Source organism: Paraburkholderia sp. WS6, from assembly GCF_030464835.1.
GTDB classification, from domain to species: domain Bacteria; phylum Pseudomonadota; class Gammaproteobacteria; order Burkholderiales; family Burkholderiaceae; genus Paraburkholderia; species Paraburkholderia madseniana.
The window spans coordinates 1-115,343 of the sequence record NZ_JALQCK010000007.1 but is presented as its reverse complement, the minus strand read 5'-3'; the positions used below and the strand labels follow the sequence as shown (position 1 = coordinate 115,343).

The following is a 115,343-nucleotide window of genomic DNA, read 5'->3' as shown; positions in this document are numbered from 1 at the left end:
CCGTTGCGACCGGAGCCGCCTGGTCAAGCTTGAAATGCGCGCCTTTGGCGACCTCTTCAGGCACCGTTTCCGGTACGCGCTTGACGTCGACTTGCGCGCCTGCGCTGCGAGCGCCTTGTGCGACGGCCTCAGCCATCTGCTCGATATGTCCGTACGACGAATAGTAGAGAACAAGAACCTTAGCCATCGCAATCTCCTTAGGGTTATGAGCGGGCCGTCATGGCACCGCATGTGTGCTACAGGTGTTTTGGCTGGACGACACCGAGTCGTCCAGAGCGTCGTTATTGTGTGGCACCTACGACCGGCAACACGCGACGGTTGTCAAAGCTCAATGCGCCTGCGCCATAAGCCACAACCTGGATCAAACCGCCGGCCATCGCGACATTCTTGAGAAAGTGGAACATCTGGTTCTGGTCGCCTAGCGCGTGATGGAAGATCAACGCGGTAATGATTGAATACACTGCCAGCAGCGCGGCAACGAGTCGCGTGCGATAGCCGACGATCAGCAGAACGCTGCCAAGCAGCTCAAGCGCCATCGAGCCGAGATAGCCGATGAGCGGTGCCGGCAAACCGAGCGAGCCGATGTAGCCGATGGTCGCGCCAGGTGCTGTGAGTTTGCTAAAGCCGCTCACGAGAAAGATCGCGGCGATGAGAATGCGCCCAATTAGCGGCAGGGTCTGGTAAGAATTTGCAGAGTTTGAGTTCATGATGCGTTCCTTAAGTTCAAGAAAAAGAGGTAGAGACAAAGGGGACTGCTTGAGTGATTACCGGATACGGCCGCGAAAGCGAAGCTGCTCGCCAATTCGTGCGATCTGAGCTTCTCCCGCTTTCAGCGCGGCCTCTGAGGTGTGAACCGAGTAGTAGCCGAGCGCGAGGTCATGCGGGTGTTTTACTGCGGAAGCGAAGATGAATTCGGTGTCGGTGTCCGCGGCGAAGTCGAGCGCGTCTTCGGACTCGTTGAAGACCGCGAGTTCGCTGCGCAGACGTTCGCCTGCAACACGAAGCGCGCCCCGATGTACGTGGGTAAACGCAACGGTATGTCCTGCCGGCGGAACATAACGCCATTGCTCGCCTGCGTTGAGCCGTACATGCAGATAGTTGATCCCGTCAGGCGCCGCTACCGGACTATGTGCGTTGCTGTAGCTGCCGAGAATCACGCGCGCCGGACCCACATGCGGGATGGCCTGCGCGTGAAGATATTGGGTTTGCGGTTCCCCATTCTCGATTGCGCGCGGCAACGCCACCCACATCTGGTAGCCGTGAAAGCGCTTGTGGTCCGCGGGACTGGCGTCGTGCCAAATGCCGTTGCCCGCATTCATCCATTCGACGCTGCCGGCGGACAACACGCCCGATGCGCCCGTTGTGTCTTCGTAACGCAGGTTGCCCGAGAGCAGAACCGTGATCGTCGCGATGCCCGAATGCGGGTGCATTGGAAACAGTGCGTCGCTCGACGGTGTGAAATCGAAGTAGTCCAGGAACACGAAAGGCTTGATCAGCTCGCCCAGCTCGGCGGGGCTAACGATGCGCGTGACCGGCCCATGCCGGCGCCCTTGCGTACGCGCAACAATGACGCGTGAAAGATTGGCTGGCCGGCCTACGAGAGTGGCCGCTTCGAGTAGATCAGTGGCGGGTGCCATGGCAATTTCCTTGTGGAGATGACATGACCGAAGGTTAGAGCCTGGCCACCCCCAGCGGAAGCCAACATGTTTTAATGGAATCCATCGCCTTGACTTATAGGTCCCCTGCAACGAACCTCTCCGCGGAGCAGTTTGAAGATGCCCATTCGGTTCGCCGCTTACCCCGCCAACGACGACGCCTGATCCTTCAACCCACGGGCACGCTCATTCCACCATCGGCCATCACAACCGCACCGACGATGAAACTGGCTCGATCTGAAGCGAGGAACGCGACGATTTCCGCTATCTCATCCGCTTTCGCGGCCCGGCCGATCGGCGCGGCTTTTCCATGCTCTGCGAGAAACCCTGGGCCGTCTTCCATGAAGTGGTTCAGCAGATTGGTCACCACGTCGCCGACACCGATTGCGTTCACGCGGATACCGTGCTCGATAACCTCGAGCGCCTGAGTGCGCGTGAGCTGCGCCAAAGCGCCTTTCGATGCGGTATAAGCAGAAATTCCTGGAAACGCAAAGAAGGAAGCGTACGAGGCGATGTTGACTATCGCACCGCTCTTGCGCGGAATCATTACCTTCGCTGCCTCACGGGAATGCAGGAATGCGCCCGTCACGTTCGTATTCATCTGCCACTCCCAGTCTTCGCGTGTCATCTCGACGAGAGGTTTGTACAGGATGCGACCGGCGTTGTTCACCAGTACGTCTAACCTTCCGAACTTCTCTACGGCAAGCGCCACCGCCGTTTCTGCAGCGCCATCCTCCGTGACGTCGGCCCTCAGTGGAACCAGTCCATCGCGACTGAGCTTTTCAACGTCCGAGCTCAGATCTTCGGCGATGACCTTTGCACCTCTGGAATGAAGCAACAGGGCTATCGCACGACCGATTCCACTCGCTGCGCCGGTGACCAGCACGACCTTTCCTGCAACTTCATTGGGTGTTGGAATGACGTCGGGCATATGCTCTCTCCATAGTTGGCTGGACGACTTCCGTGCATCGACGTGATCGAAGAAGAAGTAGTAGTAACCATGGTAGAGCGCTCAACGCGGACGAATCGGCCATGCGCGCCAAAGGAATGGTTTTGTGTGCCACTCCCCCATCGCGGCTCTCGCCGCGATGGAAGATTAAAACGTGGCCGTGCCCCTGTCGCGGCGCAACGCGCCTGGAGTCTTGCCGTAACGGCTCTTACAAACCTTGATGAAATGGGTCGGATCAACGAATCCCGCTCGCCGCCCTATCTCCGAGGTCGTCACCTGATCGAACAGGCGCGATCGCAGCATGCGCTCGGCGGTTTGAATACGGGCGTCGATAAGCCGTCGGCCGAACGTATCGCCGTGTAACGCAAGGATGCGATGCAAGGTTCTCACGGATAGCCCAAGCGACGCGGCAACATCCGTGGCGGTCAACTGCAACTCGCTGCTGCGTTGTTTGATGCAATCGATAATGCGAACGTGCATGTCCCTGTGCGGAGCCTGCTCCTGACGCGAAGCCGTAATTTCACCCGTTGCCAGGGCTAGCAACGCACCGACGTGATCGGTCAGAATATCGCTGCTCAACGGCGCCGTCACCGCGCGCTCGGGCGTTAACTGTGAGAGGTACGCCGATAGGGCCGCGCCCCATCCGGAATCGCCATTGATCCTCCTTCCCACGACTGCCGCCGGATTCGGCAACCATGTCTCCACCCAGTCGATGGGCAACCCGAAACTCAACGCCAGCGCATCGTCCGGCCAATGAAAACACTGGGCGCGACGCGAGTCAGACAGCACGAGATCCCCGGCACGTAGCGAAACAACTGCCTGCTCGAAGCCGAAACGCCAGGCGCAACCGATACCCACCACCAGGTAGTACTCTTCTTTGTCTTCGCAACATATGTCATGGCGTGTGCGATACGCATCCTGCGTCGAACCACTGATCGAACTGACCCGCATGTTTCCTATTTGAGTCGAGGCGATCTCCGCAGAAAAGCCTGATCTTTTCGCGCTGTTGCCCGAGACATGGATTAATTGCCTACACAATATGTCCATGTACGCCTCAAACCGGCGTGCGGGCGAAAAGTCGCGCGTCGTCCAGCGAAAAATGCCGAGCGCTTCGTCATCCATTCTCACCTCCTGATCAACAGATCATCGGACAGTAAGACTTGCGTGCAAGGCAACCGCCAAACGGCGCATCGTTTCCGCCTATGCTGCCATGCAGCGACCTTGAATGGCGATGACGATCGCGCTTCCTGGCTAGCCATCCGTCAGGCCGCGAACGTCAGTCTTCGTTTGAGGTTTGCTTGAGTCGACCGAGGAACCAACGACCCGCGGGGCCTGGCGGTGTATCTCTGCGATAGATCGCATACATGGCGATCGGCGGCGTTTGAGGCTGGAAGTTTTCGATTCGCAGCGGTACCAGATCGCCCGAAATCAGATCGGCCTGCACCATCGCCGCCGGCATGTGGCCCCATCCGAGGCCGGCGAGCAAAAACGCATGCTTTGCGCCCAGATCCGATAATCGCCAGATCTGCGGAGAGAACACCCCGAACGACTTCCCATCGGTCAGCGGCGTGCGATCAGTCAATACAAGCTGCACATGTTCTTCTAACTCGCGCGATCGGATCACTCTTTTGAACGACGCCAGAGGATGCTTCGGAGCGGCAACGGTGATCATCGGCACATCGAGCAGCTTCTCGGCATCAATCGTCTCGGGCACGGCCGGCATGGAACCGCTAATGCCGAGCCTGCACGCGCGCTCCAGCACTCGCTGCACTACCGCACCCAAAGCTTCGACATATAAACGCAATGGCGTATGAGGAAACGCGTCACGGAATTCTCCGACCGCCACCGTGAGCGAGCTCATCGGATACATGACGTCCACCACGACGGAAAGCTCCGGCTCAAGTCCTTCTGCGATTGCTCGCGCCGTCGACTTGAAACCATCCATGTCGCCGACGACGAGCCGCGCCTTTGAAAGCAACGCAGCACCTTCCTCCGTCAAGCGCGGATAGCGGCCGCTCCGGTCGAACAATGACACATTGATCTGCGCTTCAAGATTGGCGAGCGTCTGGCTCACGACGGACTGTGTCCTGCGAAGCTTGCGTCCCGCTGCGGAGAAGCTTCCTTCGTCCGCGGCCGCAATGAAGGTACGCAACTGATCCATGGATACGCCGTCGAGCATATATCGATTTCCCGAATGGTATGGGTCGAGAAATATAGTCTTCCAGGCGTGGTGTCAAGTACTTAAGCCCGGACTCGCTTGCCTCCGTCCAGCCTGGATTTGCATAGGCGACTGGCAGGCTGACAGGCTGACAGGCAACCCGACGTAATGCATTGTGATCTGACTTCGCGATCACGACGTTAGTTTTCTTCGTTGGACGCAGATGTAGCGCGCAACCATACTTCGTAACACTTGACACGAGTGCAGCCACGCCAGCACTCAAAGAACTGCCGGCACGGGATCTTCGATCAGCGGCTATAGAACAAAGGAGTTGCCTTCATGCACATCGAGTTCACTTTACCCACGCCGGCCGTGCCAATCCAGGGCGGCGACTCTGTCTTTCCGGTTCGACGCATCTACTGCGTAGGCCGTAACTATGCCGCCCACGCTCGCGAAATGGGCTTCGACCCAAACCGTGAACCGCCGTTTTTCTTCTGCAAGCCGGCAGATGCCATCGTGAACGTCCCGCCTGGAACAACCGTCGAAGTTCCGTATCCGCCGAAGACCAGTGAGTACCACCATGAAATCGAACTGGTGGTGGCGATTGGCCGCGCGGGTAGTGACATCGCCGTAGAAGATGCGCTGGACCATGTCTTTGGATACGCGGTCGGTCTCGACATGACCCGGCGCGACCTGCAGTTGGCGCTGCGCGACAAGGGGCGGCCGTGGGAACTGGGCAAAGCATTTGATCAATCGGCGCCCATTGCGCCGCTCTACAGAGCCAGCGAAGTCGGCCACATCGATCACGGCGCGCTCTGGGTACAGGTCAATGGCGAGGATCGGCAACGCACAGACCTCAGCAAGCTCATCTGGTCCGTACCCGAAATCATCGCCAACCTGTCGACGTATTTCGAACTGCAGCCCGGCGATCTCATCTATACCGGTACGCCCGAAGGCGTAGGGCCCGTGCACCGCGGGGACATCATGACGGGGGGTATCACTGGTCTGGGTGAGTTGAGCGTGAAGGTGCGCTGACCATGTCCGCAGAGGCGCAACGTGACCTGCTTTCGCAAGCCGCCTGCCTGAAGCAGGAGCGCACACCTACACGTCATTTGAATTCCATTCGTACAACCAATAGGAGCGAGTCATGAAATACAAATACGCCACCCTGGCGGCGCCAGGCCGAGAAATGCCCACGACGGACGCGCTGACGTTGATGCATGTCCCCGAAAAGTTCGACGTGACCAAATGGCCCCGGGAAGTCGAAGCATTTCTCCACAAGACCACCAATCCGCATCACAAGGCCATGTTAAAGAACTACTTGCGCCATTTACTGCTGGAAGTGGCGGGATACTGGGATCAGATCATCGTCCCTGAATTGACTGTCGATGAGCCCATGTACCGGGTCGGCGACCGGCGCCAGATGCACGTTCTGACGGGCAAGGTCGCCGTCGAAGGCTTCTATCGCGAAGCCGCCGAAACACGCCAGAACGTGATGGGTGCACGAACCATGAACATGGGCGTCGACGACTACGGCGTCACCACAGAAGCCGTATGGACCCATGTCGTACCCGGAGTGTGCCTGAAGGATCACGGCATCGATGCCGACCCCGCGGCACACTACCTGATGACGCATCACCTCTTCCAGATCTTCACGTACACGAATGAGCCGAAGCCCAAGCTCATCGCGGAGCGTATCTACGACGACCCAGAGAGCTACACCTATGAAAAACTTGCACCCGCCGACGTCGTGACGCCGGAGATCGCGCGGGAACTCCTGGCCCCTTTTCTGGCTCGAGCGACGCTGGACTGATGCTGACACGCCACACAGATCGACGGGCACCGGGGGCGTAGCAAACGTCGATTCGATCATGCAACAGGTGGGCGCGATCGCGCCTCTACCACAGGCATTGTGGCCGGATGTAGCCTAAGCTCAGAAACAGTCTCAGAACTTTTCTTCGACTGAAACGACCATCTTGATCAAGCGGCGCGTGCTCCGCGCTGGGCGCTGCGATAGGGTCTTCTTTGAATCTACGGTTTCCCTCGCGATCCGGATGGCTTTATCGAAGCTGCTATCCGTGGCGACGTGCCGGTTGTCAACGCTCACGAGCCAACGGTCACTGCTACAGCACCAGCGAATCCGTCGCTCTTCAAGCAGCAACGCGAACCACCGCCAAATGGAGGCATCTTCGGCATTAGCGGCTAAGGCCGCCGCCGCTCTGACATGCCTCATATCATTCAAATTGCTCACGTGTCACCTCATCCGACCTGGACTTTCCCTCGACGTACGGTTAAGACAGCATGGCCTCGAACTCCGGCACGACGGTGAACAGATCGCCCACCAGACCGTAATCGGCGACGCTGAAAATCGGCGCTTCCGGGTCCTTGTTGATCGCCACGATGACTTTCGAGTCTTTCATGCCGGCCAGATGCTGGATCGCGCCCGAGATGCCGACAGCGACGTACAGTTGCGGCGCGACGATCTTGCCCGTCTGGCCGACCTGATAGTCGTTCGGCACGAAGCCCGCGTCGACGGCTGCACGCGAGGCGCCCAGCGCTGCGTTCAGCTTGTCCGCCAGCGGCTCCAGAACCTTCGTGTAGTTCTCGCCGTTGCCCAGTCCGCGGCCACCCGAAACGATGATCTTCGCCGACGTCAGTTCCGGACGATCCAGCTTCGTCACCTCACGGCTCACGAACTGCGAGAGACCCGTGTCGGCTGCCGCTTCGATCTTCTCGACCGTTGCGCTGCCGCCTTCTGCTGCCACCGGATCGAAGCCGGTCGTGCGAACCGTGATGACCTTGATCGGGTCTTGAGATTGAACCGTGGCGATAGCGTTGCCTGCGTAGATCGGGCGCTCGAACGTGTCGGCGCTGTCCACTGCGGTAATGTCGCTGATCTGCGCGACGTCCAGCTTCGCGGCGATGCGCGGTGCGATGTTCTTGCCGTACGCGGTCGCCGGCGCGAGGATGTGCGTATAGTCCTTCGCAATGTTCATCACGGTTGCCTGGACGTTTTCCACCAGACCCGCTTCGAGTTGCGCGGCGTCGGCCAGCAGCACCTTCGAAACACCTGCAATCTTCGCTGCCGCATCCGCCGCAGCCTGTGCGTTGTGACCTGCCACCAGCACGTGAATATCGCCACCAATCTTCTGCGCGGCTGCAATCGTGTTCAGCGTCGCGGCCTTGATCGACGCGTTGTCGTGTTCAGCAATTACCAGACTCGTCATTTCGTCCGTCTCCTCACAGCACCTTGGCTTCGGTCTTCAGCTTCTCAACCAGCGTCTTCACATCCGGCACCTTCACACCGGCGGAGCGCTTCGGCGGCTCAACGACTTTCAGCGTCTTCAGGCGCGGCGTCACATCAACACCGAGGTCTTCCGGCTTGATGATTTCCAGCGGCTTCTTCTTCGCCTTCATGATGTTCGGCAATGTGACGTAGCGCGGCTCGTTCAGGCGCAGATCGGTCGTGATCACGGCCGGCAGGCTCAGCGACAGCGTTTCCGCGCCACCGTCGACTTCGCGCGACACCGTAGCCTTGCCGTCAGCGACGACAACCTTCGAGGCAAACGTGGCTTGCGGCAGATTAGCCAGCGCAGCCAGCATCTGGCCGGTCTGGTTCGAATCGTCGTCGATTGCCTGCTTGCCGAGAATAACCAGCCCAGGCTGTTCCTTGTCGACCAGCGCCTTGAGCAGCTTGGCGACCGCCAGCGGCTGCAGGTCTTCGCCCGACTCGATCAGGATCGCGCGGTCCGCGCCGATTGCCAGCGCCGTGCGCAGCGTTTCCTGCGCTTGCGTCACACCGGCCGACACGGCGATCACTTCGGTCGCCACGCCCGCTTCGCGCAGACGAACGGCCTCTTCAACCGCGATTTCGTCGAACGGATTCATCGACATCTTTACGTTCGTCAGGTCAACACCACTGCCGTCGGACTTCACACGGACCTTCACGTTGTAATCGACCACTCTCTTAACCGGCACAACAATCTTCATGACTCCCTCTCCAATCGGTTTGCACGCTAGTGTGCTTACTCAAACCAGGAGTTGGAATTCGGCATTCTGGAACGCTGCATTTCAGACGCTCGAATGCACACACAAGCCAGAAGGGAAAGGATCTGCGCGTGCATCCACACCGACAAATCCCGTTAACCCCAGCCTAATCGCGCCTTCCGCAATCAGTAATTGAGCGACGACTTTTGCTGATGCACGCTATCACTCATCAAAGCAAGGTAATCGATTCGCCCTGCTCAGCGCGACGGCTATCCGTTTTCATCAACCTACCAAAACTCGTCATCATGTCAGTCAACTGGCCGGAAACAATCTTCGAGCACTTCAAAGCCGCTGACGTGCGGCAAGTGGCATACGTGCCTGATGCGGGGCACAAACGTCTTATCGAACTCTGTGAAGCAGACGCCGAAATCCATGCGGTTTCGCTGACTACCGAAGAAGAAGGGGTCGCCATGATGGGCGGCGCATGGGTCGGTGGCCAGCGCGGCGTACTGTTGCTGCAGTCGAGCGGCGTGGGCAACTGCATCAACATGCTCTCGCTGCAACACGAATGCCGCATGCCCATCGTGATGCTGGTCACGATGCGCGGAGAGTGGGGAGAATTCAATCCCTGGCAAGTCGCCATGGGCAAATCCACCCAGGAAGCCCTCGAATCGGCCGGCGTCTATGTCTACCGCGCGGATGATCCCGCCGAGGTCCCCGAGACCGTGCGCGCGGCGCTGGATTTCGGCTACAACACCTCCCGGATGGTCGCCGTCCTGATCGGACAGCGCGTTATCGGCACCAAAAACTTCAATAAGTGAGCACGAACATGACTCAGCAGACGACGCCCCTGAACCGTCGACTGACCGTGAAGCGAATTCTCCGCGATCGGCAGCAGGACGTTCTGGCAGTGACGAGCCTTGGCAATCCGACCTTTGATGTGGCCGCCGCCGGCGACACGCCACAGAACTTCTACCTTTGGGGTGCGATGGGAGGCGCCGTCAGCTTCGGTCTTGGCATTGCGCTTGCACAACCTGAGAAGCGCGTGATCGTGTTCGTTGGCGACGGTGAAATGATGATGGGCCTCGGGTCACTCGCGACCGTGGGCGTTGATCGACCCGCCAATCTCTCGATCGTCGTTATCGACAACGAACACTACGCGGAAACGGGCATGCAGTTGGCCCACGCGGGGCGAGGTGTCGACATCACGGCAATCGCGCGCGCGGCCGGGTTCGAAAAAGCGACGACGATCTACGCCGAGGGCGAGCTCGAGGAGTACGTCGATGTCATTCTCAAGGCCAAGGGTCCTGTGCTCGCCACGGTAAAGGTCGGAACCGATCCCGAGCCCACCGCCCTTCCGCCCCGGGACGGTCCGTACCTGCGAAGCCGTTTCCGTGAAGCACTGCTTGGCGCCCGGGCCCACGCGAGTCAATAAGCGCCAAGGCACGGATTCCTGCAGGAAAGCGGTGGAGCGGCTAACTGCCGCCCCACCGCTTTCTTCGCTCCCGCCCCGGATAACACCCCCTGTACAATCAGGATCACTGTGACTTCGCGCTGATCCCCTTATGCCCGCCAAGGCCTATTCCGACATGTTGGTGGAGGTCTTTCGACAGTTGGACCGGCAGCCCGAGATGCTCGAGCGCGTCTTCGATTGCTTTCCGGACGTGCTGTACTACATCAAGGATGCCCAGGCGCGCTATCTTTCCGTCAATCAAACGCTCATCAACCGAAGTGGCATGGCGCGCGACGACGTGATTGGCCAGACGGCCGACCAGCTATTTCCCGTGACCGGTGCAAGCACCAACGCGCAAGATCTGAACGTTATCGAAACCCAGTCTCCGATTGTCGATCGCCTGCGCCTCTACTCGTCCGGATCGGGGCATCGATACTGGTGCCTGAGCTCCAAGTTCCCGGTACTGAACGAAGAGGGGCAAGCGATCGGACTGATCGGCATCTCGCGCGATCTGCCTCGCCCCGACGAACGGCACCACGGCTACCGCCGCTTACTGGAATATCTGAATTATCTGGAACAGAACCTCGGACAGAACATCCTGGTCACTGAAGCGGCGGAACGCGCCTCCATCTCAGTCGACACGTTGGAACGTCTGACCCGTGAAGTGTTTCATCTGACGCCAAAGCAATTGCTGATGAAATTGCGGATCGATCACGCGTGCAAGCTGCTCGAAACGACCGACAACAGCATTACGGATATCGCGACGGACTGCGGCTATGCGGACCACAGCGCTTTTGCGCGGCAATTCAAGTCCGCCACGCACCTCACGCCTCGACAGTATCGAAACGCGCGAGGGCGTGGCCTGCATCCACACTGATCATCCGCCTGCCAGGCAGTTAGTAAACACCCTCTTCGATCACAAGTTGGCCCGAAGTGAGCCGCGCCGGCGAGAGCGGCGAGAGGTCCAAAGTTCTGAACTCACCGAAGGCCAGCAGCTCAGCCATTGCACGACCGACACCGGGACTGTGCATTATGCCGTGGCCACTGAAACCGGCCGCCACGAACGAGTTCTCCGGCCCCGACTGACCGACGATGCCGTTCTGGTCGAGAATGTTGTATTCGTAATAGCCGGCCCATGCGTGTTCCACGCGTAGCGCCTCAAACGCAGGGATCCGCTCTGCCAGCGTCGGCCAGATGATCTCGTCAAACTCGGAAAACTGCACGTCGAGTGGCAGGTTATCCAGATCCATCTCCGCCGAAGGTGAGACGATGCACAGGAAATGGTTCTGCTCCCTGCGCAGGTACACGCCAGACGTATCGATCAGGATCGGCATATCCGGGATCGGCGTCGGGCATGACACGACGAAGGCGGAACGCCGTCTTGGTCGAACCGGCAGATCGACGTCAACGCTTTTTGCAAGAGACGCGCACCACGCGCCGCTTGCATTCACGAACGTGTCCCCAGAGATTTCCCGACCATCGGTCAGTTCGACGTGAGTAATCCGGTCTGCGCGTGTACGGTAGCCCGCCGCTTCGCCCGTGGTGAAATGAACGCCCGCCTCTCTCGCACGGTTTCTGAACCATTGCATCACGCTGTACCCATCGAACCAACCTTCGCCTGCAAGGCCTTCAACGGCATAAGTCAGATCGCTGACGTTCATCCACGGATAGCGCTGCTGCAACGCTTCAGCGGAATGCTCCCGCAGCTCGACGCCTAACGATCTGGCCAGTGCGCTCCGCCGACGTAGCACGCTCTCCTGGTGCGCATTACCCACGAATAGATAGCCGCAATCCACCAGATCGACACCGACACCGTACCGCGCCTTCTCCCGCTCGCAGGAAGAGAAGAAGTCGTAGCCGAACTGCGATAACTGAATGCAGATTGGCGTTGAAAACTGCTGCCGGATTGAACTGGCCGAGAGCGATGATGACGCGATCTGGTAGGTCGGATCTTTTTCGATCACCCAGATCTCACGTCCGGGCGTCTTCTGGAGGCTCAGGAAATACGCGATTGAACAACCCATTGCACCACCACCCGTGATGACAATCCTTTCGCTCATGATTTACCTTCGAAGGCTCGTTGGGCTCCCGAGAGCCGAGCAGTATATGGATAGTGGACGATCAGACCGTTACAGTTTCGAGGCTTTGACACGCGGCGCGAATCCGGCTCAGCGCTTCGTTCAGGTCGTCGAGCGATGCGGCGTAAGAGAGTCTGAAGTACGGTGAGAGCAGAAAACCGGAACCTGAAACCACCGCCACGTTCGCCTCTTCCAACAGGTACATGACGAAGTCCTGGTCACTCTCCAGAAGCCTGCCGCTCGGCGTACGGCTTCCAATGACGCCATGGCAGCCGACAAATGCATAGAAGGCGCCTTCGGGCTCGTTACTGTGGAGTCCCGGGATGTCGCTCAGCGTATTAACCACAAGCTTCCGGCGTTCGTCGAAAGCCGATCGTGATCGCTCTACGAATGACTGATCACCATTGAGTGCTTCGATCGCAGCGTATTGCGACACCGACGACGCACTGGTGACAATCTGGCCTTGCACGAGATTCATGGCGCGGATGAGCGCAGCCGGGCCGGCGGAATAGCCAATTCGCCAGCCTGTCATCGAGTACACCTTGGACACGCCGTTGATGATGAGCGTCCGCTCCTGTAACTCCGGTGCCACGTTCAGGATATTGCCGAACGGGCTTCCGGTATAGATGAGCTTTTCGTAGATGTCGTCCGACAGCACCCAGACATGGGGATGTCGACGCAGTACTTCCGCGATGGTACGGAGTTCCTCAACCGAGTAAACCGCTCCGGTCGGATTCGATGGCGAATTCAGCATCAGCCACTTGGTGCGCGGCGTGATCGACGCCTCCAGCTGCGCAGCCGTCAGTTTGAACCCTGCCGCTTCATCGCACGCCACGACGATGGGCGTGCCATTTGCCATTTTGACAATCTCCGGATAGGAGACCCAGCACGGTGCCGGCACGATCACTTCATCGCCCGGATTAAGGGTCGCAAAAAAGGCCGCGAAAATCGCCTGTTTCGCACCAACGGACACGCTGACGCCATCCACCGGGTAGTCGACACCGTTGTCGCGCTTCAGTTTCGCGACGATCGCCTCGCGCAATTCCCGAATACCCGCGGCCTCCGTGTAGCGCGTCTTACCTTCGCGCATCGCACGAATCGCCGCAGCCTGGATATTCTCAGGCGTGTGAAAGTCTGGTTCGCCCTGCGACAGGGAAATAACGTTCTTCCCGGCACGACGCAGTTCTGCCGCTTTTGCTGCCATTGCCATCGTCTGCGCAGGGGCGATCTGGCCAATGCGGTCTGCAATGAAGCCCATTGTGTTCATCCCGTTCGTTTCAAGAGCCTACCGTGTGAACCGGGGCTGCCTGTCGGTGGCGCCCCGGAACACGCACGCTTACAGACGTTCAGCCACTGCCTTCATTTGCAGGAACTGCAAAAGGTAGTCAGGACCGCCCGTCTTGGTATCGGTACCCGTGAGATTGAAGCCGCCGAACGGCTGAACACCGACCAGCGCGCCCGTACACTTGCGGTTGAAGTACAGATTGCCGACGTGGAAATCACGGCGTGCTCGTTCGATGCGACTGCGGTCGTTCGAGAAGAGCGCGCCGGTCAGCCCGTAGACCGTGTCGTTGACCACGGCCAGACCTTCGTCGAAATCCTTGACGCGGATCGCGGCGACGAACGGTCCGAACACTTCCTCTTGTGCGATGCGAGCGCGGGGCGACACGTCGCCGAAGATGGTCGGCTCGATCAGATAGCCCGCTGCATTTTCCACGGCCTTGCCACCCGTCAGAAGCTTGCCCTCGGTGTGACCGATGTCGATATACGACAGCACCTTCTTGTACTGCAGTTCATTGCACACCGGACCAAAACTCGGATTGTCCTTGGCTTCGCTGACAACGAGTTCCTTCGTCTTCGCAACGACCTTCTCGAGCAATGCGTCATAGACCGAATCCACCACGATCAGACGCGAGCAGGCCGAACACTTCTGGCCGGAATAGCCGAAGGCTGCCTGGATGACTGCAGTCGCAGCGTCATCGAGATTGGCCGTTTCATCGACCAGAATGGCGTCCTTGCCACCCAACTCGAGGAAAACCCGCTTGAACCATTTCTGGCCCTCGGCAAGCTTTGCAGCGGACTCGTTGATCTGGGCACCGGTTGCGAGCGAGCCCGTGAAGTTGATGAAGCGCGTCTTCGGATGGGCGACCAGATACGAACCGATCTCGCGTCCGGTACCCGGCAGATAATTCACCACGCCAGGCGGCAGACCTGCTTCGGCGAAGATGTCGAAGATCTTCGCCAGTGACACCACCGTATCTTCCGCGGGCTTGCAAACAACCGTATTACCCACCACGATCGCGCCGACCGTCATGCCGGTCATCAACGCCATCGGGAAATTCCACGGCGAAATCGTCACGCCCACACCCAGCGGGATGTAGAAGCTCTCGTTCTCCTCACCCGAATAATCAATCAGCGAACTGAGGCCGCCGACGTGCTTGATCGCCTGACGTGCGTAGTACTCGGTGAAGTCGATCATTTCCGCGACTTCGGCGCTCGCTTCGACATAGTTCTTGCCGATTTCATAGACCAGCCATGCCTCGAGTTCGCGCTTGCGCCGGCGCATGATTGCCGCGGCTTTCAACATGACGCGCGATCGATCTTCCTGGCTCCAACGCTTCCATGATTCGAAGGCCGTCCAGGCTGCTTCCAGCGCGGCGTCCGCGTGCTGCGTCGTCGCCTTGGCGGCAAAGCCCACGACCTCGTCCGGATTCGACGGATTCGTCGAGACGAGTGTCGCTTCGGTCTGCACGCGCTCGCCATCGATCACCAGCGGATAGGTCTTGCCAAACTCGGCACGCACCTCTTTCAGAGCCTGCTGCATGTCTGCTTTGGCACTTTCGGTGTCGAACAAATCGAACGGCTCGTTTTTGAACGGCGCAATCAACATCGCTTTCTCCAGATTGAATGGTTTGGGCTGCTTTGCCGCTCTGACTAACGCGGCACGCCACCTTGAACCGATTGTCCAGCGCGAAATTGTTCCGGTCTTGATCTAGTCACCTTTAATTTTGCGGAGTTTTGCACAATCATAGAAACATGGAGGACGCAAACACCCTCCAATAGCGCTCTGCTATAGAGACTCTTGAGAATCTGGTGGAAAACATCGTAAATACCGATTTGCGGCTTTCTGCTATTTGCTACACTGGATCAACGGGGCATCTCTTCATTCGGAGCACGTATCATGGCCATGCATTTCGATCTCGTTGATCTTCGTCTCATCACATGTATCGCAGAGACGGATAGCTTGACGCGTGGTGCCGAGCGATTTCATATGTCCGTACCCGCTGCAAGCACCCGGATCAAGAATCTGGAAGAAAGCATGGGGACCAAGCTGCTGTATCGGACCAGCCAGGGCGTTACGCTCACGCCGCCGGGCCAGGCCTTCCTTCACCACGCCCGGTTGGTCCTGTCGCAGCTCGAGCAGTTGCGCGGCGACATGCAGGAGTACGCGCGTGGCATCAAAGGTCATGTGCGAATCTTTGCGAACACGACTGCCACCACTGAATTTCTTCCTAACGACCTGCGTGACTTCCTCGCCGAGCACCCCGACGTGAACGTCGAGCTTCGCGAACGGTTGAGCCATGACGTGGTGCGCGCGGTCAGTGAAGGCACGGCGGACGTCGGGATAGTCGCCGGCAATGTCAGGCCCGAATCTCTCCAGGTCCTGCCGTACCGCTCGGACCGGCTCATATTGGCGGTCTCGCATTCGCACCCCCTCGCCGGGAAGACCTCCATTCCATTTGAAGAGGCAAGCGGGTTTGACTTCGTCGGAATGCCCGAAGCTAGCGCGATTCATACCTTTCTGAACCGCGTAGCAAGCGACATGCACAAGAAGCTTCAGGTGCGCATTGAAGTGGGTAACTTCGAAGCACTGTGCCGAATGATCGAGGCCAACGTCGGGATCGGCGTGTTGCCTTGCTCGTCAGCGGTACGCTACGTGAAAACCATGAACATCCAGCTCGTTGAAATCGAGGACGACTGGGCGACGCGCAATCTGCTGATCTGCGTGCGCAACCTTGACCTGTTGCCGTCTTTCGCGCGGGAACTGGTCGACCTCCTCACGCAGAAGTGCAAAAGCGAGCGCGAGTCCCAGCCGGCCTGAACGTCAGCAGTTAGTCTGCGTTTAAAGCCCTCTTCTCCAGACACAAATTGTAGTCAGCAGGCGGGTGCGTCAATCTAGCGTGAACGACGCTATCCGACGCCCCCATGACTGCTGAACTCAACTACCTGCGCACCTGGATCGGCCGTACACAGGTCGAGCGCGAATTCATCTCGCCACGTCTTGCGCAACAACTCGCTGCGACGCTGGACTATGAGGACGTCCCGCGTGCCGGTTCTCAGTTGCCTCCGCTGTGGCACTGGGCGTTTTTTCCTCACATCGTTTCGCAGTCGCAGGTCAGTGTGGACGGACATCCGACACGCGGTGGATTCCTGCCGCCAGTGCCACTGCCCAGACGCATGTGGGCGGGCAGCCGCGTCCGGTTCGAACGTCCGCTCGTGGTCGGCAGCGAAGTCACCAGGACGTCGCAGATTCTTGACGTCGCCGCCAAGGAAGGGCGTACCGGAAAGCTCGTTTTTGTACGTCTGCGTCACGAACTGGAAGACCTCGAAGGTCCACTGATTTCCGAAGAACAGGACGTTGTGTACCGCGAGTTCGCGACGACGGCGTACACCGCGGCAACCGGCCCGACCGCGCCGGCGGCTTTCACCTGGAAGCGAGAGATCGTGCCCGACCCGGTCCTGCTCTTTCGCTACTCCGCCGATACCTTTAACGGGCATCGCATTCACTATGACCGCAACTATGCCCAGGAACAGGAAGGCTATCCGGCGCTGGTCGTCCACGGGCCACTGACTGCGACGTTGCTGATCGATCTCGTCCGGCGCAGTGTTCCCGGTGAATCGATCGCTTCTTTCTCGTTCAAAGCGGTCAACCCGCTGTTTGACTGCGCCCCCTTTTTTATCTACGCGGCCCGTGCCCCCGGATCGACCGAAGTGAAGCTCTGGGCAGCCAATTCCAATGGCGTGTTGTGCGTCGATGCCGAGGCGACGCTAACGGCACCCGCGTATATTTTTCAGAAATGAACTCAGAGGAGTAGAGACAAGTGCTGGCTAACATTGACCCCTATCAGGACATTCGCGAAGCGGTTCGCGATCTGTGTTCCAACTTCCCCGCCGAGTATTTCCGCAAGATCGACGAGGAACGCGCCTACCCTGAAACCTTTGTACAAGCCCTAACCGACGCCGGTTGGCTCGCAGCCCTTATTCCACAGGAATTTGGCGGCTCAGGGCTCGGACTGACCGAAGCTTCGGTGATCATGGAAGAGATCAACCGCAGCGGCGGCAATTCCGGTGCGTGTCACGGGCAGATGTACAACATGGGGACACTGCTCAGGCACGGCTCGGCAGAGCAAAAGGCCAAATATCTTCCGGAAATCGCCAGCGGAAAGTTGCGGCTTCAGTCGATGGGCGTGACCGAGCCGACGACCGGCAGCGACACCACCAAGCTCAAGACAACCGCCGTGCGCAAAGGTGACCGATACGTCGTCAACGGTCAGAAGGTGTGGATCTCCCGGATCCAGCATTCCGATCTCATGATTCTGCTCGCGCGGACCACGCCGATCGATCAGGTCGCAAAGAAATCCGAGGGCATGTCGATATTTCTGGTCGACCTGCATCAGGCAGTCGGCAAGGGCATGACCGTGCGTCCCATTCCGAACATGGTGAATCACGAGACCAACGAGCTATTTTTCGACAACCTCGAGATTCCCGCCGAGAACCTGATCGGCGAAGAAGGCAAAGGCTTCAAATACATCCTCGATGGCCTGAATGCCGAGCGAACGCTGATCGCCGCTGAATGTATCGGCGATGGCTACTGGTTCCTCGACAAGGTCTGCAAGTACGTCAAGGAGCGCGTCGTCTTCGGCCGCCCGATCGGACAGAACCAGGGCGTGCAATTTCCGATCGCCCGTGCGCACGTCAACGTCGAAGCGGCGAGCTTGATGCGATATAAGGCCTGCGAGCTTTTCGACGCCAGGCAGCCCGCCGGCGCGCAAGCCAATATGGCCAAGCTGCTTGCGGCTGACGCCTCCTGGGAGGCGGCCAATGCATGCCTGCAGTTCCATGGCGGCTTCGGCTTTGCGAACGAATACGACGTCGAACGCAAATTCCGCGAGACACGGCTCTATCAGGTCGCGCCGATCTCGACCAATCTCATTCTTTCGTATGTAGCCGAGCATCTGCTCGGACTGCCGCGCTCTTTCTGAGGAGACGGACATGAAACCGCTGGACGGCGTGAAGGTCATCACCCTCGAACACGCGATTGCAGCACCGTTTTGCACCCGTCAACTTGCGGATCTTGGCGCACGCGTGATCAAGATCGAACGCCCAGGTGTCGGCGACTTCGCGCGTGCCTACGATGAGCGCGTGCACGGCATGGCCTCGCACTTTGTATGGTGCAACCGCTCGAAGGAGAGCCTCACGCTCGACGTCAAGGCCCCGCAGGCGCAGGGTATTTTCGAGCGCCTGCTTGAGGACACCGACGTGCTGGTGCAGAACCTGGCACCCGGCGCCGCAGCGCGATTGGGGCTGTCGTATGACGCGTTGCATGAGAAGTATCCCCGCCTGATTGTCTGCAACATCTCCGGTTACGGATCCGATGGTTCCTATCGGGACAAGAAGGCATACGACCTGATGATCCAGAGTGAGTCCGGGTTCCTGTCGATTACCGGCGATCCGGACTCACCGGCAAAAGCCGGCTGTTCCATTGCTGACATCGCTGCGGGGATGTACGCCTACACGAACATCCTCTCCGCGCTTCTGCAACGATCGAAGACCGGCTTGGGACGGGAAATCGACGTCTCGATGCTCGAGAGCATGGTGGAGTGGATGTCGTATCCCCTTTACTACGCGTTCGATGGCGCATCCCCGCCACCGCGTGCCGGCGCCGCTCACGCGACCATCTACCCCTACGGCCCCTTCCCCGCCGGCGATGCAAAGACAGTCATGCTGGGATTGCAGAACGAGCGTGAATGGGGTGTCTTCTGCTCACAGGTTTTGCTGGAACCCGAACTCGCCATCGATCCTCGTTTCAGTTCCAACTCGAAGCGGGTGGCAGCACGCGAGGAACTGCGCGAAATCATTGTCGCCGCGTTCAGCAAGCTGACTTCGGAAGAAGTCATCAGTCGGCTGGATACCGCGCAGATCGCCAACGCGAGAATGAATGATATGCCCGACGTGTGGTCGCATCCGCAGCTTAAGGAACGCAATCGCTGGGTGAACATCGACTCACCCGCCGGTCCCATTCCCGCCCTGCTGCCGCCAGGCATCAGTACAGCATCCGATGTTCGACTGGACGCCGTGCCCGCGTTAGGCCAACACACCGAAGCCCTTTTGAATGAACTGGGCTTTTCGATCCATGCCATCCGCGAGCTTCGTGAAGCGGCCGTGATCTAACTCCCCCAGTTAAGGTAGGCCTGTTATGAGCAATACCCAGATTCTTGCTTCGTTTGCGGCCAATCTCAAGTTTGAACAGGTCCCCAAAGACGTGGTGGCACGCACGGAAGACCTCTTCCTTGACTGGTTCGGCTCAGCACTGGCTGGCCGCGAGGCGCGTCCTGTCGAGACGATCCAGAAGTACGCATTCGAATTCGGGCCGCAGTCTGGTCTCTGCGAAGTACTGATCTCCCGCCGAACCACCAGCGCGCTCTTCGCGGCAATGATCAACGCCGCCGCATCGCACTTCGCTGAACAGGACGACCTTCACAACAGTTCGGTCCTGCATCCGGCAACCGTCGTTTTCCCCGCAGCGTGGGCCGCTGCGCAAGCGCTTGGCAGAAGTGGCAAAGAGTTCATCGCAGCGTCTGTCGCAGGCTATGAAGTGGGCATCCGTGTCGGTGAATTCCTCGGTCGGTCGCACTACAAGATTTTTCATACTACCGGCACGGTCGGGACGATCGCGGCCGCAGCAGCAGTCGGTAATCTTTTGCGATTGAGCGACGAGCAGATGGTGAATGCGTTTGGCTCCGCCGGCACCCAGGCAGCCGGACTCTGGGAATTTCTGAAAGACGCCGCGGACTCCAAGCAACTGCATACGGCCAAGGCCGCGGCGAACGGCCTTCTCGCTGCCTATCTGGCGGCCGACGGCTTCACCGGCGCAAAGGACATCTTCGAGGGCACGAAAGGCATGGGCGCCGGCATGTCCACGCAAACGCATCCGGACAAACTCGCCGAAGCGCTCGGCTCGCGATGGGCGCTGATCGAAACGTCTTTCAAGTATCACGCTTCGTGCCGGCACACTCATCCGGCGGCCGATGCTCTGCTGCAGGTTATTCAGCGCGAGAAGCTCGTGCCTGACGACATCGAGACGGTGGTGACTCATGTTCACCAGGCCGCGATTGATGTCCTTGGACCGGTAACCGACCCAAAGACTGTTCATCAGGCGAAGTTCTCCATGGGCACCGTGCTCGCTCTGGTGGCGCAATTCGGCCACGCGGGCGTACGTGAGTTCGACGGCCATTACAAGGAAAGCAGGATCGCGCACTTCTGCAAAAAGGTTTCGATGGTGCTCGACCCTGAAGTCGATACGGCCTATCCGTCACGCTGGATTGGAAAGGTCATCGTTCAGACGAAGGACGGCCGCACCTTCGAAGGCCGCGTGGATGATCCCAAGGGTGATCCGGGCAACACGCTCACGCGCGCAGAAGTCGAGCACAAAACGATCACGCTGGGTTTGTATGGCAATGCGGCCACCGAAGACGAACTCAAGCGCTCCATCGCATCGGTATGGGCGATTACTGACGCAACCGTCGTACCCAGACTGCTCCCTGAATCGAAACTGGAGGCTCAACATGGCTGACCTTGCACCCCGGTCTTATCTCTTCGTTCCCGGCAACCGGCCGGACAGGTTTGCCAAGGCGGCTGCATCGGGTGTCGATGTGGTCGTTATCGATCTGGAAGACGCAGTGCCTCCCACTGAGAAGAAGATCGCGCGGGCGGCACTCGCCGAGTGGCTGTCGACAAACAGTACGCCGGTGGCGGTCCGTGTGAATGATGTGAACAGCGAATGGTTTCGCGACGACATCGCCGTATGCCGTGCGCCATCCGTCGCCGCTGTCATGCTGCCCAAGACGGAACGCATCGACGATATCTTCCTGTGCGAGTTCGCCGGCAAGCCGACCGACATCCTGCCCATGATCGAGACGGCTCAAGGTTTTCGGAATGTCGTCGCTATCGCCCAGCACCGGCTGACCACACGACTCGTATTCGGCAATGTGGATTTCCAGCTCGACCTCGGCATTGACGGCGACGATGAGCAGCTTCTGTACTTCCGCTCACAGATCGTCTTCGCCTCTCGCATCGGCAACCTGCTGCCGCCGGTGGACGGGGTCAGCACCACGCTCGACGATCCCGAGCAGATCACGCGCGACACGATTCGTGCAAAGCGACTCGGCTTCGGCGCCAAGCTCTGTATTCATCCGAGGCAAGTCGCCGCGGTCAATGCTGCGTTCGTCCCCAGCGAGAAAGATGTCGAATGGGCGCACCGGGTTGTCGAAGGCGCAGCTGCATCCCACGGTGCGGCCGTGGCTGTCGACGGCCGCATGGTCGACCGGCCGGTCATTCTGAAGGCGCAGGAAATCCTGGCAGAGTCCCAGCGACGTCTGCCCGTTGGCGCCTGATTCAATATCAATTGGAGACGAGAGTCATGCAACGATTTGAGATGTACATCAATGGCGAATCTTGCCAGCCGACTTCGGGCGAATGGTTCGATACGGAAAATCCGTTCACGGGAGAAACCTGGGCGCAGATTGCAAAAGGCAACGGGACCGACGTCGATCGTGCTGTGCAAGCGGCGCATACCGCATTCAGTACAGGACCGTGGTCACAGATGTCTCCGAGCCAGCGAGGCCTGCTGCTTCATCGGGTCGGCGACCTGATCGCACGGGACGCCAGGCGGCTTGCCGAACTCGAAGTTCGGGACAACGGCAAGCTCATGGCGGAGATGCTCGGCCAGTGCCAGTATCTGCCCCAGTGGTATTACTATTTTGGCGGTCTGGCGGACAAGATTCAGGGCGCCGTCATTCCGCTCGACAAGAAGGGGTACTTCAACTTCACGCGCAATGAGCCGTTGGGCGTCGTCGCCGCGATCACGCCGTGGAATTCGCCCTTGCTACTGGCAACATGGAAGATTGCGCCCGCGTTGGCCGCAGGTTGCACGGTTGTGATCAAACCCTCCGAGTTCACTTCGGCGTCCACGATCGAGTTTGCGAAGCTCTTCACCGAAGCCGGTTTTCCGCCGGGCGTAGTGAACGTCGTGACCGGATTCGGTGCGGACGTCGGCTCGCCTTTAGTGGAACACCCCCTGGTCAAGAAGATCACGTTCACCGGCGCAGATTCCACAGGGCGCGCGATCAACGAGGCGGCAGCACGTCAATTCAAACACGTTAGTCTCGAACTCGGTGGCAAGTCACCCAACATCGTGTTCGAGGATGCCGATCTGGAAGACGCGGTGAATGGCGCGGTTTCCGGCATCTTCGCCGCGACCGGACAGACCTGTATTGCCGGTTCGCGGCTGTTGTTGCAAGAGAGCATCTACGACACGTTCGTCGACAAACTCCTGACGCTGGCACGCACCGCGAAAATGGGGGATCCGTCGAGTATGGATACCCAGGTCGGGCCGGTCACGACGCGCCCTCAATACCAGAAGGTTCTGTCGTACATTGAAACCGCCAAGCAGGAAGGGGCGACGCTGCTGCTCGGTGGAAAGCCTGGCAGTGCACCGGAATGCGGTAGTGGCTGGTTCGTCGAGCCGACCATCTTCGGCGACGTGAACAACAGGATGCGAATCGCGCAGGAGGAAGTCTTTGGTCCCATCCTGTCGATCATCAAGTTCAAGGACGAAGACGAGGCGGTTGCACTCGCCAATGACGTGCGCTTCGGTCTGGGCTCAGGTGTCTGGACGAAGGATATCGGCCGGTCCATTCGTGTCGCTGAAAAGCTGCAGGCCGGCATGGTCTGGGTGAATAGCTATCGCGCGGTCAGCTACATGTCGCCGTTCGGCGGCTACAAGGATTCCGGGCTTGGCCGCGAGAACGGTATAGACGCGATCCGCGAGTATCTGCAAACGAAGAGTGTCTGGATCAATACGGGGGTCAAGACTGCAAACCCGTTCGTCATGAGATAAAAATGACAAAGCCCCGCGGCGTACCGAGGGGCATTTCTGAGTTCGATTAAGGCAACGGGGATAACGAAAGAATCACACGGTGAACGTGTGTCAGGACTTGATCCCTTGAGCTGCTTTGGTACTGGGCGCCCGGACCTCTAACGTGACCCCTGCCCCTTCGTTGACCGTCTTGAAGTACGTGAAGCCGCTTCGATCATCGAGACGCCCGCGTGCCAGAACATCCAGTCCGGCGTTCGCAGCCTGTTCCTCTGCTTTATCGCAACTCTCAACAGAAAAGCCAAGATGAAAAACACCCTCGCCGCGCGACTCCAGGAAACGTCGTTGCGGCGTGCCTCCCTCTCCTGGCTGGCAAAGCTGCAGTTGGGCATTGTCGATGTTCGCGAACTTATAACGCATCTTCAGAAAGGCCGGACGATCGTAGCCGTCCAGTTCGTACGCATCCAGCGGCGGAAAATCTGTCCACGGACCGACTCCGATCGACTCGTAATACTCCACGGCCTTCTCAATGTCACGAACCACGATGCAGACGTGGTGCAGCTTCTGAAACATGGGTAGCTTTTCCATCGTGCGTTTCACTCCTGGTCAGTTTTGATGCTGGGCTACAGAAGCTTTCGACAGCAGTTGCGGCCCGACGTCGCAGCGGATCATCCCGCCTTCGCAATCTTCTTTGGCGTATAGGCTTCTGCCGCCTCGTCGTGCGACTGGCCCAATGCCGGGTTCCATTGGAAGCCGGAACGCGCCACGACACCTGGCTTCAGACGTTGGTCAGGACCAAAGTCCGCAAAGGGATGAAAGAACAAGGGCTCCGTGCTCTCGAGCGTGCGCAACCGCGCTGCGTAGGCGTCGAGGTACGCTTGCCGCTCCTCGGCGCTCACGCGGCCAGGCATCCACGACACATGCGGCGGCAGCACATCGAAGCCAAGGTAATTGAAAATCCCGTTGTGGATCGGCCAGAGAATGTGATTGATATCACCGTCGACACCGTCCGGCTCGTAGAGGCTCGCGGCCGTTCCCGTCGTGGTGGACACCATTGCCTTGCGGCCCTTGAACATACCGGTCTCGTATTTGCGCCCGGTCGCATAGGCGAATCCGCGGGTCATCACGCGATCCACCCAGCCCTTCAGAATCGCCGGCATCCCGAACCACCACATCGGATACTGGAAGATGATCAGATCGGACCAGAGCACCTTCTGTTGTTCGGCGTAGACATCAGGGGTCGGTTTCGTGGACGTCCCAAACATATGTTCCTGTTCCGCCGAAAGATCGAGGAAGTCAGGATTGAGACGCTCACCCACGAAGTCTTCGACGCCGAGATCGGGCCGCCACTTCAGTTGATACAGGTCGGTTACCTGAACCTCGTGCCCTTGCGCTTTCAGGGTCGAGACAGACGTATCTTTCAGCGCACCATTGAACGATTTGGGTTCGGGGTGAGCGAAAACGATAAGCACTTTCATGCGAAAACTCCACAAAAACCAGTTCATTGAGCGTGCGGGCCGGTGGCCTGCACTTGAATTCGTTCCGTCTATGCCGCCATCGCCCCGTGGAATCCCAGCAGGCAGGCTCAGGGATCGCACCCCATTCTGGAACGCAATCCCCTTGGCAGCGATCGGTTCGGTTTACAGCATTCTGGATCTTTGCGAAATTCCGGTCTTGAGGAGGCTCGGCTAATTTGCGCGGAATTCTGCACACTTCTTGGGAGTATGCGCCCCTACGCAGGCCGGAGAACCCTTTTCAGTAATGGCACTCAACTGCACCTACAGTGCACCATCACTCTGCGGAGAACTGCCGCAATTCGCCTGCCTCGAACCTCGAAAGGGGGCACAAGCACCCCGCGCCCTCCAGATCACCGCTCAGGCGGCATCCAGTTGAGCGGTGTCGCCCTCCAGATACGCCGCCCGCACAGCAGGATTGGCCAGCAACTCAGCGCCGCTCCCGTCGAGGGCGATCTGTCCGTGCTGGAGCACGTAGCCTCGATGCGCGACGCGCAAAGCGTGATGAGCGTTCTGTTCGACAAGCAGAATTGTCATCCCGAGTTGCTCGTTCAACTCCTTGATGACCGAAAAAATCTTCTTGATGAAGATCGGCGCGAGACCGAGTGACGGCTCATCGAGCAGGAGCAATCTCGGCCGCGACATCAATGCGCGTCCTATCGCGAGCATCTGTTGCTCTCCTCCCGACAGCGTGCCGGCACGTTGCGAAGCTCTGCTCCTCAGGATGGGGAACATCTCGTACATGCGCTCGAGATCATCCGCGGTCCGGCGATTGCCCGGCGTATCGCCCATCAGGAGATTCTCGAGTACAGTCATCCGCTGAAAAATACGGCGCCCTTCAGGCACAACCGCAATGTCGAGCTTGCCGATCGCATGCGATGGCAGTTTCGAAATATTCTGTCCGTCGAATTCGACCTTGCCGCCGCTGGCCCGTGGATAGCCGAAGATGGTATTCATCAGCGTCGACTTGCCCGCGCCGTTCGCGCCGATCAACGTGACGATCTCACCGGTCTTCACACTCAGACTGACTCCGCGTAGTGCCTGGACGCTGCCATAGTGGGCACTGAGTTCGGTAATCTTAAGCATGAGCTGATTTCTCCTGCGATGCTTCACCGAGTGACGGCGTCTCGTCGTCCTCGCCGAGGTATGCGCTGATCACATCAGGATTCACCTTGATGTCAGCAGGCAAGCCTTCTGCAATTTTCTTCCCGTGATTGAGCACGACAATATGGTCTGAAACCTTCATGACGACGCTCATATCGTGCTCAATTAACAATATGCCGATACCCTGCTCTCTCGCGAGCGAGGTCAACAACGCGGTGAGTTCTGCCGACTCGCGCGGATTGAGACCGGCAGCCGGCTCGTCCAGACACAGCAAAATGGGGTCCGCGCACATCGCGCGCGCGATCTCGACGCGACGCTGCACACCATATGGCATGTCGCCAGCAGGTTTGTTGGCTATATCCCGAACGCTCAAGCGCTCGAGCCATGTCAAAGCGTTGTCTATCGCCTTGTCGTTCGCACGTCGAAACGACCGCGCGTTGAGTGCGCCAGCAATCGAGAACCTGGACGCGTCCTGCAACACATTGTGCTGGGCGATCATCAGGTTTTCGAGCACGGTCATACGCGGGAATAGCCGTATGTTCTGGAACGTTCTGACGACCTGTCCAATCCGTGCGACATCGACATTCTTCATCGCATCCAGCCGGAGCCTCCCATGACGGGGATGCCCCAACGTGATGACGCCCTTGGTCGGCTTGTAGAAGCCAGTCAGGCAGTTAAAAAACGTCGTCTTTCCGGCTCCGTTCGGCCCGATCACCGACGTCACCTCTCCTGCGCGCGCCGTCATGGACAGGTCTTCGATCGCGCGAAGTCCGCCAAACTGCATCGTCAGATTCTCAACGCTGAGCAGTGAAGTGGAGGCGTTCATGGCTTTGCCTCCACGCCAGGCGCGCTGACAGTCGCACGGCGATGGCTGATCAGGCCGCCGGGCCGCACGACCATGATAAAGACCATTGCAACACCGAAAAGCAGCATTCTGTACTCGGAGAAATCACGCCCTAACTCGGGCAAAATCACCAGCAAGGCCGCCGCGAGGACGACGCCAAGCTGGCTTCCCATACCACCGAGCACCACGATCGCGAGAATCGTGGCGGACTCCGAAAAGGTAAAGCTCTCTGGCGAAATGAACCCCTGCCGTGCGGCGAAGAACACGCCGGCGAATCCGGCCAGCATTGCGCCGGTTGCAAAGGCGGATAGTTTCACATTCGTTACGTTGATCCCCATTGCTTTGCAGGCGATCTCGTCTTCGCGCACCGCTTCCCACGCGCGCCCAACGGGCAGCCGTCTGAGTCGCGAGACGAGAAGGTTCGTCAGCAGCGCAAGTGCGAGGATCAGGTAGTACAGAAAGACGACTCGCTGGCCAGGCGAGTAATCGAGGCCAAACACGGTCGCGAAGGTCGGACCGTCGCCAGATGCCTGCATGGGGAGACCAAAGAAGGTTGGCTTCGGAATGGACGAGACGCCGTTCGGTCCGCCTGTCACGTCGCCCCAATTCACGAGTATCAACCGTATGATTTCCCCGAATCCAAGCGTGACGATGGCCAGATAATCGCCTCTGAGCCTTAGAGTCGGGTAACCAAGCAACATGCCGAACGCCGCAGCGAGGCCGCCGGCAATCGGCAAGCACTGCCAGAAACCAAAGCCGAAATGCGTCGACAGCAGGCCGTATGTGTACGCGCCGACCGCATAGAACGCGACATAACCCAGGTCCAGCAGCCCCGCCAGACCAACAACGACATTCAGGCCCCAGCCAAGCATGACGTAGATCAGTACGGTCGTCGCTGTATCGACGACGTAGCGGTTTCCAGCGAACAACGCGGGCAACAACACGGCGAACGCCACGCATCCGGCGCCGGCCCAGACAAGCGAACCATTACCCGCGACTTGAGGAGCGGGTCTGGCGCGCGACCGACGCTTTGAAAAAAGACTGAAACGCTGCAGCAAAAGCTGCATGACGATGCGCCCGGCAAATGCGATCGCGATGAAAGCCGCCAGCAGCGCCCATCGCGTCTGAACCTCGAGACCATTGCTGCCATCTCGCGTCGTCAAACCCAGCATGGGCAAGCCGACGAGGCCCGCGACCAGCGCCGCGCCAAGTGCATCCTTAACGCGAAAATGTAGATTCGTTTCTTGCATGACTGTCGAACTCATCACACCTTCTCCACTTCGGGTCGGCCGAGAAGCCCGGATGGACGAAACATCAAGACCACAATCAGGATGACGAACGTGGCCACATCCTTGTATTCGGGCGAGAGGTAAGCAGCCCAGAATGCTTCGATCAAACCGATAATCACACCGCCCAGCATTGCTCCGGGAATCGAGCCAATTCCACCGAGCACGGCTGCGGTAAACGCCTTGATACCCGCCTCGAATCCGATCGAGAAATCGATCACACCGTAGTAGAGCGTCACCATGACACCTGCGACGGCCGCCAGTGCGGCGCCAATCATGAACGTCAGGGCGATGATCCGATCGACGTTGTAGCCGAGGAACTGCATCATCCGTTGATCCTGTTCGCAGGCTCGCTGCTGTCTACCGAAAGGGGTTTTATTGATGAATAGCGTGAAGGCACACATCAGCAGGATCGTCACAACGACGATGAGAATTTGCACGTACGAAACGTATGGCCCGTGAAATTGTTCACCGGAGAAAAGGTTCACGCCTCCCGTCACGAGCGGCTGGATAGACTTGACTCGTGCGCCTTGAGTAAGCTGAACCATGTTCTGCAGGAAGATGGAAATCCCGATTGACGAGATCAGCGGCGCGAGACGATTGGACCCGCGGAGCGGCCGATATCCGACACGTTCGACGGTCCAGCCGAATACGGATGTCAGTACGATCGACACGATCAGCGTAATTGCAATGCTCGCCACGACTGACGAGATTCCGCTACCAGCAAGCAGCGTGAAACAGGTCACGGCAATGAACGCGCTCACCATGTAAATATCGCCGTGAGCGAAGTTGATCATGCCGATAATGCCGTAGACCATCGTGTAGCCGATCGCGATCAGGCCGTACACGGCGCCCAAGGTCAGCCCATTAATTAGTTGTTGCAGTGCCTGGCTCATGTCCTCTCCGGTGAATCTGCTGCAGAGGCGGCGCAGTAGAGCGACGCACCGCCTCTTTCCTTGCTACAAAGACTGGACAGGACGCGTCACTTCACATAGTCGTAGTTGTTGCCGTTCCACCGGTAGACCACATAGCCGGGGCTCTTCAGATCGCCTTTCGCGTCGAAGTCCACCTGGCCGACTACCGTACTGAACGATGCGTTGTGAAGCTGCTTCACGATCGCCGCATAGTCTGTGGAGTTGGCTTTCTTGGCGGCCTCTGCGAAAACCTGCATGGCGGCGTACGAATACAGCATGTAGCCTTCCGGCTCGATCTTCTGCGCGCGGAAGGCCGCCACCACCTTTGCAGCTGCGGCACTCTTACGCGGGTCGGGCGGGAAGGTGAACAGGACCTTGTTGATTTCCGGCCCTGCGGCGGTCACCAGTTCATTGTTCGTCAGCGTGTCGCCGCCGAGGACCGTCAGGTTGAGCCCTGCCTGCGCCGCCTGGCGCAGAATCAGCGCGACTTCCTGGTAGTAGCCTCCGTAAACAAGAATCTGAATGCCGTTCGCCTTCAGTTTGCTGATCAGACCGGAGTAGTCCTTTTCACCGGCCGTGATCGACTGGCGCAGCGCCACGGGTGTCTGCTTCGCCGCCAGATCTTTTGCAATTTCGTCCGCCAGACCGCCGCCATATGCCGTCTTGTCATCAATAACGGCGATTTTCTTGCCCTTGAAGTTTGCAGCGATATAGTCCGCCGCGACCTGTCCCTGCTGGTCGTCCCTGCCCGTGATACGGAAAATCCCCTTGATACCGCGTTCCGTGATTTTGGGGTTGGTCGACACTGTGACCTGCGGAATCTGCGCGTCGTTGTAGACGTCGGATGCCGGCAACGTGGAACTGGAGCACCAGTGGCCATCGACGAACGCCACCTTCTTGTTGACGAAGCTGTTTGCAACAGAGACTGCCTGCTTGGGATCGCAAACGTCGTCACCGACGACCAGGTCGAGTTGCTGCCCAAGCAAACCTCCTGACGCGTTGATGTCCTTCACGGCCTGTTCTGCGCCCTTGCGAAACTGGTCTCCCCCCGACGCGTACTCCCCCGTCATCGGACCCGCCACGCCCACCACAACGCTTGCGTCCGCTGTGGCCGAGCAGGCCAGAGCCATTCCGCCCATGCTGAGTGCCGCACCTAATTTAACCAATCCTTTCCGGCCGTTCATAACCATCTCCAAGAGCAGGCTTCGATGCAGGAACGAACAGGTCTCGGCTATCGTTCCTGAGTGTCGCCTCGCATTCGTTCACGAGGTAGAACGCAGGTTGCCGACACCAAAAACAGCTTGGAATTTGATTGTTCGAAAGCGGGGATTAGGTGCAGCCTAATGATGCGGAATACCGCGTGGTGTACGCGGCAAAACGCACAATTCAGCAGTTCGACCAGAGACATGACCGAGTAAACGACTAGTCGGCAAACTACGCGTATTTATCGCCGACAGTGCTGCGGATAGGATAAGTGTCGTACACAATTATCATGCGCTCGACCAGCCCGTTGGCGTCGAACTCGAACACATCGACGCACTCGAAGCTCGCCACGGAACCGTCTTTCAGCACCCAATCGTAGATGAAGTAACCCGTAGCACGCCGAGCGCCCGTTGTGCTCACGCAGATGTCGATAGGCCTGATCGTGCTCTGGCCCGATGCTTCGCTGACTTTGGCAAAGAACGGTGCAGCTTGCATCCAACCGAGAAACGGCGAGAAAATCTGTGCGTCCGGTGCAAACAAGGCGCAGATCGCGGCGACGTCGCCGCGCTCCAACTCCTCGAGGTAGGTGCGAACCTGCTGCGTGTAGAGTAATTCGGGTGACGACACCACAGTAACCTCCGATAATTCGTTAACGATGCGGCCCGGTCAAACGAGCACGCCCCTGGTTGAAACACGATAGCGACGCGCCGATGACCGAACAATCGAAAAATCCGCAAGCCGGGTATGCAGCCGGAACATACCCGCTGGCGGATCTGACCCGCCCGCTGCCGTCGCTAGCCGGATTCCAGGCGTTCGTCGCCGCGGCGTCTCTCGGCAGCGTGAGTAAGGCCGCAGATCATCTGTGCCGCACGCAGGGCGCGGTCAGCCGGCAGATCCAGCAACTGGAAGCGCACTATCAATGTGCGCTGTTCGTGCGTCACGCGTCGGGGCTGGCATTGACGGCAGAGGGGGACACGCTGCTTACGGTGGCCGTCCACGTGCTGACGCAGCTCGTTCAGCATGCTGACATTCAGCATGGCGCGGCGTCGGTGATCACGCTGCGGTTACCGTCCACGTTTGCGATTCGCTGGTTGCTCCCGCGGCTGGCGGAAATCAACAATGCGCTGGGCGGTACTGAACTGCGCATCTCGACATCCGCTGACGACAAGCCGGATTTCACCGCGCCGGATGTCGACGCCATTGTCGTGCGTGGCGCCGGACAGTGGGTGGGCGTAGAAGCGATACCGCTGTTTGCCGAGACGCTCACGCCAATGTGCACACCCGCATTGGCTGCGTCTCTCAGATCCGTCGCTGATCTTGCTGACGCAACGTTGCTACATCCTGGACCTGGTTATGCGGAATGGCGTGGTTGGCTTGATGGTGTCGGGGCGACGTACATCAATGCTCGACAGGGACCTGTATTCGATACACTTGAATTGACGCTCACTGCCGCAGCAGAAGGTCATGGGGTTGCAATCGGCGATCCACGCATGGCGCAAGAAAAACTTAATGCGGGTTCCCTGATGATGCCGTTTCGCGAGGTAGTGCGAAACGGTGCGTCGTACTTTCTGGTATATCCATCTCAACGTGCGGCCCAGCCGAAGATTCGCGCCCTTGCCGACATCCTCGTGCGGCTGGCGCAAGAAGAGTGACTTACGCGAGTACGCCAAACAAAGAGCAATCGCCACATGCGTTCGCAGATCCGTCGCTCGCGTCATCGGCATTGGAGCCGGTCGCGTCGAGCGATGATATGGAATTTACCAATACAATCCCCTCTATGACACATGCACCCGACTCCCTCTTCGCCGAACGCATTCGCGCCAGCTTCATGCGCCAGAATGCGATGACATTGATCCAGGCGACTCTGCCCGTAATCGAACATGGCCACACCGAAATTCACCTACCCGTTTGGAGTGGTGTCGAGCAGCAGCACGGCTTCGTACATGGCGGCGTGGTGGGTATGATTGCTGACTCCGCAGGCGGCTACGCTGCGATGACCTTGGTGCCGGCCAGTGCTTCTGTATTGACTGTCGAATACAAGATGAATCTGGTCGCTCCGGCCGACGGTGAAATCCTGATCGCCCGTGGCCAGGTTGTCCGCCCCGGCCGTACGCTAATCGTCACTCAGGCAGAGGTATTCGCAGTCAAAGACGGCCATGAAACGCTTTGTGCACTGATGCAACAAACGATCATGGTGATGCACGACAAGGTGGAGAAGTAGGACCCGGTGGACCGGTGGGACAGCTTTTTTCCGTCGCCAACCACAAGACCTACAGATGCCTGCAGACCCTTGCAGAGTCTGGCTTTTTTGTCGAATTTTATATCGAGGAAATTTAACCCTCATTCCCACTCGATTATCAATCCGAGGCCGGAGGCTCGCTCATCGCCACAACCGAACGACTGATTGTGGCGATGACGCTACGATGTCACAGGCCGCCGCATCAATGCATATGCTGGCCGCCGTTGATAGCAATATTGGACCCGGTCACAAAACCTGCATCGTCCGAGCACAAATACCTGACAAGGGCCGCGACTTCATCGGGCTTGCCCAGACGACCGGCTGGAATCTGCGGCAGGATCTTTGTGTCCAGAATCTCCTGCGAAATCGCAGTGACCATCTTCGTGGCAAGATAGCCTGGCGAAACCGTGTTGACGGTTACGCCTTTGCGCGCGACCTCCAGCGCCAGTGATTTGGTGAAGCCGTGCATGCCAGCCTTCGCCGCGGCGTAATTGGTCTGGCCGACAGAGCCTTTCGAACCGTTGACGGACGAGATGTTGATGATTCGCCCCCAGCCGCGCGCGACCATGTCTTCGCACAACGGCTTGGTCATATTGAACACCGAATCCAGATTGGTGCGAATCACCGCGTCCCAGTTGACCTTGTCCATCTTCCTGAGTGTCATGTCCTGCGTGATTCCGGCATTGTTCACCAAAATGTCGACGGAACCGACTTCAGCCTGAATTCTTGCTACACAGCGCTGGCATGAGTCATAGTCGGCCACATCGACGGAATATGCGCGAAAATTGCGACCCTGAGATTCCGTGCCGGCCAGCCAGTCGGCTGAACCAGTATTGATCGTCGAGTGCGTTACTACGACGGCATAGCCGGCGTCATGCAGTTTCGTGCTGATCACTTCTCCAAGTCCGCCCATGCCACCCGTTACTACAGCGATTCGCTTCGTCATCCTTTCCACCCGTGATCGTAGTATCTGCGAGGATCAAGAATACCCAACGGCCGTCCCGCACAACCCGCCATTGGATTGCAACAATGCGTCGCCTCCTCCCAGATTGCAGAGAATGATGGCTCCGGCATTGATCGAACTGCGTGGCTTTTTTTGTAGGCTTCTGGTATTGCGCGAATGAAGTTTGATACACGGGCGCGCGACACTCACTGGCCGCGCGCCGCAACGGTCTCTCTCAGGTTCAGCATTTTATGGTCCGAAGAATCGATGCATGCCGGTCAAGCAAGCATGCGAAACGATTATTTCAGCGAAATCTGGCGATCACAAGTAGGCACCTGCCGGTTTCATACTTTCCCCATAGAAACTAATTGCTACGACCGGCCTTGCGCCGACGACAGTGCACAGAAACGAGCAGAAGACGTTGCGAATGAAGACGGCAGTTCGATACCGCAAGGTCGAAGCCTGACGCATGGATCATGTGTTCGGGGCAGTCTCCTATGACGATTGCCAGACGCCGTCGGAAGCGTGAATGCCATTTTCTAGTCCACCTGTTTTGCACACAACTGTTTTGCGAAAAAGTCACTTTTGCAACGCTCAATCGCCCGTTGTTGTCCGACTCGGCACACTAGTCCTCCTGAACAATTGGTAATAAAAAACGCTGACGATTTGACGTTCATCGAAAGTGACGCTCGTGCGCCTCTGTCCGGTTCTTGCCAGGCATCACTCTGTCCAGCAACGACAAGGTATTCCCGATATGTGCGGGCAAAGCGAAATGAGCTTACCCGGCATCCATACATGCCTGACGTTTCATTTGTCCTTCAGCAGAACTTCCGAGCTTTGTGTACATTCGCGCTTGGGTTGCGTTGCGGCGCATCGGCACCTGTCCCAAGGCAGAGCTCCTCGTTTCGCATACAGGCACACGGCTACGGGTCATCGCACGCCGCGCTAGCCTCCACCAAAGACTCTTACGTTTTACCCCAAGCTCTGGAATTCTCATGCTCGGCCTAGTCCGTATCGCCCTTCGGCGACCCTACACCTTCGTAGTCCTGGCGATCTTCATCCTCATCATCGGTCCTTTGTCCGCGATGAGAACGCCAACCGACATCTTTCCGGATATCAGGATTCCCGTGATCAGCGTCGTGTGGCAGTACACGGGTCTGCCGCCGGACCAGATGGTCGGCCGCATCACCTCGCCATTCGAACGCACGCTGACGACTACTGTGAACGACGTCGAGCATATCGAGGCGGAATCGGTCGCCGGCTTCGGGATCATCAAGATCTTCTTCCAGCCGGGGGTGAATATCAGCACGGCGAACGCGCAGGTAACTTCGGTCGCGCAAACTCAATTGCGGCAGTTGCCTGCCGGTACGACGCCTCCTCTGATCCTGAACTACAACGCGTCGACCGTACCGATCATCCAGTTGGCGCTGTCTGGCAAAGGACTCTCTGAACAGAAGCTCGGTGACCTGGGGCTGAATGCGGTGCGCCCGGTTCTCACAACGGTCGCAGGCGCAGCAATTCCCTACCCCTTCGGCGGCAAGACACGTCAGGTACAGATCGACGTCGATCCGGCGGCGCTCCAGGCGCGCGGCTTATCCGCGCAGGACGTCGCCAATGCGCTTGCCGGCCAGAACCTGATTACACCGGTCGGCACTGAAAAGATCGGTGACTACGAGTACACGCTGCAACTGAACAATGCGCCGTCGGAAATCAAAGCCTTGGGCGATCTGCCGGTCAAGGCAGCCAATGGCACCACCGTCTACATTCGTGACATTGCGAATGTGCGCGACGGCAGCCCGCCGCAGACCAATATCGTGCATGTCGACGGCCGGCGCTCGGTACTGATGTCCGTACTCAAGAACGGTTCAGTTTCGACGCTCGGCATCATCTCCGGCATCAAGCAGCGGCTTGCTGCAGGGAAAGCGTCGTGGCCCGATAACCTGCAGATCGAGCCCATCGGCGACCAGTCGCTGTTCGTACGGGCGGCCATCACCGGCGTGGCGCGCGAGGGTGTGATCGCGGCCGTGCTGACGAGCCTCATGATCCTGCTGTTCCTGGGTAGCTGGCGCTCGACGATCATCATCGCAACCTCAATCCCACTCGCCATCCTCGGCTCCATCGCGACGCTATCCGCGCTCGGCGAGACGTTGAACATCATGACGCTCGGCGGTCTTGCATTGGCGGTGGGGATTCTGGTCGACGATGCCACGGTGACGATCGAAAACATCAACTGGCACCTCGAGCACGGCAAGGAAGTGGAGACGGCCATTCTCGACGGCGCCGCGCAGATCGTCACGCCGGCATTCGTCTCGCTGCTGTGTATCTGCATCGTGTTCGTGCCGATGTTCTTCCTGAGCGGGGTTGCACGCTTCCTGTTCGTGCCGATGGCTGAAGCGGTGATCTTCGCGATGATCTCGTCGTTCATCCTGTCGCGAACCCTTGTGCCGACGATGGCGAAATACCTGCTGAAACAGCATGTAAAGGGCGAGCACGCCCAGGAAGCCAAAAACCCCGGTCCGCTTGGGCGTTTCCAGCGCGGCTTCGAAGCGCGCTTTGAAAAGGTGCGTAGCGCCTACCGTGGGTTGCTCGAACTCGCGCTGACCCACCGGCGTCCGTTCGTCAGTGGCTTCCTCGGCTTCGTCGCCCTCTCGTTCGCGCTGGTGCCGTTCCTCGGCCGCAACTTCTTCCCTTCGGTCGATTCCGGACAAATCCTGATGCATGTGCGCGCACCAGTCGGCGTTCGCGTTGAAAAGACCGCGCAGATTTTTGCGGATGTCGAAGGCGCGATCCGCCAGATCGTCCCGCCGGCGGATCTCGGCACCGTGGTCGACAACATGGGTCTGCCGGTCAGCGGCATCAATACCGCGTACAACAACACCGGTACGGTCGGCTCGCAGGACGGTGACATCCAGATCGCGCTGAACGATGGCCATCGTCCAACCGAAGAGTATGTTCGCCTGATGCGCGAGAGATTGCCGCGGGAATTCCCGGGCGTCACGTTTTCGTTCCCGCCGGCGGACATCATCAGTCAGATCCTGAACTTCGGCTCGCCGGCGCCGATCGACCTGCAGATTCGCGGCAATAATCTGAAAACCGACTACGCGTACGCGGACCGTCTGCTGCGCCAGGTTCGCGATGTTCCGGGCGTGGTCGACGCGCGGATTGCGCAGTCGCAAGGCAACCCGACGTTCAACGTCGATGTCGACCGCACACAAGCGCAATTGCTCGGCATCACCGAGCGCGACGTGACGAACAGCATGGTGGTGAACCTCGCGGGTTCCAGCCAGGTCGCGCCCACGTTCTGGCTGAACAACGCGAACGGCGTGTCTTATCCGATCGTGATGCAAACGCCGCAATACAGCCTCGATTCGCTCGCCGCACTGCAAAATCTTCCGATCACGGCCAGCGGCGGAAGCACCGCCCAGATCCTCGGCGGCCTGGCGACAGTCGAACGCACCAGCAGCAACGAGGTTGTCAGCCAGTACAACATCCAGCCCATGGTCGAGATCTTCGCGACCACCCAGGGCCGCGACCTCGGCGCGGTGGCATCCGATATCCAGCGCATCGTGCACGACAACGCCGGCACCTTGCCCAAGGGCTCGGCCGTCGCGCTGCTGGGTCAGGTGCAGACAATGAACAGCGCCTTTGCCGGTATGTTGTTCGGCCTGCTTGGTGCGGTGGTGCTGATCTATCTGCTGATCGTGATCAATTTCCAGTCGTGGGCCGACCCCTTCGTGATCGTAAGCGCGTTGCCTGCCGCGTTGGCAGGGATCGCCTGGATGCTGTTCGCGACCCACACGACGCTCTCTGTACCCGCATTGACCGGTGCGATCATGTGCATGGGGGTGGCGACGGCCAACTCGATTCTGGTCGTCAGTTTCTGCCGCGAACGTTTTGCCGTACACGGCGACCCGTTCAAGGCCGCCCTCGAAGCAGGCTTTACGCGTTTTCGCCCTGTGCTCATGACCGCGCTCTCCATGATCATCGGCATGGCGCCGATGGCGCTCGCCCTCGGCGAAGGCGGTGAGCAAAACGCGCCGCTTGGCCGCGCCGTGATCGGCGGTCTGCTGTTTGCCACCACCGCTTCGCTGTTCCTCGTCCCCGTCATTTTTTGTATCGTGCACGCGCGCCCCGGGCGCGCGGCTACCCCGGCATCCGTCTCGGGAGGTCCTGCTCATGTCGTCTGAATCTACTTTTCCCACTAATACACCGTCGCGCCGCCCGCTTCTGGTAGCAGGCGTGGTCGGCCTGCTGGTCGCCTTAGGCATCGTCGCTGCCGGGCTCACACTGCGAGCCGCCGATGCCCGCAAGCTGAAAACCTGGACCGACGCCCAGGCCGTGCCGACCGTCAACCTGATCCAGCCCTTGCGCGACGCCAACGGCCCCTCGCTGCAACTGCCCGGCCGTCTCGAAGCGTTTACGCGCGCGCCGATTTTCGCGCAGGTCAGCGGCTATCTGAAATCATGGAGTGTCGATATCGGTGCGCCGGTCAAAGCGGGCCAGGTACTCGCCGAAATCGAAACGCCCGAGCTTGACCAGCAGCTATTGCAAGCGCGCGCGGATCTCCAGAGTGCGCAGGCGAACGCTTTAGTTGCAGGTACCACGGCCAAGCGCTGGGAAGCACTAAGCGGCACGGATTCCGTCGCCCAGCAGGATGTCGACCAACGCACCGCCGACTACACCGCCAAGGAGGCGATCGTAGCGGCCGCGAAAGCCAACGTCGATCGCCTCGTGGCCACCAAGGCCTTCGCACGTATCGTCGCGCCATTCGACGGCGTGGTGACCGCCCGTGATACCGACGTCGGCGCGTTGGTCAACGCCGGCAGCGGCGGAGTAGGACAGGAGTTGTTCGCGGTCTCCGAGGTCAAGCAGTTACGCGTGTATGTCCAGGTGCCGCAGAATTACGCACCGGCGATACACGACGGCACGACCGCCATCCTGACCGTTCCCGAGTATCCCGACCAGCAGTTCACCGCGCGCGTGGTTGCAGCGGCAGACTCGGTCAATTCGAGTTCGGGAACGACGCTGGTTCAACTGCTGGTTGACAACGCTAACGGCAAGCTGCTGCCGGGTGGGTTCGCCAGCCTGAAATTCACGTTGCCCGCCTCCGCCGATTCACTCCGTGTACCGGCCAGCGCGCTCGTCTTCGATAGCCGCGGCGTCGTGGTCGCCACGCTTGGCGCGAACGGTCACGTGCTGTTCAAGCAGGTGAAGATCAACCGCGACCTGGGTGACTCAGTGGAGATCGGCTCAGGGCTCGCCGCAACCGATCGGGTGATCGATACACCGCCCGACGGACTCGCTGACGGCGACAACGTGCAAGTTGCGACGGCGACCGACAAGAAGGCAGCGGCACATGGTTAAGTATGGACTTCCGGCGCTTCTCGCGAGCGTCGTCGCGCTCTGCGCCTGCTCGCTCGCGCCGCAATATCAGGTCCCGCCGACGCCGATCGCTGCGCAATACAAGACGGTTGGCCCGTGGACCACGGCACAGCCCGCCGACCGGATAGACCGCAACGGCTGGTGGAAGATGTATGGCGACGCACAGCTCGACGATCTCGAAACGCGCCTGCTGGCAAGCAACACCGATTTGCGCGCGGCATACGCACACTATGCGCAAGCGCAGGCTTTCGTGGCGCAGGTCGAGTCGGGACTGTACCCGTCGATCAGTGCGAGCGCCGTGCCGCAGCGCGATCGCCAGTCCGACAGCCGGCCGTTGCGCGTGGGCGGCCCGAACGACTACAACTCCGTCACGCTTGGCGGCGAAATCAACTACGACCTCGACCTGTGGGGCCGAGTGCGCGACTCCGTGGTGGCCGGCAAGGACGAGGCGCAGGCGACCAAGGCCGATCTGGCCTCGGTCAGGCTGAGCCTGCAGGTCGAACTGGCGGACAGTTGCCTCCGCTTGCGCGGCCTCGACCAGCAAACCGAGCTGTTGAACGAGACTGTCGTGGCGTACGCGAAGGCCCTGCAACTCACGCAAACGTTGCATAACAGTGGGATCGTGTCTGGCCTCGACGTTTCCCGTGCGCAAACGCAACTTTCGTCGGCGAAGTCACAGCTATCGCAGAACCTGGCGCAACGGGCTCTGATTGAACACGCGATCGCGGTCCTGGTCGGCGCCTCTGCGTCCGAATTCAGCCTGCCGCCCCAGACCGCCGCCATCGCGTTGCCGGCGATTCCGACCGGCCTGCCCTCGACCCTGCTGCAGCGACGGCCCGATGTCGCTGCAGCAGAACGCCGGGTGGCCGAGGCCAACGCGAAAATTGGCGTCGCGCGGGCGGCTTACTTCCCGGACATCATGCTCAGCTTGCAGGGTGGTGTGCAAAGCGCAGCCTACGCCGGCCTGGTGAGCGCGCCCAATCTGTTCTGGGCGGTCGGCCCGCAACTGGTGCAGTACGTGTTCGACGGCGGCTACCGTCGTGCGCAACTCGATTCCGCCAAGGCCGCAACCGAAGAAGCGGGAGAACGTTACCGCGGCGTGGTGCTGTCTGCATTCCAGCAGGTTGAAGACAACCTTGCCCTGCTGTCGTATCTCGGCACTGCGCTTGGCGAGCAACGGGATGCAGCAAACGCCGCCCAGTACTCGGTCGACCTCGCGTTACGCCAATATCGCCAAGGCACAGTGGGCTACCTCGATGTCGTGCAGGCGCAGACCGTCGCACTCGAGGCGCAACGCAGCGTGCTCGATATCCAGACACGCCAGCTAAGCGCGAATGTGCAACTCCTGCATGCGCTCGGCGGCGGATGGTCGAGCGATGAACTCGCTCAAGCGGCTGCAGCGCCCGCACTCGTCGCGACAGCAATGGAGCGCCGCGCGAATTGAACGCCGCTGCACGGCACGGGAGAAGCGTGGGTTCTGGCGCAAATAACGAGTCGAGTCGGTAACCAGTCGCGCGCTGTTCGAAACGTCGAATGCCGCTCACCGCGAGCGGCATCGTCCCCATTGCGCTCAGCTGCCGTGAAGCGCCTTGCTCAAGCCGGCATCGGACAACGCGCAGAGCGCCACCGCCGACCAGTCATGCTCGGCGCCGAGCCCTTGCGAGCGCAACGTCAGGAACCGGTCGTGGACGAGACTTGCCAGCGGCAGCGGAACGCCAAGTGCCTCAGCGGCTGCCAGCATCAGGCGGTTGTCCTTCTGGCCAAGCGGCAACGAGAAGCCAGGCGGCTGGAATTGCTGCGATGCAATCAGCGAACCGTAGATCTTGTATGGCGGCGCATTGAAGTTTGCGCTCGTCAACAGCTCGACCAGACGCATCGGATCGATGCCGGCCTTGCCCGCTACGGCACAGGCTTCGCCCAGCGTTTCGATGATCACGGACAGCATGAAATTGCCGATCAGCTTCACCAGGTTGGCCTGCGAAGGATCTTCGCCGACAATGCCCACCGACTGCCCAAGCGTTTCGAGAAGCGGCACGGCAACCTTGAGGTGCTCGTCCGCGCCTGCCGCCATGATGAACAGCTTGCGCGCCGCCGCGGCATCGGGCCGGCCGAATACCGGTGCGGACACGAAGGCAAGACCCGCTTCACGGTACTTCGCTGCGTGGTCCTGCGCGGTGGCGACACTGATCGTGCTCATCGAGATGTGCAGCGCACCCGGCCTCAGCGTGGTGGCGATGCCCGCCTCGCCGAACGTGACCGCTGCGTGCGCGGCATCGTCGGCCACCATCGTGAACACCACGTCGGCCCCCTGCGCCGCCTGCGCGGGACTCGACGCGACGCTCGCCCCCGCTTCGCGCAATGGTTCGGCGCGGGCCGGACTACGGTTGAAAACCTGCACGTCGTGCCTGGCATCGATCAGGTTCTTCGCAATCGCGGCGCCCATCGAGCCAAGTCCTACAAATCCAATTTTCATAGTGACATTCCAAATGATCAGCCGCGCGGATGCGGGCCTGTTCAGACTGCAAATTGATAGACCTGACGGCTCACCTCGAGCGTCACGTCGCCGTGTTCGCCCAATGCCGTCATCCCGTGCTCTTCGAGCTTCGCGATCAGCGTGCCGATTGACCGGCCGCCAATCTGGTAATCGCGCAAGCGGGTTCCCACCGTCATGCGCTCGAAGAACACGCGGGTCGCCGTGATCGCCGCACTGATACGCTCGTCCTCGCTGCCCTCGGTGATGTTCCAGACGCGTTCGGCGTACTGGAGCAACTTCGCGCGCTTCGACTCGCGGCGCACGCTCAGCATGGCCGGCAGCACGATGGCGAGTGTCTGTGCGTGATCGAGTCCGTGCAGCGCCGTGATCTCGTGACCGAGCATGTGGGTCGCCCAGTCCTGCGGCACGCCGGCGCCGATCAGGCCGTTCAGCGCAAGCGTTGCCGTCCACATCAGGTTGGCTCGCACCGCATAGTTGTGCGGCTCGGCAAGCGCCTGCGGGCCGACTTCAGTCAGCGTGATCAGCAGGCCTTCGGCGAAGCGGTCCTGTACCCTGGCGTCCACCGGATAGGTCAGGTACTGCTCGACGATATGAACGAACGCGTCGACGACACCGTTGGCAATCTGCCGCGGCGGCAACGAGTAGGTCGTGGTCGGGTCTAGCACCGAGAAGACCGGATAGGTCGCCTCGCTACGGAACGGCAGCTTGTCGCCTTTCGCGCGGTGGCTGATAACGCCGCCGTTGTTCATCTCCGAACCGGTGGCGGGCAGCGTCAGCACGCTGCCGAAGGGCATCGCGTCGCGTATCTCGGCCTGCTTCGCCAGAATGTCCCACGGCTCGCCGTGGAACTTCACAGCGGCAGCAATGAACTTGGTGCCGTCGATCACCGAGCCGCCGCCCACCGCCAGAAGAAAATCGATGTTCTTCTCGCGGGCGAGCGCAACCGCTTCCATCAGCGTTTCGTAAGTGGGGTTCGGTTCGATCCCACCGAACACGTGCCACGCGCGGTCACCGAGCGCCGCCTGCACTTGCGCCAGTACACCGTTGCTCTTGATGCTGCCGCCGCCGCACGTAATCAGCACCCGCGCGTTAGCGGGGATCTGCGCATCGAGTGTGGCAATCTGGCCTTCGCCGAAAATGATTCGAGTGGGGTTGTGAAACGTAAAGTTCTGCATTGAATCTCTCTTCCTTACATTGAAATGACCGGTCGTCTCAAAACGGTATAAACGGCTGCCCGAATCGAAACCCGTCGCCGCTCAAGCCAGCTACGACCGTTACTGCGGGGATTTGAAAAACAGATCGAACATTGAATGCACGCAAGCCTTCAGCGGCTCGACCGAGTCATCCAGCTTCATGCGCAACAGGCTGCCTTCCCACGCGTTCCAGAAAAGGTCGGCCATTGCATCAGCCGAAAGATCGCGCCGCACGGAGCCGTATTCCTGGCCGTGCCGCAGATAATCGGCACAGCCGACACGCCATTCGTTGACCGTCCTGCGCGCAGCGACCCGGCACAGATCGCTCGACTGCGCGATCTCGCCCGCAAAGTTGCCGACCAGACAACCGTAGCGGTCGTCACAGTCTTCGTAGTCGCCAACGATGCGCGTGTAGATGCCGCGAAGCGCGAGCAGCGGATCAGGTGACGCCGCTTCGAGCGAATACTGCTTCCATTCAGCGGCCTGCTCCTGCGCGTAGTGGTGCAGGATCGCCGCACCGAATGCCTCTTTGCTCTCGAAGTAGTTGTAGAACGAGCCCTTCGGCACGCCGGCACGCTCGACGATGTCTTTTACGCCGGTGCCGTGATAACCCAATTCGGCGAACAGCGCGACACCCGCTTCGAGTAGTCTTTCGCGAAAGTCTTCAGTGCGTCGTGTGTACATAAGCATTACAACTTCAACCCTAACGGCACAATGCCGCTCCGCGCGAGCGGGCGCCATCGTGCGCATACATCGATTTCAAGCCGCGTCAGGCGCGGCGTGTCGCGAGTTCGGCGCCTTGACGCAGTGCTTCGAGCAGGCTGCGTTCGTCAGCGATGCCTTTGCCTGCAATATCGAACGCAGTGCCGTGATCGACCGAGGTACGGATCACATCGAGGCCGACCGTCACGTTGACGCCGGCTTCGAGGCCGAGCACCTTGACCGGACCGTGGCCCTGATCGTGGTACATCGCCACCACCAGATCGAAGTCGCCACGTCCCGCACGGAAGAACAGCGTGTCGGCAGGGAGCGGGCCCTCGATGTCCCAGCCGCGTTCACGCAAGACCTGCACGGCTGGAACGATCTTTTCCTCTTCCTCGCCATAACCGAACAGGCCGTTTTCGCCGGCATGCGGGTTGATGCCGCACACGGCGATGCGCGGATTGGCGATGCCCGCCTTCACCAGCGTCGCATGACCTCGCTCGATCGTGCGCTGCACGAGGCCCGGTTCGATCTTGCGGATCGCATCGATAATGCCGATGTGGGTCGTCACGTGAATCACGCGCAGTTTCGGTGCGACCAGCATCATCGACACTTCCTCGATGCCCGTGAGGTGCGCGAGCATTTCGGTGTGGCCGGGGTACTTGTGACCGCCAGCGTGCAACGCTTCCTTGTTCAGCGGCGCCGTGCAGATCGCATCGATCTCGTCGGCTTTCGCGAGTTCGACGGCGCGCGCGACGTACTGATACGCGGCGTCGCCTGCGAGCGCCGACAACGCGCCGAAAGGCAAGTCGGCGGGAATCAGCGCGAGGTCGATGCAGTCGATGGTGCCGCGTTCATATTGCGCATCCGCCGGCTTCGCGATGCGGCGCACTTTCGTGCTGCCGCCGACAATCCGGCTGGCCTGCTCAAGGCGCGCCGCATCGCCGATGACAAGCGGGCGGCACTGCCGGTAAACGGACTCGTGCGTCAAGCTCTTGACGACGATTTCCGGACCCACGCCCGTTGCGTCGCCCATCGTGATGCCGATGACTGGAAGATAGTTGCTCATGATGTTTTGCCTGAATGACGTTGGTTCGTTTCGCGAGCCGGTGAAGATGTCGTTGTGCCGCCCGGGTGCGCCGATCCGGACTCGCTATCGGCGAACTCCGGTGTGCCCCGCAGATGAAGGTAGGCGCCATACAGCGCGTGCTCGCTGCCAAAGGCGCCGGCTTTGGTGACGACGGTGAGGCGCGGGTTGCCGTGCGGGCGTCCCACCGCCACGCCCGGCTCGATTTCCGAAAGCAATTGCAGGCTGTCGATACCGGTTGTACCGAGCATCGCGCGCGCGGTTTCGCCGCCAGTCGCGATCAAGCCGCTCAGATGCGTGAAAAACGGTGCGACGAGCGAAGCGAGCGCTGCCGACAATTGGGCGCCCTCGGCGGGATCGAACAGATCGTCGCGACCAATTCGCACCAGCAAGTCGGTGTGCTCGCTCAGATGTGCGCCGACGCGCGCTTGCCAGGCCGCCCACTCCAGATGAAGCTCGCCCGCACGCAGCACGACCGGCGGCACGATCAGCTCGCCAACGCCCGCACGCTCGCGCAGCATCGCGCATTGCTGTTCCGAGACGGCCGACAGGCTGCCCACCAGAATCAGGATCGCGCCTCTCTGCTGCTCCGACTTCGGCGGCGCGTCTTGTGCTGCTTCCGTGGCAACATCGAACAGATCGCTCAGCGACGCCAGTTCGCGAGCCAAACCGCCTGAGCCCACCCAGAACAGAGCTTTGCCCATCGACGCCGTCGCCTGCGCGAGGGCCCTCAAATCCGCATCCGTTTCCGCATCGACGATGAGCGCCTGTGCACCGCTGCTCGCCACCACGGAAATGGCATCGCGCAACGCTGCGGGATCGCCACGCAGCGCGTCGACACCCAACGGTGCGGTGCGCAAGCCGACCGCCTCGACCATGGCGTTGAGGTCTGCGGAACGCGCGGCGTGTTCGAGCTTCCACGTTTCCGTGTTTTCGAGCGGCACGCCGCGCACGAATACGCGGCCCTCACGCACCGTGCGCCCGGTTGCAGGAAAGGCCGCGGCGACAATGGCAAGGCCCGCGAGCGGCTGCAACGCGGCCACTTCCGTGGCCCAGTTGCCGCGCAAGGTCGAATCGATTTTCTTGTACAGACGTCGCCCTGGCGCGCGCTGCACCAGCCACGCGGCGCGGGTGCAGTGAGCTGCTTCGGCCGGGGACATGCGGCGCGAGTCGGTGTCCACCGCGATCACCTCCGCCGCGCCCATCGCGCGCGACGCATTCAGCGTGACCGCCGTACTGCGCCCCGCGCCCGCAAACGCAATCGCGCAGTCGGCGGCCCCGGACAGGTCGTCGGCGATGATCAGAATGCTGGTGTTGCTCACCTGGTCGCCCCCAATGCAGCAGCGCGGCTGGCGTCGGCACGCTTGCCGGCCCGCTTTGCGACGGCCGCAGTGAGGATCGGCGACACGATCGCAGTCACGACGACGCATGAGGCGACCAGCAAGGTCGCGCTTTTCGCGGCCTCTGCATAGACCGGGTTGGCCGCCGCGATCAGCGCCGGCACAGCCGCTCCGTTGCCTGCCGTGTTGGCTGCCGCCACGCCTGCGACACCCGTGCCGCCGGTCAGGCGATCGGTCAGATAGAGGGGAATGCCCGTCACGATCACCACCGCGACGCCGAGGCCCATGCCGAGCAAGCCGGCCTGCCATACTTTGTGCAGGTCGAGGCTCGCGCCCAGCGCCAAGGCGAAAAACGGAATCATCACAGGCACAGCGCGGCCGAGAAAGCTGCGCATCTCACGGTCCAGATTGCCGAGCAGCATGCCGGCCGCGAGCGGCAGGATGCTGCCGACCAGCGTCTGCCACGGAAACGCCGACAGCCCGGCCACGCCGAGCGTGACCATCGTAAGGAACGGGCCGGATTCGAGCGACATGATCGTGTAAGCGCCGACGTCTTCAGACTTGCCATATTGACCCATCAACGCCATGTACAGGCCACCGTTCGTGTCGTTCATCGCGGCGACCACCGCCAGCGTCGACATTCCCGCGAACAGTCCGGACGAAACCGGCTGCTCGCCCAAAAAGTGGCCCAACACGACACCCACCAGAATCGCCGACCCAACCTTCGCCGCGAACAGCGCCCCGCCCTTTTTCAGCAGATAGGGCGTCGCCTTTACATCGATCGACGAGCCCATGCACACATAGAACACGGCGAGAATCGGCAACGCGCCGGTAAACAGCGCGTTCGTGAACGAGCCGAAGAACTTCGGCATGTCCGGCAAGAAGGTGGCGATCATTGCGCCGAACAGCAGCGGGACGATCATCATCCCGCCCGGAACGCGTTCGATCGCGCGCTTGATAGGAAGTTGGGCCATCATTGTCTCCTGTTTGAAAATGATCGATACAATCATATTAATTGACTGATTCGGTCATTCAGAGTGTACGTGACGAACCGACTGTGCGCAATCCGATCACCGGCAAGTCGTGGGGTTAATAAATTTGCGACAACGAACCGTTCCAGGCGGGACACGCGTCGAATTTGATCGAATCGATCAAAATAGGCTAAAACACTTGCATACCGTGACGACGCCGCGGTTGCAGCGCGCCCCGTCCGCGGCGTTGCCCCGGCAACTGGTTTGATTACACTTACGCCCGTTGACGCCTTTCCTTTCTATTGCGCGCACCATTCGGACGACCCCTTACCCTCTATCACCATGAAAGTTACAAACCGCCGCGAGGCGATGCTGAAGGCCGTCCTGTCCGGCATGAACGACGTAGGCGCCCTGTGCGAGCATTTCGGCATGTCCGAAGCAACCGTGCGTCGCGACCTGCGTGCGCTCGCCGACGAACGGCTCATCGTGCGCACGTACGGGGGCGCGGCCGCCTCGGTCGGGATTCACGAACCCGAGGAGTCGCTCGATCTGCGGCGCGAAAGCTTCCGCGAGCAAAAGGATGCGATCGCGCAGGCGGCGGTGAGCCACGTTCAGGACGGCGACACCATCTTTCTCGACGGCGGCACCACCACCGCCGCACTGGCCCGGCTGCTGGCCGGCCGCCGCGACATTCGCGTGGTCACCAACAACCTGCTGGCAATCGGCCTGCTTGCATCGAGTGACGTGCCGGTCACACTGATCGGCGGCGACCTACGGCCCTCGAGCATGAGCACACTCGGGCCGCTCGCGCAGATCGCCTTGAACCGCCTGTCCGTCGACAAAGCCTTTCTGGGCGCGGACGGCGTAGTCGCCGGCCGTGGGCTCTGTGAGGCGACCGCCGAGCAGGCCTATCTGAAGGAATGCATCATCAGGCAGGCGGCCAACATCTTCGTGCTGGTGACGTCGCACAAACTGGATCGCGCGAGCCAGCAGCACTGGACACCACTCGAGCGAGACTGGACCCTGGTGACCGATGCTCAACCGGGCGCGCCGGAATTGGCAACGTTCCTGCTGCACGGCGAAGTGACGATCGAGTCCGCGTCGCAGCAGGCGCGCCAGCCTCTGCCTCACGGGAAGTCATAGTGTTTTAAGGGGTCGGCGCCGCGAGGCCCTTACAGACCACGCAGTCGCACAGGACAGCCGTGAGGCTTCACACGCGCGCAACGCCAAACGCCCTCACGACGTTCACCCAATACGACGCACCGGTAGCCAATGCGTCGTCGTTGAAGTCGTAGTGCGGGTTGTGAAGCGGAGCGCCAGGCTCGGGCCCGTCGACGCCCATCCAGACATACGCACCTGGCCTCGCCTGCGCCATGAACGCGAAGTCTTCCGAGGCCATCGACGGCTTGCAGCCCAACGTCACCTTCGCCGCGCCGACCGTTGCGCGCGCCGCATCGAGCGCGACGTCGGCTTCAGCCGGCGCATTGATCGTTGCCGGATAGCCGTAGTGGTAAGACAGCGTCGCTTTCGCGCCATGCGCCTGCGCGGTCAGCGTGCCGATTTCATCCAGCAGGCTCCGTACGCGCTCCTGCACATTGGCATCGAAGCAGCGTACGGTGCCGCGAATCACAGCGCGATCGGGCAACACATTCCAGGCCTCGCCGCCATGGACCTGCGTGACGCTAACGACGCATGCTTCTTTCGGCGAGATGCGCCGGCTCACGATAGTCTGCAGCGCGATTACGACATGGCTCGCGCAAACCAGCGCATCGATCCCCTCTTCCGGCATTGCGGCGTGCGAGCCTTTGCCGTCCACCAGAATCTCGAAGGTATCGAACGAGGCCATCATCGCGCCGCGGTTGATCGCGAAATGGCCGAGCGGCAAGCCAGGCCAGTTGTGCAGACCGAATACCGCGTCACACGGGAAACGCTCGAAGAGTCCATCTTCGACCATGACGCGTCCGCCGCCCGCCACCTCTTCGGCGGGCTGGAAGATCAGGTGCACCGTACCGTGCCAACCGGTATCGCGGCTTAACGAAGCGGCGGCGCCCAGCAACATCGCGGTGTGGCCGTCGTGACCGCACGCGTGCATTTTCCCGCGCTGTTGCGAACGGTGCTCGAATTCGTTGTACTCCACCATCGGCAGCGCATCCATATCCGCACGCAATCCGAGCGCAGGACCGCTCCCCCTCCGCAGCGTGCCGACCACACCGGTTTTGCCGACGCCCTCGGTCACTTCAAAACCGTAGTCGCGCAGCGCCGATGCCACCAGCCGTGCCGTCGAGACTTCTTCGAACGCGGTCTCGGGATGCGCATGCAGTGCACGACGCCACGTCACCATCTTGTCGACCAAATCAGCTTCAATCATTGATTACCTCACAAACAGACCGCGGCGCAGCAAGTACCATCGCACGCCCGGTGATCAGAGAGCTTCACTACTTCCGCTGCTTCAGTCAGCCGGGCAAAACGGCACTGGCGCAAGGAACACCGATTCCTGATGCACCAGGTATGGCAGGATGCGAGGCGTGAAAGCTTGCCAACGCGGATCCGCTGCGAGCTTCGCGCGCTGCGCGGCGCGATGTGCGTAGTCGTCATAGCGCCAGCAGAACACGACCGAATTCAACGTGCCCGAGTCTTTAGTCCAGCAGCCCTTGAGTCGTGCGTACTGACTGATGATCTCGAGCCCCTCGCGCTCGTAGATTTGCAGAAACTCACCCACCTTTCCTGCCGTAATCTGGTACGTACGCATTTCCACCAACATGATTGCCTCCTGTTGCAATTCAAACGCTCACAAAACAACGACCACCGAGCACACTGTCACGCCGCCGGCAGACCTGCACTCCACTGCAAGTTAGAAGCTGTGTCGGATACCCACGCGCACCGCGACCTGATTCGGCGTCGACGAGGGTGACAGATAAGTCAGATCGGCTACCGCAGCGTGTCCCGTCGAATCGACGCCGCTGGCGCGTTGCCACGCAACGATCAGGTAAGTGAAAGTACGTTTGGAAAATGAATACTCGGAACCCGCCGCCACCTGGTTGTAGTGCGCATGCGGTGACGACGTGTAGTCGTAGGTCAGACCCGCCATGACAGCAGGTGTAAAGCTATGACTGACGAACGCTTCGTACGAGTCGAGTGTCGCGGAACCCTGGAACGAGGTACTGGTGGTCGCTACTGCGTTGCTGAAGCGCGTGTTGGTGTAAAGCGCGCCCAGCTTCGTGGCGCCGAACTGATAGTTGCCGCCTACTCCGAGCGTCTGCATGCTGTGCGCGGTCGCGTAGCCGCTATAAATCGGGTTCGTTACAGGATTCGTAAACGCCTGGCCGGCTGTCGCACCCGTGGTGCCGTCGAATCGCGTCACTGCCGGGTTGTTCACATAGAGATAGGCGGCCGCCAGCTTCAGCGGACCGTTCGCATAGCTCAGGCCGAAGCCGTACTGCCGCGAGTCGCCGACCGAACCCGCCACGCCACCAAAGCTATAGAGTGCGCCCGCCGTGATGCCGTGATACGTCGGGCTCACGTACTTCAGCGTGTTGCTGACGGGATACGTGCCCCAGATCCCGTCCACGTCGCCCGCATGCGACGACAGCGAGCCGCCGAACGCCAGCGAAGAAGTCAGCGGCTGCAGATTGGTCACCATGAAGTCATACTGCCGCCCAAGGCGCACGCTGCCGTAGTTGCCGGATAGGCCCACATATGACTGACGGCCGAACAGCCGGCCGTTATAGCCGAGCTTGCCGCTGTTTACGTCATAGCCGCTCTCGAGCTGGAAGATTGCGCTCGTGCCGCCGCCTAGATCCTCGCTGCCCAGCAGGCCGAACTTGCTTCCGCCCATACCACCGCTGAAGGTCTGGTAATTGGCATGTCCGCCCTGATTGTTGGTGTAGGTAATGCCATCGTCGGCGACGCCGTAGAGGGTCACGCTGCTTTGCGCCTGAGCTGCCTCCGCAAGGCAGGTCAATGCCAGTAGGACAACTATTTTTTTACTCACGAGAATTCCTGTCGAATGAAATATTGAATCTGGTCAAACGCTGAACTACAGAACGAACAAGGTTGCCATCGCAACGCGGACCGTCAGGCCGCGTGCCCAATCAAAAATCCCACCAACAAACCGAGCAGACCCGAACCTGCGCCGACCAGCCAGACCCGCAGACCCGTTGTCGGGTCGGGTTTGGGCGTGACGATGGACGGCTTCGTCTCGCCGTGCGGCTGACGTTGCACGCCTCCGGTCAGCGGCGCATCGTCCGGCTGTGCGTGCGGCGCGGGCTCGATGACTTGCATGGAGTCCGCGGGCGCCGCCTCCTTTTCGATGTGCGCCTTCAGCGCGCCGAAGAAGGCATCGAGATTCTTGCCCGCTGCGGACTGAATCAGGCGGGACCCCACGCTCATTAGCTTTCCACCGATTTCGACATCCGCGTCGTACATGAGCACGGTCGTCTCGGCCTCCAATTCGAGTTGCACGCGCGCGGTGACTTTCGCAAAACCAACTGCGCCCGCGTTGCCCGTGCCGACAATCGTGTAAGCCCTGGGCGGATCGAGATCCGACAGCTCCACATTGCTCTTGAAGGTCGCCGCCACCGGACCCACGCGAATCTGCACGGTCGATTCGAAATGCCGCTCGTCCAGCATGGCGAGCGATTTACACCCGGGTAGACACGCCTCGAGCACGGCAGGGTCGTTCAGCGCACGCCACACGGTCTCGGGTCGTGCGGGGAGAATGCATTGATCAGCTAGCTTCATCGCCGCTCCTCAGCGCTCGTAGAGTTTGAAAAGCGCCTGGGTACCGTTGCGCGTAAAACCTTGCTCGGCGAGCTTCTGATAAAGGCCGCGCACCAGATCCAGACCCGGCAATTCACGTCGCATGTGAGCGGCTTCCTCATGCGCAATCCGCATGTCCTTGATGAAATGCTCGATAAAGAAGCCGGGCGCGAAATCGCCCTTCGCGATGCGCGGCCCCATGTTATTCAACTGGAAGCCGCCAGCCGCGCCGCCGCCGATCGCGCTCAGTACGGTCTGCGCATCCAGTCCGGCGCTGTGCGCATAGGCCAGGCCTTCGCACACGCCTAGCATCGTCGATGCGATCACGATCTGGTTGCACAGCTTGGTGTGCTGACCCGCGCCCGGCCCGCCTTGCAGCACGATGTTGGTGCCGAGGCAACGCAGCATCGGCTCGACGCGCGCGAGCACGTCGGCCGCGCCGCCCACCATGATGGACAGCCGTCCCTCGCGCGCGCCGACATCGCCGCCTGAAACCGGTGCGTCCAGCGTGTGCACGCCGCTGGTTGCAGCGTGTGCGGCTAGCTCTTCGGCCAGTTGCGGGCTCGAGGTCGTCATGTCGATCAGCACGGCATCGCGCCGCGCGTTCATGATCAGACCGTCGTCGCCGAGGTACAGCGCGCGCACGTCGTCAGGCATGCCGACGATCGTGATGACCACGTCCGATGCTTCAGCGAGCGCCTTCGGGGTGGCGTGCCAGGATGCGCCTGCCTCGATGAGCGGCTCGGCCTTCGCACGCGTACGGTTATAGACGTGCAGCGGATAGCCGGCTGCGGCGAGTCGCGCCGCCATCGAGGCGCCCATGATGCCGAGGCCGATAAAGCCGACAGCGGGTTTGCTTGCAGATTGATTCATAATTGTTTGATCCGGTCAGAGTTTGTCGCGCAACAGGTCGCGCAACAGCATGGGAGTCAAAGGATGACGGTCGGCGACCACGCCGAATGGCGCTAGCGCGTCGTTCACGGCGTTGGTCAGGGCGCCGAGCGCGCCCATCACGCCGCCTTCGGCCATCCCTTTGATACCCGCCGCCGTCGCGCGGCTAGGCGTATGCAATGGGATGATTTCGAAATTGGGTAATTCGGTCGAAGTGGCGATCAGGTAGTCGGCAAGCGAACCCGTCACGTTCTGTCCCGTTTCGTCGTAGCGCGTATGCTCGAACAGCGCACCGGACAATCCCATCGCCACCGCGCCATGTTGCTGCCCTGTCACAACGATGGGATTGAGCAGCGTGCCGCAGTCTTCGGCGATCACGTAACGCGCAAAATGGATCGCACCGGTGGCCACGTCCAACTCGATCTCGCATCCGTGCGTCGAATTCGAGTAGGTCATCGGCGGCGGATCGTAGGTCAGGTGAAACTCGAGTCCAGGCGTGAGGCCCTGCGGCAGCGAAGTAGGATCCATATAGGCACTCCGCGCCACGTCGGCGAGCGTTAGACCCGCGTCGACCCACGTGTCGCCGCTACGGCGCTCGACGCGCGCATCGACAAGGCGCAGCGAGTCGCTATCGGCCAGGTCGAGACGGCCGGCGGCAATTGCGAGCACCTTGCGGCGTGCATCGAGCGCGCACAAATAAAGCGCGCCGCCGCCCGCCGTGCCGCTGCGGGCGCCGCGGCTGCCCATTCCGTATGGCGCAATATCGGTGTGGCCCAGATGAATACGCACGCTCGACGGATGCACACCCAGGCCTTCGGCCACCGCATTGGCCATCGCGCTTTCATAGCCCTGTCCGCTGGGGCCGAGACCCACCGACGCGTTCACGACACCACTCGGCTCGATACGGATCCAGCTTGCCTCGTGTCCCGAACCCGGAATGCCGGCCGATTTATAAAAGCGCGAACCGTACGTCGTCGGCTCGACCACATTGCACAGGCCAAGCCCAAGATAGCGGCCGGCCGCCCGCGCCGCCTGCTGGCGCGCGCGAAACGCGTCGTAGTCGAAGGCCGCCAGCACCGCCTCAAAGGTCTGCGACGGCGTGATGTCGGCCAGCAATTCGCCGGTGGCCGTGCGGTACGGCAGTTCTTCCGGCGTCAACAGATTGCGGCGGCGCACGTCGACCGGATCCAGCTTCAGTTCGCGCGCAATCGCTTCCATCGTGCCTTCCATGACCCAACTGGTGATGGACATCGGCGCGCGCATGGGTGCATTGCCGCATTTGTGACTCAGCACGACCTTCACGTCGAATGCGTAGTGCTGCAGCCGGTACGGTCCGCTCAACACCATCGCGACGACGCGCGCGAGATAGTTCGCCGGAAAGAAGCAATACGCGCCGAAGTCTTCGCGGATCTCCAGATCGAGCGCGAGCAGCGTACCGTGCTCATCCACCGCGGCGCGCGTGCGGCAGAAGTCTTCGCGCGAATTGGCCGCTGCGGTCAGATTCTCGAGACGGTCTTCACGCCAGCGCACCGGCCGCTTCAGATGACGCGCGAGTGCAGCGACGGTCAGCTCTTCACGGTACAAGGCGATTTTCTGACCGAACGAACCGCCGACGTCGGGCGAAATCACCGTCACCTGCGACTCGCTGAGTCTGAGCCGTTGCGCGAGCTGAGTGCGCAAAGGATGCGGCACCTGGGTTCCGATGTGGAACGTCAGGTGGTCGCGCCCGGCGTCCCAGACTGCTGCGCAACCGCGCGTTTCAATGGGCACATGGGTCTGCCGCTGCTGCTGAAAGGTCGCCTCGACCACGCGGTAAGCGTGCTTGCTCACGCTATGCGGGTCGCCGTTCGAGTACGTCTGGTGCGACACCAGGTTGCCGGGCACCCCGGGGTCGACTTGCGCAGCATCGGCTTCGAGCGCCTGCCACATATCGGTCACCACAGGCAACGGCTCGAACTCGACCATGACCTGCTCCGCCGCATCTTCCGCGAGGTACCGGTCGGTGGCGACCACGCAGGCCACAAGATCGCCCTGAAAGCGCACGATGTCGGTCGGCATCGTCGCGAACTCGACCGGCAACAAGCCTTCAACCGGCGCAGCGACACGCATCGGCGTGGTCCACTGCGCCAACTCCCGTCCGGTGACGACGGTCACGACACCAGGCATGCCGGCAGCCGCCTCGGTATCCACTGAAACGATCCGCGCATGCGCATGCGGCGAGCGCACGAAGCTCACATGCAGGGCGCCCGCGATTTCGATATCGTCGAGATAGCGGCCATAGCCCGTCAGCAAGCGATAATCTTCGGTGCGCGGCACAGCCTTGTTGAGGTAGCGAAACGTCTGCTCAGACATCGACGCTCTCCCCCCGCATCCGCGCGGCCGCGCGCAGGATCGCCCGCACGATGTTCTGGTACCCGGTGCAGCGGCAAAGGTTGCCGGAAAGCGCCTCGCGCACCTCGGCCTCGGATGGGCTTGGGTGCTCGCGCAGATAAGCCTCGAAGGTCATCACGATGCCGGGCGTGCAAAAACCGCACTGCAGGCCATGACATTCGTGCATCGCCTGCTGCAGCGGAGAGAGGCGGCCGTCCTGCGCGACAGCTTCGATCGTGGTGATCTGCACTTCGTCCATCTGAACAGCGTACGCGAGGCACGAGCGCGCCGGACGCCCGTCGATCAGCACCGTGCATGCGCCGCATACGCCGTGCTCGCAGCCGACGTGCGTGCCGGTCAGACGGCAGTCTTCACGAAGCGTATCGGAAAGGAGCTTGCGAGGCTCGCAATGCACTTCGTGACGGGTGCCGTTCACATTGAGATAAATCGTTTTCTTTTCCATGACTCACTTCGAGGTCGCGTTGGCCGACTGCGTCGCGCGTTGCAACGCGCGCGCCGTGAGCGCCTTGACGAGATCGCGCCGGTAAGCGGCGCTGATGTCCGGTTGATCGTACGGATCGATAGCGCCGGCCACCGCGTCGGCGATTGCAGCCAGCGTCGGTGCATCGACTGGTGCACCGACGAAGTCCGCAGCAAGTTCGTTCAGCACGAGCGGTGAATCCGCCACGCCGCCGAGTCCAATGCGCAGGCTGGAGAATCTGTTGCCGTCGAGCACGGCGGTGAGTGCGCAAGCCGCAATCGCGAAGTCGCCGTGCCGCCTGCTAAAGACTTCAAATGCGTGCCGCTCGCCCGCGCGTGCAACCGGGAAATGCACGGCTCGAATGATTTCTTCAGCGGCGAGATCGGTCGTCATCACCGCAATCAGGAACGCTGTGGCCGGCACCTCGCGGCTGCCGTCCGGTCCGGCAATCTCGATGCGCGCACCCAGCGTGCTCGCGATGAGCGGCATTTGCGCAGCAGGATCCGCATGCGCAAGGCTGCCCCCAAGCGTGCCGCGCTGGCGGATCGCGTAGTGCCCAATGGTCGCGGCCGCTTCCGCGAGCAGCGGGCAAGCGGCGCGCACCGTGCTGCTGGTGGCCACCTCGTGATGACGCGTCATCGCGCCAATGGATAGCGAATCACCCGTAAGCGTCACGCCGCTGAGTTGCGGCAACGCGTTGAGGTCGATCAGATGCGCCGGCTGCGCAAAGCGCATGTTCATCATCGGCGCGAGGCTTTGCCCTCCCGCGATGACTTTGGCGTCGAAGCCGTGCAGCGCGAGCAGCGACAGCGCATCTTTAAGCGTGTGAGGCCGGTGATACGAGAATACCGCGGGTTTCATGCGTTCTGCGCCTTCAGGTTCACGCCGCTCGCCTGATCGAAAAGGTGCAGACGGCGGCGGTTTATCGACAGGGACACGCGTTCGCCAACCTTGCAGGAACGCTCCTTGCCAACACGAAAAAACATCGACTGCCCCAGACATTGCAGGCCGATAAACTGATCGGAGCCAACCGGCAGCAACGAGGCGATGTCGCCTGTCAGCGAACAATCGGTCGAGTCGCCATGCTCGTCGATGTCCTCGGCACGAATGCCGGCCGACACTGCCCGGCCACTGCATCCTGCGAGCAGGCGTTGCGTCTCTTCATCGAGGGCGAGCGCAAGATCGCCGCTGCGAAAATGCAAACCGTGGTCGCCTTGCATCAGCACGCCGTCGATAAAGTTGATCGGCGGGCTGCCGAGGAAATTGGCGACGAATTTATTGGCTGGCCGTTCGTAGATGTCGTCGGGCGAGCCGATCTGTTGCACGATGCCCTGGCGCATCACGACGATGCGGTCGGCGAGCGTCAGCGCTTCGGCCTGATCGTGCGTCACGTACACGAAGGTCGTCTGCATCGACTGATGCAGTGCCTTGATGCTCGCGCGCATCGACACGCGCAGCGCCGCGTCGAGGTTCGACAACGGTTCGTCCATCAGAAAGACCGCGGGCTGGCGCACCATTGCGCGGCCGAGTGCGACCCGCTGGCGCTGCCCACCCGACAGTTGCCCGGGCCGCCGGTCCAGCAGATGCTCGATTTCAAGCGACTGCGCGGCCGCGCGCACTCGCGCATCGATCTCCTGTTGCGGATATTTGCGCATCCGCAGGCCGAATGCGATGTTGTCGTACACGTTCTTGTGCGGATACAGCGCGTAGCTTTGAAACACCATCGCCACATCGCGCCGGTGCGCCGGCAAGCCATTTACTTCGACGTCGTCGAACCGCAAGCTGCCCTCAGTGACCTCTTCCAGTCCGGCGATCATGTTGAGCGTCGTCGATTTGCCGCAGCCGGACGGTCCGAGCAGAACGAGAAACTCCTTGTCCTTGATCTGCAGATTCAGGTTGTCCAATGCGACATGCCCGTTTGCATACTTCTTTCCCACTTGCCGAAATTCGATTTGAGCCATGACCTTTCCCTTTATCCCTTTACCGCGCCGGCAGTCAGACCAGACACGATGTAACGCTCGAACACCACGGCGATGATCACTGGCGGCACAATCGCGACCACGCCGGCTGCGTTGATGAACGAAAAGCTCGTCGTGAAATCCGATGTGAACGACGCGACGATGATCGGGACGGTCTGCGACGCGGCGGTTTGCGTAAACATCAAAGCGAACAGGAACTCGTTCCAGCTAGTCAGGAACGTGAACATGATGACGGCGACGAGCGACGGCACCGCGAGCGGCAAAAACACCTTCAGCAAAGCCTGAATCCGCGAGCAGCCGTCGACCCGAGCCGCCTTGTCGAGCTCGTCCGGTAGCGATTCGAAATAGCTGAGCAACATGAAAACACTGAACGGCACCGTAATCGCGAGATAAGTGATGATCAGCGATCCGACGCTGTCGAGCAGGCCGAGCTTGCGCACGAACAGAAAGAACGGCACGACGAGTGCAATATCGGGAATCACGCGGGTAGCCAGCATGAAATACACCGACAGATCGCGGCCGATATAACGGATCTTCGCCATCGCATAAGCGGCGGGAACGCTGACGAGCAGGTTCAGCAACACCACCGCAGCGGCAACCACGAGGCTATTGCGCAGCGCCGGCAACAGGTACTGCGCGGTGGACGGAATGAACGCGGCGTTGCCGTCGTCCGACGCTGTGCCGGTGCTCGCCGCGACGATCGCCTTGAAGCTGGACAGCGTCGGCGGATGGGGAATCCAGTGTGGCGGAATGGACGTGATATCCGCTTCGCGCTGCAGAGAAGACGACAGCAGCCACGCAACCGGCGCCAGCACATACAGCAACATCACAATTGAACCGGCCAGCAGCGCCAGGCGTTTGACAAAGAGAGCAGATGACATCGCTTAGAGCCTCTTGCCGAGTAGGCGAATGATGGCGTACGACATCGCAAACGTGGCAAGCGCGAGCACATACGCGACCGCCGCACCGGTACCGAATGACAGGTTGCGGAACGTCTCGACGTAGATGTGCCAGGAGAGCACGTGAGACGCGTCGGCCGGACCGCCCTCGGTCAGAATGAAGAAGAGGTCGAAGTGGCGCACGGCCATCATCGCTTCGTAGATCATCACGAGCATGAAGCCGGGACGCATTGCCGGCAGCGTCACGTGCACGAACCGGCTCCACAGGTTGGCGCCGTCTACCCGCGCCGCCGCGTACAGGTCCGACGGAATAGACTTCATCGTCACCAGCAGCAGGATAGTCGCGAGCGGTACTTCCTTCCATACGAATGCGTTGCAGATCAGCGCCAGCGTCTTGTGCGTGTCACCCAGCCACACCATGTACTGGCCAATCACGCCAAGCTGCAACAGCAGTCCGTTGAGCGCGCCGTACCCTGAGTCGTAGATCCACTTCCACATCAGACCGTCGACCACATACGGAATAGCCCATGGAATCAGCAAGGCGGTCGACAGGATGCGCCGGCCGCGAAACTCCTGATTCAGCAATAGCGCCATCAGCGTCGCGATAACCATGATCGCGAGGACCGACACGACGGTGAACCACGCGGTACGCTCTACCGCAGCCCAGAACATCGGGTCCCGGAAGGTCTGGAAGTAGTTGCCCAGGCCGACGAACGACACGCTGTTCATACGCGTCAAATGAATGTCGAACAGGCTAGTCCAGAACGAGTAAAGCACCGGAAACACGGCGACTGCGAGCAGCACCAGCATCATCGGCGTCAGCAGCAGCATTGCGCTACGCTGATCGGAAGGCGCCACGGAATGTCTGGCAAGCCAGCGGCGGCCCAGGGCTTGAACGCTCATATCGACCTCAGGCTTTGCTCAACGCGGTCCACTTCTGCGCGGACTGTTTCAGTGCGTCGGCTACGCTCGATTGACCGAGGATCGCCGCTTGCCATGCCGAACCGTTGGTCTCGTCCCATTCCCCGAACCAGCGCGTGATCACATCCTTCTTGCGGGCCAGATCCTGCTGCTTCTGAAACATCGAGAAATCGCCGTACTTTTCATACGCGGTGCGGACTTCCGGGTCGTTAAAGAGCGGCTTCACGCCGAATGCCGTGCCGGTATCCAGGAACATCGCTTTCTGGAACGCATACTGGCCGTCGAATCGTCCGCCGAACGCTTCGATGAGGCGCGTCGCCTCGGCGGCCCGCGTCTTGTTGGCGCCGGCGGCAGCGCTCATCGCGTGCATGCGCATCCACGCAACCGTGGCGTGCGAACCATTCGGGCCGGCCGGCATCAGTGCCTGTTTGATATGGCCCGCGACACGCGACTGGCGCGGATCGTTGAGCGCCTGAACCCGGTAGCGAGGCAACAGCGCGAACGCGTGATTGCCCGACGCCACGGCCTTGAAGCCGTTCAATTCTCCCAGTTCGACGCAGGCGGGCGAAACGATGTGGTGCTTGTTGACCGCATCGGCGACCCATTGCAGCGAAGAGACCGCGCCGTGCTTCGGATCGTCCATCACTGCCTTGCCGCTGTCGTCGACAAAGCGGCCGCCGTTGGAAAACACCAGCGAAGACATGAACTCGATCAGCCAGCTTTCGCGTGCCATCGACAGCATCAGCGGGTATTGCGAGAGACCCGCATTCTTGATCTTCAGCGATTGCGCGACCAGTTCGTCCCACGTTGCAGGAGGCGCCGCGATGCCTGCCTTTGCGAGCTTGTCCGCGTCGTACAGAAACGCCATGTAGTCGGTGTAGTACGTAAGACCGTACTGACGACCCTTGTAGCGCATCGATTGGGTGCAGAAGTCCTGCACTTCGCCGTTGTACTTGAGCAGTTGCGGATAGCCGTCGAGCGGCGCAAGCCAGCCCGCGTCGGCCCACTCGGGCAGCCAGCCGTCGGACACCCACAGCACGTCGATCGGCGCCTGGCCGACGAACTTCGTCACCATCGCCTCGCGATACTGTGCGAATGGGAGGTTGTTGTAGTTGACGTTTAGTCCAGATTCCTTTTGAAACGGCACGAGCATGCGCTTCACCGTATCGACGCCCGCCGACCAGGTATGGAGATTCACGCTGTCGGCAGCGAAGGCCCGTGACATCCCGCCCATCAAACCGGAAGCAGCGAGCCCAGCGCCCGCCGACAACTGTAGAAATCGACGACGACCGTTCCCGAATCTATTGACCTTACTCATGGTTCGCTCCGACCGCCTGCGCGGCGCTGTTCTCACGTGGCGTAGCCGCTGGTTCGGCTACCTCTTGAGACGCGAAGATATCTTCGAGAAAATAAATCGTCAACTGACGACATACGTTTTCCGAAAATTTTTTTACCTGTCGATGGCGCAGACCTGCTGAGTACAGTCGGCCGTTTCGTCGTACCTTTCCAGCCATTTAATCAGATGAATTTCTCTACTCAATCGCGCGGGTTTGCGCGTTCAGCCCGTGCTCCGCGAAATATTCGGCAGCCTTGGCCAGCACGCGTGCCGGACACTCGACACGCGGCAAGCGCTGCGGCGCCTTTTCACCGGCCGCTTGACCGGGGCCCGAGTTTCCCCGGCCCCGCAACCGGATTCCGCAACATCCTTTGGCTCGGCCTTCGCGACTCTCCCGTGCCTATCATTTGACAAATACATCTTCACCTGACGACTTATTTTTTTGATAGAGTATATCGTCACGGCGTAAAAAGCAGCGCCGCCAGCCACCCGGCATAGCCAAGTCCGTCTCAGGCTGTCGCGAAGCGAGCCTCATCTTTGACTGCGGACGGCTGCATGCACGTCAACCAGCGCTCCGCTTCCGCAAAGGACAATTCGACTTTGTGGAACTGGGCTTCACGGAAAACCGTGGTGCCCGCCATTTGAGAGGCACTGCTTACAGCACGATGAAGTGACCTACCGACAGGCCGCTTCTCACATAGACCAGATATTTAAACCGGAACCCTCCATTCATGTACTTCCTCGCTGCCTTCATCTCCAAACTCGCCACCGGGCACGCCTTCACTCGTGCGGAGTCGAGCACCACCGCAACGCGCAGAAAGAAATCGCGCTTTCCCTGGCTTTAGTCGTCGATGGCGTTTCCGCCCGCGACGAGGTATGGCATTAGTTTGGGTAATATCACGCGTCAGACGAATGCCTGGCGCCCGCGCAACCAGCTCATCGGCGCCACGCGCCAGCTGGAAAATCGGCTTCATGGTCGTGTCGCTGCGATACACGATTTGCATTACTATTTAATTCGGCATTGCTGAAAGGGATAACTTCACTCGTAATCCGCGAGCCATCCTCGCAACGCCGCCCTCTCCTTACCTCCCCCCCACTCCACCGCACTGCACTGCATATTCACGGAGCATTCCGCACCGTCGCGGCGCATCGAATCCCACATCTGCACCAGCGCTTGGCATCGAATTCATGCTGCATCTTCGTGCCATTTTGTCCTCATTTTCCCTATCGGACAAAAACCGCCACATTTTCAGTTCATTCGGGACAAGCTGATTTCCGGCACAGACGGATGACGGCGACAGGCCTGGTACTCGCTCTATTGAGTCAGCCTCGATCAGCAACGGACTCTCTCATGAATCGCACACCCACACCGCGCAAGCTTCCCGTCACCATCATCTCCGGGTTTCTCGGCGCGGGTAAAACCACCCTCGTCAATCAGTTGCTGCAGCAACGCGCGCCGGGATCAATCGGCGTGGTCGTCAACGAATTCGGCGAAGTCGGCATCGACGGGCAACTAATCGTCGCCGAAGAACGGACGCTGGTCGAAATCAATAACGGCTGCGTGTGCTGCACGGTGCGCGCGGACCTCGTCGGCAGTGTGAAAGCGCTGCTGGCGCGCCCACAGACCGGCGCGGCACCCATGCAGCGCCTGATCGTCGAGACATCCGGACTGGCCGATCCGGCACCGGTCCTGCAAACGTTCCTCGCCGATCCCGACCTGCGCGAATCCGTGGATCTCGAATCGGTCGTCACTGTGGTCGACGCACTGCATCTGCGCCGACAACTCCAAGACGACATTGCGCGCGAGCAGGTTGCCTTCGCCGACGTCATTCTGATCAACAAGCTCGACCTGATCACGAAAGACGCGCTAACCGCTATCGAACAAACAATCCGTTCATTGAATCCAACCGCCGCCATCATCACGTCGACCCGTTCGCAAATCCGCGCGGACGCTCTGCTGGGTATGCGTCGCTTCTCGCTCCCCACGCTGCTCGCGATCGAGCCCGATCTGCTCGACGAGGGCGCTCACGACCACGAACACGACACGTCGATTCAATCGTGCGCGCTGGTCGAAAAGGGCGACCTCCATGCGACACGCTTTAACCGTTGGATCAATGAACTCGTGCAGCAGCAAGGCCAGCAACTGATGCGGATGAAAGGGGTCCTCAACTTCCACGCCGAAGCGCGGCAGTTCCATTTCCATAGCGTGCATATGTTGCTGGAAGCCGAACCCGGACGCGCATGGCTGAAGGACGAGCCGCGCGAGAACAAGCTCGTGTTCATCGGCCGCAATCTGGATTTTCCGCAACTACGCGAATCGTTTCTCAGCTGTATCCACTAGCCGCACTTACCTCAAGGAGTCTGCAATGAAGAAGACTGATGCGCTTACCGTCAGTATCGGCGTGCTCGCCGTCGTCGACACCTACATCACGGCAACGGTGTTTCCGGTCCCGGTGTGGGTCACGTTTATCGCGTGGGCGTCGTTCTTCGTGGTCGGCGGCGGCCCGCGCGGCTTCATGCAGAGCGTCGCATCGAACCTCGCCGGGCTGGCCATCGCGTCGCTCTCGCTGTTGGCGATCGCCAATACCGGCCCGGCGCCGCTCGCCGTAGCGATTTGCGTCGGTGTCGGGAGTGCGGCGATGGTACAGGTGTCGAAACTGAAGCTACTCAATGTGCTGCCCGCCGTCGTGTGGGGCTTCGCTTCGACAGTCGGCACCACGGTCGCCACCGGTAAGGCAATCACCACGGTCGGCATCCAGAACCCCGCGTTGGTGGCCGCCGCCGCACTCGTCACCGGCGCCGTCTTCGGCATCGTCTCCGAAGCGTTCGGCGAAGCACTGAGCCACAAGCCTCAGCCTCAACTCAACTGACCTCACACTTCAGGAACCGCACACCATGAAACTACAGCACAGCCTTGGCGGGCTCGAAAACCTCGGACCCGTCAATGTCGAGACACGGGTTTTCGTCGAACCATGGGAGAAGCGCATTTTCGGCATTCATACGGTGATGATGGCGGAAAGCACGCATCTGTCGGACGCGCGGCCAAAGTACCCGGTGGCGACGCTGCCTAGCACGTTCAGGAATACGTGGACCTGGGCGTCGCTGCGCACCGGCGCCGAAGGCATGCAGCCGTTCGAATACTTCAAATACCGGTACTACGAAAAGTGGCTGATGGGGATCACGCAATTCTTCGTCGATCAGGGTTATGTATCGGCCGACGAACTCGCGCAGAAGACCGCGCATTACCGCGCCCATCCAGATGCGCCGCTGCCTGCACAGCCGAATCCGGCAATTGCCTCGCAGATCAACGACTACCTCGCAAAAGGCGATTCGGGGCTGAACGCACTGAAGGAGACACCGCGTTTCGAACCCGGTGCCGGGGTATGCATTGCCGATCCGGCCGCCGTCGATCACACGCGTTTGCCGGGCTACCTGCGCAACAAGCGCGGTGTGATCGACCTCGTCTATCCAGGTGCCTACTCCTACTTCGTTTCAACCGGGCCCGACGGCATCGGCGAGCCAATGCCCGTCTATCGCGTTGCATTCGAGGCCGAGGACATCTGGGGCAAGGACAAGAGCGAGCCGAACACGACGATCTACGCCGATCTATACGAAGCGTATCTCGATGCATCGAACTGAATCTCTACACCCATCATCTGGTACGGAACTAACATGAGCGAACTTTTCAAATACGACGACGAGCGCGAGGCCGCCAGCGCGGCCAAGGTACGGGCGCTCGAAGCGCTTCTGATCGAGAAAGGCGTGCTGGGTAGCGACTCCGTCGATACCGTGCTCAGTCATTTCGAAACGATGGCTGGCCCGTTCAATGGCGCGAAAATTGTGGCGCGCGCGTGGATCGATCCGGCGTTCAGGGAACGCCTTGTCGAAGACACACCGAAGGCGATTGCGGAAATGGACTTCCCGGCCGGCATGGAAGGCGCGGAAGGCGAACACATGGCCGCCGTCGCCAACGGCGACGGCGTTCACAACCTCATCATCTGCACGCTCTGCTCCTGCTATCCCTGGCCGGTGCTCGGTCTGCCGCCCTACTGGTACAAGGACCCGGTGTTTCGCGCACGCGGCGTGCGCGAACCGCGCGCCGTGCTGAAGGAATTCGGCGTGCCAGTTTCGGACGATACGGAAGTCAAGGTATGGGACAGCAGCGCGCAAATCCGCTGGTTCGTCATCCCGGAGCGACCCGCCGGCACCGAAGGCATGAGCGAAGCAGAACTTGCCGCGCTCGTCACACCCGAAGCGATGATGGGTGTGGCGCTGGTGCCCTCGCCTTCTGCATCGCCGCGGCCGGCGGTCTGATCATGTTTACCCGGTTCGAGGAATATGCCGCCTCCAGCATGCTTGGACATCCGGACTCCCCACCGCGCATGCAAGGCAAACTGCTGTTCGACAAGCCATGGGAACGGCAGGTATTCGGGATCGCGCTTTCGCTGTCGAAGGCGGGGCACTTCGAGTGGGAAGACTTCCGTCAGAATCTCATCGAGTCGATCGCCGAATGGGAAGACGGATACTGCGCGGGGCAACCGCCGTGGGATTACTACGAGCGCTTTCTGCTCGCCCTCGAAAAGACCGTGGCGCAGGCTGGCGTGCTGTCGGCCACAGATATGGCGTCGCTGAATCTGCGCGCGTTGCGTCCGTCCAGCAACTGAGCCGCGCCCTTGCTTCCGGCGTTCAGATCAGAACGCCCGCGATATCGCATAACGAAGTTTCATCAGGATATCTACCATGCTCAAGCAACTGTCCAATGTACTCACCGGATCCGATCCGCAGGTCCAGCGCAAGCTCTTCGGCATCTACGGCCTGCTGTTGGCGACTAATGCCGCCGCGTGGATCTGGGCGTTCGCTTCGTTCTGGGGCCACCCGGTCCTGCTCGGCACCGCGTTCATCGCCTATGGACTGGGCTTGCGCCATGCGGTCGATGTCGATCACATTGCCGCGATCGACAACGTGACCCGTAAGCTCATGCAGGAAAAGAAACGCCCTGTCGCCGTGGGGTTATTTTTCTCGCTCGGCCACTCGACCATCATCGTCATCGCCTCGCTCGCGGTCGCAGCAGTCGCAAGCGTGCTGAACACGCGCTTTGCCCAATACAAGGAATTGGGCGGACTGATCAGCACGTCGGTATCGACCGTCTTCCTGTTCGTGATCGCGTTCCTGAACCTGCTGATTCTGAAATCGATCTTCCAGGCATGGCGCCACGTACGCGCAGGCGGCGCCTGCGTCGACGACGACTTCGACATGCTGCTGGCCGATCGCGGCTTCCTCGCGCGGATCTTTCGTCCGATGTTTCGGCTCGTCGCGCGCAGCTGGCACATGTTCCCGCTTGGCTTTCTGTTCGGACTGGGTTTCGATACCGCGACCGAGGTGAGCCTGCTCGGCATGTCCGCGTCGCAGGCTTCGCACGGCATTTCGCCATGGGCGGTAATGGTGTTCCCGGCGCTTTTCAGCGCAGGGATGTCGCTGGTCGATACGCTCGACGGTCACCTGATGCTCGGCGCCTACGGTTGGGCGTATCTTAAGCCGATTCGTAAGATCTACTACAACATGACGATCACGCTGGTGTCGGTCGCGGTCGCGCTGCTGGTCGGCACGATCGAGGCCTTGGGCCTGATTTCTGACCACTTGAAGCTCGAAGGCAAGCTGTGGGATGCTATCGGTACGTTGAACGACAACTTCGGCACGCTGGGCTACGTCATCATTGGTATCTTCGCCGCGAGCTGGCTCGTGTCGATGGTGCTTTACCGAACCCGGCGCTTCGACGAACTCGAAACGAGCCGCTAAGCGAGAGCATGCGGCATGCGTCGCGCCAGCCTCGGCTCCATTTTGACTGACACCTATGCGCAAGATCACCGTCGGAATGGTCCTGTTCCCCGGATTCCAGTTGCTCGATATCGCGGGCCCCAAAGACGCCTTTGCGGAGGTCCGCATCCTCAGTCAGGGGGCGTGCGAATACGAAATGCTGACGATCGGAACGACGCGAGGCAGCGTGCTGTCTTCCAGCGGGCTGACGGTCATGCCGGACCGGACCATCTTCGATCCGTGTCCGCATTTCGACACGGTGATCGTGCCCGGCGGCCTCGGCGTATTCGAAGTACTCGAAGACTCGACGCTCAGCGAATGGCTCGCGAAGCAGCACAAGAGTACCAGGCGGATCGCCGCTATCTGCAACGGCGTTTTTGCTTTCGGCGCCGCCGGCATGATCGATAACCGGACGGTCACGACACACTGGATGGACGCCACGCGTCTTTCGTCGATGTTTCCGAAGGCGAAGATCGAACCCGACCAGATCTATGTAAAAGACGACCGCCTCTACACGACCGCAGGCGTGACCGCTGGCATCGATCTCGCGCTGGTCATGATCGAAGAGGACTTCGGCAGGAAAATGGCGCTCGACGTCGCGAAGTATCTGATCGTGTACGTGCGCCGCGCAGGCGGCCAGTCGCAGTTCAGCCCGTTGCTGGAAACCCAGGCCGCCAGCGATTCCCAGATCCAGTCGATTCAGCAGTACCTGCTCGACAATCTTCATCTGAATCATACGACCACGTCGCTTGCGCGTCGGCTCAAAATGAGTCCGCGCAATCTGTCCCGTATCTTCACCAAGGAATGCGGCGTCAGTCTCATCGCATTCCTGAACGACGCGCGCATCGACGCCGCGCGCCGCTACCTCGAAAGCACCCGCCACCCGATCGGCGAAATCGCGAAGCGTTGCGGCTTTGAGAGCGCGGATACACTTCGGCGCACGTTTAGCCGCCGGCTTCAGATCAGTCCCGTCGAATACCGGCAGCGCTTTCGCTCCGGCAATCCGGTGAACGAAGCGGTCCGCGAATCCGGCCGATAACCGGGATTCTTTCAATTTCACACACAGTCGACTAGCGCAGTGGCTGGCCGGTCACTGCATCAAGAAACAACTTGGAGTTCTCAGCCGAGCCGAAGTCGAACATGTTATTGATTGTGCCGGCCATGACATCGAATGAACCTTGCCCAACGCGCGCGCCGTTCAGCCAGTTGTCTTCGATGAAGCGAAGAACAGAAGTTTGGTCGGTCAGCGTATGATCGACGTAGTTTGCCTTCGCGTACGGCGAGACCACAAGCAGCGGGAGACGGGGACCATACCCGCAGCGGCCCTGCACCGGTACACCTGTTAGCCCATCGAGCGGTGTGCCTCGGCCGCAAGTATTCGGACCGTTGAGCGCGTCCTGCGTGCTTGTCGATCCGTTGACGACGTGAGATACGTGGTCATACCAACCGTCCGAATCGTCGTAGGCGAGCACGACCGCCGTGCTCTTCCAGTCGTCCTGTTGCTGGAGAAAGTTGATTACCTTCGTCACGAACGCCTGCTCATCGAGGGGGTCCGAATTGCCCGCGTGCGCATCCTGGTACGCCGGCGCCTTAAGAAAATTGACGGCAGGAAAATTCCCCGCGCTCACCGCCGCGTAGAAGTCGTCGATGTCATATTGATGGTTTGCGCCACCGTCACTGCTGGTGCCGATTGCCGCAACGGACGCAGGACGCTCGTGGTTCGGATTAGCGGTGGACGCGTAATACTGGAACGGTTGATGATGCGGCACGTAGTCGACCTTATAGCCCTGCACCACCGACGAATATGAGCTGCGCGCGCAGCCTGTCGTTCCGTTCGCATTCCTCGCGCCGAGGTCGAAGCCACCCTCAAACCAGCCCCACGAGATATTCTTCGCGTTCAGCAGGTCGCCGACATTCTTCCCCTGCATACCGATTGTCGTGCCCTTGGAACAGACGTCGCCCGTCGGATCGAGGTCACCGACGACTGTCAGGCCGCCGGCGCCGTCGCTAACGATGTTCCGATTGGTCGTATTCGCGGGTGCCACCGTCGCCCCATTCGTCTGCCCGGAGATCAGGTTCAGCGCGCCAGGCGTGGATGGGCCAAACGTCGTGTCGAACGAGTTGTCGTTTAGCGCAAAGTGTTGCGCATAGTTCCACAGCGCGGTAACGGTGTTGCCGTCGTAATACCCCATCACGAGCCCCTTTGTGTACAAGGCACTCGAGCCGCCTGTTGCCGAGGTGCGGCCGGTGTATTTCGGAAACAGGTCCATCGCGCCATTATCGAATGCCAATTGCTCCGGCTTGTAGGCGTGATCTTGCGACGCCGTAAGCGCCTGCGAGCGATCGAGACGGAATGGATCTGCAGCGCCGGAGCCGTTGGCGGCGTTCGTCGAATTCGGATTGGACCTGAGTAGCCCGTCCAGTAGCCCGTTGATCCGTCGCGTATTGGGCAATGTGCTGAAGGTCGGCTCACCGGCCGGGTTCAGCGCATTCGGGTATGTTCCAAAGTAGTGATCGAACGAAACGTTCTCGCCAAATATCACGACAAGATGTTTGATCGGGGTAGCCGTCTGCACTCCATCCTGGGGCCGTGGTACCGAGGCAGTTGCGACGCTCGATGTGACGTCGGCTTCATCACCATACGCTCCGAGCGAGACAGACAGGCAAAGCGCTAGTGCAGTTGCCAAGGGAAATTGCCGACGAACCAACATCATGTCTATGTCTACCTATTGAAGTGTTTCCCAATGCATCGCTTTGCGAACGGAACACGCCCATTCTCGCCTGCACCGGTGTCGTGACTGTTAAGCGACGATTACGAGTTCGTCATCTTCCATCGGAGCCGTCATCTCCGCGTGACTGAGATGACATGTGACCCACACTACAAATGCATATCCGCACCCTCCTCTCGCAAGCATATGCGCGATGAGAACACGGTGGTGTCTAAGCTTTTGCCGCCTCCCCGGCTACCATCCGCCGGCTCAATCAATGATCGTCAAGTGAAGATATTTATCGTACATCATTACGCTCATATCATGTTGAAGCAACATCGACACGACACCGATTCGCCATTTTACAGGCCTATCATGCTCAAAAACAGAGCGTGCAGCGGCTAAAAATAGTGTCGTCACATGACGACTACACTTCCTACTTCATTACCAACGATGACACGCTAGCGTCACAGTAGTTCCGTAAAACGTCTCCCTCGGCGAAGGTGAGCGCGTCGGACATGCGATTCATGATGTCGATCCGATCAACGTCGATGAATACCTGCGCTAGTTAGGCGGCTTGAATCATTTTTAGTCATCCTATCTAGTTGTTTACACGGCGCAATTTTCGAGAAGGTGCCGAACTTTTCACAGTCCCGACACTACAGACGTGGGCAACCAGTCGGGATGTTTGCAACGATTGATGGAGAATCAACATGCCGCACAGGCATATGGCAGGGTTGTTGGTCGGATTGATGAGTAGCACAATTATGACCGTCGCACATGCAGCGGACATGGCGACTTTGCAGGGTCACGTGTTGACAAGCGCGAACAAGCGTCCGCTTGCCGGCGCTCGAGTTCAGATTCGCGAGACGGGGACAAGTACCACCACCTCGGCTGACGGCGCCTTTCGTTTCACCGGGCTTCCGGTGGGCAGATACACACTGGTCGTCACGCCCAGTCGTTCATCCGCGGTCGAACGGACTGTGATGGCGCGCGCGGACGACACCGCAAACGACGACGTTATCGTGGACGCACCCGTTGCCTCGCTCGACCACGTGACCGTCGCGTCGCAGCGCACCGCGAACGTCGTCGCACGTGCGACTCAGCAGAGCGCTCCGAACATGGTGACCATCCGGACCGCCGACGACATCCGCAAGGCCCCCGACGTGAGCGCCGCTGAAGCCGCTGCGCGTATTCCGGGCGTGTCGCTCGAGACGGACTCCGGCGAAGGTCGCTATGTCAATATCCGCGGCCTCGACACCAACCTGAACAGCACCACGTTCGGCGGCATCCACCTGCCGCCGACCAACCCGGCTTCGGCCCAGAACGGGGGGCGTGCTGTCGCGCTCGATACGATTCCGGCCGGCATGATCGGGCAGATCCTCGTGACCAACACCAACAAGCCCGAACAGGATGCCGATGCGCTCGGCGGCACGATCGACATTTCGCCTCGCACGTTGCCCCCTTCGGGCAAGCCGTTCCTGGATGCCAAGCTCGGTTCAGGTGTCGAAACGCTGCGCGGGAGCACAGTTTCGGATGTCGAGATGACAGCGGGTGCGCGCTTCGGCGCGCACGGTATTGCCGGTCTCGGTTCGGGCATCACGTCATATTCCGACGCGCCGTTCACCTTCATCGGTACCTTTGCCTACAACCAGGACCACCGCGGCGTCGACGACGAAGAAAACGCCTATGTCGATGCGCCCGGCGTACCGAACAAGGCCTACGCGCAAACCGACCCGCGTTACTACAACTATCATCGCAAGCGCCTTGGCTACGGCGGCGAACTGGACTTTCAGCCTAACGCCGACAACAAGTGGTATTTCCGCTATTACAACTTCGGCTATACGGAGAACGTGAACCGGCAAGATCTCCAGACCAACTTCACTGGCAATCCGGTCCAGAATGCGGACGGCACGCTCACGGATACGGCGACCTATGCGAAGGGGTTGCGCGACGAGAAGGAGACGCTGCGAACGCAACTTTTTGCGCTGGGCGGTGAAAACAGGATCGGGCCCGGCAAGATCGACTATCGCGCCGGCTTCACCAGTGGAACCTACGACAAACCGTACGACCTGAATTCGACGTTCAACAACGGCGCCCCGGCCACGGTGACGTATTACCCCGGCTCTGACTTCGCGACGCAATCGATCGTGTCAGGTCCGAACCCGGCTAATCCCGCCGGCTACACGCTGGGCCAGATCGTCAACTCGTCGCAGTACGTCAAGACCAATGAGTGGTCGGCCAACGTCAACTACACGCTGCCGACTCACTTCACGAGTGCCGATGACGAACAGTTCAAGTTCGGCGCTGGCCTGCGCCGAATGACCTTCGCCAGCGCGCAGAGCAACTACACGTACTCGCCGGCCGCGGGAATCCCGCTGTCGCAGGCGGTGTTCGGCGCGCCGAACGTTTTCTACAACGGCATGTACAACATTGGGCCGTCCATCAGCGATGGCGTCATGAGCGGCATTTATGGCGCCGCTGCGGCCAACGGCAACGTAACGGGTAACCCGTTGAAGGACGCCGCCGCGTTCTCGGCCATCAACGAGAACATCTATAGCATGTATGGCCAGTATCAGTTCGGCTGGGGCCGTCTGGGGGTGCTGGCGGGTCTGCGCGGCGAATGGACGCAGGATGCGTTCAGCGGCAATCTGATCAACGGCAGCTCCGTCACGCCAAACCAGACGTCGAACAACTACTTCAACCTGTTTCCGTCCCTGCAGTTGCGCTACGATTTCACGCCGACGCTGGTGGGTCGCGCGATCTATTCGAGCACGATCGCGCGTCCGGGCTTTGCCCAGAGCAGTGCGTCGGTCATGGCCGATCCGGGGACGGGAACTGTGACCACCGGCAACCCGAACCTGAAGCCGACCACTTCACAGAACTTCGATATTCAGTTCGAGAAGTATTTGCCGCATGGCGGAATCATTTCGCTGGGCGCGTTCGACAAGTCAATGTCCGACTACGTCGTGGGCGAGACATCCACCGTCTTCAGCTCGCCTTATCTCCAGGGGTATTCGGGCCCCATCAAGCTCGTAAGCTTTGCCAATGTCTCGTCGGCACGTGTACGAGGCATCACCGCCAACTATGAGCAGCACTTCACGCAGTTGCCGGGGTTCCTGAGCGGCCTGGGCGCGGACGCGAACTGGACATGGACCAATTCACACCTGGACATTCGCCCGGGTGAAGACCACACGCTGCCATCTGGTCCGCGCAATTCGTATAACGCCAGCGTGTTCTACGAGCGTGGTCCGTTGGACATGCGCCTGTCGGCCTCCTATGTGGGCAAGAGCCTGTGGGCAGTGGGCAGTTCTGCTGCAACCGACGTCTACACCGCATCGCGCTTCTCGCTCGACTTCGGCGGCAGCTACCAGATCAGAAAGGATGTGGGCATCTATCTCGACGTGCGCAACATCCTGAACACGCCGTTGAAGTTCTACGAGGGCTCGCCGGACCGTCCAATCCAGCGCGAGTTCTACGGCCCGACCGTGATGGTCGGCGTGACGATCAACGAATAACTTTCTTAACACGGTTGAAAATAATGAAACTCAAAACATTTGTGCAATCTGCAATGGCAGTCGGTCTTTCGTCGACGTTGTTGTGCGGCGCGCTGCAGGCAGCACCGGTCGCCGAGCACGCGCAGTTCGAAGTCGCGAAGCACTATACGCTGGGTGGCACAGACGGCTGGGACTACGTTGGGTATGACCCGGTTCGCCATCACCTGTTTATCAGCCGCGCCAGCCATGTCCAGGTCGTTGATACCGACACGGGCAGGCTGGTCGGCGAGATCGAAAACACCGATGGCGTGCATGGCTTCGCGTTTGTCCAGAACCAGAAGCTCGGCTTCATCACCAACGGCCGTGCCGACACCATTACGGTGGTCGATCTCGACACGTTGCGAACCGTCGACACGATCAAAGCGGGTGGCCCGGACCCTGACGGCATCATGTATGCGCTCAACCTGAAGCGCCTCTATGTCAGCAATGGCCACGACAACAGTGTCAGCGCCATCGACCCCGCCACTCGCAAGGTCGTCGCGACGATGCCTGTCGGCGGTAAGCCTGAATCGCTCGTGGCCGACAACGACGGTCGAATCTTCGTCAACGTCGAAGACAAGGGCGAGATCGTGGCAATGGACGGCAAAGCGAACAAGGTGCTCGCTCATTGGTCGATCGCGCCTTGCGAAGGGCCGTCCGGACTCGCAATCGATACGAAGGCCGAACGGCTATTCACCGTCTGCGCGAACAACCGGATGATGGTGATCGATGCTCGCTCGGGGCATCAGGTGGCCCAGTTGCCGATCGGCGGCCATCCAGATGCCGCCGCCTTCGACCCGGTGCTCAAAACCGCGTTCAGTTCGAACGGCGCGGATGGAACGCTGACCGTGGTGCATGAAGACGACGCGGATCACTACACCGTGCTGCAGAACGTGCCGACACAAGTGGGCGCGAAGTCGATGGCGCTCGACAACGACACTCACCGCGTATTCCTGGTGTCTTCGAAATTCGGTTCGCCCCCCGCTGCGACGGCCGACAATCCGCATCCGCATGCGAGCGTCGTAGCCGACACGTTCAACGTACTGGTCGCACAACGCAAGCCGCAGAGCGTCGGCAACTAACGTATAGCCACTGCCTCAACCGCGCCACCGGCGGCATCGCAACGGCGATACCGCCGGTAACGTCGGAAGGTGACACATTCAAGACACAACGTAGAGGGTAGCACCATGCTTCGCAGCATTATCGATTCATCGGCTCAGTCATTCGGCTTGTTGCCTTTGATGGCACTGATCTTTCTGGCCGCGCTCGCCATCATCATCGAACGGCTGATCTTCTTTAGCACCTCCGTGCGCAAAGGCAGCAGCCTGGAATACGACCTCAAGCAGGTCGGCCGGGCAAGGGCCGACGACGTCCAGAAACTGATTCACCATTACCAGGGATCGGTACAAAGCGAACTGATGAAGTCCGCAATCGAATTGCAGGGCCAACCGGCCGAACACTTCGAGCGCGAAGTCGAAGAAAGCATCATGTTCCAGATGAGAAAGCTCGACCGCAATCTGTGGGTGCTGGATACCGCTGTGACGCTTGGGCCGTTGCTGGGCCTGCTGGGCACCATCATCGGCATGATCGGTTCGTTCAACATTCTGGGCGCGTCGGGAACCAGCGACCCGATGGCTGTGTCCGGCGGCATTGCCCACGCACTGATCGCCACTGCCTGCGGCCTGACGATTGCTCTCGTGGGCGTCGTGGCGCTGAACTACCTGAACAAGCGGGTACGGATGGTTCTTCTGCAAATGGATCTCATCAAGTCCATGCTCGTCTCGCGGCTCGCCGCGTGAACCGCGACCACCCCACATACCGGAGAACACCGTGAGAAACCATCGGGCTCACTACTTTGGCAATGACGAAAAACCGCGGATCGAGATCATTCCGATGATCGACATCATGATGTTCCTGCTGGTCTTCTTCATGCTGGTCATGCTCAAGATGATCCAGGGCACTGGCCTCAAACTGGAATTGCCGCAATCGTCCACGGCAGCGCGGCTCGACACGGTCGCCGTGACCGTGGGCGTGGAAAAGGACGGTGAATTGCACCTCGACCGTAATGACATCTCTGCGCCGCAACTGACAGCACGCCTCAAGGACATGGAGGCCACGAAGCAGGTCAATGTCACGATCGCAGGCGACAAGGGGGTCGAATATGAAACGATCATCAAAACCATGGATCTGGTGCGCTCTGCGGGGATCAGTTCAGTCGCGCTCGCGACCGATGTGGACTAGCCTCCGGAGTCAATCAGAATGAACATGAGTATCCCCGGAAAACCCCGTGGCGCGCTGTGGCCGACCGAGACGTCACGGCCACGAGCCCGCAACGCAATGTCGATCGCGATTGTCGCTGCGCTTGCGATCGAAGGCGCGCTAGTAGCGGCCGTGATGTCGATGCGGGTGCCGACGCCTACGCCAGCACCCGCGACGCCCGTTATGCAAATGCGGTTCGTAAAAGCCGTTACACCGCCTCCGCCCCCCCCACCGCCGCCAGTCATCAAGAAGATCGTGAGGCAGCAATCGGAGGCGCCGGCGCCCAGACCCATTGCACGACCGGCCGCGCCAGCACAACAGCACGTTGCTTCGCCAACCGTCGCACCGGTCGCGGTCGCAACGCAGGACGCGCCCTCCAATACGCAGGCTGCGCCAAGCATGCCCGGCCCCACAGCCGCGGCGTCCGGCAACACGACGGCGGCTCCCGCGGAGCCGGCCGACATTGCAATCGTTTGCCCCGTAGAGGCCAAGCCGGAGATGCCGCCGCGGGCGCTCGCTGAGGGAATTGTCGGCGCAGTAACGGCGCGCGCCACGATCAAAGGCGGCAAGGTCGTCCGTGTCGACATCGTCAAGTCGACGCCCCCGGGGGTTTTTGATGCGTCGGTACGGCGCGCGATGACTCAGTACCAATGCAAGGTCGACGGCGACGATCAGGTTGTCGTCGAACAGTCCTTTGATTTCACCCAGACAGACTAGAAAATCGCGTCCTGCGCCTGGAACATGAACTTCGACGGCGACACTAACGTGGTCGAAGTCGCCCGTGTCAGCGGACGCTGAGCACCTGGAGTCCGGCCTCCGATGCCTGGGGGCCCTTCGTGTGGACGACGTACAACCTCTGTAGCGACGGAATATAGATCGAGGTCTTGCCACCGAGAGTGTCGATATGCTGCTCAATGGCGTAATGGTTCGAATCGACCTGTTTAACGACATCGAGGCCGCCGGCGCCAGTCACGTAGAGGCGATGATGGAGTGCGTCGAACGTCATGTCGTCCGAAATGTCTACGATATCGAGAGACTGTATGACCGAGCCGTTACGCGCGTCCATGACGAACAGCTTGCCGGGGTTACGTGACCCGATGAACAGCCGCCTCGTTTTCGGATCGAATGCCATGGCCGAATTGAGGCTTGGACCGGGAACATGCCAGATACTCGCCAACTTGCGGGTATTCAGATCGATAACGCCGATTTCGTTTTTCTCGCGCATGTTCACGAACAGGCGGTGGGTGGAACGGTCGATGACCATCGCCTTCAGTTGTCCCGCAGGAACATCGATTCTCCCGACGACGGAATCGTGGGCAAGCGAAATCAAGCTGATGTAGGCGTTGCCCTTATGCGATTGCACACCTCCGTTGCCGACGTAGAAAATGCCGCCCGGTCGATCCGCGATGCCGGAATCCGGCTGCGGCTCGAGCGGAACGACTTTCTTGACCTTGAAGGTTTTCGTGTCGACAACCTTGACGTTCGCATCGCCCGCATCCGCTATAAGCAGTTCCTTACCGTCGTTCGCCAATACTATCTTGTGCGGAGCCCTCGCGACCGTCTTTACACTTGCAAGGTGCTGGCCGTCCGGCAATCCGAAAACCTCGATGGACCCATACTTCTCGGCTGACACGTACAGACGGGAATGAGCCAGATCGACTGCAAAGTGGTCGAAGTCGCCGCCGGTGACGTCTGGCAGCGGCGTGGTCGAGAGAACCGCCAGGGGGCTGGCCGACGGTCTTGCTGCAAAGGATATCGACGCAAAGCTGAGGCATGCAAGGGCAAGTAGACGGGCGGTGATCGGCATCATTTTTGTCCGGTAGGCAGGGAGCGGAATTCAAAATGACACGCTACCGCATAGATCCCAACCACACGATAACGAATGGATTACCAACTTGAAATATTGGTCCGCCTTTTGTTCCTTAACTAAGTCTTAACCAGGAAAATGACAATCCTGTAATCTGCAGGACGGCTTTGGGTAACGAAGTGGCCGTTATGCTGAGAACTAACCTCCCGCGATTAGGCGCGCGCGTACCCACGCGATTCCAGCCTCGCGAGGAGTTCGACGTCTAGCAGATGGAGTGCCCACCCATGGTTTCTCGCCCACTCACACCGCCGTATTGCGTCCGAAGCTTGTCATCCGGCATGCGCCAGGGAACACGATGAACCAGTTGGCGTCGATACGCATCTTCGCCAAAGTCGCGGAGTACCTGAATTTCGCCGAAGCCGCCAAGCAATTGGGTATTTCCAATTCGGTTGTCACGCGCAGTGTCGCGACGCTCGAGGAACACTTAGGCGTTCGGCTAGTCAACCGGACTACGCGGCGCGTATCGTTGACGGTGACAGGCCAACTGTATTGGGAGCGCTGCATCGAGTTACTCAGGCAGCTCGATGACATGGACGAATGTATTGCCTCCGCAGTGGAACAGCCGACCGGTTCGCTGCGGATCGCGGCGTCGTCGCTGTACGCGACTACGGACCTACCGGACGTGCTTGCCGCTTACCGTGCCCAGGAACCCCGCATGAGTTTCGACCTGACAGTGTTCGACAATATGAGCGACGTCGCGGCCAGCGAGTTCGATGTCTGCTTCAGTGCGGAGCGTCACCTGCGTGATTCCTCGCTGGTGTGCCGACCGCTCGCGCAAACACGCGACGTGATTGTTGCAAGCCCAGACTATCTGGCGCGTCGCCCGGCGCCAAGTACGCCGGGTGAACTGGCCTCGCACGACGTGCTCGTCGCGTCGGATGCGCCGAGCCGCTACTGGGAGTTTCGCGACGCCCACGGCACACAACGCGTCGTCGTGCGGCCGATCCTGAACATACAAAGTCCTCAGGTCGTCAAGCGTGCGGTGCAGGCGGGACTCGGAATCGCGCGCTTATCACGTTCGTTCGTGCAGAACGAACTGGCCAACGGCAGCTTGCGTGCGTTGCTCGGCGACGTGACGCTATGCGGCGACGAACGCACTGTGTGGCTGCTGTATTTCGGGCAGCCGCACATGGCGGTTGCCTTGCGCAGTTTCGTCGATTTCGTCGTGGAGCGCTATCGTCTGAAACCGCTCGAAAGCAAGGCCCGAAGCGACGTACGCGTGGGCCCCGTACAACACCAATCGAGCAATACTGAATTGCTGTGGGGCGAGATTTTGTAGGTCCTAAAGTGCGAACACCTGACGTCGGCTGCACCTGGACGCCGCGCGAAAAGCGCGGGCGATGCACCGGCGCGGCGTTCTTACCCACAAGGATCCGCATTGATGAAAAAACTCCTGATTGCCGCGGTTGCCAATACCGCGCTCGGCTGTACGTTTGCCCCTATCAGCGCGATGGCGCAAAGCAGCGTGACGCTTTACGGTCTGATCGACGAGGGCCTGAATTACACCAACAATACCGGCGGCCATTCGAACATACAGATGGAAAGCGGTTTTGCGCAAGGCAGCCGCTGGGGCCTGAAGGGCTCGGAGGATCTGGGCGGTGGAAACAAGGCTATCTTCCAGTTGGAAAACGGATTCGACGTCAACTCAGGCAGGCTCGGGCAGGGAGGCCGGATGTTCGGGCGTCAGGCCTACGTCGGCCTGAGCTCGGCGCAATTCGGCACGCTGACGATGGGCCGGCAATATGACTCCGTCGTCGACTTCCTCGCGCCGCTCACGGCAAACGGCAACTGGGCGGGCTATCTGATGTCGCATCCGTACGATAACGACAACACCGACAACTCCTTCCGTTTGAACAACAGCGTGAAGTACACGAGCAATACGTACGGTGGCTTTACGTTCGGCGGTCTGTACGGCTTCAGCAACCAGGCAGGTGGCTTCGCGAACAATCGGTCTTACAGCCTCGGCGCGCAGTACGTGGGCAGCAATGTGACGGTGGCCGCGGCTTATATGCAGATCAACAATCCGGGCGGCACGACAGGCGGTTCGCTCGCAACCGACGACACCGACTTTTTTGCGGGCCGTCAACAAGTCTGGGGCGCGGGCATTAACTACACGATCGGACCGACGATGCTCGGCTTCGTGTATAGCCATACGAGCCTGAACGACGCGACCGGCTCGGTCTACGTCGGCAACTTCGCGAACACCGCAAGCAGCCTGAAATTCGACAACTTCGAACTCAACGCCAAGTATCAATTGACGAAGGCCGCGTATGTCGGCGCGATGTACAACTACACGATTGCCCATTTCAACAGCAATGCAGGCAATTCAAAGCCGAAATACCAGCAGTTCGGCTTGATGGCGGACTACAACCTGTCAGTGCGCACCGACGTCTATGTGCAGGGCTTGTACCAGCACGCATCGGGTGGCGGCACGGTGTCGGCCCCGTTGAATACCGCGTTTATAACGGGCGCGGATGCACCGTCGTCGAGCGCGAATCAGGTCCTCGCGCGCGTCGGTATCCGGCACGCGTTCTAAGCGCTTGCGCTTTGCGGTCATCGGGCAGTGTTTGCCCGATGGCCTTGCGCCACGCATTGCTTCGCGGGATCAGTTCGACGCCGATTCTGCTCTGCACGGCCGAAATGGGCCGCCTGATCGCTACCGCCGGTTCGGTCGCCATAAGATTGGCGCGACGCAAGTTCGACCAAGGTGAAAAGCGGGTCGATCGCCTACCTCCGCGTGATGTGCCCATCGCTTGGCGAGGCCGCCAGCGCGTCAGGCTCAGGAGCCAGCGCCGGAAGCAGCGCTGGCGCGCTCGTGAGGAAGGCGCGCACGTGCATCGCAATCACCGCGTCGCTGGGCGTGGTGTTGTCGTTCGAATAAATACGGCGGCGAATCGCAAGGTGGGATACCGCGCCGTGCAGCAACCAACCCACCTCGGTCAGATGAGCCGGATCGGCCGGTACGCCGCGTCCCAATTCGTGCGCCGTCTCAGTGACAATGATCTCAAGCGCATGCGTCACGACGGCATTCGTGTACGTCGGCGCCATTTGCAGATCTTCAAGCGAAGAGTAGAGGAACAGGCGAAGCCACTGCCGCGTCAGCAGGGTGTCATAGTACTCGCGATAAAAAGTATTGAGCCTGCTTTCAAGGGGCACACTGCGGTCTTTCAGTTGCACAAACCACATCGCCTTGAAGGTTCCCACAATTTCGCGCTTGTAAACTTCGTCGATCAACGCAGCCTTGCTAGGGAACAGGCTGTACAGCAAACGTTGCGACACCCCACAAGCCTCGGCAATCGCACGAGTTTGCGCGGTCAGGCCGTGCTCGGCGAAATATTCCGCGGCCTTCTCCAGCACGCGCGCCTGACGCTCGGCACGTGGCAGACGCTGCGGTGCTTTCTTCATCGGCCGCTTGATCGGCGCGCGACCCGCTACGGTCTTGCTGGCCGGCTCTGCAATATCCCTGGGTTTGGCCTTCATAACGCTCCTGTGTCCATCGTCTTTAAAAATAAGTCTTCACATGACGACTTATGGTTTGGTAGAGTATATCGTCCGGGTACGAGGAAGAGTCTCTTCAGGCATCCGGACCCAGCCATTCATTATCTCAGGCTACCGCGAAGCGAACCCCATTTTGATTGCCGCCGACTGCAAACGCCTCAATCTGAAGCGTTCGAGGGCCTGTCGCACAACCCGGATTCCGTGTTCCGCTCATGTCTTTGTCAAGCCGCCAGCCAGTCATCATCGCGCTGATCGTCGCCAGTGCCTATTTCATGGAGAATCTGGATGCGACGGTGATCGCAACCGCCCTGCCCCACATGGCGGCCACGTTCGGCGTCACGTCCGTGAGCCTGAGTATCGGCATGACTGCCTATCTGCTGGCGCTCGCGGTCTTCATTCCAATCAGCGGGTGGGTGGCAGACCGCTTTGGGCAACGGTCGGTTTTCGGTGGCGCGATCATCGTGTTCACCGGCGCCTCGATACTTTGCGGGCTGAGTAACGGCCTCGTCGAATTCACCCTTTCGCGGATCCTGCAGGGAATCGGCGGCGCGATGATGGTGCCGGTAGGCCGCCTCGCCGTGCTACGCAGCACCGAGAAGCGTCACCTGATGCGCTCGATCGCCTATATCACGTGGCCCGGCCTCGCCGCACCGGTGTTAGGTCCAGCCTTGGGCGGTTTTATCTCGACCTATTTCAACTGGCGCTGGATCTTCCTGCTAAACATACCGATCGGTTTGCTGGGTCTGATGCTCACCGCCCTATTCATTCCGAACTACCGCGAACCCACCCGCCGCCCCTTCGATGTGTCGGGGTTCGTGCTGAGCGGTATCGCGCTAACGTGCCTGATGTACGGCATGGTCCTGATCGGGCAACTGGATAGCGATTGGCGCATCACGACTGCCGCGCTGATCTGCGGCTTTGTCGCTGCAGTCCTGGCCATACGGCATTTCGGACGCGCCGAACATCCCCTGATCGATCTTTCGCCCTGGCGAATTCCGACGTTCCGCGTGACCCTCGACGCCGGTTCGTTATATGTCGTTTCGGTTAGCGTCTCACCCTTCCTGTTACCACTGCTGTTCCAGTTGGGCTTCGGGTTGAATGCATTCGCTGCGGGTTTGCTGGTGCTCGCGTACGCGGCCGGCAATCTGGGCATGAAGACCGTCACCACGCCAATCCTCAAACGCTTTGGCTTTCGCAAGGTAATGATCGTCAACGGGGTGCTTACCGCGGCCACAATCGCTTTGTGCGGCCTGCTCTCGCCGGAAACGCCGCGCGCGCTGATCATGCTGGTGCTGCTGGCCGGCGGCCTGTGCCGGTCGATGCAGTTCACAAGCATCAACACGCTCGCGTTTGCGGACGTCCCGCCGCCGCGAATGAGTTCAGCGAGCACATTCTTTAGCATGGTCCAGCAGATGACCATCGGTCTGGGCATCGCATTTGGTGCGATCGCGCTGCATGTTGCGGTCCTGGTTCATGGAAATCACGCACAGCTGTCACTGGCCGATTTCCGGATCGCCTTCCTGCTCGTGTCTGCGCTGGTGCTGTTCTCGGTCCTCTACTTTATCGGCATAGAACCGGATGCAGGCCGGGAGGTGAGTGGCCATACGCGGACCGCACCGCGATAGCGCGGAATTAAACCGGGTGAATCCGCATGTCCTGATGGGCATAACCGTGGAAGTTGAACAGAGAGATCGTCCGTGCAGGAAAAAAGCGTTACCCCGTCCGCCTCGGTTAGTGTTATGCCAGTAGCAGACGTAGCAGTCCCCCGTAGCGCCTCGCAACAGATGCTGATCCTCGTGGGCATTTGCATCGCCGTGCTCGTGCTGCCGCTGAATTTCGGCGGTGCGGCCGTGTCCGCGCCGGCCATCGGCACCGCCTTGGGAGGCAGCCCAGTGGCGATCAACTGGATTCTCAACGCCTTCATGCTGAGCTTCGGCAGCAGTCTAATGGCCTCGGGAGCGCTTGCCGATCTGTTCGGACGAAAGCGTGTATTCGCCATAGGCGTGGTGCTCTTCGCGTTGACATCACTTGGGATCGCCGCGGCGCCGACTCTGTTGTGGGTCGATTTTCAGCGCGCGCTACAGGGCATTGCCGCCGCGTTGGTCCTGGCCGGCGCGTCGGCAGCGCTCGCACAGGAGTTCGACGGACATGGGCGCGCCCGCGCGTTCAGCATGCTCGGCACCACCTTCGGCATCGGCTTGGCGCTTGGCCCACTACTCGCCGGGTTTCTCACGGAGACGTTCGGTTGGCGTTCGTTCTTCCTCGCGGATGCCGCAATCGGCTTGACCGGATTTGCACTCGGCGTTCCGAAGCTAAGAGAATCGTACGACCCCAATGCCACGGGTCTCGATTGGCCTGGCGCCGCCAGCTTCACCGCCGCGCTGACACTCTTCACATTCGGGCTGTTGCAAGGGCCGGAAAGCGGCTGGAGCAGCCCTCTTATCATTGGACTGTTCTCAGGCGCCGTGGCGATGTTCATCGCGTTCGTCTGGATCGAAAAGCGTGCTTCCCGGCCAATGCTCGACCTGTCGCTGTTTCGCTATCCACGCTTCGTAGGTGTGCAGGCGCTCCCGCTAGCGACGGCATTTTGTTACGTTACGCTGCTTCTAGTCTTGCCCACGCGATTTATCGGCATTGAAGGACATTCTGCGATCGACGCCGGCTTGATGATGCTTTCGCTATCGGCGCCGATGCTCTTTGTGCCTATCACGGCTGCATTTCTCACGCGATGGATGTCGGCCGGTGTCATTTCAGCGGCCGGCCTCGTCATAGCGGCGGTCGGTATGCTTTGGTTCGGTGGCATCGCGCCTGACGCGCCATCCGGTGCCCTGACGCTTCCGCTGTTCATCATCGGAGTCGGCGCCGGCCTGCCGTGGGGTCTGATGGATGGCTTGTCAGTCAGCGTCGTTCCAAAGGAACGCGCGGGCATGGCAACCGGCATCTTCAGCACGACGCGTGTCGCGGGAGAGGGCATGACGCTCGCAATCGCCGGTGCGATATTGGCGGTCCTCACACGTCTAAGGCTATCCGATGCACTCGCAGCGTTCCCGCCCGTTTCGCGCGATGCCGCCGCGCAAGCCGCCCAGCGCGTGGCAACCGGCGATCTGCCCCATGCCGTCGCTCTTCTGCCCGCGCTGGGGCAGCCCATTCTCGCGCAGGCATACGATGGCGCGTTCCGCATCCTGCTCCACATTCTCGTGGCAATCACACTGGCCTCCGCGCTCGTCGTGCTGGGATTTCTCGGCCGCACGCCAGCCACTGCCAGCCCGACCGATACCGGCCGCACGCTTTTGGGCGGCGAAGGGGCGGTTGACTGAGTACACGTCCGGAGCGAATGGGTGATCTGTCATGCGCCCGCCTCGATCTGTGACGTTTCCTCACAAAGTCAATATTTTTCGTGCATTGTCGTACCCTCGGTCAGGGCGCCTAATCATCCTCGATGAGCATTCCGTAACGCGTAAATCTGGAGGAAGCCATGGATCTCGGGCCGCGCACACCTGCGATTTCCGATCGGTTGATGAAACGGATCGCCTGGCGGCTCGCGCCGCTGATGATTGTGATGTACATCGCGAACCAGCTTGACCGCGCGAACATTGGCTATGCGGCGCTGACCATGAACGCCGAACTCCACATGACGACGGCGCAGTTCGGTTTCGCCGCAAGCCTGTTTTTTCTCGGCTATATTCTGTTCGAAGTGCCGAGCAATCTGTGCATGCATCGGTTTGGCGCACGGCTGTGGATGACGCGCATTCTGCTGAGTTGGGGTCTGCTCTCCTCGCTGACGAGCTTCGTCCCCGACTCCCGCTGGCTCTATATCGCCCGCTTCTTTCTTGGCGCGTTCGAAGCCGGGCTGTTTCCGGGCATGGTGTATTACCTCACGCTGTGGATGCCGGCGCGCAATCGCGTATGGATGATGTCTCTGTTCGTGACGGCAATCCCGCTGACCGGCGTGCTCGGGGCACCGGTGTCCACCTGGCTGATGACGCATGCGAACGTGTTCGGCATCACCGGCTGGCGCGCAATGATTCTGCTGGAGGGGATGCCTGCAATCGTCCTGGCCGGCATCGCCTATTTCTGGCTGACGGAAGACCCGTCCCGCTCCCGCTGGCTTTCCGCTGCGGAAAAGAGTGAAATCGCTGCGGCGCTGGCTGCCGAACGGGCCCAGGCGGCGGCCGCCACCTCGCCGTCCAGCACCTGGAAGGCGCTCGGAAATCCGAAAGTCTGGGCGCTCGGTGTCGTCTACTTCGGCACCAACGCCGGCATCATCGGCTTGCTCTATTTTCTGCCGCAAGTCATCAAAACGTTTGAAAGCACTTTTGGGGTGAAGTACAGCCTCATGGATATCGGGCTGATCACGGCGATTCCATTCGGCGTTGCCGTTGTCGCGACGCTGATCTGGGGCCGTGTGGTTAGCCGCCATCAAGTCGGTGCCCGGCATGTGGCAGGCCCCCTGCTGGTGTGCGCGGCTGCGCTCTCGGTGGCCCTGCTGCTGAAGTCTCCCTACCAGTCGATCATCGCCCTATCGATCGGCTCCGCGGCCTGCTTCTGCAGCATCACGACCTTCTGGCAGTTGCCTAGCCGCATCCTCACCGATCGCGCCGCAGCAGCCGGCATCGCGCTGATCACGAGCATCGGGGTATCGTCAGGATTCTTGCTGCCCTATTTTATCGGTTGGGTGAAGGATACGACCGGCACGTTTGTCCTCGCATTTGTCGGCATTGCCGCGACGATGGTGCTCGCCTCGATCACGGTCACGCTGCTCGAAACCCGCTGGCGAAAAATTGGCCAGCCACAGCTTGCCAGTGAATAAGCGTGGCCAGCGCCTCGCCGTGCCAAGGACTATTATCGATGAATCCATTGCCCATTTCTTTTCGCCAGCAAGGATTCTCGATGCGCCGCGGTGTCCCTAGTCTCAGTGCGCTGCAAGCTTTTGAAGCCGCCGCGCGACATGAAAGTTTTTCGAAAGCTGCGGTCGAGCTGTCGCAAACGCATGGTGCTGTCTGCAAAAAGGTCAACGAGCTCGAGGCTCATCTGGGCATCCCCCTGTTCGAGCGGGTACGCCAGCGCCTGGTATTGTCCGCGGCGGGCGCAGAGTACGCGCGGCGAATTCGCGTCCATCTCGACCAGATTCGCCGCGATACGCTCGAGCTGATGCGCCAGCAAAGCGAAGTGAAGATCCAGTTGGCCGTCGGCGTGACGTTCGCGTCTCAATGGCTGATTCCGCGTCTGCATGACTTCTACGAGCTCAACCCGGACCTGCAACTTCACATCATGGGACGCGACCAGCCGACGTTCTTCGACAATTCAAGCTTCGATGCCGCGATCTATTTCGGACAGAGCCTCTGGCCCGCGATGCCAGGACAGCCGCTCGTGAGCGACGACAGGATTCTGGCTGTCTGTGCGCCCGGGTTGATCGGCGGGCGCGAAAGCTTGAGTAGCGAAAGGATCGGCGCGCTGCCGTGGATTCACACACGCGATCTTCCGCGCGCGTGGCTTGCATGGTCCGAAAGCGCGTCCACGCAGGTCACCGAACATAGTGCGGCGAACCAGCACTACGACATGTTCATCATGGCAATCAACGCCGCGATTTCCGGACTGGGCGTGGCCTTGCTTCCGCGTATCCTGATTGAACGGGAGTTGCGCAGCGGTGCACTCGTCCAGGTGCATCGTCATTCGATCCCGAATCCGGAGACTGTCTACTACTCGTTTCCCGAGCAGAAACGTGACTGGGAGCCGCTTAAACGCTTCGATCAATGGCTATGCGCGGCCGTGCGCGACTATCGTGAAGGCTGCCAACGCGACCGCACGGCAGCCTTCGAAGCAACGCTTGCGCCAAACTGAGAACGTCCGAACGAGGACGTCCGTGTTCACGCGAGTTCGCGCAGATCAGGGCTGTCGCGCAGGAGTTGCTGGTAGAGCCCCTGGAAGTTGAGCCATGCGACGTAGTCGGACCCCAGTTGCGCGCGCGTTGCCCGCGCGTCCTCGTCCGATAACGGCTCAATGGGACCTGCCGCCTCGGCCAGCAACTGCACCTGGCAGCAACGCTCCATTGCGATGAAGCGGTACGCCGCGGCGTCGACCGATGAACCGACGGTCAGCAGGCCATGATTGAGCAGAACGGCGGCGCGCTTTGTGCCCATCGTCTCCGCGATTCGGCGCCCCTCTTCGGTGGCGAGTACGACTACGTCGCCGCGAAAAAGCACGTGATCGTCATAGAAGAGACAGGCTTCCTGATTGAGCGGAGCAAGGAGCCGTGCGCGCGCTGAAAATGCCCGGCCGGAAGGCGTATGTGTATGGGCTGCTGCAACGACATCGGGATTCGCGCCGTGGATACCGCAGTGAATCGCCGCAGCAGCGGCGTTGACGGGTCCGGTACCATGATAAACGTTGGCCTCCTCGTCGATGCAAACGAGATCGTCGGGATGGATTGACGAAAAATGCTGCGCGTACGGGTTGACCCAAAACCGGTCGTGAAACTCCGGGTCGCGGACCGTGATATGCCCGGCAATGCCTTCGGCCAGCCCGAATCGCGCAAAGATGCGAAATGCCGCTGCGAGTTTGAGCTTGCGATGTTGCCGTTCATCGTCGAAGCTGGCGAATACCGGCGGCTCCGGCAAGCGTCCGCCGATTGGTTTCGGAATCTGCAACTCGCGGACTTCCGCATGGCCCATGACATACTCCTTCGTGCTGGTCGGAGTCTTGATTTTCGTCTGCACAGAGGAGACAGTCCATCGACGATTTGTCACAAGATCGCTTCTTGCGCTCACAACGCGCGGCCTGGTAATTCGACCGTGGCATCCAGATATGCAAGGACGCGTCCGAAGCCGAAGCTTGAAACAGGCGTACGTAAAAATTCAATCGCAAGTGATTCGATAGTCATGCGATACTCGTTATTTGACAAACCGCACCCGCGTCGGATGCTGTCCGATTAACTGAGGCATGCTGATTAACCAGGCAGGCCAACGATCATGTCAGCCACATCAGGCAACCACATCAGGCAACCACAAAACACCTCGCGGCCCCATACTTTCCCCATGGAAACAAATTGCGACGATGCGCTTTGCGCCGACGACAACGCGCAAAAGAAAACCGATGATCTTGCGCGCGACATCATTGAGCAGATCGCCGATAAGTGGACGATCCTGGTGATCGATGCACTTGGGACTGACGGCGAGATGCGTTTTTCGCGCCTACGCGAACACATCGGTGGCGTCAGTCAGAAGATGCTCACGAAGACGTTGCGCCAACTTGAGCGCGACGGCCTGGTTTCACGCCACGTGCATCCGGTGATACCGCCGCGCGTCGACTATCGGCTGACACCGCTCGGAGTCAGCCTTCTGGACAAAATCTGCGGCATTTGGGATTGGGCCGAAAGTCACATGACCGAAATGGAAGCGGCGCGGTTGCAGTTCGATCGCGGAGAAAAGCTGGCCCCCACCTCGCGGTCACCCGACGGTGTGACGCTTTAGCCGGCAAGGTTGAAATCATGGCCGAGATCGCCGCGGCGTCGGAAGAGCAGAGCATCGGCATCGAACCGAACGACTGCAGCTTCGTGCGCAACATATGACAATAATGATTCAGGCGGTGCGCTTGCGTCGTGCCGGCGGGAGCGTCCATTCACCGCCCTCCTCAACGTGTTCCGTCAGCTTGTCGACGCAGTGAAAAAGCACTCGCTTTTCCTCCGCCGACAAAACGGACATGAGCTGCTCGTCGAAGATCTTGCCGATCCGATCGCACTTGCGGACGATTGTCTTGCCCTTCCTGGTCAAGTTCAGGTTGATGACACGTGCGTCCGCCGTGCCGGTAGAGCGCGTCAGCAAGCCGCGATTGGCTAGCGTGGTAACCAGCTTTGAAACCAGCGTCTTTTCAAGGTATGTCAGCTCGATCAGCGGACCGAGGGAGATACCCGGCTGCATATCGACGAAACGCAGCACGCGCAGGTCGCGCAGGGTGACATCGCATTCGGCTTCGTAGAGGCCAGACGCCACGCCCTTGGCCAACTCGCTTAGTACGTCGAGGCGGAAATTCAAATGCTCCAATCTTGGATACGGCGCCTTCGACATGTTGTTCTCCCATTCACGTACTCTGATTCAGTTGCACACTACAACATTTGAATTTTACGCGTTCCTTGCACGAAACATACCATCGTATGGTAACTCCCCGTACGTGCAGACAAGCCGGGCGATTGCCACACGGCACGAGCATGCCGCAATGCGCGCAACGGGGCAAGCGCGCACGATGACTGTGCAGCAAGCGGATCGATGCTGATTAGCCCCTCGCGCCTGCGTCAATCGCCTTGAGCACCAAACCGAAAAATTCGTCGGCATGCGCCGGGTTGAGCCAGCGCACCACCACCGCAAGTTCGCGTTCCGGTTCGATCCAGGTGAACGAACCGCCCGCACCGATTGCGAAATAGCTGGAGGCCGGTACGCTCGGAAAGACACTGCGCTCGTGGTTGAGCCAGACCAGGTAGCCATAGAACGGTGCGATCGCACACGGTGTCAGCATGCGCTCCAGCCACTCGCTGGAGACGATCCGCTCACCGTTGACGCTGCCCTGACCCAGGAACAATTGGGCCACCTTGATCTGGTCCTGGGCGCTGATCGACAGGCCGCCACCCCAATGCGTGCCGCCCGGAACCGACTGCACGCGCTGCCCGCCCACCTCCACCCAGGCATTGTCGTAACCGACCCATTGCCAGTTCCCGCTCGCGCCGAGTGGCCGCATGATCGCTTCGCGAAACACCTCTGGCAACGGGCGGCGGAACAGGTGCAGCAGCGCCAGCGAAAACTGGTTGATGCGCACGTCGTTGTATTCCCAGTAGGTGCCGGGAGCCCGTAACGGCCGTCGATCTCCCTTCTTGCCATCGGGCTCCTTGCCGAATTTCACGTATCGGTAGTGGTCGGCCTCGTCAGGTAAGCCGAAACACACGCCTTGCCATTCGCTCGTCTGCTGCAGCAGATGCGCCCAGGTCAAGCTCGCGTTGTGCTCGTCATCAAAGCCGATACCAGGCACGCGCACGTGCACCGGCTCATCGACATCGGGCATCAAGCCGCGATCGTGCGCAACACCGGCGAGCAGTGCGAGATAGGTCTTGGCGATGCTAAAGGTCAGGTCGGCACGATCAGGTTCGCCCCAAGAAGTGAGCGGCCGGCCGGCCCGCGTGATGACGCCGGACACGGGGCCACGCCCATGCACCGGTCCGAGCAGCCGGTTCCAGGGTGGTGGGTCGTCCGGATGTACGCCCCATACGCCATCGACCTCGCGGTCCCAAGGCGTTTCATGATCGATCGCGAATTGCACAGCATGCTGGAGATTGGCAGGTTGCATGAGGGTCCTTTACCGGGCGCAAAACAGCTTGACGAGGTTCACCCAATAACTCGCACCGATCGCAAGCGCGGCATCGTTGAAATCGTAGTGCGGATTGTGGAGCGGTGCTGCCGGCGTCGCCTCATCAACGCCCATCCAGATGTACGCGCCGGGCTTTGCGTGCAGCATGAACGCAAAATCTTCCGAGGCCATCGAAGGCACACAACCTCGCCGCACGCTGGAAGCGCCGACGGTCGCTTCGGCAGCCGCAGCTGCAAGATCGGCTTGAGCGGCAGTGTTGATGGTGGCCGGATACGCGTAGCGATAGTCAAGCGTCGCGTTTGCGGCCAGGGCGCGCGCAATACCCGTGGAGACTTCGCCGATCGACGAGCGGATTCGTTCCTGCACGTCGCTCGTAAAACAGCGCACAGTGCCGCGAATGACCGCACGGTCAGGTAGTACGTTCCACGCCTCGCCACCGTGAATTTGCGTGACGCTAACGACGCCTGACTCCTTCGGGGAAATTCGTCGGCTTATGATCGTCTGCAATGCGGTGACGATCTGGCTAGCGCACACCAGCACGTCGCTCCCCTCCTCCGGCATCGCTGCATGCGAACCCTTGCCGTCGACAACAATCTCGAACGTATCGAACGATGCCATCATCGGACCGTCGTTGATCGCAAAATGTCCGCGTGGGATGCCCGGCCAGTTGTGCAAACCAAACACGGCGTCGCACGCAAAGCGCTCGAAGAGTCCCTCTTCGACCATCATCCTGCCACCGCCCGCCGGACCTTCTTCTGCCGGCTGAAAAATCAGATGTACCGTGCCGCGCCAACCGGGGTCGCGGCTCAACGCGACAGCGGCGCCGAGCAGCATTGCAGTGTGGCCGTCATGACCACACGCATGCATCTTGCCTTCATGTTGCGACCGATGCGCGAAGCGATTGGCTTCAGCGATCGGCAGCGCGTCCATGTCGGCCCGTAAGCCGATGGCGGGCCCCGCGCTTCGGGTCATGGTGCCCACCACACCGGTTCGTCCGATGCCGCCATGTACCTCGAAGCCATACTGTCGCAATACGCCGGCGACGAGGTCTGCGGTTGCGACCTCCTCGAACGCAGTTTCCGGACAGGCGTGCAGTGCGTGCCGCCACTTCATCATCAGGTCGATCAGGTCGCTATCCATCGGAATTTAATCCCTTTCAGTGATAAATTGAGGAGACAAGAAAACAGAGAATCGACGAAGCGGTGCAGCATCCGCGCAGATTCGAGTGGGCGAGGTTCCTGGCAAGCTGGCCGTGGCCAATTGCATTACGAGCGCCTGGATGCGCGGGCAAACCACGCGCGGCGCATCGGCTTGAGTGCGGCGATCGCGAGCACAGCGGTACAACTATCCAACGCGATAGCCGTGCCGAACACCGCGTCCCAACCGCCCGTACGCTGGTGGAGTAGCGCGGCCACCGGTCCGCCCAGGATCGAACCGACACCTTGCGCATAAGACAGGCACGCGTAGTTGACGATCGCATGTTTGCTGCCAAAGGTGTCCGTGAGCGTCGAAGGGAAAAGCGAAAAAATCTCGCCCCAGCCGAGAAAGACGACGCCCGACAGCAGCACGAACAACAATGGGTCGTGCCGCAACGTGAGCCACAAGGTCATCGCTATCGCTTCCATTCCGAATGCGACCAGCATCGTGTGCTCGCGCCCGATCAGATCGGAGATCCATCCGAACATCGGCCGCGTCACGCCGTTCGCTATGCGATCAATGGTCAACGCAAGCGGCAACGCCGCGAGGCCGAACACGGTGACACCCGCCATGCCGAAATCTCGCGTGAAGACTGCCATTTGCGAAGTCACCATCAGGCCGGAGGTCGCCATCATCGACATCATCACAAACATCAGCCAGAACAACGGCGTGCGCAGCATGTTGCCGGGCCGCGTGTCGGGTACAACGGTGGCGGCTCTCTGCGGCCGCCAGTCCGCCATGTAGCCAGGCGGCGGCAGCCTCATGCCGAGCGCGGCAAGTATGCCGATCACGCCGAGGATCACACCATAGACGGCCAGCGTATGCTGATAGCCGTACCTGGCGATGCTATGGGTGATCGGAAACGTCGTGAGCATCGCGCCCATGCCGAAGCCCGCCATCACTACGCCTATCGCAAAACCGCGACGGTCTGGGAACCAGCGTGCCATCAGCCCGATCGTGCCGACCACGACAATACCTACGCCGATTCCCCCGAGAACGCCATAGCAGAGGTAAACGGACAGCAGAGATTCCGCGCGGCTCGTCAGTACCCAGCTGAGCCCCGTGATCGCGCCACCTGCGGCGAGCAACCAGCGCGGCCCAAAGCGCTCGATCAAATAGCCCTCGAGCGGCGACAGAAACGTCTGGCAGACAATGAGAATGGAGAAGGTGACCTGCAGACCCGGCAGCGACACGCCGAGCTGCGCTGTCAGCGGGTGCGTCAGCAAAGTCCAGATGTATTGGGGATTGGACGCGACCATCGCACATACGAGGCCGCACAATAATTGCCACCAGCGGCTGTGTAGTGAGAGTGCAAGCGGCGCGCGGGTGCGGGCGCCGAAATCCTGGGTGCTCATGCTTCAACTCCGTACGAATAAGTGACACGAAATGACCCAGGCCGCGCGCTGGCATGGAGGCTCGACACCACGCTCCTCGACAACGCGCTCAGTACATCGAAGGGTAAGGAAGAGAGACACGAGACGCAGCCGCGGCATGTCCAGCACGTTAGTCCTCAAGATGCCGGGTAATCGCAGCGGAAATAAATGCGGCATCGTCCAGATTGGCTGTCGGCAGCCCGGCGCGATGCCCCCATATCGACGAAATAGGAAGGAGCCTGGCGTTTCGCATTTGCTCGACCTCGAGACGGTTGTCTTCCACCTGGAAATACAGGTCGGTTTCGCTTGGCATGATCAACGCCTTCGCCGTAATCGCTTTCAGCGCCGCGTGAAAATCGCCGTTATATTTGGAATTGGCCGCGATGTTTGCGTGTTGCCATGTCCATAGTTGAGCCAACAGGTTGTTGCCGTCGCGCTTCAGGAAATTCTGTTCCCACGACATCACCAGATAATCCTCGAGCGAGGAAAAACCGGCCTGCCGCCACGCCTCGTTACGATAAAACGTCTGCGACATCGCCATGGCGGCGTAATTGCGGCCCATGGCCCGCAGACCGCGTTCGGGACGTTCGACGAACGTTCCGTTTTGAAAACCGGGATCCGTCGTCAGGGTCGCGCGCACGCCCTCGATGAATACCTGATTGTGCGGCGAGGTCTTTGCCGCGCCGCAGAGCACGACTAGCCGCCTGACCATCTGCGGATACATCGCTGCCCATTGATACGCCTGCAGCCCGCCCATCGACCACCCGCACGCCAGTTGCAAAACTTCGATGCCGAGTTCTTGCGTCAGGAGTTGGTGTTGAATCGCGACGTTATCGGCGATCGTAAGATTCGGCCAGCGGCTTCCGCTAAAGGGCTCAGTTGCGTTGCTGGGCGAGGACGACAGTCCATTGCCGAACAGATTCGGAATAACAACAAAGTACCTGTCGGTGTCCAGCGCCTTGCCCGGACCAACCATCCACTCGATGTCATAGTGGTGCGCGGAAAACGGCGTCATATACAGAATGACATTCGATTTTTCTGCGTTCAACTTTCCGTAGGTTTGATAGGCGAGCCTGGCATCTCTGAGCGTGATACTCGATTGCAACACCACGTTTCCAGCATTAAATACAAAATGGTCTTCCATGGGTAGGTATCCTTATTGAAGATAGTCGATGGCATGGGTGCCAGCGGCGCTGGCGCCCGTCATACTGCAGGCCGCACCACGCTTGCGTCCGCTTCGGCGGTCATCCCCGTCAACGGCGGGTCGGTGACGATAGACTTGAGCGCGGCGACCGGCTGCAACAGTTTCGTCAGATCGGGCCGCGGGCGCCGCAGCGCTTCATCGTGCCGCCAGGCCGTCTCGAATGCCTGGGCGATGTCGAGCAGGCGACGATCACCGCGAAACGGCCCGACCAGTTGCAGGCCGAACGGCATGCCGGCCTGGTCGAGGCCGCACGGCAGCGACAAAGCCGGATTGGTCGTCAGCGTGATCACATAGGTAAGCGCCAGCCAGCGGTAATAGTTCGCGAGCGGCCGCCCGTTGATCTCGGCCAGATAAGTTTGCGACCATGGAAAGGGCGAAATTGGCGAAGTTGGCGAGACGATCAGGTCGTAATCCTGGAACTTTCCCTGGAAACGGCGAAACAGGCGGGTCTGTTCGGCATGCGCCCAGACCACGTCGGCGAGGGACATTGATTGCCCCATTTCGTAGTTGCTTCGCGTGTTCGGCCCGAGCGAAGCGGGATCGCGCTGGTAGGCATCCTGAAAACCGGCGACGAAGTTCTGCGCGCGGATCACGTCGAAGCAGCGGTCGATTTCACCCACATCGATCTCGAGCGGCTCGCAGACCTTCACGTAGCGGGACAGCCCGGCAATCTTGGCACGGAAGGTCGAGCGCAGCGCTTCGTCGACCTCGCAGACGCCGAAGTCCTCCGTGTAGGCGACGCGCAGCGTGCAGAGGTCGACCCGTTCACGCTGTGCGAAGGCGGAAGGATCAGCATCCTCGCCCAACGGGTCGCTAGCGTCGAGACCGACACTCGCCGTCAGCAGCAGGCGTATGTCGGCGATATCGCGCCCCATCGGGCCAATCACCGAGATCGGCGTCCAGCCAAGCGGTTTGCTGTCGTTCGGCACCAGTCCAGGCGAAGGCCGGAAACCAACCACGCCGCACAGCGCCGCGGGGATGCGCAGCGAGCCGCCCATGTCGGAGCCGGTACAAAGCGGCAGCATATCGGTGGCGAGCGCGGCGGCCGAACCGCCCGAGGAACCGCCAGCGTTCATCATTGGATTGAAGGGATTGCCGGTCGCGCCCCACACGACATTACGTGTGTTGGCGCCCGCGCCCATTTCCGGCACATTGGTCTTCGCCGCGACGATCGCTCCCGCAGCGCGCAAGCGGGCCACCATCACGCTATCGCGCTGCGGCACGTTCGAGCGAAACAGCGGCGAGCCATAGGTGGTGAGTAGGCCGGCCGTCTCATCGAGATCTTTCACGCCAAGCGGCAGGCCATGCAGCAGGCCCAGTGGCTCACCGCGCAACACGGCCTCCTCCGCGCGCTTCGCCTCGGTGCGCGCACGCTCGAAGCAGGTCGCAGCGATCGCATTGACAGCGGGGTTCAGCGCTTCGATCCGCGCGATGCATGCCTCCAGCAATTCGACGGGCGACACCTGCCGGCTACCTATCAGGCGCCGCGCCGCGTCCGCGGAGAGCGAAACCAGAGAGTTGTCCATACTTGCCCTATTCCTTTACTCGTTGTCAAGCGGCGCCGAACGCGAAGCCACGCCCTGGCGCTGCCGCGAGCAAGGCCCGCGTATATTCGTGGCGCGGCGCAAGGAACACGTCCTGGATCGCCCCTTCCTCAACAATCTCGCCGCGCCGCATCACGATGACCCGATCGCAGATCTGGCTGGCCACCCGCAGATCGTGTGTAATGAACAGAATGCCGATCCGCAGACGCTGCTGAATGTCATCCAGTAGTTCGAGAATTTGCGCCTGCACCGAGACGTCGAGTGCGGAGACCGCCTCGTCGGCGATCAACACTTGTGGCTCGCATGCCAGCGCCCGCGCAATCGAGATGCGTTGCCGCTGGCCGCCGGAGAATTCGCTAGGGTAGCGATTCAGCGCATCGGGCCTGAGCCGTACCAGCGTCATCAGTTCTTCGGCACGTTGCCACGCCTGAGCGTACGGCACACCGAAATTCAACGGCCCTTCGACGATCGAGGCACCCACTGTCTGGCGCGGATCCAGCGACCGGTAAGGATCCTGGAACACAACCTGTACGCCGCGCCGGAACGGATATAGCGCGCGGCCGCGCGCTTTGGCCACCGATCGGCCGCCGGCGAAAATATCGCCGGCGCTCGGCTCGATCAGCCGCGCAATGCAGCGCGCGACAGTCGATTTTCCCGAACCGGACTCGCCCACGATACCGACCGTTTCGCCCGGATGCACCGTCAGCGAGACATCACGGGCCGCCCGCACCTCGCGCTTGCGGCTGGGCCAGGAACCCGTCACATACGTCTTCCCGATCCCACGCGCGTCTAGCAGCGGATAGGCTTTCTCCACCGGGGCGCGCGTACGCGGCACCAGCGTGGGGACGGCTGCCAGCAACATACGGGTATAGGGCTCGCGCGGTTGCTGCAACACCTGCAACCTGGCGCCCTGCTCGACCATGTCACCCAACCGCAACACAACGACACGGTCAGCAATTTCGGCGACGACGCCGAAATCGTGGGTGATGAACAGCACGGCGGTTCCGCTCTCAGTCTGCAATTCACGAATCAGCTTGAGAATCTCGGCCTGGGTCGTGACGTCGAGCGCGGTGGTGGGCTCGTCGCAGATCAGCAGCGACGGCTTCAGGATCAGCGCCATCGCAATCACGATGCGCTGGCGCTGTCCGCCCGACAACTGATGCGGGTAAGACGCGTAGATACGCTCCGGTTCCGGCAGCCTGACGTGGGCGAAGATCTCGAGAATGCGCCGGCGCCTCTCGCCGACGCCGGCACGGCTATGCTGTGCCAGCATCTCGTCGACCTGCGCGCCGCACGTCATGATCGGATTGAGGGCCGTCATCGGCTCCTGGAAAACCATCGCCATCTTTTCGCCGCGCAATTGGCGGATGCGGTCCGGGCTTGCTGTGAGCACGTCTTCGCCGAGCAGTTCGATGCTGCCGTCCACCGCCTTGAGCGCCGCCGGCAGCAAGCCCATCACGGCCTGCGCGATCACCGACTTGCCCGAGCCCGACTCGCCCAGCAGGCAGACAATCTCCCCCTGCCGCACGTCGAGCGAGACATGCCGGATTGCATGGGGCCGGTCGGCTCCGACCGGAAGGGAAATGGTCAGGTTATTCACGGCGAGGACGGTTGTGGCCGGCCCGGCGGCGGAGGGTGCTGCCGTTTTGAAGTCGAAGTCGCGCATCGCGTCAGCCCCCCCGTTTGTTGAATTTCGGATCGAGCGTGTCGCGCAATCCGTCGCCCATGATGTTGACGGCCAGCACCGTCAGCGCCAGGAAAACACCTGGGAACAACACGGTCTGAGGATATTGGTTGAACTGCATGCGGCCGTCGGCCATGACGTTGCCCCACGTCGGAATATCCGGTGGCAGGCCGACGCCGAGAAACGACAGGATCGCTTCCACCAGGATCGCCGACGCGCACACGTATGTTCCCTGCACGATCAGCGGCGCGATTGCATTCGGCAGAATATGACGCCACAGAATCTTGACGGTCGGCGTGGCCAACGAAATGGCGGCCTCGATGTAGGGTTCCTCGCGAATGCTCAGTACGATCGAGCGCACCAGCCGTGCGACGCGCGGAATTTCGGGAATCGTGATCGCGACGATCACCGTGACCAGCGTCGGCCGCCAGAGCGCCATCAGCGTAATCGCGAACAGGATGCTGGGAATCGCCATCAAGCTGTCCATGGCGCGCATGATGACGTCGTCGAGGCGGCGAAAATACCCCGCCGCCACGCCGACCAGTGCGCCGAAGGTGAGCGCCAGCAGTGCCACCGTGATGCCGACCGACAGGGACACGCGCGCACCATAGGCGACCCGGCTCCAGGTATCCCGGCCGAGACTGTCGGTGCCCATCGGGAAGAAGTGCTGGAACGTCGCGCCTGACAGATCACTGAATTCGGCTGTCGCGCCCGGTAAGAGGTTGGCGCTCGCGGGATCCATCGCGGTCGGGTCGATCGTGCCAAGCCACGGTGCGGCGACGGCTACGAAGACCAGAAGCGCCAGTGCGCCGCATCCCAGGCGCACCGACCAGTTCCGCAGCACGCGGCGCCACAGTGGTGTGCGCGAGCGTATAGCAGGCGCCACCTCCACGTTGGCAAGAATGGCGGCCGGTGCGGCAAGGGTCGTCGGATCGTGATCGTCGCTCATGTCCAATCGTCCTTTCACTCAATAGCGGATACGCGGGTCGAGCAGCAGATAGCTCATATCGACCAGCAGGTTGATAAGCACGTAAACAAAGGAAAAGAACAGCGTGATGCCCTGTACCAGCGGGAAGTCGCGCGCCAGTACCGCGTCGACCGTGAGTTGCCCAAGCCCGGGGATCGCGTAGACGGTTTCGGTGACCACCACGCCACCGATCAGCAAGCCGACGCCAATGCCGATTACCGTGACGATCGGTACCGCGGCATTGGCCAGCGCATGGCGAATCAGCACGCGTGCTTCGGAGATACCTTTGGCGCGGGCGGTGCGGATGTAGTCTTCAGTCAGCGCCTCCGCAACCGCAGCGCGCGTCACGCGGGCAATCAGCGCAAGGTAGACGATCGACAGCGTAATGGCGGGCAGGATCAGGTGCGTGAGCCACGGACCGATACCCGCGCTCAGTGGAGCGTACCCCTGCACCGGCAGCAGCTTCGCATGCAAGGCGACCGCCCATATGAGGATATAGCCGACCACGAACGACGGCACCGAGAATCCCATCACCGAAAGTCCCATCAGCATCCGGTCCAGCCAGCCTCCGTGCCGCGAAGCCGCGATCACGCCGAGCGGCACCGCGAGCAGGAGCGTCATCACCAGCGTCAGGGCGGACAACGACACGGTCGGTGCGATGCGTTGCGCAATCAACCGGGTAACCGGCTGCTTCATGTAGTACGAGTCGCCAAGGTTGCCCTGCAGCAATTGCCCGGTCCATTTGACGAACTGCACCGGCAGCGGCCGGTCGAGCCCGAGGCTCGCGTGGATCCGCGCGATGTCGGCACTAGTGCCGTTGTCACCAACAAGCGCCGCAGCCGGATCGCCCGGCGTCAGGCGCAGAATCATGAACACGATAAGGGCGACAATGACCAGCACTGGCGCCGTCGACAATACGCGCCGGAAAAGAAAGAAAGCCATGTCGATTACGCTCCAAAGCCGGTTTGCGGATAGACGGGCTCGCGTTGCCCTGCGAGACGGCGGCCGGCCGGCGAATAGCCAGCCGCCGACACGGGTTAGCTCTTGCGAATGTTCCAGAACACGTTGACCGGAGCTGGGACAACGCCGCTGACGACGCCCTTGCGGATCACCGAGTAGAAATCGAAGTCGCCCAAGGGCGCCAGGATGCCGCTCTGGTAGGTTTCCAGTTGGATCGCCGAGGCGATCTTCTTGCGCTGCACAGGATCGTTGTTGACGAGGTAATCGTTCTTGAGCTGCTCAATCTTGTTGTCAGTCGCCCAGCCGAACCAGCCCTTTTCGCCATTGCCCGTCAGCGGAGTGAAGAACAATGGATTCATCGTGTCCCCGGGCGCCCACCCGGTAATGAACAGGTTCCAGCCACCCTTGTCGGCCGGCGCCTTGCTGGTTCGGCGCGTCACGAGCGTAGACCAGTCCATGGCCTGCAGGTCGACATTGAAACCGGCCTGCTTCAACAGTTGCGCCATGACGGGTGGAAACTTGTTGAGCACTGCGTAATCAGACGGATACATCAATACCACCGGCTTGCCATCGTAGCCCGCTTCCTTCAGCAGATTGCGGGCCGCCGCGAACTGGGGCTTGCCGGTGAAATAGGCAGTCTCTGTCGACGCCAACGGCGAATCGCATGGGTAAATCGACGAACACGTCCGGTACAGATCCTTGTTCACCAGTTGGGCACGCATCAACGCTTCCTGGTTGATCGCCATAATTGCCGCCTGGGCAATCTTCGGGTTGTTGAACGGTGGCACGAGATGATTCAGGTGCAGGTCGAAGAGCCCGGCGGGAGTCGGCTTCACCAATTCCAGCTTGGGATTGCTCTTGAACGCGGCGTACTGCTCGGCGGGCATCCATTCGATCATGTCCACTTCACCGTTCGCAATCGCATTGGCCTGCGTCTGTGCGTCCTTGAGCACGATCCATTCGACCCGGTCGACATAAACATGCTTGCCGCCTGCGGTACCGGAAGCCGGTTCAGGCCGCGGCACATAGTTCGGGTTCTTGATGTACACAATTTTCGCACCCGGGCGATACTCGTCCTGTTTGAAGATGTAGGGGCCGGACCCGGTGTAGTCAGAGATCTGTTGGTCCGCCGGCGTATCGGCGACCCGCTTCGGCATGATGAATGCGGCGCTGCCCGACGGCTTGCCGAGCGCGTCGAGGACCATCGGAAAGGGTTGCCTGAAGGTCATGCGGAAGGACTTGGCATCGACCGCATCGAACGACTGCAGTGCCGCGAACATTCGCTCGCCGAACACGTCGCGCTTGCCCCAGCGCGTGATCGACGCGATAACGTCAGCTGAGGTGACCGGCTTGCCGTCGCTGAACGCGAGCCCCTTGCGCAGCGTGAACGTCCAGGTCTTGCCGTCCGGCGAGCTCGTATACGTGTCCACCATCTCCGGTTGCACCACGCCCTTGGCATCCACACCGAACAGCGTGTCGTAGATCATGTAGCCGTGGTCGCGCGTGATAAATGCAGTAGTCCAGATCGGATCGAGGATCTTCAGATCGGCTTGCGGCACGATTCGTAATACCTTGGATGCATCCTGCGCGCACACCATCGTCGCGGCGCTCGCAATCAGCGCCCCAGCCACGCATCGCGCAAACAATCGCTTCAACATGCTTCACCTCATAAGAAGAAATGACACAAAATGATTCCGGCGGCGCGCTTGCGTCGGATTAGCGACCCTGTCCGTTTAGGTACTCCAATCCCGGATATGGCGCCTGAGACAGGTTGATCTCCGATTCAACGTGCTACATTAATTGCAACTTGCAACAATTGAAATTTACGCATTTATAGGCACGAAGCATGCCACCATGCGGTAAATCCAGCACGTATCGGCAAGTGGGGCACTTGCCACACCGGCACGAGCACACGGCAATGCGCAGGACTTGTGCAAGCGAGCGCGAGGACGGTGCATCACGCAGTGCAAGATTGCTGTCGCACCGATTCCGGGCGCGACAGCGGCGCTCCTCGTCGGTGCCGAGTCTTTGCACGTTATTTGAGGTACGGCCTAAGCTGATACTTTCCACACACTCGAAAGGAACGCTTCGATGAACAATCCGAGCATCGTTGTCGGGGCATTAGGCGGCACGATATGCATGACCGCCGACAATGCCGACGCTGGCGCGTTGCCACGTCTTTCCGCTCAACAATTGGTGACTGCGGTCCCAGGTCTGGCTGATATCGCGCAGATTCACGCCGAGACGCTTTTGCAGTTACCCAGCCCTTCGCTGAACCTTGCGCATGTGCTGGACAGTCTGGTGTGGGCAGAGTGCATGGTGGCTGCCGGCGCCGCCGGGATCGTGCTGACCCAGGGGACCGACACGCTTGAGGAAACCGCCTTCCTGCTCGATCTTCTGTGGACACATCCGCAGCCGCTGGTGGTCACAGGCGCGATGCGCACGCCGCTGGCCGCGGGTGCGGATGGGCCCGCCAACATTCTTGCCGCGGTGGCCTGCGCAGCGTACGGCGCCAGTCGCGAGCGCGGTGTAGCCGTGGTGATGAACAACACGATCCATGAGGCGCGCTGGGTGCGCAAAGCGAACTCGATGTCCGTCGAGACCTTCGAGTCACCGGTCGTGGGGCCGGCAGGCATGGTGCTCGAGGGTATGCCCCAGTATTTCCGTCCACCGTCCAGGCGCTATTCGCAGCGGTTTGCAAAGCCCGACCTGTCGGTCCGAGTGGCACTCGTCGAAACATGTCTGGGCGAGACGGGTGAGATGCTCGATGCGGTCGCCCAGGCGGGATATCAAGGGATAGTGATCGCGGCCTACGGCGCAGGGCATGTTTCGGATGACGAAGCACAGCGCATCGAGGCGTTGGTGCCGCGACTGCCGATCGTCGTCTCCAGCCGCACGGGATCGGGATCGACGGCAGCGCGTACTTATGGCTTTTCTGGTTCCGAAATCGACCTGGCCCGCCGCGGTGCGCTGTTTTCCGGGTGGCTCGGGCCACGCAAGGCGCGCCTGCTTCTCTGGCTGCTGCTCGCCACGGGCGCGCCGCGCAACGCATGCGCCACCGCGTTCGAATTCTGGAAGCGCGTCGACGATACCGACTAGACGTTCTGATGTAACCGCGGTGGTACGGCGCCTCAATTCTGGAGGCGGCTCTCGCACCGATTCACAATCCCGAATTTCTTGCAATGGCCTTTCGCCGTCGACCGTCCGCGTTTCGCCCTGAGGCGGTGCGTCGCCGATCTAGTTGTGCCTGATGCACCTTCCTTGCGCGCATTTGCACACTTTCCGCACATGGCAGTGTGCTCACCTCCACTTGAAAATACCCACTTCGCACTTGTATATGGGGCTCTCGCACGATGGCACGCTTTGTGCGAATCGAATCAATATGGATATTTCAATTGTTGCGTTTTGCACCTATATTTCGCCGACAACCGACGAAAACAGCAATTAAGTGCTCCCCAGTCAGACACTTCACAACCGTCAACCAACCGTGTACCGACTCTGCGCGGAGCGGGCACGCAAGCGAAGCGCGAAGTGATTCAAGTTCAGCACGAGGATCAGCATGTCAGTACAACTAGCGTTGCGAAACATTCGAAAATCCTTTTCCGGCAAGCAGGGCTCGGTCGATGTGCTGGGTGGATTGTCGTTCGACATCAACGAACGGGATTTCGTCAGCATCATCGGCCCGTCGGGCTGCGGGAAGACGACCGTGTTCAACGTAATCGCCGGCCTCCTGGAACCCGACAGCGGCGAGATCGTCTATCGAGGGCAGGCGGTCACCGGCTTGCGCGGCAAAGTCGGCTACATGATGCAGCGTGACCTGCTGTTGCCGTGGCGCACCGTATTGCAGAACGTCCTGATCGGGCCCGAGTTGTCCCGCATGCCGGTTGCGCAAGCGCGCGAAATAGCGATGGAATACCTGAACACCTACGGCCTTGCGGGTTTCGAAAACGCCTATCCCCGCATGCTGTCCGGTGGCATGCGCCAGCGCGTCGCACTGATCCGCACCTTGATCAACGACCCCGACATCATCCTGCTCGATGAGCCGTTTTCAGCGCTCGACTATCAGACCCGGTTGTATCTGGAAGGCGTGCTGATGGAAGCGGTCGAGACGTTCCACAAAACGGTCGTACTGGTCACACACGACATCGACGAAGCAGTCGCGTTGTCCAAGCGTGTGGTGGTGCTAGGCGGCCGGCCTTCGCAAGTCAAAAAGGTCTATGACATCGAGATCGGCGCGCGCACGCCGATCGGTGCGCGCAGCGATCCGAACTTTTCCGGCTACTTTCACGCACTGTGCGCGGAACTCGATATCCAGACCGAGGTAAAGGCAGCATGAACCATTCCGCATCCATCAATAACGCGAAAGTCTCCGCAACACGCAGCCAGACGCGTTCAGGCCCCGTGCTGAATACCGGATGGGGGCGCACAGCCCTGCAGCTCGTCGCGGTGATTGCATTCTTTGCGATATGGGAAGGCGCTGCGCGGCTTGGCTGGGTATCGAACTTCCTGGTCGGCTCGCCGACAAAAATCTACGACGCCCTGGCTCGCTCCGCCGAATCAGGCGACCTTTTCGTCGATATCGGCTACACCATGTTCGAAGCCATGCTCGGCTTTCTGTTCGGCACGGCGGTCGGCTCGGTCTGCGGTCTCGCGCTGTGGTATTCGCCGTTCGTCGCGCGACTGATCGAGCCATTTATCGTCGCGATCAACAGCGTTCCGAAGATCGCTTTCGCCCCGATTGTGATTCTCTGGTTCGGCACCGGGCTCGTTTCGAAAGTCGCGCTGGCGATTTCGCTGACTGCGATCGTCGCGCTGATAGCCGCTTACGAGGCAGCGAAAGAGGCCGATCCTGATCTTCAGGCACTCCTCGTCACGCTTGGCGCGAACAAGAACGATGTGTTCCTGAAAGTCGTTATTCCGTTCACGCTGCCTTATGTGATCTCGACGTTCCGCATCAACATTGGCTTTGGTCTGGTGGGCGCAGTAGTGGGTGAATTCATTTCGTCAGAGAAAGGGCTTGGCCACATGATCTTTACCGCCTCAAGTCTTTACGACCTGAACACCGTGTGGGCCGGCCTCTTCGTGCTGATGGCGATCGGCTTCGTGTTGTATTTCCTGATCGACCTGGTCGAACGCAAGCTGCTGCCGTGGCGGCAGGTATCGAATGGACCGACGCTACGGGTTTGACGCCGTTGCCACTCGAGGTCGAATTGTTTGCTTTTCGCCCGTCAATCTAACCTTTCTCTGGACCTGAAGATGGCAATCATTGCAAAAAGAATGCTGGCTGCGCTGACAACAGCAGTCGCTGTTTCTGCCGTCAGCATCGCAACGCCCGCCTTGGCCGCCGACAAAAAAGCTGTTATTTCGCAGGCTTTTCAGTCGATGCTATATCTGCCGCTCTACGTCGCTATCGACGGCGGCTTCTTTACCAAGGAAGGGCTAGATGTGACAAAGCAGACCGCGGGCAGTCCGAGCGCGGCATTGTCGGCCGTGTTGTCGGGAAGTGCGGACTTCTCGCTGCATGGTCCCGAATGGACCGCGGTCGCCGCCGAAAAAGGCGCGGATGTCGATGTGATCGCCAACGTTGTGAACGGTGCGGCGGTGTGGATCGTCACCTCGCCGGACAGCAAATTCACCGGCATCAAGGACGTGAAGGGCCAGGCGGTCGTGTCGGGTCAGATGCCGACTACCAGCACGTCGCTGTTCTTCAAGTTACTAAAAGAGAACGGCATGTCGCCCGCCGACGTGAAACTAACCCAGGTACCGCTCGGCTCCGAGATCGGCCCACTGGTTGCAGGCCAGTCCAAGGTTGCGGTGATGTATGAACCCGGCCTTGATCAGGCCGTTGCCAGAGGCATGAAGGTAGTGCTCGGCTTTCCGAAGTTATATGGCGAATACGCATTCTCATCGATCTCGGCGAAAAGGAGCGTGGACCCCGATGTGGCGGCACGGTTCGTGAAAGGTATGGAACAGGCACTCGTCTTCATGCAGACCAATCCCATGGAAACCCTGTCGATCGCCCGCCGCGAGTTTCCAGGCCTTGATCCGGAGATCGTGAACGCTGCTGTAAAACGCATGCTGGACGAAGGCGTGTATCCCAGGAACGTCGACATCACCCCGAAGGCGCTGACGGTTGCAATGGATACGCAGATCTCACTCGGTAACTTGAAGCAGCAGCCGAATTACAGCACCTTCATCGTGCAGAACTACATTCATCAAGCACTAGCCGCGAAATGAGCCATTCTTCCCCCTCCCCCACCATCCGCGAAATCCGTGACGCGATTCGCTCGGGAACGCGCACCATCGATCAGACCGTGCAACAGGCATTTGATGCGGCGCAACGGCTGCAGCCTGAGTTGCAAGCTTTCATCCATCTGCCGGCGGCGCCGATAGTCAATCGCGCCGCTCCCCACGCGCCGCTCGCGGGCGTCCCTGTCGGCATAAAAGACCTGATCGATACGGCCGATATGCCCACCGCGTACGGATCGCCGGCCTACGAAGGGCGCAGGCCCGACAAGGACGCATGGGTGGTCGCCCGTTTGCGCGAAGCCGGTGCCACGGTACTCGGTAAAACGGTCACCACCGAGTTCGCCTGGCGTCAGCCTGGCGCTACGACCAACCCGTGGAATAGCGATCACACGCCTGGCGGCTCGTCGAGCGGCTCGGCTGCCGCCGTTGCGGCAGGCATCGTGCCGCTCGCGCTCGGCACACAGACGTTCGGATCCGTCATCCGTCCCGCCGCGTATTGCGGTGTGGTCGGGGTAAAGCCGAGTTACGGCACGATTGCGCGGACCGGCGTGTTGCCGTTGTCAGGGTCGCTCGATCACCTTGGCGTTTTCACCACCAATGTCGCTGATGCCGTTCATGCGCTATCGATTCTGGCGGGGAGCGATGCGGACGATCCACATGCCTCGCATAACAGTCGCAAGAGGAAAGACCCAGGCGATGCGGCAAAACGGCCACCACGCATCGGCGTGTTGCGCGAGCAGATCGGTGGACCGATCGACAAAGCGCAGCAACACGTGCTGAATCAACTCGCCATACGCTTACGGGCTGATGGCGCAGAAATCGTCGGCGCCGACTTGCCTGCCGAACTGCTCGACGCTGCACGGCATGCTTCGATCTTGGTCGCAGTTGAAGCGGCGCTGATACATGGCGAACTAGTAGACCGTTCGCCGGCTCTTGTCAGCGCACCGATCACGGCTCTGGTCGAGGAAGGCCGGGCTTTGCCCGCGACTGAATATGCGAAAGCGAAGGCCTTGCAGGTACAGATGGCGGTTCGCTTTGACCAGTGGTTCACCGAAGCAGCGGGACTGGACGCGCTGCTGGTAGCGCCCGCGTCGGGCGAGGCGCCCCGCGGGCTTGACTATACGGGCGATGCGGCGTTCTGCACGCCCTGGACCTTCCTCGGCGTGCCGGCGGTGACGTTACCGGTTGGCTTCGGTCCGGGGGGGCTGCCGCTTGGGGTGCAACTGGTCGGTGCGAGTCAGCACGATGCCGCGTTGCTGTCGCTTGCCGAGTGGGTGGAAGGGAGAACCGGCTGGAACATCGCAGTTGCTTCACGCTGATGCCGGCTTCGTTGTGTATAGGAAGTATCACGTGATCATGCGAACCCGTAGCGGCTGAGCGGGTAGCGAAGATCGATTGATTGTTTGAGGAAACATGTCAGCAGAATTTTTAAATCCTGTGCGGGGCATCCGCGGGATGGCGGTCACACCCCATGCACTGGCGTCGCAAAGCGCGCTCGCGATCCTGCGTGACGACGGCAATGCCGTCGAGGCGATGATTGCCGCCGCGGCGACCATCGCAGCGGTGTATCCGCATATGAACAGCATCGGCGGCGACGGCTTCTGGTTGATTTCGCGGCCGGGCGAAGAGCCCGTCGGCATCGAGGCATGTGGAGCGGCGGCATCGGCGGCGACGATCGACGCCTATCGCGCACGCGGCCTGCAATCGATCCCGTTTCGTGGACCGCTGGCAGCGAATACGGTGGCCGGCACCGTGTCCGGTTGGGCGTTGGCGCATCGTTGGTCCACTGACACCCTCGGTGGCAAGCTCCCGGTCGCGCGCCTGCTGGAAGATGCGATCGCCTACGCGGGAGGCGGTATTCCGGTCACGCGCAGCCAGTCCGAATGCGTCGCGCTCAAGCGGCACGAACTCGGATCGGTCGCGGGATTCGCCGAGACGTTTCTGACGGGCGACAACCCGCTGCGCGTGCCGGCTGTCGGCGAGCGTTTTGTGCAGCCACGCCTCGCCGCGACGCTCGAGCGTCTCGCCCATGCGGGTCTCGACGACTTCTACCGGGGCGATCTCGCACGGAGCATCGCGGCCGACCTGCGTGCCCTCGAAAGTCCATTGTCGCTCGCCGACCTCGAACAGCATCGCGCAAGGCTGCGCACGCCGCTGGCACTCACGCATTCGCTCGGCACGATCTACAACATGCCGCCGCCTACACAAGGGCTTGTCTCACTGCAGATTCTCGGTGTGCTCGACCGTGTCTTGCGCGACGATATGGATCCGCTCGGGCCCGAATACGTCCACGCATGCGTGGAGGCGACCAAGCTCGCGTTCGCCATACGCGACAAGCACATCACCGACCCGGATTACATGGACATCGATCCGCAGGCGCTGCTCGCGCCGCCGGTGCTCGACGCGATGGCCGAGCAGATTTCGATGTCGGCGGCGGCCCCGTGGGGCCGCGGTCTCGGACCGGCCGACACAGTATGGCTCGGCGTGATCGACGCCGATGGCGTGGCCGTCAGCTTCATCCAGAGCATTTATCACGAGTTCGGCAGCGGCCTCGTGCTTGCGGATTCGGGCATCAACTGGCAAAACCGCGGCTGTAGCTTCTCGCTCGATCCCTCTGCGCGCAATCCGCTTACGCCGGGGCGACGGCCGTTTCACACGCTGAACCCGGCACTCGCGCGTTTCGATGACGGACGCACGATGGTGTACGGAAACATGGGCGGCGACGGCCAGCCGCAATCGCAAAGCGCCGTGTTTTCGCGGATCGCGCACTTCGGCTGGAATCCGCAAGCCGCTATCGATGCGCCTCGCTGGCTGCTGGGCCGGACTTGGGGGCGATCCAATGAATCACTCAAGCTTGAAGCTCGGTTTCCCGCCGACACGTTCAATGCGCTGCGCCGTCTCGGCCATGACGTCGAGCAGATGCTGCCATACGACGAAGCAATGGGCCACGCCGGCGCAATCGTCCGGCACGGCAACGGATGTCTGGAGGCAGGCTATGACCCGCGCAGCGACGGGGCCGCGGCTGGCTGGTAGGCGCGCCGGCTAAACAGCGGGCGGCCGCGCTGCCCGCACCCTTTTGAATCGACCGCCCGCGAGCGTTCGCGCCGACGGCAAGGACGGCGCACGTCCTCCATCTGTTGATATTTCAATCCGAAACGGAGAAGCACTTTGAACACCCGCACGCAATCATTGAAAGGCGCCGCCTCGCCCGTCGCGCAAACAGCCGCGCATACCCGCTGGATCCAGCTCGGACTCGGCCTCATTTGCATGATGACGATTTCGAGTCCGCAATATGTATGGACTCTGATGACGAAGCCGCTCATGGCGAAGCTCGGCATCGCGCTGCCGGAACTGCAAGTGACCTTCTCACTGCTGGTGCTGCTGCAGGCATTTTTCTCACCGTTCCAGGGTGCGCTGATCGACCGTTTCGGGCCGCGCATGCTGATCTCGATCGGTACGTTGCTGGCAGGCGTGAGCTGGGTGTTAGCCTCGTATACGCACAGTGTGTCGATGCTGTACCTCACGTATGGCTGCATCGGCGGTCTCGGTACCGGCATCGTCTACGTCGGCGTGGTGGGATTCGTGGTTCGCTGGTTCCCCGATCGACGCGGCTTCGCCGCCGGCGTAGCGGCCGCGGGCTACGGCATGGGCGCCATTGTCACCACCTTTCCGATCTCTGCGTCGCTGGCAACGCACGGCGTCGAATCCACGCTGTGGCTGTATGGCGTCATTTTCGCCGTGGTTGGCCTGCTCGCCTCGCAAGGCCTGCGAGTGCCATCCGCGGCCGACAGTATCGGCTCGGCAGCAAACCGGACAGCGGTCGCGACGCGCGACTACCGTCCGTCCGAGATGCTCAGGACGCCGCTGTTCTGGCTGATGTTCGTGATGATGACGATGATGTCCACCTCGGGCCTCATGGTCACGTCGCAGATGGCAAGCTTCGCCGCTGACTTCGGCGTCAGCAAGGTACTGGTCTTCGGGCTCGCCGCGTTGCCGCTGGCACTGACGATCGACCGCTTCACGAACGGTCTGACCCGTCCGCTGTTCGGCTGGATATCGGATCGTCTGGGGCGCGAAAACACGATGTGTTTCGCGTTCGCGCTGGAAGGTGTGGCGATGGCGCTCTGGCTGCTGACGCGCGACAACGCGGTCCTCTTCGTGCTGCTGTCCGGCGTGGTGTTCTTCGGCTGGGGTGAAATTTTTTCGCTGTTCCCTTCCACCCTGACCGACACGTTCGGTACCCGCTATGCCACCGCGAACTATGGCTGGCTTTACATCTCGTTCGGGATTGGCTCGATCTTCGGCGGCCCGCTGGCCGCGCTGCTGCATCAGCACACCAGCAGCTGGGTACCGGTGTTCGGCTGCGCGATTGTGCTCGATCTGAGTACCGCCGTCCTTGCAATGTTCGTGTTGAAGCCGGTGCGCGCGCGTTTTGTCGGGGCTCGTAGATAGCGTATCTCTTCGCGCCGAATGACGGCCCTGCGCGGCACGGTCGGCACGCTCCGACCTGGCTCGTGGGCAGTCTCGGCGACGATCTCAAGTGCATGTGTAGCGATACCGTTCGCATAGGTCGGCGCCATCCTCAAGTCTTCACTCGAAGAGTATAAGAAGATCCGCAGCTACCGGCGCGTCGTAGTACTCGCAATAAACGTACTGAGCCTGCTTTCAATCGACTATCCGCGGTCTTTCAACTAAAAAAACCGTATTGCCGCTTGACCGCCGACAGAGCCCTCCCGTCCCGTCAAATCGCTTTTTGACATCGTTGGGTTTGACCTTCATGACTCTCCGTCCCTCAATAATTATCAGATAAGTCTTCACATGAAGACTTGTGATTTGATAGAGTATATCGTCCGTGGGCGCGAGCCGCTGACTCGCCCCAATCCGCTTTTCGAGACGTCCTGATCTTCATGGCCGCGTCACGCCGGATTTCTGGAATGGCCCGAGATCCACTCAAGTTACAGGAGCAAGTCTGACCGCGGACGACGCCCCTTCTACAAAACGGCATGTCACAACACCTGAAAACAGTACGACCGCTCGTTATTGCATCGGTCATGGCGTCAATGGCAATGGTCGCTATCGAAGCGACCATTGTGTCTACAGCGATGCCACAGATCGTGACTCAATTGGGCGGGCTGCATCTTTATAGCTGGGTCTTCTCCTCGTTTCTGCTCACGCAGACCGCGATGACGGTCGTATTCGGCAAGCTCGCTGACCTGTACGGTCGTAAGCCCACCATGCTCGTTGGCATCGCGATCTTTCTGGTGGGATCAGTGCTCGCGGGTTTTGCACGGTCCATGCCCGCAATGATCGCGTTTCGAATGATTCAAGGTGTCGGCGCTGGAGCGATCCAGCCTGTTGCGCTCACTATCGTGGGCGACCTGTATCCAGCACGCGAACGAGGGAAAATTCAGGGTTATCTCGCCAGTGTCTGGGCCATCGCTGCGGTCGTCGGACCGATGGCAGGTGGCATTCTCATTCGCGACCTTTCATGGGCCTGGATCTTCTGGATCAATATCCCAATTGGCCTCGCCTCCGCCGCCGGCTTCATCGTCTTTCTACATGAAGAGGAAAGGCGCGAACGCCCTTCGATCGATATCCTCGGTGCAACGCTCTTCGCTGCATGCATCGGCGCTCTCATGGTGGCGCTGACGAATGCCGGGACATTCGTCAGTACTTGGACCATCCTCGAGTTCGCTCTGTTCGTGATATGCGGCGCACTCTTCATTCTCCAGGAGCAACGGGCCGCCGACCCCATGATTTCGTTTTCCTTGTGGGGGCACCGGCCAATCGCGGCCTGCAATGCAGCTACTGTCCTTTCGGGAATGGCGCTAATGGGGCTGACCAGCTTCCTTCCCATGTATGTACAGGGCGTCTTGGGCAGGTCCCCGGTGGTGGCAGGCCTCGCGTTGACTATGATAATGGTCGGTTGGCCAACCGGCGCTACCATTGCAGCACGCTCCTTCCATCGGCTCGGACTGCGGCGCACCCTCATCGGCGGCAGCGTGTTCTTGCCGATTGGCGCCATGGTCTTCGCGGCCCTGACCCCACAGAGCACACCGCTGTTTGCAGGAATCGGCTCGTTGATTATGGGCTTTGGAATGGGAGTAGTTAGCGTGAGCTCACTTATTCTGATCCAGGAAATCGTCAAGCCGTCGGAACGCGGCAGCGCGACGGCGTCCAACCTCTTCTCCCGTAACCTCGGCAGCACGCTTGGCGCAGCCGTGTTTGGTGCGGTTCTGAATTATGGGCTTGCTCATTCGACCGGCACCGCAGCGGTTACCTCCGATCAGTTGCGACAGCTTCTTGGCTCGGTACCGGCCAACGCTATCGTCAACGCTGCGGTGAGACTTGCGCTCCACCAGTCCCTCCATCTCACGTTCTCTTCCATCCTGATGATATCGATCGGTGCGGTCGTCTCCCTGATGCTTGTACCCACCATCAATCTCGTGCGAAGGAGCGAACCCGCAACCAATTGATACGCAGGCCTGTTCCTCACCCAATCCCCTTTGACCCAGCGCATGATCGTCGTCTGTGCGAACAACAGACCGCTCCCGGCCATCATTTCGACGAGCTCTCGAACGCGGAACCTGTAACGCGCAATGCCACGTGAAAAAGAAACCTGCACGAGGCGTGCACCCGTGATCAGCGATTTCTATCGATTGCCCGGGCCACTTTCGATTATCTGCACTCGGAACCACGCACCTATACTCAATTTCAAGCAGCACGGAACGGGCGCCTGCGGCGTGGCAGATGACCGGTCCATACATCGCCGATGCGCAACGCGCCGGGCGTGTATCTGACATTCAAACAGCGAATCAGGAGAACAGGCATGAGCAGAGCACCTGCAGCGGTCGTGGCGTACGCCCAGCCGAAGACATCAGTTCGCTGGAAGATTTTTCTCATCATGTTGCTGCTGGTCACGGTCAACTACATCGATCGTGCATCCCTGTCCGTCGCAATGCCGATGATCGCAAGCGAGTTCACGCTTACGCCGGTCATGCAAGGCATCATTATGAGTTCGTTCTTCTGGTCGTACACGCTGATGCAGATTCCAGGCGGCATGGCGGTCGACCGCTTCAAGCCGCGCCTGGTCCTCGCGCTGTGCACTTTGCTCTGGGGTGCCTTCCAAGGCCTCGGTGCATTGACGACCAATGCGATGTCCTTGCTCGCTACGAGGCTCGGACTCGGTGTCGCAGAAGCGCCCGTGGCCTCAGCGGGAGGTGCGCTCAATGCAATGTGGCTCACGCAGCATGAGCGGGTCCGTGGCGCATCGCTGATGGATGGCGGCTCGCCGCTCGGCGCAGCGCTTGGATCGGTGCTGATCACCTGGCTGATCGTGGTCGCGCACTCATGGCGAACCGCATTCGCGATCGCCGGCGTCGGCACGATCCTGTGCGGCGTCGGCGCCTGGTACTACATCAAGAATCAACCGCACGAACATCCCGGCGTCAATGAAGCCGAAGCGGAACACATCGAGCAAGCACGGCGCAAGGAAGATGAAAAGGAAGCCAAGAACCTGTCAGGCAACTCGCTCGATTTCTTCAGGTATCGCTCAGTGTTGCTGATGTTCGTCGGCTTCATGTGTTGCACGACGCTTTACTACGGCCTGTTGACATGGATGCCCACCTATCTGCAGAAGGTGCAGGGCTTCAACATTCAGCAGATGGGCGGCGCCAGCTTCGTGATCTTCTTCTGCGGGTTTATCGGCGAACTCTGCGGTGCCTATGTTGCCGACAAGTGGCTCGCCAGCGGCGCCGCGCCGAACCGCGTCATGCGCACGATTTTCGGCATCGCCGGCGTGGTTGCCACGATTGCGGTGTTTTCGGTGGCACATGCGACAAGCCCCACGATGGTTGTGATCCTGCTGTCCATCACGCTCTTCTTTCTGCGGTGGGGCGGTCTGTACTGGTCGATCCCCGCGATGCTCGCCTCACGCAACAAGGTGGGCACGCTTGGCGGACTGCTTAACTTCGGCGGGAATATCGGCGGCATGGTGATCCCGATTGCGATCGGCGCAATCGTTCAATTCACCGGCTCCTATTTCCTCGCGCTGATGTGTTTCGCCGCAATGGGCGTCGGCCTGCTGCTCTGTTCGATCGGAATCGACTATGAAACGAAGATTCCGGTCTGAACGATCGTCGCGCCTCGCATGAACAACGTTGCTACTGAGATTGGATAATGGGAATAGCAAAAGTCGAAGACATCATTGGCCAAACCGTCCGGCGCGACATTGGCCGCATGAAGCGGTTCGTTGAAGGTCAGCTGGAAGCGGCCGCGCGTTCGATCATGAGCACGCCGAACGCCCACGTCGGTATCGTGACCGGTTTCTTCATACGCAATGCCGTCCCGCCCTCGCCGGAGACGGACGGACTGGGCGGCATGGCCCACCTGGCCGCCGCACTTTCGAACCTCGGCATACCGGTGACAGTGATCTCGGACGCGCCATGCTGCAAGGCTGTCTGGGCGGTCACCACGGAATTGCCGAAAGACGTGGCGTTCGAGATCACCTCGGTGAGCGCGGCATCGGTCAAGTCGCTGAGAGCCAGGCTAAGCGAGGCCGAACGTCCGATCACGCATATGGTCGCGATTGAGCGGGTGTCGCCCGCGAGCGACGGCAAGCCGCATCGCGAGTACGGCGCGGACATGTCCGACGATACCGCTCCGCTGCACCTTCTGTTCGAGGATCCCGAGTGGCCACGTCCGTGGGTCACGATCGGCATCGGCGACGGCGGCAATGAAATCGGCATGGGCGTGCTGCCCGAGGAAATCGTCCACGACGACATTCCCAATGGCCCGTTGATCAGCGCAGCCATTCCCGCGGACTATCTGATTGTTTCCAGCGTCTCGAACTGGGGCGGCTGGGGATTGGTATCCGCAATGGCGATGGTCGCGCCGCGAGAGGCAGCGGTGCGACTGCTCACCGACTTCACACCGGAGCGCGACCGGGCGTATCTCGCGGCGGCCGTCGACCTCGGGCAGGCGGTTGACGATAGCCGCGTCGACCGCCCCGCGACGCCGAAGATGAGCGTCGACCGGCTGTCGTGGGAACAGCATGCAGAAGTGCTCAGTCAGCTCAGGGCGCACGTCGACGGATACCTCGCAGTGCCGTCGCACGCGTGAGCGCGACGCCCTTTTTATTTCTTAACGTACCAACCATGTCCGACCTTTCGAGCACCACTCTCCAACGTGCGCCGTCGTGGGCAGCCAGCTTGCCAGATGAATTGCAGACACCGTGTTTCATCGTATCCGAGCGCGGCATCGTCGATAACCTGTATGCGACTGCCCGTGCGTGTGGAGGGGTTGAGCGGCTCATGCCGCATGTGAAGACGCATCGCGCCGGATGGGTCGTCAAGCGGTTGATTCGCGAAGGCGTAACTGCGTTCAAGGCCGCTACCGTGGCGGAAGTGGCGATGGTGCTCGAGGCCGGCGCGAAACACGTCGTCTGGGCGTATCCGACCGTGAACCGCGCTCATATCCGTACCTTGCTCGCGCTGGCGCACGCTCATCCGGACGCACGGGTCGACGCGCTCGTCGACTCGGCGGCTGGCGTAGCCGCGTGGCGTCTCGCGACGAACGGGGCGCCGTTGACCAATCTCGCCCTGCTCATCGATCTGGATGCCGGCATGGGCAGAACTGGCGCGCCGATAGCAGCGGCGACGCTGCAATTGGCCCGCGAACTGGCCACAATCGGCTGCTTTGGAGGATGGCATGTCTACGACGGCCACATCCATGATCTCGACAGTGCCGCACGCCGCACGCGGGTGGCCGCCATCGTGGAGAAAGTGGCGGCGCTGACGCGCGCAGCCGATGCAGACGGACTGTCGACGAAACTCATCGCCGGGGGCAGCTATACGTTCGATCTGTGGCCGCGCACGCTCGCCGACTTCGTATCCCCGGGCAGTTGGACCTATTCGAGCGCTCAACACGACCTGGAGTTGCCCGCGCTCGGCTGGACGCCAAGCGCATATGTACTGGCAACGGTGATTTCACGCAACAGCACAACCGCCACGCTCGATGCGGGCTCGAAGGCCATCTCGCCGGACAAGCCGCTGGCCGAGCGCTTTCGCTGGGACGGCAAGATCATCATGATGAGCGAAGAGCACGTTGTGGTCGAAGACACCGATCTGGCTGTCGGCGACCGGGTGATGCTGCTGCCGCGCCACGCTTGCACGACTGCCTATCTCTACCCTAGCGCGATGGTGCTTAACACCGAAGGGTCGTGGGAAGTGCGTGAGCAACTCGGGAGCCGTCGCTAGGCCGCGAGGCCCGCAGCGGGAGGCGTCGATTGAAGTGATACAACGCGATTTGCCGCGCACGTCATGCGGCAAGTCGGAAAAACGCCACATCAAGGCGATGGGAAAAACATGAACGACAGTGGCACGCGCCGCGCATTGCGTGGTGTCAATCCACCCGACCTCAAACCAGGCGGGCACTATTCTTCAGCGATGGTCGCGGGCGACTTCGTCTTCCTGTCTGGCCAGACGCCGCGCGACGCCGACCGGAAGGTGATCGGCGACTCGATCGAAGAGCAGACCCGTGCGACGCTCGCCAATGTCGAGCGGGTACTGGCCGCCGCCGGCGCCGGACTGGATGACGTCGTCAAGGTCACAGTCTATCTAACCGACTTAACGCTTTTTAGCCGCTTCAACGCACTCTATGCAAGCTGGTTTGCCCAGCACAAACCGGCGCGAACGACGGTGGAAGCCGGTCTGCAGGGTGTGCTCGTGGAGATCGACGTGGTTGCCTACATCGGCACGCGCTGAAGCTGGCGGCGCACCGTACGCACGCACGCTAGTACAACATCCCGCAAATAGGGTTAATAATTGTCGGGCTGCAAATAAGGCTG

The 115,343-nt window shown here is 60.5% G+C and carries 101 protein-coding genes (1 of these 101 running past the window's edge); 49 read left to right on the top strand and 52 right to left on the bottom strand.

Going from position 1 to position 115,343, the window contains the following annotated elements; genetic code table 11:
* The 6 genes from wrbA to M0D64_RS11030 form a co-directional block, all read right to left on the bottom strand.
* Positions 1–187: the start of an NAD(P)H:quinone oxidoreductase gene (gene wrbA, locus M0D64_RS11055; protein WP_266257700.1), read on the bottom strand. The gene continues 413 nt to the left of window position 1, outside the view; 187 of the gene's 600 nt are visible here — the first part of the coding sequence; it begins with the start codon at positions 185–187; the stop codon falls past the left edge of the window.
* Positions 188–281: 94 nt separating this feature from the next.
* Positions 282–707, bottom strand: coding sequence for a DoxX family protein (locus M0D64_RS11050; RefSeq protein ID WP_266257699.1), 426 nt, complete (start codon positions 705–707; stop codon positions 282–284).
* A 57-nt stretch (positions 708–764) separates the two neighbouring features.
* A complete protein-coding gene (locus M0D64_RS11045) occupies positions 765–1,637 on the bottom strand; it encodes a pirin family protein (RefSeq protein WP_266257698.1) in 873 nt (290 codons plus the stop codon).
* A 187-nt stretch (positions 1,638–1,824) separates the two neighbouring features.
* Positions 1,825–2,586 (bottom strand): SDR family NAD(P)-dependent oxidoreductase, encoded by a 762-nt coding sequence (locus M0D64_RS11040; RefSeq protein ID WP_266257697.1) that lies wholly within the window; start codon positions 2,584–2,586, stop codon positions 1,825–1,827.
* 165 nt (positions 2,587–2,751) lie between these two features.
* Positions 2,752–3,651 carry a helix-turn-helix domain-containing protein gene (locus M0D64_RS11035; protein ID WP_266257815.1) on the bottom strand — a complete coding sequence of 300 codons (900 nt, stop codon included), beginning with the start codon at positions 3,649–3,651 and terminating at the stop codon, positions 2,752–2,754.
* A gap of 229 nt (positions 3,652–3,880) precedes the next feature.
* On the bottom strand, positions 3,881–4,783 hold the full coding sequence (locus tag M0D64_RS11030; protein WP_266257696.1) for a LysR family transcriptional regulator: 903 nt from the start codon (positions 4,781–4,783) through the stop codon (positions 3,881–3,883).
* Between the two features lie 318 nt (positions 4,784–5,101).
* Between M0D64_RS11030 and M0D64_RS11025 the strand changes: the two genes are divergently transcribed.
* Positions 5,102–5,797: a fumarylacetoacetate hydrolase family protein gene (locus tag M0D64_RS11025; protein ID WP_266257695.1), complete on the top strand. Its 696-nt coding sequence runs from the start codon at positions 5,102–5,104 to the stop codon at positions 5,795–5,797.
* A gap of 112 nt (positions 5,798–5,909) precedes the next feature.
* Positions 5,910–6,575, top strand: a complete 666-nt coding sequence (locus M0D64_RS11020; RefSeq protein WP_266257694.1) for a hypothetical protein — start codon at positions 5,910–5,912, stop codon at positions 6,573–6,575.
* Positions 6,576–7,053: 478 nt separating this feature from the next.
* Here M0D64_RS11020 and M0D64_RS11015 read toward each other — a convergent pair whose 3' ends face one another.
* Positions 7,054–7,989, bottom strand: coding sequence for an electron transfer flavoprotein subunit alpha/FixB family protein (locus tag M0D64_RS11015; protein WP_266257692.1), 936 nt, complete (start codon positions 7,987–7,989; stop codon positions 7,054–7,056).
* 13 nt (positions 7,990–8,002) lie between these two features.
* Positions 8,003–8,752 carry an electron transfer flavoprotein subunit beta/FixA family protein gene (locus M0D64_RS11010; protein WP_266257690.1) on the bottom strand — a complete coding sequence of 250 codons (750 nt, stop codon included), beginning with the start codon at positions 8,750–8,752 and terminating at the stop codon, positions 8,003–8,005.
* A gap of 209 nt (positions 8,753–8,961) precedes the next feature.
* Between M0D64_RS11010 and M0D64_RS11005 the strand changes: the two genes are divergently transcribed.
* The 3 genes from M0D64_RS11005 (at position 8,962) to M0D64_RS10995 (ending at position 11,079) form a co-directional block, all read left to right on the top strand.
* On the top strand, positions 8,962–9,570 hold the full coding sequence (locus M0D64_RS11005) for a thiamine pyrophosphate-binding protein (RefSeq protein ID WP_308102133.1): 609 nt from the start codon (positions 8,962–8,964) through the stop codon (positions 9,568–9,570).
* A gap of 8 nt (positions 9,571–9,578) precedes the next feature.
* Positions 9,579–10,184, top strand: coding sequence for a thiamine pyrophosphate-dependent enzyme (locus M0D64_RS11000; RefSeq protein WP_266257688.1), 606 nt, complete (start codon positions 9,579–9,581; stop codon positions 10,182–10,184).
* Between the two features lie 130 nt (positions 10,185–10,314).
* Positions 10,315–11,079 (top strand): helix-turn-helix domain-containing protein, encoded by a 765-nt coding sequence (locus M0D64_RS10995; protein WP_266257687.1) that lies wholly within the window; start codon positions 10,315–10,317, stop codon positions 11,077–11,079.
* Between the two features lie 19 nt (positions 11,080–11,098).
* On the opposite strand, the gene M0D64_RS10990 is transcribed toward M0D64_RS10995, so the two are convergent.
* The 3 genes from M0D64_RS10990 to pruA form a co-directional block, all read right to left on the bottom strand.
* Positions 11,099–12,262, bottom strand: a complete 1,164-nt coding sequence (locus tag M0D64_RS10990; protein WP_266257686.1) for an FAD-binding oxidoreductase — start codon at positions 12,260–12,262, stop codon at positions 11,099–11,101.
* A 61-nt stretch (positions 12,263–12,323) separates the two neighbouring features.
* Positions 12,324–13,538: a pyridoxal phosphate-dependent aminotransferase gene (locus tag M0D64_RS10985; protein WP_266257813.1), complete on the bottom strand. Its 1,215-nt coding sequence runs from the start codon at positions 13,536–13,538 to the stop codon at positions 12,324–12,326.
* 78 nt (positions 13,539–13,616) lie between these two features.
* Positions 13,617–15,170: an L-glutamate gamma-semialdehyde dehydrogenase gene (gene pruA, locus M0D64_RS10980; RefSeq protein WP_266257685.1), complete on the bottom strand. Its 1,554-nt coding sequence runs from the start codon at positions 15,168–15,170 to the stop codon at positions 13,617–13,619.
* Positions 15,171–15,461: 291 nt separating this feature from the next.
* On the opposite strand from pruA, the gene M0D64_RS10975 reads away from it, so the two are divergent.
* From M0D64_RS10975 to M0D64_RS10945, 7 genes are all read left to right on the top strand, one after another.
* The gene (locus M0D64_RS10975; protein WP_266257684.1) at positions 15,462–16,382 is read left to right on the top strand and encodes a LysR substrate-binding domain-containing protein; all 921 of its coding nucleotides are present in this window, start codon (positions 15,462–15,464) and stop codon (positions 16,380–16,382) included.
* Between the two features lie 104 nt (positions 16,383–16,486).
* Entirely contained in the window at positions 16,487–17,362 is an 876-nt protein-coding gene (locus M0D64_RS10970) for a MaoC family dehydratase N-terminal domain-containing protein (protein WP_266257682.1), read from the top strand.
* A gap of 20 nt (positions 17,363–17,382) precedes the next feature.
* Positions 17,383–18,543: an acyl-CoA dehydrogenase family protein gene (locus M0D64_RS10965; RefSeq protein WP_168435631.1), complete on the top strand. Its 1,161-nt coding sequence runs from the start codon at positions 17,383–17,385 to the stop codon at positions 18,541–18,543.
* A 10-nt stretch (positions 18,544–18,553) separates the two neighbouring features.
* The gene (locus tag M0D64_RS10960; RefSeq protein WP_266257680.1) at positions 18,554–19,732 is read left to right on the top strand and encodes a CaiB/BaiF CoA-transferase family protein; all 1,179 of its coding nucleotides are present in this window, start codon (positions 18,554–18,556) and stop codon (positions 19,730–19,732) included.
* 25 nt (positions 19,733–19,757) lie between these two features.
* Positions 19,758–21,134 (top strand): MmgE/PrpD family protein, encoded by a 1,377-nt coding sequence (locus tag M0D64_RS10955; RefSeq protein WP_266257678.1) that lies wholly within the window; start codon positions 19,758–19,760, stop codon positions 21,132–21,134.
* On the top strand, positions 21,127–21,954 hold the full coding sequence (locus tag M0D64_RS10950; RefSeq protein WP_266257677.1) for a CoA ester lyase: 828 nt from the start codon (positions 21,127–21,129) through the stop codon (positions 21,952–21,954). Before M0D64_RS10955 ends, M0D64_RS10950 begins: the two co-directional genes overlap by 8 nt.
* 26 nt (positions 21,955–21,980) lie before the next feature.
* Positions 21,981–23,459, top strand: coding sequence for an aldehyde dehydrogenase (locus tag M0D64_RS10945; protein WP_266257675.1), 1,479 nt, complete (start codon positions 21,981–21,983; stop codon positions 23,457–23,459).
* A gap of 90 nt (positions 23,460–23,549) precedes the next feature.
* Here M0D64_RS10945 and M0D64_RS10940 read toward each other — a convergent pair whose 3' ends face one another.
* The 8 genes from M0D64_RS10940 to M0D64_RS10905 all read right to left on the bottom strand — a co-directional run bounded on the left by M0D64_RS10940 (position 23,550) and on the right by M0D64_RS10905 (position 30,930).
* Positions 23,550–24,023, bottom strand: a complete 474-nt coding sequence (locus M0D64_RS10940; RefSeq protein WP_266257673.1) for a VOC family protein — start codon at positions 24,021–24,023, stop codon at positions 23,550–23,552.
* Between the two features lie 80 nt (positions 24,024–24,103).
* A complete protein-coding gene (locus M0D64_RS10935; RefSeq protein ID WP_266257671.1) occupies positions 24,104–24,913 on the bottom strand; it encodes an NAD(P)H-dependent oxidoreductase in 810 nt (269 codons plus the stop codon).
* 396 nt (positions 24,914–25,309) lie between these two features.
* Positions 25,310–26,035 (bottom strand): ABC transporter ATP-binding protein, encoded by a 726-nt coding sequence (locus M0D64_RS10930; RefSeq protein WP_266257669.1) that lies wholly within the window; start codon positions 26,033–26,035, stop codon positions 25,310–25,312.
* Entirely contained in the window at positions 26,028–26,879 is an 852-nt protein-coding gene (locus M0D64_RS10925) for an ABC transporter ATP-binding protein (RefSeq protein ID WP_266257667.1), read from the bottom strand. Before M0D64_RS10925 ends, M0D64_RS10930 begins: the two co-directional genes overlap by 8 nt.
* Positions 26,876–28,162, bottom strand: a complete 1,287-nt coding sequence (livM, locus tag M0D64_RS10920; RefSeq protein WP_266257666.1) for a high-affinity branched-chain amino acid ABC transporter permease LivM — start codon at positions 28,160–28,162, stop codon at positions 26,876–26,878. Before livM ends, M0D64_RS10925 begins: the two co-directional genes overlap by 4 nt.
* Complete coding sequence (locus M0D64_RS10915; RefSeq protein ID WP_266257665.1) at positions 28,162–29,079, bottom strand: branched-chain amino acid ABC transporter permease LivH; 918 nt, start codon at positions 29,077–29,079, stop codon at positions 28,162–28,164. The genes livM and M0D64_RS10915 overlap by 1 nt, the downstream gene beginning before the upstream one ends.
* An 86-nt stretch (positions 29,080–29,165) precedes the next feature.
* Entirely contained in the window at positions 29,166–30,281 is a 1,116-nt protein-coding gene (locus M0D64_RS10910) for a branched-chain amino acid ABC transporter substrate-binding protein (RefSeq protein ID WP_266257663.1), read from the bottom strand.
* Positions 30,282–30,531: 250 nt separating this feature from the next.
* On the bottom strand, positions 30,532–30,930 hold the full coding sequence (locus M0D64_RS10905; RefSeq protein ID WP_266257661.1) for a nuclear transport factor 2 family protein: 399 nt from the start codon (positions 30,928–30,930) through the stop codon (positions 30,532–30,534).
* Between the two features lie 80 nt (positions 30,931–31,010).
* Between M0D64_RS10905 and M0D64_RS10900 the strand changes: the two genes are divergently transcribed.
* Together M0D64_RS10900 and M0D64_RS10895 are read left to right on the top strand one after the other, a co-directional pair.
* A complete protein-coding gene (locus M0D64_RS10900) occupies positions 31,011–31,952 on the top strand; it encodes a LysR substrate-binding domain-containing protein (protein WP_266257812.1) in 942 nt (313 codons plus the stop codon).
* Positions 31,953–32,077: 125 nt separating this feature from the next.
* Entirely contained in the window at positions 32,078–32,521 is a 444-nt protein-coding gene (locus M0D64_RS10895) for a PaaI family thioesterase (RefSeq protein ID WP_308102179.1), read from the top strand.
* Between the two features lie 220 nt (positions 32,522–32,741).
* Here the strand turns inward: M0D64_RS10895 and phbB are convergent, their stop codons facing one another.
* Positions 32,742–33,485 carry an acetoacetyl-CoA reductase gene (gene phbB, locus M0D64_RS10890; protein WP_266257657.1) on the bottom strand — a complete coding sequence of 248 codons (744 nt, stop codon included), beginning with the start codon at positions 33,483–33,485 and terminating at the stop codon, positions 32,742–32,744.
* Between the two features lie 992 nt (positions 33,486–34,477).
* On the opposite strand from phbB, the gene M0D64_RS10885 reads away from it, so the two are divergent.
* Genes M0D64_RS10885 through M0D64_RS10875 form a run of 3 tightly spaced genes read left to right on the top strand, consistent with a single transcriptional unit; the run spans position 34,478 to position 40,308 of the window.
* Positions 34,478–37,669 carry an efflux RND transporter permease subunit gene (locus M0D64_RS10885; protein ID WP_266257655.1) on the top strand — a complete coding sequence of 1,064 codons (3,192 nt, stop codon included), beginning with the start codon at positions 34,478–34,480 and terminating at the stop codon, positions 37,667–37,669.
* Entirely contained in the window at positions 37,659–38,846 is a 1,188-nt protein-coding gene (locus M0D64_RS10880) for an efflux RND transporter periplasmic adaptor subunit (protein WP_266257653.1), read from the top strand. The genes M0D64_RS10885 and M0D64_RS10880 overlap by 11 nt, the downstream gene beginning before the upstream one ends.
* On the top strand, positions 38,839–40,308 hold the full coding sequence (locus M0D64_RS10875) for an efflux transporter outer membrane subunit (RefSeq protein ID WP_266257651.1): 1,470 nt from the start codon (positions 38,839–38,841) through the stop codon (positions 40,306–40,308). The genes M0D64_RS10880 and M0D64_RS10875 overlap by 8 nt, the downstream gene beginning before the upstream one ends.
* A 126-nt stretch (positions 40,309–40,434) precedes the next feature.
* Here M0D64_RS10875 and M0D64_RS10870 read toward each other — a convergent pair whose 3' ends face one another.
* The 6 genes from M0D64_RS10870 to M0D64_RS10845 form a co-directional block, all read right to left on the bottom strand.
* Positions 40,435–41,337 (bottom strand): NAD(P)-dependent oxidoreductase, encoded by a 903-nt coding sequence (locus M0D64_RS10870; protein ID WP_266257649.1) that lies wholly within the window; start codon positions 41,335–41,337, stop codon positions 40,435–40,437.
* Between the two features lie 41 nt (positions 41,338–41,378).
* The gene (yqhD, locus tag M0D64_RS10865; protein WP_266257647.1) at positions 41,379–42,533 is read right to left on the bottom strand and encodes an alcohol dehydrogenase; all 1,155 of its coding nucleotides are present in this window, start codon (positions 42,531–42,533) and stop codon (positions 41,379–41,381) included.
* 99 nt (positions 42,534–42,632) lie between these two features.
* Complete coding sequence (locus M0D64_RS10860; protein WP_233468779.1) at positions 42,633–43,241, bottom strand: TetR/AcrR family transcriptional regulator; 609 nt, start codon at positions 43,239–43,241, stop codon at positions 42,633–42,635.
* A 79-nt stretch (positions 43,242–43,320) separates the two neighbouring features.
* Entirely contained in the window at positions 43,321–44,322 is a 1,002-nt protein-coding gene (gene pdxA, locus M0D64_RS10855; protein ID WP_266257645.1) for a 4-hydroxythreonine-4-phosphate dehydrogenase PdxA, read from the bottom strand.
* A complete protein-coding gene (locus M0D64_RS10850) occupies positions 44,319–45,662 on the bottom strand; it encodes a four-carbon acid sugar kinase family protein (RefSeq protein WP_266257644.1) in 1,344 nt (447 codons plus the stop codon). Before M0D64_RS10850 ends, pdxA begins: the two co-directional genes overlap by 4 nt.
* Positions 45,659–46,654 carry a 2-keto-3-deoxygluconate permease gene (locus M0D64_RS10845; RefSeq protein WP_154564968.1) on the bottom strand — a complete coding sequence of 332 codons (996 nt, stop codon included), beginning with the start codon at positions 46,652–46,654 and terminating at the stop codon, positions 45,659–45,661. The genes M0D64_RS10850 and M0D64_RS10845 overlap by 4 nt, the downstream gene beginning before the upstream one ends.
* 339 nt (positions 46,655–46,993) lie before the next feature.
* Here M0D64_RS10845 and M0D64_RS10840 point away from each other — a divergent pair, with 339 nt between their 5' ends.
* Positions 46,994–47,794: a DeoR/GlpR family DNA-binding transcription regulator gene (locus M0D64_RS10840; protein WP_266257643.1), complete on the top strand. Its 801-nt coding sequence runs from the start codon at positions 46,994–46,996 to the stop codon at positions 47,792–47,794.
* Positions 47,795–47,861: 67 nt separating this feature from the next.
* Here the strand turns inward: M0D64_RS10840 and M0D64_RS10835 are convergent, their stop codons facing one another.
* From M0D64_RS10835 to M0D64_RS10780, 12 genes are all read right to left on the bottom strand, one after another.
* On the bottom strand, positions 47,862–49,019 hold the full coding sequence (locus tag M0D64_RS10835) for a M20 aminoacylase family protein (RefSeq protein ID WP_266257641.1): 1,158 nt from the start codon (positions 49,017–49,019) through the stop codon (positions 47,862–47,864).
* An 81-nt stretch (positions 49,020–49,100) separates the two neighbouring features.
* Positions 49,101–49,412 (bottom strand): NIPSNAP family protein, encoded by a 312-nt coding sequence (locus M0D64_RS10830; RefSeq protein WP_154564962.1) that lies wholly within the window; start codon positions 49,410–49,412, stop codon positions 49,101–49,103.
* Positions 49,413–49,502: 90 nt separating this feature from the next.
* Positions 49,503–50,642 (bottom strand): porin, encoded by a 1,140-nt coding sequence (locus M0D64_RS10825; RefSeq protein WP_266257639.1) that lies wholly within the window; start codon positions 50,640–50,642, stop codon positions 49,503–49,505.
* Between the two features lie 83 nt (positions 50,643–50,725).
* On the bottom strand, positions 50,726–51,391 hold the full coding sequence (locus M0D64_RS10820) for a CoxG family protein (RefSeq protein ID WP_266257638.1): 666 nt from the start codon (positions 51,389–51,391) through the stop codon (positions 50,726–50,728).
* A 9-nt stretch (positions 51,392–51,400) separates the two neighbouring features.
* Positions 51,401–52,282 (bottom strand): NAD(P)-dependent oxidoreductase, encoded by an 882-nt coding sequence (locus M0D64_RS10815; protein WP_266257637.1) that lies wholly within the window; start codon positions 52,280–52,282, stop codon positions 51,401–51,403.
* 15 nt (positions 52,283–52,297) lie between these two features.
* A complete protein-coding gene (locus tag M0D64_RS10810) occupies positions 52,298–54,652 on the bottom strand; it encodes a xanthine dehydrogenase family protein molybdopterin-binding subunit (protein ID WP_266257636.1) in 2,355 nt (784 codons plus the stop codon).
* Entirely contained in the window at positions 54,645–55,133 is a 489-nt protein-coding gene (locus M0D64_RS10805; RefSeq protein WP_266257635.1) for a (2Fe-2S)-binding protein, read from the bottom strand. The genes M0D64_RS10810 and M0D64_RS10805 overlap by 8 nt, the downstream gene beginning before the upstream one ends.
* A 3-nt stretch (positions 55,134–55,136) precedes the next feature.
* Positions 55,137–56,012 (bottom strand): xanthine dehydrogenase family protein subunit M, encoded by an 876-nt coding sequence (locus M0D64_RS10800; RefSeq protein ID WP_266257634.1) that lies wholly within the window; start codon positions 56,010–56,012, stop codon positions 55,137–55,139.
* On the bottom strand, positions 56,009–57,112 hold the full coding sequence (locus M0D64_RS10795; RefSeq protein ID WP_266257633.1) for an ABC transporter ATP-binding protein: 1,104 nt from the start codon (positions 57,110–57,112) through the stop codon (positions 56,009–56,011). The genes M0D64_RS10800 and M0D64_RS10795 overlap by 4 nt, the downstream gene beginning before the upstream one ends.
* Before the next feature lie 11 nt (positions 57,113–57,123).
* Positions 57,124–58,011, bottom strand: a complete 888-nt coding sequence (locus M0D64_RS10790) for a carbohydrate ABC transporter permease (RefSeq protein ID WP_266257632.1) — start codon at positions 58,009–58,011, stop codon at positions 57,124–57,126.
* Between the two features lie 3 nt (positions 58,012–58,014).
* Positions 58,015–58,932 (bottom strand): carbohydrate ABC transporter permease, encoded by a 918-nt coding sequence (locus M0D64_RS10785; RefSeq protein WP_266257631.1) that lies wholly within the window; start codon positions 58,930–58,932, stop codon positions 58,015–58,017.
* A gap of 7 nt (positions 58,933–58,939) precedes the next feature.
* Positions 58,940–60,268 carry an extracellular solute-binding protein gene (locus tag M0D64_RS10780; protein ID WP_266257630.1) on the bottom strand — a complete coding sequence of 443 codons (1,329 nt, stop codon included), beginning with the start codon at positions 60,266–60,268 and terminating at the stop codon, positions 58,940–58,942.
* Positions 60,269–61,637: 1,369 nt separating this feature from the next.
* On the opposite strand from M0D64_RS10780, the gene M0D64_RS10775 reads away from it, so the two are divergent.
* From M0D64_RS10775 to M0D64_RS10745, 7 genes are all read left to right on the top strand, one after another.
* A complete protein-coding gene (locus M0D64_RS10775) occupies positions 61,638–62,627 on the top strand; it encodes a GTP-binding protein (RefSeq protein WP_266236875.1) in 990 nt (329 codons plus the stop codon).
* Between the two features lie 25 nt (positions 62,628–62,652).
* Positions 62,653–63,156, top strand: a complete 504-nt coding sequence (locus tag M0D64_RS10770) for a DUF1097 domain-containing protein (protein WP_266257629.1) — start codon at positions 62,653–62,655, stop codon at positions 63,154–63,156.
* A gap of 25 nt (positions 63,157–63,181) precedes the next feature.
* The gene (gene nthB / locus M0D64_RS10765) at positions 63,182–63,925 is read left to right on the top strand and encodes a nitrile hydratase subunit beta (RefSeq protein ID WP_266257627.1); all 744 of its coding nucleotides are present in this window, start codon (positions 63,182–63,184) and stop codon (positions 63,923–63,925) included.
* Between the two features lie 33 nt (positions 63,926–63,958).
* Entirely contained in the window at positions 63,959–64,600 is a 642-nt protein-coding gene (gene nthA, locus M0D64_RS10760; RefSeq protein ID WP_266257625.1) for a nitrile hydratase subunit alpha, read from the top strand.
* A gap of 2 nt (positions 64,601–64,602) precedes the next feature.
* Positions 64,603–64,950, top strand: a complete 348-nt coding sequence (locus M0D64_RS10755) for a nitrile hydratase accessory protein (protein WP_266257624.1) — start codon at positions 64,603–64,605, stop codon at positions 64,948–64,950.
* Between the two features lie 76 nt (positions 64,951–65,026).
* Positions 65,027–66,082 (top strand): HoxN/HupN/NixA family nickel/cobalt transporter, encoded by a 1,056-nt coding sequence (locus M0D64_RS10750; RefSeq protein WP_266257623.1) that lies wholly within the window; start codon positions 65,027–65,029, stop codon positions 66,080–66,082.
* 55 nt (positions 66,083–66,137) lie between these two features.
* A complete protein-coding gene (locus M0D64_RS10745) occupies positions 66,138–67,139 on the top strand; it encodes a GlxA family transcriptional regulator (protein ID WP_154564929.1) in 1,002 nt (333 codons plus the stop codon).
* A 31-nt stretch (positions 67,140–67,170) separates the two neighbouring features.
* Here the strand turns inward: M0D64_RS10745 and M0D64_RS10740 are convergent, their stop codons facing one another.
* A complete protein-coding gene (locus M0D64_RS10740; protein WP_266257811.1) occupies positions 67,171–68,811 on the bottom strand; it encodes a phospholipase C in 1,641 nt (546 codons plus the stop codon).
* 749 nt (positions 68,812–69,560) lie between these two features.
* Between M0D64_RS10740 and M0D64_RS10735 the strand changes: the two genes are divergently transcribed.
* From M0D64_RS10735 to M0D64_RS10715, 5 genes are all read left to right on the top strand, one after another.
* Positions 69,561–72,326: a TonB-dependent receptor gene (locus tag M0D64_RS10735; protein ID WP_266257622.1), complete on the top strand. Its 2,766-nt coding sequence runs from the start codon at positions 69,561–69,563 to the stop codon at positions 72,324–72,326.
* A 53-nt stretch (positions 72,327–72,379) separates the two neighbouring features.
* Entirely contained in the window at positions 72,380–73,426 is a 1,047-nt protein-coding gene (locus M0D64_RS10730; RefSeq protein ID WP_266257621.1) for a YncE family protein, read from the top strand.
* A 105-nt stretch (positions 73,427–73,531) separates the two neighbouring features.
* On the top strand, positions 73,532–74,143 hold the full coding sequence (locus M0D64_RS10725) for a MotA/TolQ/ExbB proton channel family protein (RefSeq protein WP_154564923.1): 612 nt from the start codon (positions 73,532–73,534) through the stop codon (positions 74,141–74,143).
* A 31-nt stretch (positions 74,144–74,174) separates the two neighbouring features.
* Positions 74,175–74,585: a biopolymer transporter ExbD gene (locus M0D64_RS10720; protein WP_168435882.1), complete on the top strand. Its 411-nt coding sequence runs from the start codon at positions 74,175–74,177 to the stop codon at positions 74,583–74,585.
* 96 nt (positions 74,586–74,681) lie between these two features.
* Positions 74,682–75,320 carry a hypothetical protein gene (locus M0D64_RS10715; RefSeq protein WP_266257619.1) on the top strand — a complete coding sequence of 213 codons (639 nt, stop codon included), beginning with the start codon at positions 74,682–74,684 and terminating at the stop codon, positions 75,318–75,320.
* A gap of 67 nt (positions 75,321–75,387) precedes the next feature.
* Here M0D64_RS10715 and M0D64_RS10710 read toward each other — a convergent pair whose 3' ends face one another.
* Positions 75,388–76,413, bottom strand: a complete 1,026-nt coding sequence (locus M0D64_RS10710; RefSeq protein WP_266257618.1) for a YncE family protein — start codon at positions 76,411–76,413, stop codon at positions 75,388–75,390.
* Positions 76,414–76,684: 271 nt separating this feature from the next.
* Between M0D64_RS10710 and M0D64_RS10705 the strand changes: the two genes are divergently transcribed.
* Both M0D64_RS10705 and M0D64_RS10700 read left to right on the top strand, forming a co-directional pair.
* A complete protein-coding gene (locus M0D64_RS10705; RefSeq protein WP_266257617.1) occupies positions 76,685–77,749 on the top strand; it encodes a LysR family transcriptional regulator in 1,065 nt (354 codons plus the stop codon).
* A 102-nt stretch (positions 77,750–77,851) separates the two neighbouring features.
* Positions 77,852–79,006 carry a porin gene (locus M0D64_RS10700; protein WP_301717506.1) on the top strand — a complete coding sequence of 385 codons (1,155 nt, stop codon included), beginning with the start codon at positions 77,852–77,854 and terminating at the stop codon, positions 79,004–79,006.
* Positions 79,007–79,197: 191 nt separating this feature from the next.
* Here the strand turns inward: M0D64_RS10700 and M0D64_RS10695 are convergent, their stop codons facing one another.
* Positions 79,198–79,950 carry a TetR/AcrR family transcriptional regulator gene (locus tag M0D64_RS10695; RefSeq protein WP_266257615.1) on the bottom strand — a complete coding sequence of 251 codons (753 nt, stop codon included), beginning with the start codon at positions 79,948–79,950 and terminating at the stop codon, positions 79,198–79,200.
* Positions 79,951–80,180: 230 nt separating this feature from the next.
* Between M0D64_RS10695 and M0D64_RS10690 the strand changes: the two genes are divergently transcribed.
* From M0D64_RS10690 to M0D64_RS10675, 4 genes are all read left to right on the top strand, one after another.
* A complete protein-coding gene (locus M0D64_RS10690) occupies positions 80,181–81,593 on the top strand; it encodes an MFS transporter (RefSeq protein WP_266257614.1) in 1,413 nt (470 codons plus the stop codon).
* Positions 81,594–81,707: 114 nt separating this feature from the next.
* The gene (locus M0D64_RS10685) at positions 81,708–83,285 is read left to right on the top strand and encodes an MFS transporter (RefSeq protein ID WP_154562018.1); all 1,578 of its coding nucleotides are present in this window, start codon (positions 81,708–81,710) and stop codon (positions 83,283–83,285) included.
* Positions 83,286–83,443: 158 nt separating this feature from the next.
* Complete coding sequence (locus tag M0D64_RS10680; RefSeq protein WP_266257613.1) at positions 83,444–84,778, top strand: MFS transporter; 1,335 nt, start codon at positions 83,444–83,446, stop codon at positions 84,776–84,778.
* 38 nt (positions 84,779–84,816) lie between these two features.
* A complete protein-coding gene (locus tag M0D64_RS10675; RefSeq protein ID WP_266257611.1) occupies positions 84,817–85,809 on the top strand; it encodes a LysR substrate-binding domain-containing protein in 993 nt (330 codons plus the stop codon).
* A gap of 26 nt (positions 85,810–85,835) precedes the next feature.
* Here the strand turns inward: M0D64_RS10675 and M0D64_RS10670 are convergent, their stop codons facing one another.
* Positions 85,836–86,639, bottom strand: coding sequence for a class II aldolase/adducin family protein (locus M0D64_RS10670; RefSeq protein WP_154562012.1), 804 nt, complete (start codon positions 86,637–86,639; stop codon positions 85,836–85,838).
* A gap of 363 nt (positions 86,640–87,002) precedes the next feature.
* On the opposite strand from M0D64_RS10670, the gene M0D64_RS10665 reads away from it, so the two are divergent.
* On the top strand, positions 87,003–87,437 hold the full coding sequence (locus M0D64_RS10665) for a helix-turn-helix domain-containing protein (protein WP_266257609.1): 435 nt from the start codon (positions 87,003–87,005) through the stop codon (positions 87,435–87,437).
* A gap of 108 nt (positions 87,438–87,545) precedes the next feature.
* On the opposite strand, the gene M0D64_RS10660 is transcribed toward M0D64_RS10665, so the two are convergent.
* The 10 genes from M0D64_RS10660 to M0D64_RS10615 all read right to left on the bottom strand — a co-directional run bounded on the left by M0D64_RS10660 (position 87,546) and on the right by M0D64_RS10615 (position 99,906).
* Positions 87,546–88,031: a MarR family winged helix-turn-helix transcriptional regulator gene (locus M0D64_RS10660; RefSeq protein WP_266257608.1), complete on the bottom strand. Its 486-nt coding sequence runs from the start codon at positions 88,029–88,031 to the stop codon at positions 87,546–87,548.
* 205 nt (positions 88,032–88,236) lie between these two features.
* A complete protein-coding gene (locus M0D64_RS10655) occupies positions 88,237–89,298 on the bottom strand; it encodes a serine hydrolase (RefSeq protein ID WP_266257607.1) in 1,062 nt (353 codons plus the stop codon).
* 9 nt (positions 89,299–89,307) lie between these two features.
* Positions 89,308–90,459, bottom strand: a complete 1,152-nt coding sequence (locus tag M0D64_RS10650; protein WP_266257606.1) for a M20 aminoacylase family protein — start codon at positions 90,457–90,459, stop codon at positions 89,308–89,310.
* Positions 90,460–90,584: 125 nt separating this feature from the next.
* Positions 90,585–91,871, bottom strand: coding sequence for an oxalate/formate MFS antiporter (gene oxlT / locus M0D64_RS10645; RefSeq protein ID WP_266257605.1), 1,287 nt, complete (start codon positions 91,869–91,871; stop codon positions 90,585–90,587).
* 148 nt (positions 91,872–92,019) lie between these two features.
* Positions 92,020–93,033 (bottom strand): alpha/beta fold hydrolase, encoded by a 1,014-nt coding sequence (locus tag M0D64_RS10640; protein WP_266257604.1) that lies wholly within the window; start codon positions 93,031–93,033, stop codon positions 92,020–92,022.
* Positions 93,034–93,092: 59 nt separating this feature from the next.
* A complete protein-coding gene (locus tag M0D64_RS10635) occupies positions 93,093–94,619 on the bottom strand; it encodes an amidase (RefSeq protein WP_266257603.1) in 1,527 nt (508 codons plus the stop codon).
* A 25-nt stretch (positions 94,620–94,644) separates the two neighbouring features.
* Positions 94,645–96,303 (bottom strand): ABC transporter ATP-binding protein, encoded by a 1,659-nt coding sequence (locus M0D64_RS10630; protein WP_266257602.1) that lies wholly within the window; start codon positions 96,301–96,303, stop codon positions 94,645–94,647.
* 4 nt (positions 96,304–96,307) lie between these two features.
* Positions 96,308–97,270, bottom strand: a complete 963-nt coding sequence (locus M0D64_RS10625; RefSeq protein ID WP_266257600.1) for an ABC transporter permease — start codon at positions 97,268–97,270, stop codon at positions 96,308–96,310.
* An 18-nt stretch (positions 97,271–97,288) separates the two neighbouring features.
* Complete coding sequence (locus M0D64_RS10620) at positions 97,289–98,230, bottom strand: ABC transporter permease (protein WP_266257598.1); 942 nt, start codon at positions 98,228–98,230, stop codon at positions 97,289–97,291.
* A gap of 95 nt (positions 98,231–98,325) precedes the next feature.
* Positions 98,326–99,906: an ABC transporter substrate-binding protein gene (locus M0D64_RS10615; protein ID WP_266257597.1), complete on the bottom strand. Its 1,581-nt coding sequence runs from the start codon at positions 99,904–99,906 to the stop codon at positions 98,326–98,328.
* Between the two features lie 433 nt (positions 99,907–100,339).
* Between M0D64_RS10615 and M0D64_RS10610 the strand changes: the two genes are divergently transcribed.
* From M0D64_RS10610 to M0D64_RS10555, 12 genes are all read left to right on the top strand, one after another.
* Positions 100,340–101,347: an asparaginase gene (locus M0D64_RS10610; RefSeq protein ID WP_266257596.1), complete on the top strand. Its 1,008-nt coding sequence runs from the start codon at positions 100,340–100,342 to the stop codon at positions 101,345–101,347.
* A gap of 460 nt (positions 101,348–101,807) precedes the next feature.
* On the top strand, positions 101,808–102,584 hold the full coding sequence (locus M0D64_RS10605) for an ABC transporter ATP-binding protein (RefSeq protein ID WP_266257594.1): 777 nt from the start codon (positions 101,808–101,810) through the stop codon (positions 102,582–102,584).
* A complete protein-coding gene (locus M0D64_RS10600; protein ID WP_266257593.1) occupies positions 102,581–103,435 on the top strand; it encodes an ABC transporter permease in 855 nt (284 codons plus the stop codon). Before M0D64_RS10605 ends, M0D64_RS10600 begins: the two co-directional genes overlap by 4 nt.
* A 27-nt stretch (positions 103,436–103,462) precedes the next feature.
* Positions 103,463–104,485, top strand: coding sequence for an ABC transporter substrate-binding protein (locus tag M0D64_RS10595; RefSeq protein ID WP_266257591.1), 1,023 nt, complete (start codon positions 103,463–103,465; stop codon positions 104,483–104,485).
* Positions 104,482–105,816 carry an amidase gene (locus M0D64_RS10590; protein WP_266257589.1) on the top strand — a complete coding sequence of 445 codons (1,335 nt, stop codon included), beginning with the start codon at positions 104,482–104,484 and terminating at the stop codon, positions 105,814–105,816. The genes M0D64_RS10595 and M0D64_RS10590 overlap by 4 nt, the downstream gene beginning before the upstream one ends.
* A 94-nt stretch (positions 105,817–105,910) precedes the next feature.
* Positions 105,911–107,530: a gamma-glutamyltransferase family protein gene (locus M0D64_RS10585; protein ID WP_266257588.1), complete on the top strand. Its 1,620-nt coding sequence runs from the start codon at positions 105,911–105,913 to the stop codon at positions 107,528–107,530.
* Positions 107,531–107,665: 135 nt separating this feature from the next.
* Positions 107,666–108,949, top strand: a complete 1,284-nt coding sequence (gene oxlT, locus M0D64_RS10580; protein ID WP_266257587.1) for an oxalate/formate MFS antiporter — start codon at positions 107,666–107,668, stop codon at positions 108,947–108,949.
* Positions 108,950–109,500: 551 nt separating this feature from the next.
* Entirely contained in the window at positions 109,501–110,973 is a 1,473-nt protein-coding gene (locus tag M0D64_RS10575; protein WP_266257586.1) for an MDR family MFS transporter, read from the top strand.
* Positions 110,974–111,326: 353 nt separating this feature from the next.
* Positions 111,327–112,628, top strand: coding sequence for an MFS transporter (locus M0D64_RS10570; protein ID WP_266257584.1), 1,302 nt, complete (start codon positions 111,327–111,329; stop codon positions 112,626–112,628).
* Positions 112,629–112,675: 47 nt separating this feature from the next.
* A complete protein-coding gene (locus M0D64_RS10565) occupies positions 112,676–113,617 on the top strand; it encodes a glutamate cyclase domain-containing protein (RefSeq protein WP_266257582.1) in 942 nt (313 codons plus the stop codon).
* 35 nt (positions 113,618–113,652) lie between these two features.
* Entirely contained in the window at positions 113,653–114,753 is a 1,101-nt protein-coding gene (locus tag M0D64_RS10560; protein ID WP_266257581.1) for an alanine racemase, read from the top strand.
* Positions 114,754–114,861: 108 nt separating this feature from the next.
* A complete protein-coding gene (locus tag M0D64_RS10555; RefSeq protein WP_266257580.1) occupies positions 114,862–115,260 on the top strand; it encodes a RidA family protein in 399 nt (132 codons plus the stop codon).
* Positions 115,261–115,343: the final 83 nt, after the last annotated feature.

Excerpts from the sequence above, each read along its gene's own strand:
- M0D64_RS11050 (WP_266257699.1), bottom strand. The coding sequence starts at position 707 with ATGAACTCAAACTCTGCAAATTCTTACCAGACCCTGCCGCTAATTGGG.
- M0D64_RS11045 (WP_266257698.1), bottom strand. The coding sequence starts at position 1,637 with ATGGCACCCGCCACTGATCTACTCGAAGCGGCCACTCTCGTAGGCCGG.
- M0D64_RS11040 (WP_266257697.1), bottom strand. The coding sequence starts at position 2,586 with ATGCCCGACGTCATTCCAACACCCAATGAAGTTGCAGGAAAGGTCGTG.
- M0D64_RS11035 (WP_266257815.1), bottom strand. The coding sequence starts at position 3,651 with ATGGACATATTGTGTAGGCAATTAATCCATGTCTCGGGCAACAGCGCG.
- M0D64_RS11030 (WP_266257696.1), bottom strand. The coding sequence starts at position 4,783 with ATGCTCGACGGCGTATCCATGGATCAGTTGCGTACCTTCATTGCGGCC.
- M0D64_RS11025 (WP_266257695.1), top strand. The coding sequence starts at position 5,102 with ATGCACATCGAGTTCACTTTACCCACGCCGGCCGTGCCAATCCAGGGC.
- M0D64_RS11020 (WP_266257694.1), top strand. The coding sequence starts at position 5,910 with ATGAAATACAAATACGCCACCCTGGCGGCGCCAGGCCGAGAAATGCCC.
- M0D64_RS11015 (WP_266257692.1), bottom strand. The coding sequence starts at position 7,989 with ATGACGAGTCTGGTAATTGCTGAACACGACAACGCGTCGATCAAGGCC.
- M0D64_RS11010 (WP_266257690.1), bottom strand. The coding sequence starts at position 8,752 with ATGAAGATTGTTGTGCCGGTTAAGAGAGTGGTCGATTACAACGTGAAG.
- M0D64_RS11005 (WP_308102133.1), top strand. The coding sequence starts at position 8,962 with ATGCACGCTATCACTCATCAAAGCAAGGTAATCGATTCGCCCTGCTCA.
- M0D64_RS11000 (WP_266257688.1), top strand. The coding sequence starts at position 9,579 with ATGACTCAGCAGACGACGCCCCTGAACCGTCGACTGACCGTGAAGCGA.
- M0D64_RS10995 (WP_266257687.1), top strand. The coding sequence starts at position 10,315 with ATGCCCGCCAAGGCCTATTCCGACATGTTGGTGGAGGTCTTTCGACAG.
- M0D64_RS10990 (WP_266257686.1), bottom strand. The coding sequence starts at position 12,262 with ATGAGCGAAAGGATTGTCATCACGGGTGGTGGTGCAATGGGTTGTTCA.
- M0D64_RS10985 (WP_266257813.1), bottom strand. The coding sequence starts at position 13,538 with ATGGGCTTCATTGCAGACCGCATTGGCCAGATCGCCCCTGCGCAGACG.
- pruA (WP_266257685.1), bottom strand. The coding sequence starts at position 15,170 with ATGTTGATTGCGCCGTTCAAAAACGAGCCGTTCGATTTGTTCGACACC.
- M0D64_RS10975 (WP_266257684.1), top strand. The coding sequence starts at position 15,462 with ATGGCCATGCATTTCGATCTCGTTGATCTTCGTCTCATCACATGTATC.
- M0D64_RS10970 (WP_266257682.1), top strand. The coding sequence starts at position 16,487 with ATGACTGCTGAACTCAACTACCTGCGCACCTGGATCGGCCGTACACAG.
- M0D64_RS10960 (WP_266257680.1), top strand. The coding sequence starts at position 18,554 with ATGAAACCGCTGGACGGCGTGAAGGTCATCACCCTCGAACACGCGATT.
- M0D64_RS10955 (WP_266257678.1), top strand. The coding sequence starts at position 19,758 with ATGAGCAATACCCAGATTCTTGCTTCGTTTGCGGCCAATCTCAAGTTT.
- M0D64_RS10950 (WP_266257677.1), top strand. The coding sequence starts at position 21,127 with ATGGCTGACCTTGCACCCCGGTCTTATCTCTTCGTTCCCGGCAACCGG.
- M0D64_RS10945 (WP_266257675.1), top strand. The coding sequence starts at position 21,981 with ATGCAACGATTTGAGATGTACATCAATGGCGAATCTTGCCAGCCGACT.
- M0D64_RS10940 (WP_266257673.1), bottom strand. The coding sequence starts at position 24,023 with ATGGAAAAGCTACCCATGTTTCAGAAGCTGCACCACGTCTGCATCGTG.
- M0D64_RS10935 (WP_266257671.1), bottom strand. The coding sequence starts at position 24,913 with ATGAAAGTGCTTATCGTTTTCGCTCACCCCGAACCCAAATCGTTCAAT.
- M0D64_RS10930 (WP_266257669.1), bottom strand. The coding sequence starts at position 26,035 with ATGCTTAAGATTACCGAACTCAGTGCCCACTATGGCAGCGTCCAGGCA.
- M0D64_RS10925 (WP_266257667.1), bottom strand. The coding sequence starts at position 26,879 with ATGAACGCCTCCACTTCACTGCTCAGCGTTGAGAATCTGACGATGCAG.
- livM (WP_266257666.1), bottom strand. The coding sequence starts at position 28,162 with ATGAGTTCGACAGTCATGCAAGAAACGAATCTACATTTTCGCGTTAAG.
- M0D64_RS10915 (WP_266257665.1), bottom strand. The coding sequence starts at position 29,079 with ATGAGCCAGGCACTGCAACAACTAATTAATGGGCTGACCTTGGGCGCC.
- M0D64_RS10910 (WP_266257663.1), bottom strand. The coding sequence starts at position 30,281 with ATGAACGGCCGGAAAGGATTGGTTAAATTAGGTGCGGCACTCAGCATG.
- M0D64_RS10900 (WP_266257812.1), top strand. The coding sequence starts at position 31,011 with ATGACCGAACAATCGAAAAATCCGCAAGCCGGGTATGCAGCCGGAACA.
- M0D64_RS10895 (WP_308102179.1), top strand. The coding sequence starts at position 32,078 with ATGACACATGCACCCGACTCCCTCTTCGCCGAACGCATTCGCGCCAGC.
- phbB (WP_266257657.1), bottom strand. The coding sequence starts at position 33,485 with ATGACGAAGCGAATCGCTGTAGTAACGGGTGGCATGGGCGGACTTGGA.
- M0D64_RS10885 (WP_266257655.1), top strand. The coding sequence starts at position 34,478 with ATGCTCGGCCTAGTCCGTATCGCCCTTCGGCGACCCTACACCTTCGTA.
- M0D64_RS10880 (WP_266257653.1), top strand. The coding sequence starts at position 37,659 with ATGTCGTCTGAATCTACTTTTCCCACTAATACACCGTCGCGCCGCCCG.
- M0D64_RS10875 (WP_266257651.1), top strand. The coding sequence starts at position 38,839 with ATGGTTAAGTATGGACTTCCGGCGCTTCTCGCGAGCGTCGTCGCGCTC.
- M0D64_RS10870 (WP_266257649.1), bottom strand. The coding sequence starts at position 41,337 with ATGAAAATTGGATTTGTAGGACTTGGCTCGATGGGCGCCGCGATTGCG.
- yqhD (WP_266257647.1), bottom strand. The coding sequence starts at position 42,533 with ATGCAGAACTTTACGTTTCACAACCCCACTCGAATCATTTTCGGCGAA.
- M0D64_RS10860 (WP_233468779.1), bottom strand. The coding sequence starts at position 43,241 with ATGCTTATGTACACACGACGCACTGAAGACTTTCGCGAAAGACTACTC.
- pdxA (WP_266257645.1), bottom strand. The coding sequence starts at position 44,322 with ATGAGCAACTATCTTCCAGTCATCGGCATCACGATGGGCGACGCAACG.
- M0D64_RS10845 (WP_154564968.1), bottom strand. The coding sequence starts at position 46,654 with ATGGCCCAACTTCCTATCAAGCGCGCGATCGAACGCGTTCCGGGCGGG.
- M0D64_RS10840 (WP_266257643.1), top strand. The coding sequence starts at position 46,994 with ATGAAAGTTACAAACCGCCGCGAGGCGATGCTGAAGGCCGTCCTGTCC.
- M0D64_RS10835 (WP_266257641.1), bottom strand. The coding sequence starts at position 49,019 with ATGATTGAAGCTGATTTGGTCGACAAGATGGTGACGTGGCGTCGTGCA.
- M0D64_RS10830 (WP_154564962.1), bottom strand. The coding sequence starts at position 49,412 with ATGTTGGTGGAAATGCGTACGTACCAGATTACGGCAGGAAAGGTGGGT.
- M0D64_RS10820 (WP_266257638.1), bottom strand. The coding sequence starts at position 51,391 with ATGAAGCTAGCTGATCAATGCATTCTCCCCGCACGACCCGAGACCGTG.
- M0D64_RS10815 (WP_266257637.1), bottom strand. The coding sequence starts at position 52,282 with ATGAATCAATCTGCAAGCAAACCCGCTGTCGGCTTTATCGGCCTCGGC.
- M0D64_RS10810 (WP_266257636.1), bottom strand. The coding sequence starts at position 54,652 with ATGTCTGAGCAGACGTTTCGCTACCTCAACAAGGCTGTGCCGCGCACC.
- M0D64_RS10805 (WP_266257635.1), bottom strand. The coding sequence starts at position 55,133 with ATGGAAAAGAAAACGATTTATCTCAATGTGAACGGCACCCGTCACGAA.
- M0D64_RS10800 (WP_266257634.1), bottom strand. The coding sequence starts at position 56,012 with ATGAAACCCGCGGTATTCTCGTATCACCGGCCTCACACGCTTAAAGAT.
- M0D64_RS10795 (WP_266257633.1), bottom strand. The coding sequence starts at position 57,112 with ATGGCTCAAATCGAATTTCGGCAAGTGGGAAAGAAGTATGCAAACGGG.
- M0D64_RS10790 (WP_266257632.1), bottom strand. The coding sequence starts at position 58,011 with ATGTCATCTGCTCTCTTTGTCAAACGCCTGGCGCTGCTGGCCGGTTCA.
- M0D64_RS10785 (WP_266257631.1), bottom strand. The coding sequence starts at position 58,932 with ATGAGCGTTCAAGCCCTGGGCCGCCGCTGGCTTGCCAGACATTCCGTG.
- M0D64_RS10780 (WP_266257630.1), bottom strand. The coding sequence starts at position 60,268 with ATGAGTAAGGTCAATAGATTCGGGAACGGTCGTCGTCGATTTCTACAG.
- M0D64_RS10775 (WP_266236875.1), top strand. The coding sequence starts at position 61,638 with ATGAATCGCACACCCACACCGCGCAAGCTTCCCGTCACCATCATCTCC.
- M0D64_RS10770 (WP_266257629.1), top strand. The coding sequence starts at position 62,653 with ATGAAGAAGACTGATGCGCTTACCGTCAGTATCGGCGTGCTCGCCGTC.
- nthB (WP_266257627.1), top strand. The coding sequence starts at position 63,182 with ATGAAACTACAGCACAGCCTTGGCGGGCTCGAAAACCTCGGACCCGTC.
- nthA (WP_266257625.1), top strand. The coding sequence starts at position 63,959 with ATGAGCGAACTTTTCAAATACGACGACGAGCGCGAGGCCGCCAGCGCG.
- M0D64_RS10755 (WP_266257624.1), top strand. The coding sequence starts at position 64,603 with ATGTTTACCCGGTTCGAGGAATATGCCGCCTCCAGCATGCTTGGACAT.
- M0D64_RS10750 (WP_266257623.1), top strand. The coding sequence starts at position 65,027 with ATGCTCAAGCAACTGTCCAATGTACTCACCGGATCCGATCCGCAGGTC.
- M0D64_RS10745 (WP_154564929.1), top strand. The coding sequence starts at position 66,138 with ATGCGCAAGATCACCGTCGGAATGGTCCTGTTCCCCGGATTCCAGTTG.
- M0D64_RS10740 (WP_266257811.1), bottom strand. The coding sequence starts at position 68,811 with ATGTTGGTTCGTCGGCAATTTCCCTTGGCAACTGCACTAGCGCTTTGC.
- M0D64_RS10735 (WP_266257622.1), top strand. The coding sequence starts at position 69,561 with ATGAGTAGCACAATTATGACCGTCGCACATGCAGCGGACATGGCGACT.
- M0D64_RS10730 (WP_266257621.1), top strand. The coding sequence starts at position 72,380 with ATGGCAGTCGGTCTTTCGTCGACGTTGTTGTGCGGCGCGCTGCAGGCA.
- M0D64_RS10725 (WP_154564923.1), top strand. The coding sequence starts at position 73,532 with ATGCTTCGCAGCATTATCGATTCATCGGCTCAGTCATTCGGCTTGTTG.
- M0D64_RS10715 (WP_266257619.1), top strand. The coding sequence starts at position 74,682 with ATGTCGATCGCGATTGTCGCTGCGCTTGCGATCGAAGGCGCGCTAGTA.
- M0D64_RS10710 (WP_266257618.1), bottom strand. The coding sequence starts at position 76,413 with ATGATGCCGATCACCGCCCGTCTACTTGCCCTTGCATGCCTCAGCTTT.
- M0D64_RS10700 (WP_301717506.1), top strand. The coding sequence starts at position 77,852 with ATGAAAAAACTCCTGATTGCCGCGGTTGCCAATACCGCGCTCGGCTGT.
- M0D64_RS10695 (WP_266257615.1), bottom strand. The coding sequence starts at position 79,950 with ATGAAGGCCAAACCCAGGGATATTGCAGAGCCGGCCAGCAAGACCGTA.
- M0D64_RS10690 (WP_266257614.1), top strand. The coding sequence starts at position 80,181 with ATGTCTTTGTCAAGCCGCCAGCCAGTCATCATCGCGCTGATCGTCGCC.
- M0D64_RS10685 (WP_154562018.1), top strand. The coding sequence starts at position 81,708 with ATGCCAGTAGCAGACGTAGCAGTCCCCCGTAGCGCCTCGCAACAGATG.
- M0D64_RS10680 (WP_266257613.1), top strand. The coding sequence starts at position 83,444 with ATGGATCTCGGGCCGCGCACACCTGCGATTTCCGATCGGTTGATGAAA.
- M0D64_RS10675 (WP_266257611.1), top strand. The coding sequence starts at position 84,817 with ATGAATCCATTGCCCATTTCTTTTCGCCAGCAAGGATTCTCGATGCGC.
- M0D64_RS10670 (WP_154562012.1), bottom strand. The coding sequence starts at position 86,639 with ATGGGCCATGCGGAAGTCCGCGAGTTGCAGATTCCGAAACCAATCGGC.
- M0D64_RS10665 (WP_266257609.1), top strand. The coding sequence starts at position 87,003 with ATGGAAACAAATTGCGACGATGCGCTTTGCGCCGACGACAACGCGCAA.
- M0D64_RS10660 (WP_266257608.1), bottom strand. The coding sequence starts at position 88,031 with ATGTCGAAGGCGCCGTATCCAAGATTGGAGCATTTGAATTTCCGCCTC.
- M0D64_RS10655 (WP_266257607.1), bottom strand. The coding sequence starts at position 89,298 with ATGCAACCTGCCAATCTCCAGCATGCTGTGCAATTCGCGATCGATCAT.
- M0D64_RS10650 (WP_266257606.1), bottom strand. The coding sequence starts at position 90,459 with ATGGATAGCGACCTGATCGACCTGATGATGAAGTGGCGGCACGCACTG.
- oxlT (WP_266257605.1), bottom strand. The coding sequence starts at position 91,871 with ATGAGCACCCAGGATTTCGGCGCCCGCACCCGCGCGCCGCTTGCACTC.
- M0D64_RS10640 (WP_266257604.1), bottom strand. The coding sequence starts at position 93,033 with ATGGAAGACCATTTTGTATTTAATGCTGGAAACGTGGTGTTGCAATCG.
- M0D64_RS10635 (WP_266257603.1), bottom strand. The coding sequence starts at position 94,619 with ATGGACAACTCTCTGGTTTCGCTCTCCGCGGACGCGGCGCGGCGCCTG.
- M0D64_RS10630 (WP_266257602.1), bottom strand. The coding sequence starts at position 96,303 with ATGCGCGACTTCGACTTCAAAACGGCAGCACCCTCCGCCGCCGGGCCG.
- M0D64_RS10625 (WP_266257600.1), bottom strand. The coding sequence starts at position 97,270 with ATGAGCGACGATCACGATCCGACGACCCTTGCCGCACCGGCCGCCATT.
- M0D64_RS10620 (WP_266257598.1), bottom strand. The coding sequence starts at position 98,230 with ATGGCTTTCTTTCTTTTCCGGCGCGTATTGTCGACGGCGCCAGTGCTG.
- M0D64_RS10615 (WP_266257597.1), bottom strand. The coding sequence starts at position 99,906 with ATGTTGAAGCGATTGTTTGCGCGATGCGTGGCTGGGGCGCTGATTGCG.
- M0D64_RS10610 (WP_266257596.1), top strand. The coding sequence starts at position 100,340 with ATGAACAATCCGAGCATCGTTGTCGGGGCATTAGGCGGCACGATATGC.
- M0D64_RS10605 (WP_266257594.1), top strand. The coding sequence starts at position 101,808 with ATGTCAGTACAACTAGCGTTGCGAAACATTCGAAAATCCTTTTCCGGC.
- M0D64_RS10600 (WP_266257593.1), top strand. The coding sequence starts at position 102,581 with ATGAACCATTCCGCATCCATCAATAACGCGAAAGTCTCCGCAACACGC.
- M0D64_RS10590 (WP_266257589.1), top strand. The coding sequence starts at position 104,482 with ATGAGCCATTCTTCCCCCTCCCCCACCATCCGCGAAATCCGTGACGCG.
- M0D64_RS10585 (WP_266257588.1), top strand. The coding sequence starts at position 105,911 with ATGTCAGCAGAATTTTTAAATCCTGTGCGGGGCATCCGCGGGATGGCG.
- M0D64_RS10575 (WP_266257586.1), top strand. The coding sequence starts at position 109,501 with ATGTCACAACACCTGAAAACAGTACGACCGCTCGTTATTGCATCGGTC.
- M0D64_RS10570 (WP_266257584.1), top strand. The coding sequence starts at position 111,327 with ATGAGCAGAGCACCTGCAGCGGTCGTGGCGTACGCCCAGCCGAAGACA.
- M0D64_RS10565 (WP_266257582.1), top strand. The coding sequence starts at position 112,676 with ATGGGAATAGCAAAAGTCGAAGACATCATTGGCCAAACCGTCCGGCGC.
- M0D64_RS10560 (WP_266257581.1), top strand. The coding sequence starts at position 113,653 with ATGTCCGACCTTTCGAGCACCACTCTCCAACGTGCGCCGTCGTGGGCA.
- M0D64_RS10555 (WP_266257580.1), top strand. The coding sequence starts at position 114,862 with ATGAACGACAGTGGCACGCGCCGCGCATTGCGTGGTGTCAATCCACCC.